Genomic DNA, 113819 nt, shown 5'->3' with positions numbered 1-113819 from the left:
GTCAACCACCTGACCGGCGAGCAGACCTCGATCTACGACGCCTCCGTGGCCTACCAGGAGGCGGGCGTCCCGCTGGTCGTCCTGGCCGGCAAGGAGTACGGCTCCGGCTCGTCGCGCGACTGGGCGGCCAAGGGCACCATGCTGCTCGGCGTCCGGGCGGTCATCGCCGAGTCGTACGAGCGGATCCACCGCTCGAACCTGATCGGCATGGGCGTGCTCCCGCTGCAGTTCCCGGCCGGCGAGACCGCCGAGTCGCTCGGCCTCACCGGCACGGAGACGTTCTCCATCACCGGCGTCACCGCGCTCAACGACGGCGAGACCCCGCGTACGGTCAAGGTCAGCACCGACAGCGGCGTCGAGTTCGACGCGGTGGTGCGGATCGACACCCCGGGTGAGGCGGACTACTACCGCCACGGCGGCATCCTGCAGTACGTGCTGCGTCGCATGATCGCCAGCTGACGCACCGAGGCGAACGGGCCCCCTGCCGGCGTCGGCAGGGGGCCCGTTTCATCGCTCTGACGCACCACGCAGCTCGTGGGCGCGCCGGGGGAAGCCGCAGCGAGGAGCTACGGCGTCCGGTTACTCGGAGGCCGCCGCGCGGCGGCGGGCCTCGCGGGTCTTCATGGCGTGCTCCATCAGCGTGATGAGCACCTCCTTGCTCGACTCCCGCTGCCGGGCGTCGCAGAGCAGCACCGGCACCCCCGGGTCGAGGTTGAGCGCCGCCTGGACCTCGTCGAGCCGGTACTTGCGGGCCCCCTCGAAGCAGTTGACCGCCACGACGAACGGCGTGCCCCGCCCCTCGAAGTAGTCGATGGAGGGGAAGCAGTCGGCCAGCCGGCGGGTGTCGGCCAGCACCACCGCCCCGAGCGCGCCGAGCGCCAGCTCGTCCCAGACGAACCAGAACCGGTCCTGGCCCGGGGTGCCGAAGAGATAGAGCACCAGGTCGTCGCTGATGGTGATGCGGCCGAAGTCCATCGCCACCGTGGTGGTCGTCTTGCTCTCCACCCCGGAGAGGTCGTCGATACCGACGCCGGACTCGGTCAACACCTCCTCCGTACGCAACGGGCGGGTCTCGCTGACCGCGCCGACCATGGTGGTCTTGCCCACGCCGAAGCCACCCGCGACGAGGATCTTGATCGCGGTGGGCAGTGGCGTCGCTCCCGCCGGCCGCTCAGAGTGCCCGTAGTCCATTGATTACCGCCTCGAAAATGCTGTTGTCGGGAAGGCCGGCCGTGGTGTGCGGCTCGCGTACCTGTACCAGGCTGCGGGCCGCCAGGTCACCGAGAAGGACCCGGATTGTGCCCACCGGCAGGTCCAGGTGGGCGGCGATCTCGGCGACGGACTGGATCCGCTGGCAGAGCCCGACGATCGCCAGGTGCTCCGGGCCCAGCCCGACCTCCGGGGTCACGTCCCCGCGGGTCGCTGTCACCAGGGAAATCAGGTCGAACGTGCCGGTGACCGGCCGTGCCCGGCCACGCGTCACCGCGTACGGGCGCACGACCGGGCCGGCATGGTCGTCGACCCACTGGTGCTCCGAGGACTCCCCCTGCACCGTCATCGCGGCTACTTCTCGCCGGTCTGCTGCTCGCCGGTCCGCGTCGGCGACGCCACGTACTTGCCGACGCGGGTGACCAGCATCGCCATCTCGTAGGCGATCAGGCCGACGTCGGCGTCCTCGCTCGCGAGGACGGCGAGGCAGGCGTTGCGCCCGGCCGCTGTGACGAACAGGAACGACGACTGCATCTCGATGATGGTCTGCTGCACCTGCCCGCCACCGAAACGCTTGCCCGCACCTCGGGCCAGGCTCTGGATGCCGGCCGCCATGGCCGCCAGGTGCTCGGCGTCGTCCCGGCCGAGCCCTCGCGAGGCGGCCATCAGCAGGCCGTCCGTCGAGAGCGCAACCGCGTGGTCGGCCTGCTTCACCCGGCCGACCAGATCATCCAGCAACCACGTCAGGTCGGCACTCGAAGCCGTCTTCTGCGCCACTCGTCGTCCTCTTCTCCCCCGGCACTTGTCGCCGTGATCGTCTCGGCGGCCCGCCACGCCACGGGATTCCCCGCACCGTGGCGGCGCCGATCAGGTCGCTTGCAGGTCGTCGCCGGCGTCGGGTTCCTCGCCGGCCTCGGTTCGGCTGTCGCCCGCTCCACCCAACAGCCGGGCGGCGTCCGTACGGCCACGCCGGGTGCCGGTCTGGTAGGAGCTCATCATCCGGCGCACCTGCTCCGGCGGGCGCACCTCGTCGTCGGTGTCGTCGTCCCCGGCGGTCGCCGGATCGTCGCGAAGCTCCGGGACGATGCTGGCCTGCCGGACCCGCACGGGCAGCCCCGAGTCGGTACGCGCCGTCACCTGGCGGGCCGTCGGCGCCGGGCCGCCGGCAGCGGTGGACCCGGTGCCGGGCTCCGGTGCGCCCGGTGTCCCGGTCGCCTCGGTCGTCCCCGCCGGCGTGGGCCGGGCGGCGGTCACCGGCAGGCCGGTCGGGAAGGTCGGGCCGTCCAGGGCGTACTGCTCGGATCCGCCCCTGGGCCGCACGGGCAGCCGCGCGTCGAGGGCCGGGGCGGCAGCCGGCAGGCTCCGGCCGCGCGACCGGGTCGGCAGGGCATCCCCGTCGGCCTCCATCGCGGTGGTGTCGTCGGCCTCCGGGGACTGCCGGGCGCGGGGCGCGAACGGCGGCTCGGCCAGCGCCACCGGCGCCGCGGCCAGCGGCGGCTCGGCGGCAGGCGGCGCCTGCTCGGGCGTGCCGGAGACCGGGCCGGTGGCGGCGGGCAGGCCGGTGGGGAACCCGCCGGAGGTGCTCGGGTCCTCGTCCCCGGCGGTCACCAGCTCGGCCGGGATCAGCACGACGGCCGTGGTGCCGCCGTAAGCGGACTCCTTGAGCTGCACCCGCACACCGTGCCGCTCGGTCAGCCGGCTGACCACGTAGAGCCCGAGGCGGGAGGCGTTGGCCAGGTTCAGCTCGGACTGGTCGACGATCCGGTGGTTCGCGGCTGCCAGGTCCTCCTCGCTCATGCCCAGGCCGCGGTCCTCGATCTCGATGGCGAAACCGTTGGACACCATCTGCCCGCGCACCTCGACGGTGGTGTGCGGCGGGGAGAACGACAGCCCGTTCTCGATCAGCTCGGCGAGCAGGTGGATGACGTCGCCGACCGCCCGGCCGGTGAGCGACACCGCACCCAGCGGCAGCACGTTGACCCGGGTGTAGTCCTCGACCTCGGCGACCGCGCCCCGGACGACGTCGACCATCGGCACGTTGCGCCGCCAGGCGCGGCCGGGGGTCGAGCCGGAGAGCACGATCAGATTCTCCGCGTTGCGCCGCATCCGGGTGGCCAGGTGGTCGACCCGGAACAGGTCCTCCAGTTCCTCGGCGTCGTGCTCGCGGCGCTCCATCGCGTCGAGCAGGGTGAGCTGGCGGTGCACCAGCGCCTGGGTGCGCCGGGCCAGGCTCAGGAACACCTCGCGTACGTTGCGGCGCAGCTCGGCCTGCTCGACGGCGGTGCGGATCGCGGTCTCCTGCACGGCGTTGAACGCCTTGCCCACCTGGCCGATCTCGTCGTCGCCGAACTCCAGCGGCGGCGCCTCCTTGGCGACGTCGACCTCCTCGCCGTGGCCGAGCCGCTCGACCACACCGGGCAGCCGTTCGTTGGCGAGCCGGAAGGCGGCCTCGCGCAGCCGTTCCAACTGCTGCACGAGGGCCCGGGCGGTGGTGATCGACACGACGATCGAGGCGATGACGGCGAGCAGGCCCAGACCGGCGGCCAGCACCAGCCGCAGGACGACACCGACGGCGATCGGCGCGGCCCGTTCCACGAGGGCGTCACCGGCCTCGATGATGAAGCGCTGCTGCTCCTCGACGACCACGTCGGCCGCCGCGCGCCACTCGGCCGCCGAGACCGGTGGCGCGCCGCCCGCCCGGCCCTGTACGACGACGCGGTCCTCCAGGGCCCGGAAGGCGGTGAACGCCTCGCCGGCGAGCAGTGCCTCGTAGCGGGTCCGGTCGGCGCTCGAAAGGTCGGTGCGGACCTGGCTGTCCAGGTAGCGCTGGGCGCCCGTGGCGCGGGCGAAGGCGGCGGTCTCCTCGGGCGTCATCCGGCCGGCGGCCAGGGCGCCGGTGATGAGGGCGTCCTCCTGGGACATGAGTTCGCGGATCCGGACGAGCTCGATCAGCGCCGCGGTCTCCTGCGTGAACCGCTCGTCGTCCAGGTTGCCCAGCGACCCGTACATACGCAGCACCGAGTCGATCAGCTCGGTGTACGCGCGGGTGGCGGCGGCCCGGTCCACCTGACGGTCGCGGATGGACTCGCGTACGCCGTCGAGCCGGTCCAGCCCGGCGACGACCGTGTCGATCTGCCGCTGGCTCTCGTCGGCCGCCAGGTCCACCCGCCAGCTGCTCACGGACTCGCGGAAGTCGTCGGCGACCTTCTCGGTCCGCTGCCACTGCGCGTCGAGCTGTTCGCGCTCGGCCGCGCCGGAGCCGCCCAGGTACGCCGCGGACGCCCGGCGTTCGGCCTGCAACTCCAGCACCAGCGGCTCACCCGGCTGGGCGACCTGCGCGTCGAGCACCTGCACCCAGAGGAGACTGACACCTTCCCGGAGGGTCACCCACGCGGCGAACGCCCACAGCGCAACGAGTGAGGCCAGCAGAGCCACGACTTTCCGGCGCAGATTGGAACTGCGGGAACCCATTGAAAACCATCCCTGGCGGGGAGTCTGATTCATCCGATCGGCGGCTTCCGCATGGCGCTTCGACCGACCCGGCGCACGGTAGCAGTGTCGGGACGATCACTCAAGCAGTGCTGATCATGACCGGTGCGTGGTGGACAGCAAGGGTTCACGGTCCTGCGTGGCCGGTCGACCAGGCCAGCTGCCGCGCCGCCAGCACGGCGGCCCGCACGATGAGCACCGGGTGGTAGAGATCCTTGTCATGCCACAGTGGAGCGTCGTCGTCCGTGCCGTCGCGGTCGGCGTCGAGGTAGGCGAGGGCCCGGCGCACGACCGGGGCGAGGTCCGGCCGGGGCGGTCGCCCGGTGCCGAGCAGCACCTGCAGGGCGTACGCGGTCTCCTCCGGCGTACCCGCCCAAAGCCCCCAGGAGCCGTCGTCGCGCTGGGTGTCGCGCACCCAGTCGGCAGCCCGGTCGAGCCGCCCGGCGACGGCGTCGGGCGCGTACTCGGCCAGGCTCGTCGCGGCGCTGGCCGTCGCGTAGTACGGCGAGGCGTGCCAGCGGTCCGTCCAGCTGCCGTCGGCGAGCTGGCCGTCGACCAGCCAGCCCGCCACCCGCCGCGCCACGTCGGCGTACGGGCGGCCGGGGCGGTGCAGGGCGTGCCAGCCCAGCGCCTCCAGCACGTGGGCGTTCGTGGTGACCGACGCGCCGTCCTCGCCCTGCCACGTGCAGAAGTGCGTGCCCGTGTCGTACGCCAGGAGGCTGTCGGGCGCGACCGGGCGGCCGAGCAGGGCCAGCGCGAAGAGGGTGACGGCGGTGGTGTCGGCGTCCGTCGGCAGTCCGGGCGAGGTGGCCGCGCCGGTCGGCCCGAGCGCGGCGGCCAGGCCGTCGGTCAGCGCGGCGGGGACGTCCGCCGCCGCGCCGACCCGGGCCAGGCCGCTGAGCACCCAGGCCCGCTCGAACACGGCGATCGGGGTCGTGCACGGCACCGGGCCGCCGCCGCGCGCGACGACCTCGGTCAGGTAGGCCAGCGCGGCGCGGTCGGCATCCGGGCGGGTGGGATCGCCCAGCCAGGCAGCGGTGGCGGCGGGCGAGGCGCCGACGGCGCCCGAGACGGGCCGGGCCCGCAGGTGCGTGCGGGCCCGCCCGTCCAGCACCTCGAAGGCGTGCCACAGCTTCTCCGGGATGGGCCCGTCGGCCGCGATGAGCCGCGTGACCGCCTCGGCCCGGTGCCGGGTCATGCCGTACGGCATCGGCAGCGTGGGCGCCGGCCGCCCGGTCCGGTCGACCGCGCCGTCGCCGAGGAGCGCGTCGATCCGGTCGATCAGGGCGGGCACGATCAGGTCGACGCCCGGCATGTCCGGCACCGGCTCGGCGGCGACCAGCAGCCGGTCCCGCAGCGCCGCCACGCCCCGGTCCACGGCGGGCGCGAGTCGCCGCGCCTCGCCGGGCTCGACGCGCCCCGGGCTGCGCAGGGTGCTCAGCAGCGCCTCCACCGCGCTCAGGGTCGGCACCAGGCCGTACGCGCCGGGCGCCCCCCATCCGCCGTCGGCGCGCTGGGTGGCCAGCAGGTGACGCAGCCGCTCGGCGTGCCCCGGCAGCCAGGGCGCGTCGCTGACCAGCCGGCCGGTCTCGTAGACCGAGGGCGAGACCGTGCCGGCGGGGGCCGCCAGCATCGCCGCCACCAGTTCGCGGCCGGCGGCGGCCAGCCCGGCGCCGCCCACGTCCGGTACGGCGAGCGGGGCCGCCGTCACGACATTCCCCAGAAGTCGGCCAGCTGGTAGAAGCCGCTGCTGAACCCGACCTGCCGGGCCAGGTAGTCCGCCTCGCGCGGGCAGGTCGCGCGCAGCGGCACCAGCATCTGGCGGCACGTGTCCACCAGCGCGGCGAGCCGCTGCTCCACCTCGGCGCGGTCCTCGACCAGCAGCAGCGCGTTGAGGTCGCCCCAGCGCAGGTCCCGTTCGTAGGTGCCCAGGTCGTTGACGAGGCGCAGGGCGCGCTGCACCTGGTCGCTGACCGCGACCAGCTCGTCCAGCCGGGCGAGGGTGGCCTCGTCGCCGGTGTAGAGCCAGTGCGCGACGTTGACGATCGTGCAGGCGTGGTTGTCGGCGTTGTCGAGGTAGGCGTCGAGGCTCGGCAGGGACGACCGGTCCCCGGGCCGCCGGGCCGCCTTCCACTCCCACTCGCGGGCCATCGCCCGCACGGTCGCGTCCACCCGGTCCCGCCACAGCGGACGGTACGCCGCGAAGGCGTCGGACGTCGCCAGCTCCCCCTGGAGCTCGGCCAGGTAGGCGCCGAGGTGGTCGTCGGCGGCGGGCGGTTCGCCGGCGGCCACCGCGAGGCAGCGCGCGACGAGCCCGTCCACCTCGTCGCGGGTACGCGCCCGGTGGTCGATCAGCCAGTCGAGGGCGAAGCCCCACAGCACGGTCCGGTTCGCGGCGCGCAGCTGCTGGGCCGTGCACCACGGCGCGCCGAAGGCGATGGCCAGCGAGATGTTGGCGAACAGCATGGTGTCGAACGGTTCCGCGGGGAACAGTTCGGGGTGGGCGGCGGCCGACGTCTGCAGGTCGCGCTGCCCGCGTACCGCCAGGCCGCAGATGCGCCCCTGTTCCTGCGCGTCGCGCAGTTCGTCGCGCCCGACCGTCGCCGCGCCGGCCGCCGCCGGCACCCCGGTCACGCCGGCCTCCGCTCGCGTACCGGGGTCAGCGCCATGACCACCGGTCGGCCGGGGCGCAGGGCCGCCGCCAGCTGCCGGGGTGGCATGCCGCGCTCCCGCAGGCGGAATCGGTAGCGGCTGAGCATCGTGGCCACCACCAGCGGAGCCTCCAGGTTGAACAGGTACATGCCGAGGCACTGGTGCGGGCCGCCGCCGAACGGGAAGTACGCGTACCGGTGGCTGCGGCGCGGCTGTTCGCCGAGGAACCGCTCGGGGTCGAAGGTGTCCGGACGGTCCCAGAACCGGGCGAGCCGCTGGGTGATGTAGGAGCTGACCACGACGATGCTGCCCGCCTTGATCCTGGTGCCGCCGATGACGTCGTCGGCGAGGGCCGTACGCGGCAGCAGCCAGCCCGCCGGGTACATCCGCAGCAGCTCGTCCACCACGGCGCGGGTGTAGGTGAGCCCACGCAGCTGGTCCCGGCTGATCGTCCGGTCCGTGCCCACCACCTCGTCCAGCTCGGCGTAGAGCCGCTCGGCGATCTCCGGGTGGGCGTCCAGGATCGGCCACAACCAGGTCAGCACGGCGTAGGTGGTCTCCGTCGCGGTGGCGAAGGACGAGACCACGTCGTCGCGGACCTGCCGCTCGTCGAGGGGGCGCCCCTGCTCGTCGCGGGCGCGGGCCAGGGCGGCGAGCAGGTCGTCGCCGTCGCGCGGGTCGGCGATCTCCCTGCGTACCAGCGGCAGCATGATGTCGTCGACGACGCCGATCGCGCGGCTCAGGGCCCGGTCGCCCGGCACCGGCACGGCGTCCGGCACGAACGGCAGGAGCAGGCGCGCCCGCAGCGCCGTGACGATCGTGCCCTGGGCGGCGACGATCCGTAGCTGGTCGGCGAGGCTCACCTGGTCGGCGAAGAAGACGCTGCTGATCGCCCGGCAGATGACGCGGCCCAGTTCGTTGCCGGCGTCGAACCAGCGGCCGGTCCGGGCCGGCTCCTTGAACTCGTCGACGGCCTCGCTGACGGCGTGGCTCATGGAGTCGACGAGGGAGTCGATGCGCTTGGCGGTGAAGTGCGGCTGCATCCGCGCGCGGCTGGCCTGCCACCGTGGCCCGTCGGACAGGATGCCGTCGCCGGTGAGCCGGCGTACCGGGCGCCAGAGCATGCTCTGCCCGCCACGGGTGTAGTTGGCCTCGTTGTCGCGCAGGATGTGCTGCACGTGGGCCGGCTCGGTGACCAGGTACGGGCGGATCGTCCCGAGGTTGAGCCGGACGATCTCGCCTTCGGCCTCGTCCGCCAGCCTGACGAGTCGGCTCAGCGGATCGCGCAGCAGACCGGGGAGCATTGTCCACAGTGGTATCGAGCGGGCCGCCCGTCCCCGTGCGTCCTCGACGCTCCGCCCGGCATTGGCATCCCGCACCCGCGGCTCCTCCCCCTCGGTCACGCTCCGTTGTGACGGACCGTCAAGTGGACGGCTGCCTTGCGTCACAACCCGGGAAGCATGCCACCACCCGCCGAGGCTCCGCTAGCCATCGAACGAGAATTTTGCTCATGGGAATGCTCGTCCATGAAGGATTTCGTGGTGGGAGTCACTTCTGGAGGGTGCGCAGGTGGCGCCATTCGGCGGCCGCCGGCCGGTACCCGAACCACGCGTTCACCGCCCGCATCGCGTCGTTGCCGGCATCGTTGATCGTGAATACCCAACGGAGGCCCGCCGCGCGGGCGGCCCGTAGCGACGCGTGCTTGACCAGCCGGGCGAGGCCCCGACCCCGCCACCCGGGCCGGGTGCCCGTCATTCCCGACAGGTACCGGTTCCGGCCATCGGTCAGCGCGACCGTGAACGCCACCACGGCACCGTCGGCCGTCGCCACCGTGCTGAGCGCCCGGTCCAGGTCCGGCCGGTCCCAGTACGCGGCCCGCCAGTCGTCAAAGCTGATCTCGTCCATCCCGACGTCGCCCGGCTCGTCCGCGGCGGCGGCCAGGTCCGCCTCGTACAGCGGACGCGGGTCGACCAGGTCCGCGGCCGTACCCAGCCGCACCCCGGCCGGCGGGTCGGGCGCGGCCGGCAGCGCCGTCGCCAGGTCCAGGCCCAGGATCACGTTGCGCCGGCCGGAGCGGTAGCCGTGCCGCTCGGCGAAGGCGAGCGCCGCCGGTTCGTCGGCGACCCGGGCGTACGCCCGACGCACGCCGAGCCCGACGAGCCGCTCCTCGGCGGCGGCGAGCAACGCCGAGCCGACGCCCCGCCGACGCCCCTCGGGGCGCACGACCAGGTTGACGAAGCCGAGCCCCGGCTCCGCGCTCTCGTGCAGCAACCCCGTACGGGCGACGCCGGCGATCCCGCCGCCCTCCTCGGCGACGAGCATCCCGAAGCGTTCCGCCGGTTTGCCGGTCGCCTGCCAGGCGAGCAGCGCCGGCGTGACCACCAGGTGGGGCCGGGCGGCACGGAGCAGGTCGACGACCGGCGCCGTGTCGGAGGGGCCGGCGGCCCGGACGATGGGGGCCATGGCTGGGCAACCTACCGCAGCGGCGGGCCCGGCGGGGGCGTGCGGCGGTGGAAGCCGGGGCGCGCCCGCGCGGCCTGTGCCAGGCTCAGGGACATGGACGACAAGACCATCCTGAACCGGATCTCCGAGCTGGTCGACGAGGAGCACCGCCTGCGCGCCGACGCGCAGGCCGGCGAGTCGGGCACGGACGACGACGCCCGCACGCGGCTGCGCGAGCTGGAGGAGTCCCTGGACCAGTGCTGGGACCTGCTGCGCCGGCGGCGGGCCGCCCGACAAACCCACGGCGACCCGGACGCCCAGGGCCTGCGCCCCAAGCCGGCGGTCGAGCGCTACCTCCAGTGACCCGGTCCCGGGCGGCGGGTGCCGGCCGCCCGGGACGTCGCGGTCAGCGGATCCCCGCCTCCCGCAACAGCAGCGCGGTCAGCGCGGCCGGCTCGGCGTCCGCCGCCGGCAGGCCCCGGGCCGCGAACCAGGTGGCGACCACCCGGACGTCGCGGGCCAGGAACTCCGGCCCCTGCGGGTTGGCCACCACGTCGACCACCTGCGGCAGGTCGATCAGCACCAGCCGCCCCGCGTGCACCAGCAGGTTGTACGGCGACAGGTCGCCGTGGGCCAGGCCGGCGCGGGCGAGCACCACGAGGGCGTCGACGAGCTGTCCCCACAGCTCGCGCAGCTCCCCCGCCTCCGGCCTGAGCTGGGCCAGCCGGGGCGCGGCCAGCCCTTCGTCGTGGTCACCGACGAACTCGAGCATCAGCTCGGTGCCGCGCACCTGCACGGGATAGGGGACGGAGATCGTGCCGTACCGGGCGCCGACCTCCCAGAGCCGGGTCAGCGCGGCGAACTCGGCCGCCGCCCACTGTCCGGCGATCATCTGCCGGCCAAAGGTGGTACGCCCCGCCATCGCCCGGTTCTCCCTGGACCGGCGGACCCGCCGTCCCTCCAGGTAACCGGCGTCGCGGTGGAAGAGTCGGTGCTGCGGGTCCCGGTACCGCTTGACCGCCAGCAGGCAGGACCGGTCGGTGCCGGGCACCGCCCGGCGGACCAGGTGGACGTCCGCCTCCTTGCCGGTCTTGAGTACGCCCAGCTCGGTGTCCCTGGCGGCCAGTTCGGTGACCAGCCAGTCCGGGTGGGGCTGGGGACCGTGCACGGCGTCGTCCCAGGAGGACCAGCGCTCCCCCGTCTCGGGGTCCGGCTCGTCGTCGGGGTCGGCGGGGGCGGGACCGGTGGCCCGGCCCCGCTTCAGGAAGAGCTGTTCGTCGTCGTCGAAGCGGCGCTTGCCGCGGGTACGGCGCTCGCGCGCCGGAAGGTCGTGATCGCGCACTGCGGTGGTGTTCCCTTGCTCGAGGCTACTGGGGGCAGGTGGAAGTGACCTGCGAAGACGGCCATGACCGACCCCCTCTCCTCGACCGGGCGCGGGCCCGGCTGCACGATGCGCCGACCATGCTCGCGAACCGACGGCGACCCGGTCAACCGGTTTTCGCCCACCGCCCGTCCGGCACACCGCGGGCGGCCACGGCACCCCCTCGGGCGGCGCGCACCGGTCCCGAGGCGGGGCCGGTGGACCGGCAGTCGCGGTCGGGGCACCCGTCCATCAGGCGGCGAGCACCGCCGCGACGGCGGCGATCAGGCCGTCCGCCGTGCGGGTGGGGGCGAACCGGCTGTCCACCCAGCTCCGTCCCCGGTGCAGCCAGACGCTGGGCAGGCCCACGGCGGCGGCGCCCCCGATGTCCGCCTCCGGACCGTCGCCGATCACCCAGGCGCCGTGCAACGGCCGCCGTACCCGCTGGGCGGCCAGCACGAAGATCCTCGGGTTGGGCTTGCTGACGCCGACCTCCTCGGAGATGACCCAGTCGGCGACGAAGCGGTCCAGCCCGGTACGGCGGATGACGGCCTCCTGCTGCCGTACGCCGCCGTTGCTGACCACCACGGGCGTCCAGCCGGCCTCGTCGGCGATCCGCAGGGCGCAGGCCACCAGCGGATCGAGCCGGATGTTGGCCACCACGCCGTCGTGCAGCTCCTCGACCAGGTCGATGGACGGGATCAGCAGCCCGTACCGGTCGCGTACGGCGTCGGCCACGTCCCACCGGTCGGTCAGCCCGTCCGCGTCGATCGACACCAGCCAGTCGATGTCGGCCGGCGGCGCACCCACACCGGCCAGGAACCGCTCTCCCCAGGCGCGGAACGGACCGGCGCGGTCAAGCAGCGTGTTGTCCAGGTCCAGCAGGAGCAGCGGCACTCGGGCACCCTACGGGAACGCCACCGCCCACCGACAGTGCCGCGGCCCTCCCAAACCCTCAGGCCGGCAGCGCCGAGCGGGCGGTTCCCTGGTGGGGCAGACGGTCGAGCAGCATGCAGTGCGCCGCCCGGGTCGCCGCGAGGGCCTCCGGGGCGAGCGTGACGACCAGCACGGCCTCGCCGGTGTCGGCGCCGCGCGCCAGCGGCCGGCCCTCCGGGTCGTAGACGGCGGCGCCGCCGTTGAACCGCCACGGGTCGGTGCCGCCGACGAGGTTGGCGAACACGACGTACATCGTGTTGTCCAGCGCGCGGGCGGCGTAGTAGAGGTCGCGGCGGTGCTCCGAGCCGGCCAGGTAGCCGCTCGGGCAGAGGTAGCCGTGCGCCCCGTCGGCCGCCGCGGCCCGGCCGTGCTCCGGGAAGCAGCCGTCGTAGCAGATGCCGACCCCGAGCCGCCAGTCGTCGACGAGCAGGGTCGCGCCCCGGTCGCCGGGCACGAACAGCTCCCGCTCGCCGCTCCACAGCTGCTGCTTGTCGTAGCCGACGCGGACGTCGCCGGCGCGGTCGACCAGCAGGGCGGAGATCGTCCGCCGGCCGTCGGGGTGCCGGACGGCGGCGCCGACCACCACCGCGCCGCCGCCGTCGCGGGCCGCCCCGCGCAGCGGGTCCAGCCGCGGGTCGTCGACGGCGCCGGCCCCGTCGGCCGCGACGTCGGTGCCGGCCGGATCGGCCGCGAGCGTCGGCAGGTGGTACGCCGGCAGGAAGAGCTCGGGCAGCACCGTGACCCGGGCGCCCTGCTGCGTCGCGTGGCGGACCAGCCGGGCGGCGCGCGCCGCGTTGCCGGCCACGTCGCCGGGGATGGATTCGGCCTGCACGGCGGCGACGGTCAGCGGGTCGGCGGGGACCGCGACGGCGGTGGGGAGTGGCGTCACAACGGGATCCTAGCGGCCGACCGGCGGACGATGATCTTTCGCGCGACCAAACCAAGCCGTACGTACGGTTTGCCAGACGAGGGGTGAGCTGTCACGATCGACCCGTGCCCAGAGTAAGCCAGGACCAACTCGACGCGCGCCGCCAGGAGATCCTCGCCGCCGCGCGGGCCTGTTTCGCCCGGCACGGCTACGAGGGCGCCACCGTCCGCAGGCTCGAGGAGGCCACGCGGCTGTCCCGGGGCGCGATCTTCCATCACTTCCGCGACAAGGACTCGCTCTTCCTCGCCGTGGCCGAGGACGACGCCGCGGCCATGGTGGAGACGGTCGCCCGCAACGGCCTCGTCCAGGTCATGCGGGACCTGCTGGCCGGCGCGGTCTCCCCCGACACCACCGGCTGGCTCGGCAGCCAACTGGAGGTCTCCCGACGGCTGCGTACCGACCCGGCGTTCGCGAAGCGGTGGGCGCAACGGTCGGCGGCGGTCGCCGAGGCGACCCGCGACCGGTTGGCCCGACAGCGCGAGGCGGGCGTGCTCCGCGCGGACGTGCCGATCGACGTGCTGGCCCAGTTCCTCGAACTCGCCTACGACGGCCTGGTGCTGCACCTGGCCATGGGCCGCCCCGCCGGCGACCTCGGCCCGGTGCTCGACCTGGTCGAGGAGGCCGTACGCCGCCGCTGACCCCGTCGCCGGGATGGACCTCCCCGAGGCGCGTATCGGTCCGGTAACTCGACCCACGCGGTGGGGACGGCGTGGCGGGGCTGCTCCACAATTGGGCCGCGATCCCCCCTCGCCTCAAGGAGCAGCAGATGACCGTCTTCGCCGCACCTGGTGACACCTGGGGCATCTCCGGCCCCACCTTCCTGCGGGTCTACCTCCTCGCGGCCGTCGTGATCGTCGCCGGCACGCTCGTCCACCGCCTCGCGGTCCTCGCCGGCCCGTCGGTGGACAACCTCGGGCAGCTCCACCCGCAGCAGGTCGCCTACCTCAACGGCGGGCAGCAACTGGCCATCTGGGCCTCGGTCGGCGGGCTGCGCAGCAGCGGGGCGCTCGGCGTACGACCGGACCGGCGGCTCACCACCGGCGGACCGCTGCCGGCCGGGATCACGCCACTGGACCAGGCGATCCACATCGCCGCCGGCCGGCATGCCAAGACCCGGGAACTGGCCCGCGACGGGCGGGTGTGCCAGGCGCTCGACCACCTCAGGGCCGACCTGGAGCAGCGCGGGCTGGCGCTCGCACCGGCCCGCCGGACCGCGCTGCGCGGCGGCGCGTTCCTGCTCACCGCCCTGTTGCTGATCGGCGTCGTACGCGTCTTCGCGGGGCTGGGCAACGACCGTCCGGTGGGCTGGCTCATGCTCACCCTCCTTCCGCTGTCCGTCGTGGCGATCGTGCTGTACCGCGTGCCGTGGCGCACCCACGCCGCCACCCGGGCCCTGCGTGGCCTGCGCCGCCAGCACACCTACCTCGCGCCAGCCTCGGCCCCCGCCCACACCACGTACGGCGCGGCGGGCGCCGCGATGGGGATCGCGTTGTACGGCACCGCGTCGCTCTACGCCATGGACCCCGGCTTCGCCAGCCAGGCCGAGATCCAGCGCCAGGCGATCAGCGGCACCGGGGCCTCCTCCAGCGGCGGCGGGTGCGGCGGGGGTGCCTCGTGCGGCGGGGGCAGCTCGTGCGGAGGCGGCGGGGGCTGCGGCGGAGGCGGGTGCGGCGGATGACCGGGCCGGCCGGCGTGGGCATCGGCTGGCGGCCCGAGATCGCCGGGTTCGTGGCCGACCTGCCCGGGCTGCGTTTCGTGGAGGTGGTCGCGGAGGGCGTCGCCGCCGCCGGGCCCCTGCCGGCGGGGCTGGCCGCGCTGCGCGAGCGCGGCGTGACGGTCGTACCGCACGGTGTGCGGCTGTCCCTCGGCGGCGCGGAACCGGTCGACCCGGCGCGCGTCGCGCACCTGGGCGCGGTGGCGGAACGCCTCGGGGCGCCGATCGTCAGCGAGCACATCGCGTTCGTCCGGGCCGGCGGCGTCGAGGCCGGCCACCTGCTGCCGCTGCCCCGCAGCCGGGAGGCGGTCGACGCGGTCTGCGCCAACGTCGCCCGCGCGCAGGCCGGGTTGCCGGTGCCGCTCGCGCTGGAACCGATCGCGGCCCTCTTCGACTGGCCCGACGACGAGCTGGACGAGGCCGACTTCCTCACCGAGATCCTGGAACGCACCGGCGCGTTCCTGCTGCTGGACATCGCCAACGTCTACGCCAACGCCCGCAACCGGGGCGCCGACCCGGTCGCGCTGCTCGACCGGCTGCCGTTGGACCGGGTCTCCTACGTGCACGTGGCGGGCGGCGCCGAGCACGGCGGCTACTACCACGACACGCACACCGATCCGGTGCCCCCGGCGGTGCTCGACCTGCTGCGCGAGCTGTGCGCCCGCCGCCGGCCACCGACGCTCCTGCTCGAACGCGACGGGCACTACCCGCCCGCCCCGGTGCTCCGCGCCGAGTTGGACGCCCTCGCCGCCGCCTCCGGCTTCCCGGTGGTGACGTGAGCGGCGACCTGGCCGAGCGGCAGGCGGCGCTGGTGGCGGCACTGGTGGCCGGCGGCCCGGTGCCGGCGGGTTTCGACCCGGCGGCGCTGGCCGCCGCCGGGGCCGCGCTGCTGCGCAAGCGCGCCGGGGAGGTGGCCCGGCACTGGCCGCTGCTCGCCGCCGGTCTCGGCCCGCAGTGGTCGGCGACCTTCGCCGGCTGGGCGGCGGGGCGGCCGACCGGGGGCTCGCTGCGTGACGGCTGGGACCTGGCCCGCGACCTGCGCGAGCGGGGCGCGCTGCCGCCGCTGGGCGCGGAGGAGCTGGCCGCGCGCGAGGCCACCCACCGCTACGACGGGCACACCCCGCCGCGCCCACGCCGGCTGCCGGCATGGGGGCGCGCCGACGGGGCCGTCGCGGTCCAGATCGCCGGTCGGGTACGCCTGCTGCGTCCCGCCCGCCGCTGACCGCCCGCCGCTGACCGCCCGCCGCTGACCGCCGCTGGATCGCCCGCCGCTGGCCGCCCCCCCGGATCGGCGACCGCCGAACCGGTCGCCGCTGGTCGCCGCCGAACCGCCCGCTGGACCGGCCGTCGCTGGCCGCCGACCGCCGGTCGGCCCGAGGGCCGGTCGGACCGAGGGCCCCGCTGGCGGATCCCGCCGGGTGCGGCAGGATCGGCGGCATGGATCTCGGACTCACCGATCGGGTGTACGTACTCACCGGCGCCTCCCGGGGGCTGGGTTACGCCACCGCGCAGTGCCTCGTCGCCGACGGCGCCCGCGTGGTGCTCTCCGCCCGCGACGCCGACGCCGTGGCCGCCGCCGCGCAACGCCTCGGCGGACCGGAGCGGGCGGTCGGGCTGGCCGCCGACCTGGCCGACGCCCGGACGCCGGAGCGTCTCGTGGCGGCGGCCCGGGAGCACTTCGGCCGGCTGGACGGGGCGCTGGTCTCGGTCGGCGGACCACCGCCGGGCAGCGCCGCCTCGGTCACCGACGAGCAGTGGCGCCGCTCCTTCGAGACGGTCTTCCTCGGCAGCGTGCGCATGGTCCGTACCGTCGCCGAGAACCTGACCGAGGGCGGGGCGATCGGGCTGGTCCTGTCGACCTCGGCCCGTGGGCCGGTGCCCGGCCTGGGCATCTCCAACGGCCTGCGCCCCGGCCTCGTGGGCATGGCCAAGGACGTCGCCGACGAGTACGGGCCCCGGGGCGTACGGGTGGTCGGTCTGCTGCCCGGCCGGATCATGACCGACCGCAACGTGGAGCTCTTCGCGGCCACCGGCGATCCCGAACGGGCGCGCGCGGAGGCCGAGGCCGCCATCCCGCTGCGCCGCATCGGTGCCCCGGTCGAGTTCGGCCGGGTGGCCGCGTTCGTCCTCTCCCCCGCCGCGAGCTACCTGACCGGGGTGACCGTGCCGGTCGACGGCGGCGCGCTACGGGGCCTGTGATGGCCGCACCCGCCGGCGGATCGGGCACCGGCTCTCCCGGCGGATCGGGCACCGGCTCTCCCCGCGGATCGGGCACCGGCACCCCGAGTGGGTCGGGCGCCAACTCCCGCAGTGGGTCGGGCACCGGCACCCCGGGCGAATCGGGCACCGGCTCCGCCGGTCGGCGGAAGGCCCGTGCGGCGGAGGCGGTCGGACGGTATCCGCGCCCCAGCAGGGAGGAACTCGCCGCCGCGGCGGAGCGCACCATTCCCGACGTCATCGCCCCCGGTCTGGACGTGCTCTTCGTCGGGATCAACCCGGGGCTGTGGTCGGCAGCGACCGGGTGGCACTTCGCCCGGCCGGGCAACCGGTTCTGGCCCGCGCTGCACCGGGGCGGGTTCACGCCCCGGCTGCTGCACCCCAGCGAGCAGGACGAGCTGCCCGGATACGGCCTCGGCATCACCAACATGGTCGCGCGGGCCAGTGCGCGCGCCGACGAGCTGACCCCGGCCGAACTGGTCGCGGGGGCGCAGCTCCTCACCAAGAAGGTCGAGCGGCACCGCCCCCGCTGGGTGGCCGTGGTGGGGGTGACCGCGTACCGGGTCGGCTTCGCCCGGCCGAAGGCCGCCTTCGGGCCGCAGCGGGAGCCGCTGGCGGGCGCCCGGCTCTGGGTGCTGCCCAACCCCAGCGGCCTGAACGCGCACTTCACACCGGAGACGCTCGGCGCCGCGTTCGGGGAGCTGCGCGCGGCGGTCGCCGCCGGCTGAGGCACGCCGTCCCGCTCACGGCGCTCCGGGCGGTGTCACTCGGCGGCGGCCTGCTCAGGCGGTGCCACTTGGCGGCGGCCGGCTGAGGCGGCGTCAGTTGGCGGCGGCCGGGGGCAGCGCCTCTTCGGCGAGGTAGGGCCGCAGCGGCGGCACGGCCACCGGCTCGGGCCCTGTCGCGTCGGCGTACGGGGCCGGCGAGTCGGCGACCGCGAACTGGGTGCGGTAGAGCTCGGCGTAGAGCCCGCCCACGGCCACCAGTTCCTCGTGCCGGCCCCGCTCGACGATCCGCCCGCCGTCGAGCACCAGGATCTGGTCGGCGTCGCGGACGGTCGACAGCCGGTGCGCGATCACCAGCGCCGTACGCCCGGTCAGCGCCACCGACAGCGCCCGCTGCACGGCGGCCTCGCTCTCCGAGTCGAGGTGCGCCGTCGCCTCGTCGAGGATCACGATCGACGGGGCCTTGAGCAGCAGCCGGGCGATGGCGATGCGCTGCTTCTCGCCGCCGGAGAAGCGGTAGCCGCGCTCGCCGACGAGGGTGTCCAACCCCTCCGGTAGCGACCGGACCAGGTCGGCGACCTGCGCCCCGGCCAGGGCGGCCCAGATCTCGTCGTCGGTGGCGTCCGGCTTGGCGTAGCGCAGGTTCTCGGCGATGGTCTCGTGGAACAGGTGCGAATCCTGGGTGACCACACCGATCTCGTCGCGCAGCGAGTCGAGGGTGGCGTCGCGGACGTCGACGCCGCCGACCAGCACCTGGCCGTCGGTGACGTCGTAGACGCGGGAGATCAGCATGGACAGCGTCGACTTGCCGGCCCCGGAGGGGCCGACCAGCGCCACCATCTGCCCCGGCGCGACCGCGAACGACACGCCCTTGAGCACGGGCTCGTTGACCGTACGGTCGAGGGCGGCGACCTCCTCCAGGCTGGCGAGCGAGATCTCGGCGGCGCTGGGGTAGCGGAACCGGACGTCGCGGAACTCGATCCGGCCGCTGCCCCGGGGCACCGGCACGGCGTCGGGTTTCTCCTGGATCGTCGGCTTCAGATCGAGCACCTCGAAGACCCGGTCGAAGGAGACCAGCGCGCTCATCACGTCGACCCGGACGTTGGAGAGCGCGGTCAGTGGGCCGTAGAGGCGGGTGAGCAGCAGGGCGAGGGTCACCACGGTGCCGGCGCTGACGTTTCCGGTGACCGCCAGCCAGCCACCGAGACCGTAGGTGAGCGCCTGGGCCAGGGAGGCGACCAGCAGCATCGCCACGAAGAACGTCCGTGAGTACATCGCGGACTGGATGCCGATGTCGCGGACCCGCTCGGCCCGCCCGGCGAACCGGCGCGCCTCCACCTCGGGCCGGCCGAAGAGCTTCACGAGCAACGCACCCGATACGCCGAACCGCTCGGTCATCGTCGCGTTCATCTTCGCGTCGAGGTTGTAGGACTCCCGGGTGATCTCGGCGAGCCGTTTGCCGACCCGGCGGGCCGGGATGATGAACACCGGCAGCAGCACCAGCGAGAGCGCGGTGATCTGCCAGGAGAGGGTGAACATCACGGCGGCGGTGAGCACGAGCTGGATGACGTTGCTGACGACGCCGGACAGCGTCGAGGTGAACGCCCGCTGCGCGCCGAGCACGTCGTTGTTGAGCCGGCTGACCAGCGCGCCGGTCTGCGTACGGGTGAAGAACTGCAGCGGCATCCGCTGGACGTGGTCGTAGACCCGGGTGCGCAGGTCGAGGATGATGCCCTCGCCGATGCGGGCCGAATACCACCGCTGGGCGAGCGAGAGCAGCGCGTCGGCCACCGCGAGCCCGGCGATGACGAGCGCCAGCCGCACCACCGCGTTGCCGGCGTCGGCGCCGCCCCGGGTGATCGTGTCGATCACGTCGCCGGCGAGCACCGGCGTGGCCACCCCGATGACCGCGGCGAGCACCACGGTGACCAGGAAGACGACGATGTCCCGGCGGTAGGGCGCGGCGAAGGCCACGATCCGGCGGGCCACCCCGCGCTTGAGCCGGTGGGTGGAGATCTCGTCGCGGCTGCGTATCGACCGGAGCATGCTCCATCCGGCCATGCCGCCGCCGGACATCGAGTTGGACACGTTCACCTCCGGGTCGTCGGGCTGACCGCACCGTCAGGTCAATTCTCCCGACGACTCTGACAACCTCGGCCGTGACCCTGATCTTCCCGAACGGTCCTTACCGAGTGCTCTCCCCGGCCAGCAATGGCCCCAGCCGGCCGATCCGCCTACTCTCCCGGCCAGCGAAATTCCGTAGCCGGCCGATCCGCCTACTCTCCCGGCCAGCGAAATTCCGTAGCCGGCCGATCCGCCTGCTCTCCCGCCTGGCGAGGTTCCGCAGGCGGACGGTGGCTACTCTCCCCGTCCGGCGAGGTCGCGCAGCCGGCGGGTCTGCGCCTCCCGCTCGGCCCGCTGCTGGTCGGCGGCGGAGCGGCCGGTCGCGCCGGCCAGCAGCGCCTTGATCTCCACCACCGCGTCGCGGTTGTTGGCCAGCAGCCCCGCGGTCAGGTCGCGCACCGCCGCGTCCAGTTCGGCGTTCGGCACCACCAGGGTGGCCAGGCCGATCCGGTCCGCCTCGGCGGCGTCCAGCCGCCGGCCGGTCGCGCAGATCTCCAGCGCGCGGCTGTAGCCGACCAGGTCGACCAAGCGCCCGGTGCCGGCGAGATCCGGGACCAGGCCGAGCGTCACCTCTCCCATGGAGAACTTCGCGTCCTCGGCCAGCACGCGCAGGTCGCAGGCGAGCGCCAACTGGAAGCCGGCGCCGATCGCGTGCCCCTGGACGGCGGCGACAGTGACGACGTCGGGGCGGTGCAACCAGGTGAAGCCGTCCTGGTATTCGGCGATCCGGTCGGCGCACTCCTGCTCGGACAGGGTGGCCAGCGCGGCGAACGACTCCGCGCCGGAGGAGCCAGCCGTCGACAGGTCGAGGCCGGCGGAGAACGCCCGGCCCTCGCCACGCACGACCACTACGCGTACGTCGCCAGGGAGGTCCCGGGAGAAATCGCTCATCGCGCGCCACATCGACGGGGTCTGCGCGTTGAGCACGTCGGGCCGGCACAACGTGACCGTCGCGACCGGCCCGTCGCATTCCAGCCGGACCCCGGTCGCCTCGGCGGTCACCGAGCGACCCGGGGAACGGCGCTGACGTACGACGCTGGTGGGCGGGTCACGCCTTCTTACGGCGTCGGGCGCCGCCCCGCTGCCGCAGCTGGACCCCGGACTCGGTGAGCACCCGGTGGATGAACCCGTAGGAACGGCCGGTCGAGGCCGCGAGCGCGCGGATGCTCTCACCCGAGGTGTACCGCTTTACCAGGTCCTTGGCGAGCGTCTGACGCTCGGCTCCGACGATCCGGCGACCCTTCTCAGTGCTGGTGGCTGTGCCAGTGGCTGCCATGCTGTGTCCTCACGTCCCAGACTGTGCGGTTCGGATACGGTCCCACCTATTAGACCGCCTCGAACGATCATGCGCCAGATATCAACTCTTCGCCAACCGACACGCTATGCGATGTCGTCTTCCCGATAGCGTGATGCTCACGACGCGTCGGGGCGGCCCGACCAGCCCCCGCGCCCCGTCCGGAGCGGCCGACTCGGTGCAGGCGACGGCGGTCGACGCGCCCTCAGGGCGTCGGCCGGCGGGCCGTACCCTGCTGGCGTGATCGACCTGCTCGGCACCGCCGCCAGCGCCGCCGTGGTGTTCGCCGCCACCGACATCGACGACATCGTCATCCTGACGCTGTTCTTCGTCGCCGCCCGCACCACCGGCCGGCCCCGCACCTGGCAGATCGTCGCCGGGCAGTACCTGGGCATCGGCGCGCTTGCGCTGGCCAGCGCGGTGGTCGCGGCCGGGCTGCTGGTGGTGCCCGATCCGTGGACCGGGCTGCTCGGCCTGCTCCCGATCGCCCTGGGCGTCCGTGCGCTGCTCGGCCGCGACGCCGACGACGCCCCGGCCGTGGTGGGCTCCGCCCTCGGCGTGGCCGGGGTGACGATCGCCAACGGCGCCGACAACATCGCCGTCTACGTGCCGGTCTTCCGGGCGCTCGGCCCGGCCGACAGCGCGGTGTTCCTGCTGGTCTTCGTGGTGCTCATCGCGCTGTGGTGCGTCGCGGGGGCCTGGCTGGGCGGTCACCCCCGGGTGACGCGGCTGGTCGGGCGCGTCGGCCACTGGCTCGTCCCGGCCGTCTTCATCGCCATCGGCCTGGTCATCCTGGCCACCTCCGGCGTCCTGCCCCACCTGCTCGACCTGCTGCCCTGAACCGCCCCTCCCTGCCCTGACCGCCTCCGAGTCCCGTTGATCATGAAGTTGTTGTCACGACACGCCGGGACGGAGCGCAACAACTTCATGATCAACGCTGCGGGGCGGGGCGGGGCGGGTGGCGCGGGGCGGGCGGGTCAGGCGAGTTCTACCAGTTCCAGGAGGTCGTCGCTCCAGGCGTCCTCGTCGCCGTCGGGCAGCAGGATGGCGCGGTCGGGCTTCAGCGCCATGACCGCGCCCGGATCGTGGGTGACCAGCACGATCGCGCCCGGGTAGCGGGCGATGGCGTCGAGCACCTGCTCCCGGCTGACCGGGTCGAGGTTGTTCGTCGGCTCGTCGAGCAGCAGCACGTTCGCCCCGGAGCAGACCAGGGTGGCCAGCGCGAGTCGGGTCTTCTCGCCGCCGGAGAGCACCCCGGCCGGCTTGTCCACGTCGTCGCCGGAGAACAGGAACGCCCCGAGGATCTTCCGCAGGTCGGTGTCGGTCTGCTCGATGGCGGCGCTGCGCATGTGCTCCAGCACCGTACGGTCCACGTCGAGCGTCTCGTGCTCCTGCGCGTAGTAGCCGAGCCGCAGGCCGTGACCGGCGTGCACCCCGCCGGTGTCCGGCTCCAGCAGGCCGCCGAGCATCCGCAGCAGGGTGGTCTTGCCGGCGCCGTTGAGGCCGAGGATGGCCACCCGGGAGCCCCGGTCGACCGCCACGTTGACGTCGGTGAAGATCTCCAGTGAGCCGTACGACTTCGACAGGCCGGTCGCGGTGAGCGGGGTCTTGCCGCACGGGGCCGGGTTCGGGAAACGCACCTTCGCCACCCTGTCGGCGACGCGTACCTCCTCCAGGCCCGAGATCAGCTTCTCGGCCCGGCGGGCCATGTTCTGCGCGGCGACGGTCTTGGTGGCCTTGGCCCGCATCTTGTCGGCCTGGGCCATCAGCGCGCCGGCCTTCTTCTCGGCGTTGGCGCGCTCCCGGCGGCGGCGCCGCTCGTCGGTCTCGCGGGCCTCCAGGTAGGCCTTCCAGCCCAGGTTGTAGACGTCGACCACGGAGCGGGTGGCGTCGAGGAACCACACCTTGTTGACCACCGACTCCAGCAGCGAGCCGTCGTGGGAAATCACGATCAGGCCGCCCTTGTGGTTGGCGAGGAAGCTGCGCAGCCAGGTGATCGAGTCGGCGTCGAGGTGGTTGGTCGGCTCGTCGAGCAGCAGGATGCCGCCGCCGTTCTCGCCCGCGTCGCGGAACAGGATCCGGGCCAGCTCGATGCGGCGGCGCTGACCGCCGGAGAGGGTGCCGATGGTCTGGGCGAGCGCCCGGTCGGGCAGGCCGAGGTTGGCGCAGATCCGGGCGGCCTCGGCCTCGGCCGCGTACCCGCCGAGGGAGGCGAACTGGTCCTCCAGCGCGCCGTAGCGGCGGACCAGCCGGTCGTCGGCGCCGTCGGCGAGCTTGGCCTCGATCTCCTTCATCTGGGCCATCAGCACGTCCAGGCCCCGGGCGGAGAGCACCCGGTCGCGGCCGGTGACCTCCAGGTCGCCGGTGCGGGGGTCCTGCGGGAGGTAGCCGATGGCGCTGCGCCGATCGATCTGCCCGGCGTACGGCTGGCCCTCGCCGGCGAGCACCTTCAGCGTGGTGGTCTTGCCGGCGCCGTTGCGGCCGACCAGGCCGATCCGGTCACCCGGCTGCACCCGCAGCGTGGTGTCGGACAGCAGGATGCGGGCGCCGGCGCGCAGCTCCAGGCCGGTGGCAGTGATCATGTCGGAGGACTCGCTCTCGGGGTCTGGAAGGGCTGACTCAGGGCACGCGAAAGCGCCGGCGAGCACGAGGCCCGTCGGCGCGGGGCGGTTCAGCCTTCGCAGAGCAGCACGGGGGCAAGTGTACCGGGCGTCGTCCGGCCGCCCCTCCGGATTACCGATCAAGATCATCGGGTACCGGAACGCCGTCCGGACCCGGTCCGGTACCGCAACCACCAAAACGGATCAAATCGGTGATCGGGGTAGACATGGAGCTGAACGAGAACGCACGGATCGACACCAGCCAGGTGGACGACCGGCGAGGATCCGGCGGGGGCGGCGGGCTGGGCGGCATCCCCATCCCGATCGGTGGCGGCCGGGGTGGCCTCGTCGGCCTGGTCATCGCCGTGCTCGTCGCGCTCGTCGGCGGCGGCTTCGGCCTGAACGCGGCCACCAGCGGCGGCGACGAGCCGCAGGGCGACAACACGTCCCTGGAGCAGAAGTGCTCGGCCGAGGACGCGCTCCAGCAGCTCGACTGCCGCAACGCGCTCTACGTCAACTCGATCCAGGCGTACTGGCAGAAGGCCCTGCCCGAGGCGTTCGGCGAGCAGTACCGCCCGTCGAAGACGGTGTTCTTCAGCCAGGGCGTCAACACCGCCTGCGGGCAGGCCGACTCCGGGGTCGGCCCGTTCTACTGCCCCGCCGACGACCAGGTCTACATCGACCTCACCTTCTACCAGGTGCTCGCCCAGCAGCTCGGCGCCTCCGGTGAGTTCGCCCAGCCGTACGTGCTCGCCCACGAGTACGGCCACCACGTGCAGGACCTGCTCGGCACCGAGGCGGAGATGCGCCGCCAGCAGCAGCGCGACCCGGACAACGCGAACGCCCTCTCGGTGAAGCTGGAGTTGCAGGCCGACTGCTACGCGGGCGCCTGGGCGAAGAACGCCACCGGCACCGCCGACGCGAGCGGTCAGAAGATCTTCACCAGCATCAGCGAGCAGGACATCCAGCAGGCCATCGACGCCGCCGAGAAGATCGGCGACGACGCCATCTCCAAGCGGGCCAACCGGCCGGTGAACCCGGAGGAGTTCACCCACGGCTCGTCGGCGCAGCGCAAGGAGTGGTTCACCCGGGGCTACAGCACGGGCGACCCGAAGTCCTGCGACACCTTCCGCGGCAGCCTCTGACCCACCATGGGCGTCGGGCGGGGACGGCAGGCCCCGCCGAGCGCGCCGCCACATCCCGTACAGGCAGGCCACGGGCCCGGTCGGTGACCGGGCCCGTGGCGCGTACGCGTGGCGGAGCGGCGGCGGTCAGACCCGCTGCCAGAGCGCCGGCACGTTCGGCGGCTCCCAGCCCGGCTGGGCGATGTGTCCCTGCAGGCAGCGGTACGACTGGCCCGCGTAGCTCACCGTCGCGCCGGCGGCGTATCCGGTGCCGACCTGCCAGGTCGTGCCGTCGGGCGGGTTGCCGGTCGAGGTGGGTGTGGGGGTCGGCGCGGGGCCGCCGGCGGTGACGAGGCTCAGCCCGTACGCCGCCAGGATCGCGTTGACCGGCTGGAAGTACATCGTCCCGCCGGTGGTGCAGTTGCCGGAGCCGCCCGAGGTGACCCCCTGCGCCTGGTCGCCGGAGATCCACGAGCCGCCGGAGTCGCCCGGCTCGGCACAGGCGTTGCTCCGGGTCAGTCCGGTAACCGTGCCCTCCGGGTAGGTCACCGAGGCGTTCTTCTGCTGGATGGTGCCGCAGCGCCAGCCGGTGGTGGAGCCGGACCGGCAGACCGCCGCCCCCACGGCAGCTTCGGCGCTGCCCGCCACCGTGACCGTGCCGCCGCAGTAATCGTTCACCAGCCCGCGCGGGGTGTTCCCGGCGTCCACCTGCACCCAGGCGTAGTCGCGGCCCGGGAAGGTGGAGCCGCGGACGGTGCCGCCCGGCTGGGAGGTGCGGGCGCCGGCCCGGCCGCAGTGCCCGGCGGTGACGAAGCCGCCGTTGACGGAGAACCCGATCGAGCACCGGCTACTGCCGGTGTAGTAGGCGTTGCCACCGATCACGTCGGCGTACGGCCTCGGGTTCTCGGTGCTGCCCTGGACCCGCACCGCGCCGGCCGGCACGCCCGCCGCGGCGGCGAAGGACCGGGCCGCGGCCGAGCCGCCGTCGCGGGCCAGCACCACGACGGAGTTGCCGGGAAGGTCGGCGTACCAGCCGACCACGGTGGCCGGCGCGGCGGCGGCCCGACGGTTCAGCCGGTCGACCGCCGCGTGCAGGGTGTCCTCGCCGTAGGTGACCGGGACCGGGACAGCGCCGAGGGCGCGGACGGGGCCGGCGTCGGCGGCGCGGGTGACGCCGACCGCCACGGCGGCACCTTCGGCGGTGACCCAGGTGCCGCCGTAGCCGGCACCGAGCGTGGTCCGCAGCACCTGCTGCGCGCGGCTGGCGCGATCGTCGACCGCCAGGCGGGCGCGGGCCTGGTCCGGGGTCAGCCGAAGGTCCCGTTGCAGGGCGGCGAACATCTCCGGCGCGACGCCGCCGGAACCGACGGCCGGCGCGGTGGGGCTGGGGGTGGTGTCGGCGCCGGCCTGGGTGGCCAGGGCCATGGTCAGCACCAGAACGGCAGCACCCAGGGTAGTTGCCGCCACGGTGGCTGGTCGTCGGAGCATGGGGGTCTCCTCGCGGTCAGAACGATGTGGAGGGTCGGATAAAGCCCGCCTGATCAGGCATGTGAGTGCCGTACGGCGGGATCGCGCCGATGCGCTACAGACACAACAACAAATGTTGTTAACTGTGTTGCCCTCACCGTAGGTTAGACATCCGATGCCGTCAATACAGGTCGCGATCGATCGCACCCCGTCCCTCCACCGCGAACGGAGCCGCCCGTGTCCCCGCCGCGCCCGCACGACCGCCGGACCAGGACCGTGCCCGCACGACCCGCCGTGGTCCCCGCACCGGCCACCCGCTCCCGGCGCCGAGCCCTGTGACCGGCCCGTCGCCGGCGCTGCCCCGGCACGACCTGGCGGTATCCGCCCCGGACGAGCTGCCCTTCGCCGTCGGGTCCTTCGGGGAGATCGGCCCGCTCTCCCGCGCCGACTTTCCGCACCGGCACGTCTTCTACGAGCTGGTGTACGTGACCCACGGGCGGGCCACGCACGTCATCGACCTCGACGCCCACCCCGTCCGACCGCCGCACCTGTTCGTCGTCACGCCCGGCCAGGTGCACCACTGGCAGGAGCAGCGCGACCTGCGCGGGCACGTGCTGCTCTGCGCCGCCGAGTTCCTGCTGACCTTCCCGGCCGACCGCGACGCGCTGCACCGCTCGGGGCACCGCTCCTGGCGCCCGCGCGACGACGCGCAGGCGAGGCGGATCGCCACCCTGATGCGGTGGACGACGGCCGAGTACCGCCGGGGTGGGCGCGGCCGGGCGAGCACCCTGCGCGCCTACCTGCACCTGCTGCTCACCGAGGTGCGCCGCTCCCGCCCCACGGGCCCGCCTCCCGGCCCGCCGCCCGAGCCGGGCACCCGCAACCAGCGCGCCGCCGCGATCGCCCGCCGCTTCGAGGAGCTGCTCGGCGAGCCGGACCTCGTCGGCGAGCCTCCCCGCGCGTACGCCCGTCGCATCGGCGTGTCGGTGCGCCACCTCAACGACGCGGTCCCGCTGGCCACCGGCGCCACCCCCGCCCGGCTGATCCGCCGGGCCCGGGTCCTGGAGGCGAAGCGCCTGCTGACCCGGACCGACCTCACCGTGGCCGCGATCGCCGACCGGCTCGGCTTCGCCGACCCCGCCTACTTCTGCCGGTTCTTCCGCCGGGAGACCGGCGACTCCCCCGGCACGTTCCGCCGGCACGGCGGAAAACACCACGATTCCGCCGGCTGACACATCGACGTACCCCGACGTCCGTCAATAGCGTCGGGTCGCCGGCCGCGCCGGCCCGCCCGGGTGTGCCGGGACTTCCCGGGCCGGCCGGGCCCCGACACCCGTCCCCCACCAGAAGGAACGCTCATGAACGATGCAGCCAGCGACGCACCGGAACCGGACGGTTCCCGCGCCAACAGCGGCGTGACACGCAAGAGCGTGCTGCGGGCGGCAGCACTGGCCCTGCCCGCCCCGTTCCTCGTCACCGGCGCCGCGCGGGCGGTGGGCGCGAGGACGGCCGACCCCGCGTCGGCGCCGCCGCTCACCCCGTACTGCGACGACGGCGACGACCCGACGCCGGCGCAGATGGAGGGCCCCTACTTCAAGCCGAACTCACCGCGCCGCTCCTCGCTCGTCGAGGCCGGCACGGTCGGCACCCGACTCACCGTCACCGGCCACGTCTTCGGGCTGGACTGCCGGCCGCTCCCCGACGTGCTGCTGGACTTCTGGCAGGCCGACGCCAACGGCGGCTACGACAACACCGGCTACCGGCTGCGCGGCCACCAGTTCACCGACGCGTCCGGCGCGTACCGGCTCAGCACGATCGTGCCGGGCCTCTATCCCGGGCGGACGCGGCACATCCACGTCAAGGCGCAGGCGCCGAACCGGCCGGTGCTCACCACCCAGCTGTACTTCCCCGGCGAGCCCCGCAACAGCACGGACACTCTCTTCGATCCCGCGCTGCTGATGACGGTACGCACGGTGAACGGCGTCCGGGAGGCGAGTTTCGACTTCGTCCTCAATGTGACCTCCGGCCCCGCCCCGACCCCGACCGGCACCGCCCCCGGCGGCACCTGGGCGGTCGGCACCGCGTACCCGGCCGGGGCCCGGGTCACCTACGGCGGCGTCGGCTACCGCTGTCTACAGGCGCACACCGCCCAGCCCGGCTGGGAACCGCCGAACGCGCCGGCGCTCTGGGCCCGGGACTGACACCCGGCAAGCACCGGCCGCCCCGCGGACCGAGGCAGGGCGACCGGGCGGTGACCAGTGTTTGCGGCCGACCAGACGACCCGGCCGAAGGCCCCCGGCGGCGTACCCGTCGCCGGGGGCTCAGGCCGTGGCGCGCAGCACGGCGACCCGCTCGCCGAGCTGCTCCACCTGGCGCAGCCCTTCGCGGAGCAGGTCGAGCGCGTCGTCCGGGCGGCCCCACCCCTGCATCCGGTCGGCCAGCAGCAGGACCACCGCCGCCAGCTCCCGGCGCCGCCCGGCCGCCCGGTAGCCGGCGAGCGCCGCCCGCAGGTGCCGCTCGGCACCGGCCCGGTCGCCGTCGTCGTCGCGCAGCAGGCCGCGCACCCGGTCGGCGCGGGCCGCCACCACCGGGTCGTCGCCGAGGTCGACGGCGTCGCGCAACAGGGCCTCGGCCCGCGCCGGCTGGCCCAGCGCGTGGTAGACCTCCGCCAGTTCCACCCCGACCTCACGGGCCAGCGTCGGCTGGCCGGCGTCCGCCAGCACCGCGTGCGCCCTCGCCAGGTCGGCGAGGGCACCGGCGAGGTCGCCCGCCTTCCGGCGCCCCTGCCCCCGGGCCCGGTGACAGCACGCCAGCAGCCACCGCATGGCGACCTGCCGGGCCGCATGGCGGGCCTGCTCGGCAGCGACCCCGGCCTCCGCCGTCCGCCCCGCCGCGAGCAACGAGGACGCGACGCTCAGGTGCAGACCGGCGACCCGGGCCGGCGCGGCGAGCACCGCCAGGGCCAGGGCCTGCGTGGCGGCCTCCGCCGCCGCCCCCTCGTCGCCGAGCGCGACGTGACAGCGCACCAGCTCGGCGTGCAGGACCAGCAGGACCGACGGATCCGGGTACCCGTCGCGCAGCAGCGCGTCCCGCGCCTCGGTGAGCAGGTAGCGGGCGTAGCGCGGGTCACCGGCGTGGTATGCCAGCCCGGCCCGGCCAACCGCCGCCTCGGCGCGCACGTGCGGGGACGCCCCTGCCAGGAGAGCCTCCGCACGATCGAGCTGGGCCGACGCGGCCCCGGGTTCGTCGCGGCGCAGCGCCGCGCCCGCCAGGCCCAGCCGGGCCCAGGCTTCCAACACCGGCTCGGCCAGCTCGACGGCGGCCTCGGCCACCTCGCGGCAGACGGCAGCCGCCTCTTCGGCGGAGCCGGCCAGGTCGGCCTCGGCCAGGCGTAGCCGCAGGCGCACCGCGTCCGCCGGCGAGCGGCCGGTGTACAGGTCCGAGGGCGTGACGCCGAGCCGCTCGGCGAAATGGGCGACGGCGTCGGCGGAGGGCACCCGGCGACCGCTCTCCACGGCGGAGACGTAGGCCGCGCTGTACCGGGGCTCGGCCAGGGCGCGCTGGGTGAGCCCCCGTGCCGCGCGCAGCCGCTGCACACGCGCGCCCAGCCCGCTCGTCGCCGCACCCGCCACGACGGGCTCCGGCCGGCTCACGACAGCCGCTCCGCCGCGCGCAGGCCGCGACGCAGCACCGCCGCCGCCTCGTCGCGCTCCCCCCGGGCCAGCAACAGCTCCGCGAGGTGGCGACAGGTGATCACCACGTCGCCCATCAGGCCGGCCCGCTCGTACCGGTCGACGGCCCGCAGCAGCAGCCGCCGCGCCTGCTCGCCGTCGCCCTGGACGGCCCGCACCAGCCCGCGTACCCGGTCGGCCTCGGCCATGATCTCGCGGTGGTCGCTGGCGGTCGCCGCCCCGGCCGCCTCCTCGGCCAGCTCAGCCGCCTCGTCCAGCGCGCCCTCGCGCCGACGCGCCTCGGCCAGCTCGAGCGTCGCCCCGGCGTGGTCGAGCACCGCGCCGACGGCGCCCAGCGTCTCCCGGGCGCGCCGCAACTGCGCCCCCGCCTCCCCCGGTCGCCCGGCCCGCAACAGGACGTAGCCACGGGCCCAGTGACACAAGCCGATCTCCCGGGTCAGCCCCAGCTCGGTGTAGCGACGGACGGCCTCCCGCAGGTGCCGGTCCGCCTCGTCCAGCTCGCCGTCGCGACGCAACTGCCCGGCGACGGCGTGGAACTGTGCCACCCACTCCCGGTTGGTCACCCGGGCGAGCAGGGGCGTCACCTCCCGCTCCAACCGTCGGGCCCGCTCCCGCCAGCTCAGCTCGAGAAACGTGTACATCAACGCGTTGGTCAACCGCAGCTCGGCGTCGGCGTCCACCGGGGGCACCGCCCGCAGGTCCCGCAGGCCGCCCTCCAGGATCGCCACCGCCCGCGGCGCGTCCCCGGCGACCAGCAGGCAGTACGCCTGCCGGGCCAGCACCGCCGCGCGCAGCCCCGGACAGTCGTCGGGCAGTTGGTCGGCAAGCTCGTCGTACCGGGTGGCGGCGTCCTCGGTGCGCCCCCGGTGCAGCTGGGCCTCCGCCAGGTGGTATCCGGCCCAACCGGCCAGCTCGGACAGGCGGTAGCGCTCCGCGCGACGGCGTATTCCGGTCAACGCACGCTCGGCGGCGTCCAACCTGCCGGCGGAGAGGTCCCGGCGGGCCGCCGCCAGCTCGGCCTCGAGCTGGGCGGCCGCGTTGGCCGGCCGGCCGTGGCGCAGGTCGTCGACCGCCAACCCGAGGCGGTCGGCGAAGTGGGCCAGCGCCTCGGGGCTGGGCATCCGGGCCCCGGACTCCACGGCGCCCAGGTAGGCGCGGGTGTAGCGGGAGCCGACGACCTGCTGCTGGGTGAGGCCACGGGCCAGGCGCAGCCGTCTGATCCGGTCACCCAGGCTCTCCCCGACCGCGTCGTCGCGGGAGTCGACGTCCCCGAACACGGCGACGTCGGCCGCCGTCTGCGTCATCCTGGCCCCTTCCCCGACCGTCACGCCCAGCCTAGTGCGCCGGGTCAGGACGGCGCGGGGTCGCGGACCAGGATCCGGACCGCCCGGGCCGCCGCGATCGCGCCGACGAGCACGGCGTGGCGGGGCTCGGGCACGTCCAGCAGCCGCTCGGCGCGCAGCGCCGCGAGCGGGGCGAGCCGCCGGTCGGCCAGCACGGTGTCCACCGCCCGCCGATCGCCGCCGCAGACCAGCGCGCTGAGCGACGCCGCCTCCGGCAGCAGCAGCCGTACGGCCAGGTCGACGGCGTCACCCAGCGCCGCCTTCGCCTGGTTGTCGCGCCGCCGGGCGAAGCGCTGCTGAGACCACCCCCCGGCGGCGGTTCGTCCCTGCACGTAGCGGGTGTCCACCTTGGAGACCACCAGTTCCTCCCCCGCCGCGACGCCCACCGCCACCGCGCCCTTGCGGGCCAGCAGCAGGCCGATGCGCCGGGGCGCGGTCGCGGCGGCCACGAAACCGGGCAGGTCGGCGGCGGTGGGCGCGCCGGGCGGGGTGTGCAGCTCGGCGGTCGCGCCGTCCGGCGCGGCCAGCCGCAGCCCGTACGCCTCGATTGTGGTGGTCGGCGGGCCGTGCCGGTCGGCGAAGCCGGCGACCCAGCGGGCCATCCGGCCGGGCTCCACGTCCACCCACCGGCCTCCCCCGGCCGCCGGTCTGCTGCTCATAGGCCCGAAGGTACGGCACTCCCGGCCGCCCAGCTCCGGCGGTCGCTCAGCAGACGGGTACGGATCCGGGGCATCGACATGCTCTAGTACGCTGCCGCTGCCGCTTCCCGGATCGGGGCACTTTCCGGGCGGTCGTGTTCTTCGCCGTTGCGAGCATCGACGAGAGGGCAGGTATGGAGTCGGTAACGGGTGGGATGGACAGCCCTGTCGACGGCTCAGCCGGGACGAGCGCCGACCCGCCGAGTAACGGGCAGTCCCCGGCAGGTGCCGCTCCCGCGACGGAAGAATCCCGACGCCTGCGCGTACGGGACGTGCTCTGGCTGCCCCTGGGGCTGGCCCTGCTCCTGCTCGGCTGGTGGCTTCCCCTCAGGGAGCTGTACGTCGTCGGCGCCGTGACGGCCCCGGCGGGAGTCGCGGTGATCGTCTTCAGGATCTCCGGCGGGCTGCGCGGCATCCGACCACGGCCACTGCTCGTCGCCACGGTCGTCCTCGCCACCTTCGCCGCCGGGGCACTCGTCCAGGCACCACGACTGGTGATGTCCCAGCCGGATGGACCGTACGTGTGGCACTCGTCGAGAGGCACCGGCGACGACAGGTACGGCGCATTTGTCGAAGAGGTCAAGACGCTGCCCCACGTGCTACTCATGAAGACTCGTGGCGGGCTGCGGGGACGCGACCCGCAGACGGGCGAGAGGATGTTCGGGATCTGGACGAAGAACGGTCGCGTTTTCGTCGGCCCGGACGGAAACATGGCGGTGCATGACAGCGCCGAATTCAGATATTACAGCGCCACCGGCTCGTTGCTGTGGCAGCTTGCGCACCCCTCCCGTGTCCCTGTCGAGCGTGTACTGGTCGCCATGGGCACTGGCACCGTCGTCCTGCGCGACTGCCTCAAAGACTCGTGCGTCTACACCGGGCACGGGCCGTCCGGCGCGGTGTTGTGGACGGCCACCGGCGCCCACCATAAAACCGAGTTCGGCCCCGTCGGCAACGACGATCGCATCAGTGGTGCGCGCATCCGGGTCGCGCCGACTGTCGTCGCCGTCGACCCGAACCCGCGCACCGATGAGCGTGCGACCCTCATCAGGACGACCACGGTACGCGGGGCCGACGGACGAATCCTCGGCACCACACGCGGCAACGCGACCGCCGTCATCGGCGAGACGGTGGTGCTGGACGTGGGCGGATGCCAGCTCGCCGCAGTCCGGGGCGGCAAGGCCATCTGGACCACCCAGGGCCTGCCCTGTGCAGACGTGCCCCGGAACGCAAACCCGAGATACTTCGAGAAGCGCCTCTACTTCAAGAGCTTCACCGACAACGAATGGACCGGCACCATCACGGTCGGTCTCGACGACGGTCAGTGGCGCGCGACCGGTCCTCTCCAGACCGACTTCGACAGCAAGTTCGTTCCACATCGCACGACGGGCGTGGCCGGCGACGAGATATGGGTCGAGCGACGCGGCCAGTCCCTCACCGGTGTGGACGCCGCCACCGGCCAGGCCCTCTGGACCTTCCGCGCTCCGGGCCCCCTCTTTCCGACGATGCTCGTTCTCCAGCAGGGGGCTGTCGTGGTGGCGTCGAGCCCGGGCGAGCGGCTCACCGAACTCACCGGAGAGCACGATTCGTGCCTCATCACGGTGCTCGACGCGCGCACCGGCCGGACGACCGCCCGACTGGTCCTGCCGCACCCACGCGGCTCCAGCATCTCCGGCGTCGCACCGGGGCGAGCCTTCCTCCAGGGCCCCAGCTTCGTCGACGATCGAGACGCCGACGGACTTCTGGGCCGCCCGTAGCATCTGCCGACCGGCCAGTGACGGGATGGTCGGTGACGCATCGAGCGCGGCACCCCTGCTGAGGTGCCGCGCTCGACGAGAAACGGGTCAGACGTTGAAGCCGAGGGAGCGGAGCTGGTCGCGCCCCTCGTCGGTGATCTTGTCCGGCCCCCACGGCGGGAGCCACACCCAGTTGATCCGGATGTCGTCGACCAGGCCGCCGCCCGGTCCGGTGGTCAGCGCCTGCCGGGCCTGGTCCTCGATCACGTCGGTCAGCGGGCAGGCCGCCGAGGTCAGCGTCATGTCCAGGGTGGCCACGTTGTCGTCGCCGACGTGCACGCCGTAGACCAGGCCGAGGTCGACCACGTTGATGCCCAGCTCGGGGTCGACGACGTCCTTCATCGCCTCCTCGACGTCGGCGACGGCGGCCTTGCCCTTGGCCGCCGACGTGGCGGCCGGCGCCCCGTCCGTGGCCGGAGCGGCGGCCTCCGTGGCCGGAGCGGCCGGCACGGCCGCGCCCTCGGTCTCCGGGGTCGCCGCGGTGGCGGTGTCCTCGCTGCTCATGCCTCAACCTCCGTCGGGCTCACGCCCACACCGGCGCGTGCCGCGGCGTCCTTGAACGCCATCCACGGCAACAGCGCGCACTTGACCCGGGCGGGGTAGCGGGCGACACCCGCGAACGCGACCCCGTCACCGAGCACGTCCTCGTCCGGCGTGACCTGGCCACGACCGGACATCAACTCGACGAACGCCTCGTGCACCCGGAACGCGTCGCCCGCGCCCCGGCCCACCAGCAGCTCGTGCAGCACGCTCGCCGACGCCTGGCTGATCGAACAGCCCATGCCGTCGTACGAGACGTCGTGCAGCACGTCGCCGTCGGTGGCCACCCGTACGGTCACCTCGTCGCCGCACGTCGGGTTGACGTGGTGCGCCTCGGCGACCCGGGCGTCCGTGGCGTCCGCGTCACGCAGGCCGCGACCGTGCGGGTGCTTGTAGTGGTCCAGGATGATCTCCTGGTAAAGAGATTCAAGCTGCATCAGGCTGAACTCCCGTCGATCCGCGGGCTCCCGCGTCGCCGCTCACTCGAACACCTTCCGCACCTGCTCCAGGCCCGCCACCAGGGCGTCGATCTCCTCGGTGGTGGTGTAGAGGTAGAACGAGGCACGCGTCATGGCCGGCACCCCGAACCGGGTGCACACCGGCTTGGCGCAGTGGTGGCCGACGCGCACCTGCACGCCGAGGGAGTCGAGCACCTGCCCGACGTCGTGCGGATGGATGTCGCCGAGCGCGAAGGAGATGGTGCCGCCCCGGCCCACCGGCACGCTCGGCCCGAAGATCCGCAGGCCGGGCACCGTGGCGAGGGCGTCCAACGCGTACGCCGTCAGCTCCTTCTCGTGCCACTGGATGGCCCGCATCCCGATGCCGTTGAGGTAGTCGACGGCCGCGCCGAGCGCGACCGCCTCGGCGATCGGCGGGGTGCCGGCCTCGAAGCGGGCCGGCGGCGCGGCGAACGTGGAGCGGGCCATGCTGACGGTCTCGATCATCGACCCGCCGCCCAGCACCGGCGGCATCGCCGCCAGCAGCTCGGCCCGGCCCCAGAGCACCCCGATGCCGGTCGGGCCGCACATCTTGTGCCCGGTGAAGACGACGAAGTCGGCGTCGTAGTCGACCACGTCCATCGGCATGTGCGGCACCGACTGGGAGCAGTCGAGCAGCAGCAGCGCGCCCACCTCGCGGACCCGCGCGGTGATCCGCGAGGTGGCGTTGACCGTGCCGAGGATGTTGGACATGTGCACCAGCGAGACGATCTTCGTCCGCTCCGTGACCAGGTCCTCCAGGCCCGACTCGTCCAGGCGCCCCTGATCGGTGACCGGGAACCAGCGCAGGGTCGCGCCGGTGCGCTCGCAGAGCAACTGCCACGGGACGATGTTCGAGTGGTGCTCCATCTCGGAGATCACCACCTCGTCACCCGGGCCGAGCCGGAAGCGCTCGTCGGCGTCGGAGCGCAGCGACGCGTTGGAGAACGCGTACGCCACGACGTTGATCGCCTCGGTGGAGTTCTTGGTGAACACCACCTCGTCCACGCTCGGCGCGTTGATGAACGCGGCGATCTTCGCCCGCGCGCCCTCGTACGCCTCGGTGGCCTCCGTGCCCAGCGTGTGCACCGAGCGGGACACGTTGGCGTTGTGCATGGCGTAGTGCTCGCCGAGCACGTCGAGCACCTGCCGCGGCTTGTGCGAGGTGTTGGCGCTGTCGAGGTAGACCAGCCGGTGCCCGTTGACCTCCCGGTCGAGGATCGGGAAGTCGGCGCGCACCGCCGCCACGTCGTAACGCGGCACGTCGTCGTACTGCGGCATCCCCGACGGGATCGCGATGGAAGTCATGTCGACCGGCCCACCCATTCTTCCGAGAGGACTCAGGCCCGCGCCGCGCCGGCCCCGGCGACGTAGCGCTCGTAGCCCTCTTCCTCGAGCTTGTCGGCCAGCTCCGGGCCGCCCTGCTCGACGATCCGACCGGCGACGAAGACGTGCACGAAGTCCGGCTTGATGTAGCGCAGGATCCGGGTGTAGTGGGTGATCAGCAGCATCCCGGTGTCGCCGGTGTCGCGGACCCGGTTCACGCCCTCGCTGACGACGCGCAGCGCGTCCACGTCGAGGCCGGAGTCGGTCTCGTCGAGGATGGCGATCTTGGGCTTGAGCAGCTCCAGCTGCACGATCTCGTGCCGCTTCTTCTCACCGCCGGAGAAGCCCTCGTTGACGTTGCGCTGGGCGAACGCCGGGTCCATCTGGAGGCGCTGCATGGCCCCGCGCAGCTCGCCGCCCCAGGTGCGCAGCTTGGGCGCCTGCCCGTCGATGGCGGTCTTGGCGGTACGCAGGAAGTTCGCCACCGAGACGCCGGGGACCTCGACCGGGTACTGCATGGCCAGGAAGAGGCCGGCGCGGGCCCGCTCGTCCACGGACAGGGCCAGCACGTCCTCGCCGTCGAGCGTCACCGAGCCGCCGGTGATCTCGTACTTGGGGTGGCCGGCGATCGAGTAGGCCAGGGTGGACTTGCCGGAGCCGTTCGGGCCCATGATCGCGTGGGTCTCGCCCGAGCGGACGGTCAGGTCGACACCGGCCAGGATCGGCTTGAGCTCACCCTCGGGCAGCTTGACCGACACCTTCAGGTCGCGGATCTCCAGGGTGCTCATTATCGGGTCACTCCATTGCTCGGCGTGAGACTGACGTAGATGTCGCCGTCTCGGACTTCGACGGGATAGACGGGTACGGGTTCGGTGGCGGGCAGCCCGGTCGGCTCGCCGGTCCTCAGGTCGAAACGGGATCCGTGCAGCCAGCATTCCAGCGTGCAACCCTCGACCTCCCCCTCGGAGAGGGCGACCGCGGCGTGCGAGCACTCGTCGTAGGCGGCGTAGAAGACGCCGTCCTCGCCGTGCACCAGCGCGATCGGGGTGCCGTCGACGTCGGCACTGATCACGGTGCCCTTCGGCACTTCCTCGGTGGAGCAGAGCCGGATCATCAGGCGCCGGCCTTCGCGAGGCGGCCCTCGATGGCGTCGCCCAGCCGCTCCCGCAGTTCCTCGACCGGGATCTTGTTAATCAGCTCCGCGAAGAAGCCGCGGACCACCAGGCGCCGCGCCTCGGCCTCCGGGATGCCCCGGGCCATCAGGTAGAACAGCTGCTCGTCGTCGAAGCGGCCGGTCGCGCTCGCGTGCCCGGCGCCGGCGATCTCGCCGGTCTCGATCTCCAGATTGGGTACGGAGTCGGCCCGCGCGCCGTCGGTCAGCAGCAGGTTCCGGTTGATCTCGTACGTGTCGGTGCCGGTCGCCTCGGCGCGGATCAGCACGTCGCCCACCCAGACGGTACGCGCGCTCTCGCCCTGCAGGGCGCCCCGGTAGCCGACGTAGCTGCGGCAGTCGGGCACGGTGTGGTCGACCAGCTGGCGGTGCTCCAGGTGCTGCCCCGAGTCGGCGAAGTAGAGGCCGTACAGTTCGGCCTCGCCGCCCCGCTCGGTGTATTCCACCGAGGTGTACTGCCGGACCAGGTCGCCGCCGAGGGAGACCTGGACGTGCACCACCTTCGCGTCGCGACCCAGCTTCAGCTTCAGGTGCTGGGCCTGGACGGCGTCGTCGGCCCAGTCGGCGACGGTGACCAGGGTCAGCTTCGCCCCGTCGGCGACGGACACCTCGACGTTGTCGGCCAGGGTGCCGCTGTCCGCGTAGTGCAGCACGAGGACCGACTCGGAGAGCGCGCCGATGTCGATGAAGGTGTGCGCGAAGGTCACGACGTCGGACGGCCCACCGTGCACGGTGACGGTCACCGGCTCGGCGACGACCGCCTCCCGGGCCACCTCGACCAGCAGGTCGACCTCGGACTCGCCGTAGGCGCGCGCGCTGACCCGGTCCACCGGCACCAGCACGCTGCCCCGGCGCGGGTCGTCCTTCGCGAGGCTCCCGATCCGGACCCCCTCGGGCAGCTGCCCGTACTCGAAGGCGGGCCAGTGGGCGGACTCGTCGGTGACTGCGCCGTCGAGCAGGCCGCGCAGCCGCTTGAGCGGGGTGAAGCGCCACTCCTCCTCCAGGCCCGTGAGGGCCGGGAAGTCGGCGACGTCGTACGAGCGGAGCGCCTGCGACTTGGTGCTGGGCGGCGCGGAAGCCTGGGTAGTCATCTCTTCCTTGGTCTGTTCTACGACGTGTCCTGAACTGCGGTGGCGGGCCGACGGAGCCGGCCCGCCAGCGGCGGCGTCAGCCGACCGCGCCCTCCATCTGGAGCTCGATCAGACGGTTGAGCTCCAGGGCGTACTCCATCGGGAGCTCCTTGGCGATCGGCTCGATGAAGCCGCGCACGATCATCGCCATCGCCTCGTCCTCGCTCAGGCCCCGGCTCATCAGGTAGAAGAGCTGGTCGTCACTGATCTTGGAGACGGTGGCCTCGTGCCCCATCGACACGTCGTCCTCGCGGATGTCGACGTACGGGTAGGTGTCCGAGCGGGAGATGGTGTCGACCAGCAGCGCGTCGCACTTGACCGTGCTGCGGCTGCTGTGCGAACCCTCCAGCACCTGGACCAGGCCCCGGTACGACGTGCGGCCGCCGCCCCGGGCGATCGACTTGGAGACGATGGTGGAGGAGGTGTGCGGCGCGGCGTGCACCATCTTGGCGCCCGCGTCCTGGTGCTGCCCCTCGCCGGCCATGGCCACCGAGAGCACCTCGCCCTTGGCGTGCTCGCCGGTCATGTAGACCGCCGGGTACTTCATGGTGACCTTGGAGCCGATGTTGCCGTCGACCCACTCCATGGTCGCGCCCTCGTGGCACACGGCCCGCTTGGTGACCAGGTTGTAGACGTTGTTCGACCAGTTCTGGATGGTCGTGTAGCGGCACCGGGCGTTCTTCTTGACGATGATCTCCACGACGGCGCTGTGCAGCGAGTCGGAGGAGTACAGCGGCGCGGTGCAGCCCTCGACGTAGTGCACGTACGCACCCTCGTCGACGATGATCAGCGTCCGCTCGAACTGGCCCATGTTCTCCGTGTTGATCCGGAAGTAGGCCTGCAGCGGGATCTCCACGTGCACGCCCTTCGGCACGTAGATGAACGAGCCACCGGACCAGACGGAGGTGTTCAGCGCGGCGAACTTGTTGTCGCCGACCGGGATCACCGTGCCGAAGTACTCCTTGAAGATGTCCTCGTGCTCGCGCAGCGCGGTGTCGGTGTCGAGGAAGACGACGCCCTGCTCCTCGAGGTCCTCACGGATCTTGTGGTAGACGACCTCGGACTCGTACTGCGCCGCGACGCCGGCGACCAGCCGCTGCTTCTCCGCCTCGGGGATGCCCAGCCGGTCGTAGGTGTTCTTGATGTCCTCGGGCAGGTCCTCCCAGCTGGTGGCCTGCTTCTCGGTGGACCGCACGAAGTACTTGATGTTGTCGAAGTCGATCCCGGTGAGGTCCGCGCCCCAGCCCGGCATCGGCTTGCGGTCGAACAGCCGCAGGCCCTTCAGACGCAGGTCGAGCATCCAGGCCGGCTCGTTCTTCTTGGCCGAGATGTCCCGCACCACCGCCTCGTTGAGGCCGCGCTGGGCGGACGCCCCCGCGACGTCGGGGTCGGCCCAGCCGTACTCGTAGCGACCGAGGGCGGCGAGCTGCTCCTCCTGGGTCAGGGGCTGGACGATCTGCTCGGTCATCTATCTGTCCTCACAGTGGTGACGGTGTTACCGGACTGGGCGCGCGGCTGGGTGGGGATGTGCGTGGTGCACACCCCGTCGCCGTGCGCGATGGTGGCCAGGCGCTGCACGTGGGTGCCGACCAGACGGGAGATCACCGCGGTCTCGGCCTCGCACAGCTGGGGGAACTCGGCGGCCACGTGCGCCACCGGGCAGTGGTGCTGACAGAGCTGGCCGCCGGAGGCGATCGTGGACGCGTTCGCAGCGTAGCCCTCGGCGGTCAGCGCTCCGGCGAGCGCCTCGGCCCGCGCGAGCGGATCGTCGCCGGCGTCCTCCATGGCGGCCCGGCAGCGGGCCTCCAGCGCGGCGACCTGGTCGGTGGCGAACGCCTCAACCGCCTCCGCGCCGCCGTTGCGCGAGATCCAGCGCAGCGCGGCGGTGGCCATGTTGTCGTAGTGGTGGGTGCCACAGCGCACGCGGGCCGCGTCGGTCAGCACGAACACCTTCGCCGGACGGCCCCGGCCGCGGTGGCCACGGACGGTCTGCTCGCGGGCGACCACGTCACCGTCGGCGAGCATCGCGTCGAGGTGCCGGCGGATCGCGGCCGGGCTGAGCCCGAGCGCCGAGCCGAGCTGCGCGGCGGTGGTCGCGCCCCGCTCCAGCAGCAGCTGGGTGACCCGGTCGCGGGTGGAGAGGTCCGCGACGGACGCGGACTGACCGGCGGCCCGGGTGGCCGTCGGCCGGTGCCCCGAGAGCCCCGCCACGTTTTTCACAACGCCAACGTTACGTAATTCGTCGGAGCCCCGCAAACTCGGGTCCCGGTGATCCGAACCACCGCACGGACGGAGTCACCCGATCGTGGTCCACTACGGTGCGTAGGATTTGCGCCGTGAAGCGACCCGCCCGATTTCCGGTCTCCACCACCCTGCTGCGCCGTCTCGCGCTCGCCTCGATCATCGCGAACGTGGGAATCGTCGTCACCGGCGGGGCCGTCCGACTCACCGCCTCCGGCCTCGGCTGCCCCACCTGGCCCAGGTGCACCGAGGAGTCGTACGTGACGACACCGGAGATGGGCATCTACGGCGTGATCGAGTTCGGCAACCGCCTGCTCACCTTCGCGGTCGGCTTCATCGCGCTGGCGGTGCTGCTGGCCGTGCTGCTGCACCTCCCCCGGCGCGGGGACCTGGTCCCGCTCGCGGTCGCCGTGCTCTTCGGCATCCCGGCACAGGCGATCATCGGCGGGATCACCGTACTGACCAACCTCAACCCGTGGGTGGTCGGCCTGCACTTCCTCGCCTCGATGCTGGTGATCGCGGCGGCGTACGCCCTCTGGCGCCGGATCGAGGACCCGGTGGGCCCGGCGGCGTCCGTCGTGCCGGCACCGCTGCGAACCCTGACCGCGCTCACCACCGTGGTCAGCGCCGCCGTACTGGTGATCGGCACCTGGGTCACCGGCAGCGGCCCGCACGCGGGCGACCACGGCGCCGCGCGCAACGGGCTCGACCCGCAGACGATCTCCCAGGTGCACGCCGACAGCGTCTTCCTGCTGATCGGCCTCTCCGTGGCGCTGGTCTTCGCCTTCCGCGCGGTCGGCGCCCAGCGGGCCGCACGGGCCGCCACGGTGCTGGTCGCGGTCGAGCTGGGTCAGGGCCTGATCGGCTTCGTGCAGTACTTCACGAACCTGCCGGCGCTGCTGGTGGGCGCGCACATGCTGGGCTCCTGTCTCGTGCTGCTGGCCACCCTGTCGATGCAGTGGTCGACCCGCGAGCGCCGTCCGGTCGGGTCGACCACGACCCCGGAGGCTGCCGACCGGGCCGTCCCGGTCGCCGCCTGACCGCGCTGGCGCCTCCGGTACGCGCGCGGGCGAACCGTCAGACGCCGCCGCCCAGGCGGGCGAGGATCGCGTCGGCCAGGCGGTCGGCGGCGCCGTCGGCGTGCCCGAGGAACAGCGACGGCTCGGTCAGCTCCAGTTCCACCAGCACCGGCGTGCCGTCCGGCCCCGGGATCAGGTCCACCCGGGCGTAGAGCAGCCGTCCCGGCCCGCCGGGCACCGCCGCGAGGGCCTTCTCCGCCACCGTCAACTGCTCCGCGGTGGCGGTACGGGCCGTGATCTCCTCCGGCCTGAACAGCCCCTCCACGCCGAGATCCGGGCCGGTCAGCATCGGGCCCTTGCGCACGGCGTGGCTGAACGTCGGGCCGTGCGGCCCGGCCAGGAAGAGCAGCGCCGTCTCACCGGCCGTGTCGACCGCGTCGAGGTACGGCTGGACCATGGCCAGCCGCCCCGCGTCCGACAGCCGCCGCAGGTGTGCCGCCGCCAGTGCCCGGTGTCCGGGGTCGGCCAGGTCGTAGCGGCCGGTGTCCTGGCTGCCCGCGCTCACGGCCGGCTTGACGACGTACTCGCCGCGCTCGGCGGGTGGTCGCCAGGTCTCCCCCGGCGCGATCCAGGACGTCGGCACGGTGGGCACCCCGGCGGCGGACAACTCGGCCAGGTACCGCTTGTCGGTGTTCCAGCGCACCACGTCGCCCGGGTTGGCAAGGGCCGGGACCCGCGCGGCCCAGGCGACGAACTCGTCCCGCCGCAGCGCGTAGTCCCACGGCGAGCGGAGCACCGCCAGGTCGTACGCCGGCCAGTCGACGCCCGGGTCGGCCCAGTCGAGCACGTCGACGGCCACGCCCCGGCGCGCCAGCGGGTCGAGCAGCAGCCGGTCGTCGGGGTCGAGGTCGGGCAGCCGGGCACAGGTAACGAGAGCGACCCGGGGTCTCCCCCGGGTCGACTGGTGGTGTTCGGTCAATTTATGTCAACGGGCCATCGTGCGCCGGGCCATCGACCGCCAGAGGTCGTTGCTCGGACGCATCTGGTCCATCAGTTCACGCTCCCAGGCGTTCTCGACGGTGACTCCCGCCTTCGCGCACGCCTGCCGCGCCACGACGGTGTCGTCGGCGAACTGGTCACCCCACACCCCGTCCTCACCCACGAGGACGATGCGCGCGCCACGCTTGCCGACGTACTCGATGACCGCCTTCGCCCCGCCGTGCCCGGCGGCGAACGACTTGATGCCCGCGACCAGGCCCTGCGGGGTCTGCTCAGCCGTCAGCGTCGTATCGGAACCTTCTGCCATGCCGGGAAGCGTAAGCAGACTTCCACCCGGGCGGGCGAGAACCATGAACCTTTTGTGATGCCAATTACCCGCAGGTTTAAGAAGAACCAAAGGCAGTTTGCCCTGCTCAATCAGCACTTATCATGCCAAACCGCCGCCGCGAACCGGCCCGGCTCCGGGCATCCGCGCGTTTCCCGGGCCCATGGCCACGGTGTAACCGATGTGACACAAAAACCGGACAAGCCATGCAGAATGACGACTTTCCAGGTGGGCGGAGTGCCGGTGGGCGGTCGACGCCGGTCAGATGAGGGCGTCGAGCGCGACGGCGGCGAAGAGGATCGTCAGGTAGGTCGTCGACCAGTGGAACAGCCGCATCGGCTTCACGGCCTGCCCGCGCGCCACTCGCCGGGCGAGCTTGTGCGCCTCGATCACGAAGATCGCACCGACCACCACGGCGGGCACGCCGTAGATCAGGCTCATTCCCAGCGGCCACACGGCCAGCGAGGACGCCACGGTCAGCCAGGCGAACCCGATGATCTCGGCGTTCACCCGCCGGGTGGAGGCCACCACCGGCAGCATCGGGATGCCCGCCCGGGCGTAGTCGTCCTTGTACTTCATCGCCAGCGGGTAGAAGTGCGGCATCTGCCAGAAGAAGACCACCGCGAACAGCGCCCACGCGGCCGGGGAGAGGGTCCCGGTCACCGCCGCCCAGCCGATCAGCACCGGCGCCGCCCCGCAGGCCCCGCCCCAGAACGTGTTCGCCGTCGTGGTGCGCTTGAGCCACAGGGTGTAGACGACGTCGTAGTAGACGATCGCCGCCAGCGTGAGCCCGGCGGCCAGCAGGTTGGTGAACACCGCCATCATCGCGACCGACACCGCCGCCAGCACCAGCCCGAAGATCAGCGCGTTGCGCGGCGTCACGGTGTGCGTCGGCAGCGGGCGGCGCTTGGTGCGCCGCATCAACTGGTCGATGTCCCGGTCGATGTAGCAGTTGATGACGCTGGCGGCGCCGGCGGCGAGCGAGCCGCCGACCAGCACCACGGCCACCAGCCAGAGCGACGGCATGCCGCCGTCCGCGAGCATCATCGCCGGCACCGTGGTGACGAGGAGCAGTTCCACGATCCGCGGCTTGGTCAGCGTCACGTAGGCCGAGACAACCGCGCGGATGTCGCGCCGGACCGCCTCCGACGTCTCCACCGTGGTCCGCACCGGCGGCTCCCCGGCAGAGTTGCTGACGGGGCGCTCGGTGATCATGCTCACGGATTGCCACCTTCCGGCGTCGGCAGGGGAGGTCGGATCGGCTGGGCCCGGCTGGGGCCACACGCCGCACCACAGACTACGCGTCGTCGTTTTGGCTGCCCGGGCGACCCGACAACGGTGCGGGCCGTCACACTGTCGGGGCACGACCAGGAGTGACGCGGACCAGTACAGACCGGCATGCAGAGATCCCTGGGCGGACGTTTAGGACCGCTCGATAGGGTCACCAGTGAGGGTTCCGCCCATCTGCCGAGGAGCACAACCATCGTGGCTGCCAACCGACCCGAGCACCCCGCACTCAACTGGTCCGACCTCGACCGCCGGGCCGTCGACACCGTCCGCGTGCTGGCCATGGATGCCGTGGAGAAATCCGGCAACGGCCACCCGGGCACCGCGATGAGCCTCGCGCCCGCGGCCTACCTCCTCTTCAACCGGGTCATGCGGCACAACCCGGCCGACCCCAACTGGGCCGGCCGGGACCGCTTCGTGCTGTCCGCGGGCCACTCCAGCCTCACCCTCTACATCCAGCTCTTCCTCTCCGGCTACCCCATGTCGCTGGAGGACCTGAAGTCGCTGCGGCAGTGGGGCTCGCTGACCCCGGGCCACCCCGAGCACGGGCACACCCCCGGTGTGGAGACCACCACCGGGCCGCTCGGGCAGGGCATGGGCAACGCGGTCGGCATGGCGATGGCCGCCCGCCGCGAGCGCGGCCTGTTCGACCCGGAGGCGGAGCCGGGCCGGTCGGTCTTCGACCACGACATCTGGTGCATCGCCTCGGACGGCGACATCGAGGAGGGCATCAGCCACGAGGCCAGCGCGCTCGCCGGGCACCAGCAGCTCGGCAACCTCACGGTGATCTACGACGACAACGAGATCTCGATCGAGGACGACACCCGGATCGCCAAGAGCGAGGACGTCGCGGCCCGCTACGAGGCGTACGGCTGGCACGTGCAGACCGTCGACTGGCGCATCGGCGACGCCGACCAGGGCGACTACCACGAGGACGTCGAGGCCCTGTACCAGGCGTTGCTGGCGGCGAAGGCCGAGACCGGCCGCCCCTCCTTCATCGCGCTGCGCACCATCATCGGCTGGCCCGCGCCCAACAAGAAGAACACCGGCAAGATCCACGGCTCGGCGCTGGGCGGCGACGAGGTGGCCGCCACCAAGCGGCTGCTCGGCTTCGACCCGGCCCGCTCCTTCGAGGTCGACGAGGAGGTGCTCGGCCACGCCCGCAGCGTCATGGAGCGCGGCGCCCGCGCCCAGCAGGAGTGGACCACGGCGTTCGACGGCTGGGCGAAGGCCAACCCCGAGCGCCACGCGCTCTACGACCGGATGGCCGGGCGGATCCTGCCGAACGGCTGGACCGAGGCGCTGCCGGAGTTCCCGGCCGACGCCAAGGGCGTCGCCACCCGGGCGGCCTCCGGCAAGGTCCTGGAGGCGCTCGCCGGGGTGCTGCCGGAGCTGTGGGGCGGCTCGGCCGACCTGGCGGAGAGCAACAACACCACCATGAAGGGCGAGCCGTCCTTCGTCCCCGCCGTCCACGCCACCAAGGACTTCCCCGGCCACGAGTACGGCCGCACGCTGCACTTCGGCATCCGCGAGCACGCCATGGGCGCGATCCTCAACGGCATCGCCCTGCACGGCGGCACCCGCCCGTACGGCGGCACCTTCCTGGTGTTCAGCGACTACATGCGCCCCGCGGTGCGGCTCGCCGCGCTGATGAAGCTGCCGGTGATCTACGTCTGGACGCACGACTCGATCGGCCTCGGCGAGGACGGCCCCACGCACCAGCCGGTGGAACACCTGACCGCGCTGCGCGCCATCCCCGGCCTGGACGTGGTCCGGCCCGCCGACGCCAACGAGACGGCCTGGGCCTGGCGGCAGGCGCTGGAGCACACCGACCGGCCGACCGCGCTGGCGCTGAGCCGCCAGGCGCTGCCGACGTTCGACCGGTCGACCCTGGCCGGCGCCGAGGGCGTGGCGAAGGGCGGCTACGTGCTGGCCGAGGCCTCCAACAGCAAGCCGCAGGTGATCCTCGTCGGCACCGGCTCCGAGGTGCAGCTCTGCCTGACGGCGCGCGAGCGGCTGGAGGCCGACGGCACCCCGACCCGGGTCGTGTCGATGCCCTGCCAGGAGTGGTTCTTCGCGCAGGACGAGGCGTACCGGGAGTCGGTGCTGCCGCGCGGGGTAAAGGCACGGGTGAGCGTGGAGGCGGGCATCGCCATGTCCTGGCGGGGCATCGTCGGCGACATCGGCGAGAGCGTCAGCCTGGAGCACTACGGCGCGAGCGCCCCGCACTCCGTGCTCTTCGAGCAGTTCGGCTTCACCCCCGACCGGATCGTGGCCGCCGCACACGCGGCGCTGACCCGGGCGGGCGACATCACCGGTTTCACGACCGGCAACTGAGGGGAGCGTGGACGGCATGACGGACAGGCTGAGTGAACTCACCGCCGCAGGCGTGGCGGTCTGGCTCGACGACCTTTCCCGGGTACGGCTCTCCTCCGGCGGGCTGGACCAGCTCCGCCGGGAGAAGCACGTGGCCGGGGTGACCACCAACCCGACGATCTTCGCCAAGGCGTTGAGCGACGCCGACGAGTACGACTGGCAGCTGCGCGACCTCGCCGCCCGTGGGGTGGAGGTCGAGGAGGCCGTGCGCATGCTCACCACGTACGACGTGCGGTGGGCGTGCGACGTGATGCACCCGTCGTACGAGCGCAGCGCCGGGGTCGACGGCCGGGTCTCCATCGAGGTGGACCCACGGCTGGCCCACGAGACCGACAAGACGGTCGCCGAGGCCAAGGCGCTGTGGTGGCTGGTCGACCGGCCCAACCTCTTCATCAAGATCCCGGCCACCGAGGCCGGCCTGCCGGCGATCACCGCCACCCTCGCGGAGGGGATCAGCGTCAACGTCACGCTGATCTTCGGGCTGGACCGCTACTCGCAGGTGATGGAGGCGTTCCTGGCCGGCCTGGAGCAGGCGAAGGCGAACGGGCACGACCTGTCGAAGATCGGATCGGTCGCGTCGTTCTTCGTGTCCCGGGTCGACAGCGAGGTCGACAAGAGGCTGGAGAAGATCGGCTCCGCCGAGGCGAAGGCGCTGCGCGGCAAGGCAGCCGTCGCCAACGCCAAGCTCGCGTACGAGCGCTACAGCGAGGTGTTCGCCTCCGACCGCTGGCAGGCCCTCGCTGACGCCGGCGCCCACCCGCAGCGGCCGCTGTGGGCCTCGACCTCGACCAAGAATCCGGACTACCGGGACGTGATCTACGTCGAGGAGCTGATCGCCCCCGGCACGGTCAACACGATGCCGGAGCCGGTCGTGCACGCGTACGCCGACCACGGCGAGACCCGCGGCGACACCATCACCGGCTCCTACGCCGAGGCCCGCGAGGTCTTCGCCGGCCTGGAGTCGGTCGGGGTCGACATGGCCGACGTGATCGAGACCCTGGAGCGCGAGGGCGTGGAGAAGTTCGAGGCGAGCTGGCAGGAACTGCTCGACGGCGTCCGCAAGTCGCTGGCGGCCGCGGGCCGGGGCGCCGGTCGTCCGAGCGACGCCGCGACGGGCAACGCCCAGGCCGCGCAGCAGGCGGGAGGAAACGCGTGAGTGAGCGTAGCGAGCGAACCATCAGGCTGAGCAGTGCGGCGCCTCGCGCCGCCGCCGAGCGGAGCGAGGTGGCGGCGTGAGTGACCTGCTCAACGGGGCGGTCGAGGCCGCCGCGGGGCTTTCGGTGCACGGGGCCGACCCGGTCGACAAGGCGGCCCCCGCCTCCACGCGGGACGCGCTGGTCAACGCCGGCGTCCCGGGCAAGCTGGCCGCGAAGGACCCGACCCTGTGGGGCCCGGACGCCGAGGCCGAGGCGAAGATCCGCCTCGGCTGGGTGGACACCCACCTGCGCAGTCGGGAGCTGCTCCCCCAGCTCGCCGAGCTGAAGGCGGAGCTGGCCGACCTCGACCACGTGGTGCTCGCCGGAATGGGCGGCTCGTCGCTGGCTCCCGAGGTCATCGCCCGTACCCTCGGCAAGCAGCTGACGGTGCTCGACACCACCGACCCGGGGCAGGTACGGGCGGCGCTGGCCGACCGGCTGGAGCGCACCGTGGTCGTGGTGGCCAGCAAGTCCGGCTCGACCGTCGAGACCGACAGCCACCGCCGCGCCTACTGGCAGGCGTTCCTCGACGCGGGGATGACCGAGGCGGAGGCCGGCCGGCACTTCGTCATCGTCACGGACCCCGGCTCGCCGCTGGAGGCGACCGCCGCCGAGATGGGCGCCTTCACCGTGCTCGCCGACCCGAACGTCGGCGGCCGGTACTCGGCGCTGACCGCGTTCGGGCTGGTCCCGTCGGCGCTGGTCGGCGTCGAGGTGGCCGAGCTGCTCGACGAGGCCGACGGGCTGGCGCGGTCGCTGGGCGGGGACCGCGACAACCCGGGCCTGGCGCTCGGCGCGGCCCTCGGGGCGGCGGCCACCATGGGCCGGGACAAGATCGCCCTGATCTCCGACGGCACCGGCATCGAGGGTCTCGGCGACTGGGCCGAGCAGCTGATCGCGGAGTCCACCGGCAAGGCCGGGGTCGGCATCCTGCCGGTCGTCGTGGAGTCGCCACAGAGCCCCGGCGCCGCCGGCGACGACGTGCTCACCGTGACCTACGGCGGGGCGCTGCCCGCCGGCGCCGTGCCAGGCGGCGGCGTCGACGCGGACGTGGCGGTCAACGGCCCGCTCGGCGCGCAGTTCCTGGCCTGGGAGTACGCCACCGCGATCGCCGGGGTGGTCCTCGGCATCGACCCGTTCAACCAGCCCAACGTCACCGAGAGCAAGGAGAACACGAACCGGATCCTCGCCTCGGGCCCGCCGGCGGAGACGCCGTCGTTCACCGAGGGCGCGATCGAGGTGTACGCGCCGCAGGGCGCCCCGGGCGACCTGGTCGGCGTGCTCCGCCAGTTGGTCGACGCGACGGGCGACGACGGTTACCTCGCGGTGATGGCGTACCTCGACCGCTTCGCCGACGCCGACGCGGCCCGGCTGCGGCCGCTGCTGGCCGGTGCCGCCGCGCGGCCGGTCACCTTCGGTTGGGGCCCGCGCTTCCTGCACTCCACCGGCCAGTACCACAAGGGCGGTCCGCAGGTCGGCAGCTACCTCCAGCTCACCGGCGCGGTCGTCGACGACCTGCCGGTACCGGGCCGGCCCTACACCTTCGGGCAGTTGCAGGCGGCGCAGGCCGCCGGCGACCGGCAGGCCCTGGCGGAGCGGGAGCGCCCGGTGGTCCGGCTGCACCTGACCGACCGGTCCGCGGGCGTGGCCCAGCTGCTCGATGCGGCCGGGTCGTTGCGGGCGTGACGATGGGAGCATGGACGACGCGGAGCGAGGAGGCGGCGTGAACCCCCTACGCGACCCGCAGGACCGCCGGCTGCCGAGGATCCCGGAGCCGTGCGCTCTGGTGATCTTCGGCGTCACCGGTGACCTGGCCCGCAAGAAGCTCCTGCCCGCCGTGTACGACCTGGCGAACCGGGGGCTGCTGCCCCCGGGCTTCGCCGTGCTCGGCTTCGCCCGCCGGGACTGGGGCGACGGGGACTTCGAGTCGCTCGCCCACGAGGCCGCCAAGAAGCACGCCCGCACCCCCTGGCGGGAGGAGGTGTGGGCGCGGCTCGTGGGCAACATCAAGTTCGTCGGCGGCTCGTTCGACGACGACGCCGCGTTCGACCACCTCTCCGAGATGCTCGACGAGCTGCGCCAGACGCACGGCATCCCCGGCAACGCCGCCTTCTACTTCTCCATCCCCCCGGCGGCGTTCCCCGTGGTCCTCAAGCAGCTGGCCCGCACCGGGATGGCCGACAACGCCAAGTCCGGCGGCTGGCGCCGGGTCGTGGTGGAGAAGCCCTTCGGGCACGACCTGCCCTCGGCGAAGGCGCTCAACGACCTGGTCGACGACGTCTTCACCCGCAAGGACGTCTTCCGCATCGACCACTACCTGGGCAAGGAGACCGTCCAGAACATCCTCGCCCTGCGGTTCGCCAACAACCTGTTCGAGCCGCTGTGGAACTCCCAGTACGTCGACTCGGTGCAGATCACCATGGCCGAGGACGTCGGCATCGGCACCCGCGCCGGCTTCTACGACTCGGCCGGCGCGGCCCGGGACGTGTTCCAGAACCACCTGCTCCAACTGCTGGCGCTGGTGGCGATGGAGGAGCCGACGAGCTTCGACGCCGACGAGATCCGCACGGAGAAGCTCAAGGTGCTCCGGGCGATCACGCTGCCCAAGGACGTCGCCAAGGGCACCGTACGCGGCCAGTACCTGCCCGGCTGGGTGGGCGGCGAGCGTGCTGTCGGGTACCTGGAGGAGGAGGGCGTCCCGGAGGACTCCACGACGGAGACCTACGTGGCCGTCCGGCTCGGCATCCAGAACCGCCGCTGGGCGGAGGTGCCGTTCTACATCCGGGCCGGCAAGCGGCTGCCGCGTCGCGTCACCGAGGTCGCGATCATGTTCAAGCGGGCGCCGCACCTGCCGTTCAACGCCGCCGACATGGAGTCGCTGGGCAACAACCAGCTCGTGATCCGCGTACAGCCGGACGAGGGCGTCGTGCTCAAGTTCGGCTCCAAGGTACCCGGCACGACGATGGAGGTCCGCGACATCGCCATGGACTTCCAGTACGGCGAGGCGTTCACCGAGGCCAGCCCCGAGGCGTACGAGCGGCTCGTGCTGGACGTGCTGATCGGCGACCGTACGCTCTTCCCGGACGCCGCCGAGGTCGAGCAGAGCTGGCAGGTGGTGGACCCGTTGGAGCACGCGTGGGCGGGCACGAAGCCGGAGCCGTACCGGGCCGGCGAGTGGGGCCCCCGGGCCGCCGACGAGATGCTGGCCCGCGAGGGCCGGGCCTGGCGCAGAGCGTGAGCGCGAGGAGTGAGCCGGTTCTGCGAGCCCCGCAGTCGCGAACGAAGACAAGCGCCGTGAGCAGCCGCAGCGAGCAAACCAGGAGGCTCCATTGATCGGCCTGTGGGACACCACCGGCAACGAGGTGGTCAAGGCGCTCGCCGCCGAGCGGCGCAGCGCCGGCGGGGTGGCCAGCGGCATGGCGCTCACCCTGATCGTGGTCGTGGACGAGAAGCGGGTCCGCGAGGCGGAGGCGGCGGCGACGATAGCCGCCGCCGCCCACCCCTGCCGGCTGCTGGTGGTGGTCCGCACCGACGTGGAGCGCGAGCGCAACCGGCTGGACGCGGAGATCGTCGTCGGCGGGCGGCTCGGCCCGTGCGAGGCGGTGGTCACCCGGATGTACGGGCGGCTGGCCCTGCACGCCGAGTCGGTGGTGATGCCGCTGCTGGTGCCGGACGTGCCGGTGGTGACGTGGTGGCACGGCGAGCCGCCGGCCGAGATCTCCACGGACTTCCTCGGCGTGGTGGCCGACCGGCGGATCACCGACTGCGCGCAGGCCGCCGATCCGATCGAGGCGCTGCGCCAGCGGGCCCGCGACTACGCGCCCGGCGACACCGACCTGGCGTGGACCCGGATCACTCCGTGGCGCACCCTGGTGGCGGGGGCGTTCGACACCACCCAGGCCCGGGTGACCGAGGCGACCGTGGTGGCCCCGCCCACCGACCCGACCGCCGCGCTGATGCGGGGTTGGCTGGCGGCGCGGCTCGGCATCGAGCCGGTGTGGGAGCACAGCGACGCGTCGCCCCGGATGCGGGAGGTGCAGCTGCGCTGCGCCAACGGCGACACGCTGACCCTGACCCGGGACGACAGCGTGGCGACGTTCCGGCGTACCGGCCAGGAGGACCGTCAGCTGCCGCTCGTCCGCCGGCCGCTGGGCGACGAACTGGCGGAGGAGCTGCGCCGGCTCGACGCCGACCAGGTGTACGCGGAGGCGCTGGGTACGGCGGCCGGGCTGGCCGGCCTCGACCAGCGCCCACCGCAGCGGGTGCACGTCTGGAAGGACCCGGCCACGGCCCAGCGGGCCGAGGCGGGGGTCACCGCGCACGTGGGTACGAGCGCCGAGCGCTGAGCCCCGGTCCCCGGGGCGTTACGGAAGACCGGCCGCGCGGGCGGCCGGAGAAACGAAGGCAGACAGATGAGTGAGGCGAGTGTCGCCGTCCACGCCGACGCCGAACTGCTGGCCCAGGCGGTGGCCGCCCGGCTGGTGGTCAAGCTGCTCGACGCGCAGGCCGAGCGGGGCCAGGCGTCGGTGGTGCTGACCGGCGGGCGGATAGCCGCGGCGGTGCACCGGGCGGTGGCGGCGCTGCCCGCCCGCGACGCCGTGGACTGGTCCCGGGTCGACGTCTGGTGGGGCGACGAGCGGTTCCTGCCCGCCGGCGACTCCGAGCGCAACGAGACCCAGGCCCGCGCCACGCTGCTGGACGCGGTGCCGCTGGATCCGGCCCGGGTACACCCGATGCCGGCATCCGACGGGCCGGCCGGGGCGGACCCGGAGGAGGCGGCGGCCCGGTACGCCGAGGAACTGGCCCGCGCGGCACGCCCGGGGCACGCCGCACTCCCCCACTTCGACGTGCTGATGCTGGGCGTCGGCGAGGACGGGCACGTCGCCTCGGTCTTCCCCGAGCATCCGGTGCACCACGACAGCCGGCCGGTCAGCGCGGTGCGGGGCAGCCCGAAGCCCCCGCCCGTACGGACCACGCTGACCCTCCCGGCGATCAACACGGCCGAGGAGGTCTGGTTGGTGGCCAGCGGCGCCGACAAGGCGCGGGCCGTCGGCATGGCGCTGGCCGGGGCGGGCCCGGTGCAGCTGCCGGCGGCGGGGGCACGGGGCACGGGCCGCACCCTCTGGCTGCTGGACCGGGCGGCGGCGGCCGACGTACCGGCCCGCCTGCGCAGCCTGCGCTGACGAAAGAAGGACCCCTCGTCGACGCCGGGCGTGGACGAGGGGTCCTTTGCTGTCCGCCGTGGGCGGGAGGGCCACCTAACCGGTGGAGCGGCCACGACGGCGGCGCAGGGCGGCGAGGGCCTCGGCCAGGAGGGCCGCCCCCTCCTCCGCGGTGCGCCGCTCCTTCACGTACGCCAGGTGGGTCTTGTAGGGCTCGGGCCGGGTGCGGCCGGGCGGGTTCTGCGCGTCCTGACCGGCGGGGACGCCGCAGCGCGGGCAGTCCCACAGTTGCGGCGCCTCGACCTCGGCGGCGAGCCGGATCTCGGTGTGGTGGTCGTTGCGGCACCAGTAGGTGACCGTCCGGCGCGGGGCCGGCTGGTGACGCTCGGCGCGGCGGTCGGGCGCGGACCCGACCCGGGTGCCCCGGATGACGTTGCCAGTGGGCACGGCTGCTCGCTCCTGTCGTCGGAGGGGAACCGCCGCGGAGGGGGCGGCGGGCGACGCGGTGCAGCGGGTGAAACGGACTGCGCGCGGCCCGTCGGTGACGGACCGCGCGCAGATTGTACGACTTGACGGCCTCAGACCGTGCCGCTGGCCATCTGGAGGCGGAGCCAGAGCCCCAGCCCGACGATGCAGGCGAACCAGACGATACCCACCAGGACGGTGTAGCGGTCGAGGTTCTTCTCCGCCACCGAGGAGCCGGCGAGGCTGGAGCTGACGCCACCGCCGAACATGCTCGACAACCCGCCACCCTTACCGCGGTGCAGCAGGATCAGCATCGTCAGCAGGATGCTCGTGATGACCAGCAACACGATCAACGTGTATGCGAACCAGATCGGCATGGCTGGGGTCAGTCCTCTCGTTACGATCCTCGCCCGGGCAGATCGGGCACGGTGGCACCGACCGACGGACGGGCGGAGTCAAGGATAGCGAGCGATCAGCGGGCGATGTGCTCCGGGAACCGGCAGATCTTCGCGAACTCCTCGGCGTCCAGGCTCGCGCCGCCCACCAACGCCCCGTCGACGTCCGGCTGGGCCATGATCGCCGCGACGTTGGAGGACTTGACCGACCCGCCGTAGAGGATCCGGACCTGCGCGGCGGTGTCCTGGCCGAAGGACTCGGCGAGGCGCTGACGGACCGCGCCGCACACCTCCTGGGCGTCCTCCGGGGTGGCCGTCTTGCCCGTGCCGATCGCCCAGACCGGCTCGTACGCCACCACGACCTTCGTCACCTGCTCGGCGGTCAGCCCCTTCAGCGCGCCGTCGAGCTGGTCGCTGCAGTGCGCCACGTGGGTGCCCTTGTCGCGCACGTCGAGCCCCTCCCCCACGCAGAGGATCGGGGTGAGCCCGTGGGTCAGCGCGGCCTGCACCTTGGCGTTGACGATGGCGTCGTCCTCGTGGTGGTAGGCCCGCCGCTCCGAGTGCCCGATCACCACGTAGGTGCAGCCCAGCTTCGCCAGCATGGAGCCGGAGATGTCCCCGGTGTAGGCCCCCGACGCGTGCGGCGAGAGGTCCTGCGCGCCGTAGCCGATGAGCAGCTTGTCGCCGTCCACGGCGGTCTGCACCGTACGCAGGTCGGTGAACGGCGGCAGGACCACCGTCTCGACGTCCGTGAGCTGCTTCTCGGTGAGGCTGGCCGCCAGCTTCTGCACCAGCAGGTTGGCCTCGAGGTGGTTGCAGTTCATCTTCCAGTTGCCGGCCATCAGGGGCCGGCGGGTGACGCTCGCCATCAGTTCTCCAGGGCCGCGATGCCGGGGAGGGTCTTGCCCTCCAGGTATTCCAGGGAGGCGCCACCGCCGGTGGAGATGTGCCCGAAGGACGACTCGTCCAGCCCGAGCGCGCGGACCGCCGCCGCCGAGTCACCGCCGCCGACGACGGTGAACGCGTCGGCCTTCGCGATCGTCTCGGCGATGCCCCTGGTGCCGTGGGCGAACGCCGGCATCTCGAACACGCCCATCGGGCCGTTCCAGAAGATCGTCCGCGCGCCCTTGAGGGCGGCGGCGAACCCGGCGACCGTCTCCGGCCCGATGTCGAGCCCGACCCGCTTGCTGGGGATGCCGTCGGCCGGCACGGTGTCGTGCGCGGCGTCCGGGGCGAACGCGTCCGCGGCCACCACGTCGACCGGGAGCATGATCTTGCCCTCGGAGCGCTCCAGCAGGTTGCGGCAGGTCTCGACCATCTCCTCCTCCAGCAGCGAGGAGCCCACCTCGTGGCCCTGGGCCTTGAGGAAGGTGAAGCACATCCCGCCGCCGATGAGCAGCCGGTCGACCGTCGGCAGCAGCGCCTCGATCACCGCCAGCTTGTCGGAGACCTTCGAGCCGCCGAGCACCACGACGTACGGGCGCTCCGGCTCGCCGGTCAGCCGGGACAGGACCTCCACCTCGCGCAGCACCAGCCGGCCGGCGACGTGCGGCAGCCGGGCCGGCACGTCGTGGACGCTGGCGTGCTTGCGGTGCACCGCGCCGAACGCGTCGTCGACGTACGCGTCGGCGAACGCGGCGAGCTGGTCGGCGAAGGCGCCCCGCTCGGCGTCGTCCTTGCTGGTCTCGCTGGAGTTGAAGCGCAGGTTCTCCAGCAGCGCCACCTCGCCGTCGGCGAGCGCGTCCACCGTGGAGCGGGCGGACTCGCCGACCGTGTCGGAGGCGAAGTGCACCCGCGTGCCGAGCAGCTCACCGAGGCGACCGGCGACCGGGCTCAGGCTGAACTGCGGGTCCGGCGCGCCCTTCGGGCGGCCCAGGTGCGAGCAGACGACCACCTTGGCGCCGGCCTCCACCAGCGCGCCGAGCGTCGGCAGCACCGCGCGGATGCGACCGTCGTCAGTGATGTCGCCGGTCTGCTTGTCGAGCGGGACGTTCAGGTCGGCGCGCACCAGCACGCGCCGACCCGACACCCCCTCGGCGAGCAGGTCGTCGAGGGTACGGATGCTCACTTAGGCCAGCCCTCCGTTCGTGGCAGACGGCTCACTCACAGCGTCGGCTCCGTTCGTGACTGCGGGGCTCGCAAGCTCACTCCTCGCACTCACAGGGACTTACCGACCAGCTTGACCAGGTCGACCAGGCGGTTCGAGTAGCCCCACTCGTTGTCGTACCAGCCGACGACCTTGACCTGGTTGCCGACGACCTTGGTCAGCGGCGCGTCGAAGATGCACGACGCCGGGTCGGTGACGATGTCGGCGGAGACGATCGGGTCGTCGTTGTAGACCAGGATGCCCTTGAGCGGGCCCTCGGCGGCGGCCTTCAGCGCGGCGTTGACCTCGTCCACCGTGGTCTCCCGGTTGACGTCGACCGTCAGGTCGGTGGCCGAGCCGGTCGGGATCGGCACGCGCAGCGCGTAGCCGTCCAGCTTGCCCTTGAGCTCCGGCAGCACCAGGCCGATCGCCTTCGCCGCGCCGGTCGAGGTCGGCACGATGTTCAGCGCGGCGGCGCGGGCCCGACGCAGGTCGGAGTGCGGCGCGTCCTGCAGGTTCTGGTCCTGGGTGTACGCGTGGATCGTCGTCATCAGGCCGTGCTGGATGCCGAACGTGTCGTGCAGGACCTTCGCCATCGGCGCGAGGCAGTTGGTGGTGCAGGAGGCGTTCGAGATGATGGTGTGCTTGGCCGGGTCGTACTGGTCGTGGTTGACGCCCATGACGACCGTGACGTCCTCGTTCTTCGCCGGGGCGGAGATGATGACCTTCTTGGCCCCGCCGTCGACGTGCGCCTTCGCCTTGGTGGCGTCGGTGAAGAAGCCGGTGGACTCGATGACCACGTCCGCGCCGACCTCGCCCCACGGCAGCTTCGACGGGTCCTTCTCGGCGTACGCCTTGATGGTCTTGCCACCCACGGTGATCTCGTCGGCGGTGGCCTTCACCTCGTGCGGGAGGCGGCCCAGGATGCTGTCGTACTTGAGCAGGTGGGCGAGCGTGGCGTTGTCGGTCAGGTCGTTGACCGCCACGACCTCGATGTCAGCGCCGGACGCCAGCACTGCCCGGAAGAAGTTGCGGCCGATCCGGCCGAAGCCGTTGATGCCAACCCGGATGGTCACAGGTCCCATCTCCTTGCGTTCTGGTCCGCCGGCGTAAGACCCGGGCCGGCGGAGGTGTGTGCGCCGACCGTTGGAGCCGGCCGTTGACGGTTCATCTCGGCCACCCCGCCGCGGTCTCGAAGGACCTGACCGCCCGAGGCGGTGTGCACGGCGAGGAGTGCCTGTGCCGGCCTCCTTGCCGTACGCAGCGACCTTATCCGAGCGTGCGGCGCAGTGCAGCGCCGGGTGGTGATCCCACCGACACCGTCGACCCGCTCCGTCCTATCAGACCACGAGCATGTCGGGCGTGACGGCTGCTTCCGTATCCGGGATGCCCAGGTCCCGGGCCCGCTTGTCGGCCAGCGCCAGCAACCGGCGGATCCGGCCGGCGATCGCGTCCTTGGTCAACGGCGGGTCGGCCAACGCGCCCAGCTCCTCCAGGGAGGCCTGCCGGTGCTCCAGACGCAGCCGGCCGGCCGAGGTGAGGTGGTGGGGCGCGTCGTCGGCGAGGATCTCCAACGCCCGCGTCACCCGGGCGGCGGCGGCGACGGCGGCCCGCGCCGAGCGGCGCAGGTTGGCGTCGTCGAAGTTGGCCAGCCGGTTCGCCGTGGCCCGCACCTCGCGGCGCACCCGACGCTCCTCCCACGCCAGCACGCTGGAGTGGGCGCCGATCCGGGTGAGCAGCGCGGCGATCGCGTCGCCGTCCTTGACCACCACCCGGTCCACGCCGCGCACCTCGCGGTTCTTGGCGGTGATGCCGATGCGCCGGGCCGCACCCACCAGGGCCAGCGCGGACTCCGGGCCGGGGCAGGTGATCTCCAGCGCGCTGGAGCGACCCGGCTCGGTCAGCGAGCCGTGCGCCATGAACGCGCCGCGCCAGGCCGACACCGCACAGCAGACGTTCGCGGCGACGACGTGCGGCGGCAGGCCCCGCACCGGGCGCCCCCGCACGTCGAGCAGCCCGGTCTGTCGCGCGAGGGCCTCACCGTCCTTGACCACCCGGACGATGAAGTGGCTGCCCTTGCGCAGCCCACCGGACGCGAGCACGTGGATCTCGCTCGGATAGCCGTAGACCTCGGCGATCTCCCGCCGCAGCCGTCGGGCCACCGCCCCGGTGTCGAGTTCGGCCTCCACCACCACCCGACCGGAGACGATGTGCAGCCCGCCAGCGAAGCGCAGCAGCGCCGCCATCTCCGCCCGCCGGCAGCAGGGCTTGGGCACGTCGACCCGACTCAGCTCGTCCTTGACCGCAGCCGTCATCGCCATTGTGCGTCCCCTCACGGACCTGTTCCGGCGTGTCGCCGGAGATTACGTACGTGTCTAACGATCGGCGCCCAGGACAGGCACCAGTGCGGCGCCCAGGGCGGCTGGATCATGACGGGGAGTGCCGTCGGTGACCGCGATGGGAGCGAGGACCAGGCGGGCACCCAGCGATTCTGCCGCACGGGCGACCGGTTCGGGGTCACCCGCCGCCTTGGAATCGGCGACCACCCGGTCGACCCTCAGCTCCGGCAGATAGGCGCGCAGCGCGGCCAGATGGTCGGCCTGGGAGAGCCCCGAGGTCTCCTTCTCGGCGGCGAGGTTCAGCGTGACGAGCCGCCGCGCCGGGCTGGCGACGACAGCGGCGGCGAGCTGCGGCACCAGCAGGTGCGGCAGCACGCTCGTGTACCAACTGCCCGGGCCGAAGATCAGCCAGTCGGCCGTGCCGATCGCGGCCACCGCCTGCGGGCAGGCCTCCGGCGCGGCCGGGGTGAGTCGCAACGACTCCACCCGCCCCGTGGTCACGGCGACCTGGTGCTGACCGGTGACCGTGCGCACCTCGTCCGGCCGGCGCGGATCGGCGCCGCGCACCCGCGCCTCGATGCCCACCGGCTCACACGACATCGGCAGCACCCGGCCCACCGCGCCGAGCATCGCGCCGGCGTGTTCCAGAGCGGCCACCGGGTCGCCGAGCAGCTCCATCAGCCCGCAGAGCACCAGGTTGCCCACCGCGTGCCCGGCCAACCCGTCGCCGCTCTTCCGCGCAGCCTCGGCCGCCCCGGCCCCCGCCACGGGGGAAGGTGCCCTGCCCGCAGCGGAGACGTCGGGACGGCGACCGCCCGGTCCGCTGCCGGCACGGGCCGGTTCGTCGGCGCCGGGCGCGGGCACCTTGGCGAAGCGGTGCTGGAAGAGGCTCGCGCTGCGCCGGGTGGCCGGGTGGTCCCCGGCCAGCGCGACCAGCGCCTGCCGCAGGTCCCCCGGGGGCAGGCCGCCCCGCTCGGCCCGCAGCCGGCCGCTGGAGCCGCCGTCGTCGCCGACGGTGACCACCGCCGTGATGTCCAGGTCCAGCTCGGGCGCGCAGCGGCGCAGGGCGCGCAGTGAGGCGGACAGGCCGTGCCCGCCGCCGAAGGCGACCACGCGCGTCGCCGTCACTCGCGCCCCAGATCGCGGTGCTGGGCGTTGGCCGCCAGACCCGAGTGGCGCAGCCGGGCGGCCAACTCCTCGGCGATGGCCACGCTGCGGTGCTTGCCGCCCGTGCAGCCGACCGCCACGGTCAGGTAGCGCTTGCCCTCCCGCTCGAAGCCGGCCGTGGTGGCGTTGACCAGGTCGGCGTACGACGTGACGAAGGCGTCCGCGCCCTCCTGCCCCAGCACGTACGAGCTGACCGCCTCCTCCCGCCCGGTGTGCTCGCGCAACTCCGGCACCCAGTACGGGTTGGGCAGGAACCGGGCGTCGAGCACGAAGTCGGCGTCCGGCGGCAGTCCGTACTTGAAGCCGAAGGAGAGCACGGTGAGGCGCAGCCGGCGGGCGTCCTCGCCGCCGAAGAGCTCCTCGACGCGGCGGCGCAGCTGGTTGACGTTCAGGTGGCTGGTGTCGATGATCACGTCGGCCTGGTCGCGGGCCTCCTCCAGCAGGCCGCGCTCGACCGCGATGCCGTCGGCGAGCCGCCCGTCGCCCTGCAACGGGTGCGAGCGCCGGACGCTCTCGAACCGCCGGATCAGCACCTCGTCGTCGGCGTCGACGAAGACCACCCGGGGCGAGAAGCCGCGCTCCTTCAGCTCCCGGATCGCCCCCGCCAGGTCGGTGGAGAAGGCGCGCGAGCGCACGTCCAGCACCATCGCCGTACGCCGGGCCGCCCCGCCCGCCTTGAACGCCAGCTCGGCCATGTCGAGCATCAGCGCCTGGGGCAGGTTGTCCACCACGTAGAACCCGACGTTCTCCAGCGCCCTCGCCACCGTGCTGCGACCGCCGCCGGAGAGCCCGGTGACCACCACCAGGGTGGTGTCCGACTCCGCCGGTGTCTGCTGCCCGGTCACTGTCACGCTCCGTTCCTCGGCCGTACGCGACTCGCCCACCTGACTACCCCCAAGCCGTGGCGCCGCGGCCGACACCCCCGGCCGCGCATGGTCAATCAGCGACTCTATCCCGCACCGTCCCCGCGTCGCCGGCACGCCCCGCGCCACGTCGCCGCCCCGGTGGCGAGCGCGCCACGGGCGGTGCGACCTGCGGCGCGAGGGTCGCGCTCCCGACAGGCGGACACCTTGATGACGATCAGTGAGCATCCATACGCTTAGCGCCATCGCCGCAGGTGGCGGCCATTTTCCGGGGAGGCACAGTGCACGATCTGGCGGAAAAGAACAAATACGTCGGCTTCCTGCTCATGAGGATCAGCCCGGAGTACTTCGCCCTGGGCCAGGAGGGCATCCACGAGATCTCCGCCGAGCACGCCCGCGACCTGGCGCGCTTCGCGAAGCAGCTCACCCACGTGGTCTGCACCGGGGTCAACGGCCGCTACGACCAGGTGACCATGGTCGAGGCGGACACCCTGGAGGAGATCAACGCGGCGGCCACGGCGTTCCGGACGGGCAACAAGGGCCGCTACATCGAGATCGTCGACATCGTGGTGGGGATGAAGGCCCCGCCGCGCGGACTGGCGAAGAGGTCCGCCCAGCCCGACTGAGCGCCCCGGAGCCGCCGGACCGGGACGCCGTGGTCCGGCCCGTCGAGGTCCGGCGCGACCCGCCCGCTCGGTTCACCCGGCTGTCGGGGAGGGTTCGTAGAATCCCCGGATGGCTTCCCCCACCGACCTGCGTACCTCCGACGCGCTGGAGGTGCTGCGCCGCGTCTTCGGCTACGACGCCTTCCGCGGCTTCCAGCAGGAGGTGATCGACCACGTGGTGGCCGGCGGCGACGCGCTGGTCCTGATGCCCACGGGCGGCGGCAAGTCGCTGTGCTACCAGATCCCGGCGCTGGTCCGCGACGGCGTGGCGGTGGTGCTCTCCCCGCTGATCGCGCTCATGCAGGACCAGGTCGACGCGCTGACCGCGGTCGGCGTCCGGGCCGGCTTCCTGAACTCCACCCAGGATCTCGACGCCCGCCGGGAGGTGGAGCGGGCGTTCGTCGGCGGCGAGCTGGACCTGCTCTACCTCGCCCCGGAGGCGCTGGGCACCCGCGGTGTGCAGCAGCTGCTCGACCGGGGCCGGATCGCCCTGTTCGCCATCGACGAGGCGCACTGCGTGTCGCAGTGGGGGCACGACTTCCGCCCCGACTACCTCGCCCTGTCGATGCTGCACGAGCGCTGGCCGGACGTACCCCGCATCGCGCTCACCGCCACCGCGACCAGCGCGACCCGCGACGAGATCGCCACCCGGCTCAAGCTCACCGACGCCCGGCACTTCGTGGCCAGCTTCGACCGGCCCAACATCCAGTACCGGATCGTGCCCAAGCGCGAGCCGCGCAAGCAGCTGCTCGGTCTGCTGCGCGACGAGCACCCCGGCGACGCGGGCATCGTCTACTGCCTGTCGCGCGCGTCGGTGGAGAAGACGGCGGAGTTCCTCACCGCCAACGGTGTCGCCGCGCTGCCCTACCACGCCGGCCTGGACGCGGCGACCCGCGCCCGCAACCAGCAGCGCTTCCTGCGCGAGGACGGCCTGGTGATGGTGGCGACCATCGCGTTCGGGATGGGCATCGACAAGCCCGACGTCCGCTTCGTCGCCCACCTCGACCTGCCCAAGTCGGTCGAGGGCTACTACCAGGAGACCGGCCGCGCCGGGCGTGACGGGCTGCCGTCGACCGCCTGGCTGGCGTACGGGCTGCAGGACGTGGTGCAGCAGCGCAAGATGATCGAGACCTCCGACGGGGACCTCACCCACCGGCGCAACCTCGCCGCCCACCTCGACGCGATGCTGGCGCTCTGCGAGACGGTCCGCTGCCGGCGCGGGCAGCTGCTCGACTACTTCGGCGAGAAGGCGACCGCCGCCTGCGGCAACTGCGACACCTGCCTCAGCCCGCCGGAGTCCTGGGACGGCACGGTCGCGGCGCAGAAGCTGCTCTCCACGGTCTTCCGGCTCGACCGGGAACGCAACCAGCGCTTCGGCGCGGGGCACTGCGTCGACATCCTGCTCGGCCGCACCACCGACAAGATCACCCAGTACGGCCACGACTCGCTGACCGTCTTCGGCATCGGCACCGAGCTGCGCGAGGCCGAGTGGCGCGGCGTGGTACGGCAACTGCTGGCCGAGGGGCTGCTGGCCGTCGAGGGCGACTACGGCACGCTGGCCCTCACCGAGGCGAGCGCCGAAGTGCTGGGCCGCCGCCGCACGGTGATGATGCGCCGCGAGCCGGAGAAGGTGGCCTCCGCGCGGGCGGCCAAGCCGCGCGGGGCGGCCACGGTCGTCGCCGAGCTGTCCCCGGCCGCCGCCGAGGTCTTCGAGCGGCTGCGCGCCTGGCGGGGGGCCACCGCCAAGGAACAGGGCGTCCCGGCGTACGTGATCTTCCACGACGCCACCCTGCGGCAGATCGCCACCGACGCGCCGACGTCCCTGCGGGAGCTGTCCGCCGTCAGCGGCGTGGGCGAGAACAAGCTCGCGAAGTACGGCGAGCAGATCCTGACGGTCCTCGCCGACGGGGCCGGGCCGGCCTGAACCCGCCGCAGCCGGCGTCTCGCCCCCGGCGGCGGACACCATCGCCGCCGGGGCGAGCGGCTCTCCCGGGCGAAGGTGACCGGCCTCGGGCGGTTCCCGGTGGCTGAGGCCGGGGCGCCACGGGCCGAGGTGCGCCTCGTCCGCCCCTCTGCTTCGGCGTCCGACGTGGTCAGCGGAAGGCGTCGGCGTGCTCGGCCACGAACTCGGCGAGGGTGCGGGGCGGGCTACCGGTCACGTCGCGGACGACGCTCGTCGTGCCGGCCCAACGCCCGTCGCCGACGAGGCTCATCAGCGCGGCGAGGTCGTCGGCCAGGCCGGCCGGCATCCCGGCGAGGCGGAGGCGCTCGGCCATCTCGGACGGGGTCAGGTCGACGTACCGCACGGGGCGGCCCAGGGTCGCGCTCATCACCTCGGCGATCTCGGCGTGCGTCGGCGCCTCGGCACCGGTCACCACCAGCGTCGCGTCCTCCCCGACGGGCCGGGTCAGCACGACCGCGGCCACCGCCGCGACGTCCCGGGCGTCGACGTAGCCGACCCGGCCCGCGCCGTAGCTGCCGTGGAACCGGCCCTCGCCGTCGGCGAACACGACGTCGGCGGGGAGGTTCTGCATGAAGCCCACCGGCTGCAGGATCGTCCAGGGCAGCCCCGACCGCTTCAGGTGTGTCTCGACCTCGCCGTGCATGCCCTGGCCGAGCAGCCCACCGGGCGCGGCGTCCCGCACCGACACCTTCACCACCTGGGCGACGCCCACCTCGGCGGCGAGGTCGATGATCCTGCGCTGCTGGTCGACGAAGTTCGGGCCGAGGGAGCCGTTCAACAGCAGTCGCGCTCCCGGGGCGAGGGCCCGCCTGATCGAGCCGGGATCGTCGAAGTCGCCGAGCACGTAGTCGCCGCCCAACTGCGCGCCCTGCTGGTGCTGCCGGACGAACGCGCGGCGCGGCGCATCCCACCGGTCGAGCCGTTCGATCAGGGCCCGGCCGATCTGTCCCGACGCCCCCATCACCACGATCACGACTACCTCCTAAGCGGAATGATGCCCTCCGGTTTCGCGGGATAGAATAACCGGAGGGCTGCATTCCGGATAGGGGTCAGGTGAAGCGCGACAAGTCGGGAGCCGGGTCGCTGCGGGCAGATGCGTCCCGCAACCTCACCAAGATCCTCTCGGCCGCCCGTGCGGTCTTCGCGGAGGACGGACTCGCCGCCCCGATGGACCTGATCGCCCGCCGGGCCGGCGTCGGAATCGGCACGCTCTACCGCCGGTTCCCCACCCGCGACGCCCTCGTCGCCGCCATCGCCGAGGAGTACGTCACCGACCTCGTGGCCGTCACCCGTGAACTCGGCGAGGCCGAGCAGGACGTCCGGGCGGCGCTGTGCGGGCTGGTCGACTGGTGTGCGGAGCCGGGCCGCGGCGCCCTCGCGGCAGCCCTCGCCGACGTGCCCACGGAGCGGTTCCACGCCTCCCCGCCGTTCGCCCGGGCGCGCCACGAGTGGCTCGAACTCGTCGACGGCCTCGTCCGCCGTGGGCAGCGGGACGGGGTGGTACGCCCCGACATCGGCACCGGCGACGTCGTGGGACTGCTCAACCTCTTCGCCTGCCACCCCGACCGACTGCCGGGGCAGGTCGGCGTCCATCCCGGACGGTACCTGCGCCTCATGCTCGACGCGCTCCTGACCGGCCCGGCGCGGCTCGGCGAACTGCCCGGCGCGCCCGTCGATCTCGACGCCCTGCGGTGAGGGCTGACCCCTCCCGCTCGACGCCCTGCGGTGAAGGCTGACCCCTCCCGCTCGTGCCCGCGTCAGCGGCCCCGCTGCGGCGACCCGGCGTTGTCGCTGCCGTGCAGGCTGGCGAGGATCGCCTCGGCCGTACGCCGGCCCACGCCGGGCACCTCGGTGATCTCCTCCACGGTGGCCGCGGAGAGCCGCTTGAGCGAGCCGAAGTGCCGCAGCAGCGCCTTGCGCCGCACCTCCCCCAGGCCCGGCACGCGATCCAGCGCCGACTCGGTCATCCGCTTGGAGCGCCGCTGCCGGTGGAAGGTGATGGCGAAGCGGTGCGCCTCGTCGCGTACCCGTTGCAGCAGGTAGAGCCCCTCCGAGGTGCGCGGCAGGATGACCGGGAACTCGTCGTCGGGCAGCCAGACCTCCTCCAGCCGCTTGGCCAGGCCGCACAGCGCCACGTCGTCGACTCCCAGCTCCGCGAGGGCCTGGGCCGCCGCCGCCACCTGCGGCGCGCCGCCGTCGACCACCACCAGCTGCGGCGGGTACGCGAACCTGCGGGGACGCCCGGTGGTCGGATCGATGAGAGTGCCGACGCCGGGCTCGTCGGGCACACCCTGCCCCGCGGGGGCGGCCGGATCGTCGGCCGGCTCGACACCCGCCTCGCCCGTCTCGGCCCGGGCGTCCAGGTAGCGGGCGAAGCGGCGGCGCAGCACCTCCGACATCGCGGAGAGGTCGTCGGTGGCGCCCCGGATGATGAAGCGGCGGTATTCGCTCTTGCGGGGCAGCCCGTCCTCGAACACGACCATGCTCGCCACCACGTCGGTGCCCTGCATCTGGGAGATGTCGAAACACTCGATGCGCAACGGCGAGGTGCGCATGTCGAGGGCCTCGGTGATCTCGTCGAGCGCCTTGCTCCGGGTGGTCAGGTCACCGGCCCGGCGCAGCTTGTGCCGGGCGAGGGCGTCCTTGGCGTTGCGTTCGACGGTCTCCAGCAGCGACCGCTTGTCGCCGCGCTGCGGCACCCGCAGGCTCACCCGGCTGCCCCGGTGGCCGGAGAGCCAGTCGGCCAGGGCGTCGGCGTCGGCGGGCAGCGCCGGCACGAGCAACTCGCGGGGCACGTCGGCCTCGCCCTGCTCGCCGCCGTAGACCTGCGTGCAGAAGTGGTGCACCAGATCGCCCGTGCTCAGTTCCTCGGTCTTCTCCACCACCCAGCCGCGCTGGCCACGGACCCGGCCGTCGCGGACGTGGAAGACCTGAACGGCCGCTTCCAGCGGGTCGTCGGCGAACGCCACCACGTCGGCGTCGGTGCCATCGCCGAGCACCACGGTCTGCTTCTCCATCGCCCGGCGCAGCGCGGCCACGTCGTCGCGCAGCCGGGCCGCCCGCTCGAACTCCAACTCCTCGCTGGCCTCGGTCATCTCCCGTTCCAGCCTGCGGACCATCGTGTCGGTGCGGCCGGCCATGAAGTCGCAGAAGCCGTCGACGATCTCCCGGTGCCGCTCCGGGGTGACGCTGCCGACGCAGGGAGCCGAGCACTTGCCGATGTAGCCCAGCAGGCAGGGGCGGCCGACCTGGCTGGCCCGCTTGAACACCCCGGCCGAGCAGGTGCGGGCCGGGAAGACCCGCAGCAGCAGGTCGAGCGTCTCGCGGATCGCCCAGGCGTGCGAGTAGGGCCCGAAGTAGCGCACCCCCTTGCGCTTCGCGCCCCGCATCACCTGCAACCGGGGGAACTCCTCGTCGAGGGTGACCGCGAGGTAGGGGTAGGACTTGTCGTCGCGGTAGCGAACGTTGAAACGCGGGTCGTACTGCTTGATCCAGGTGTATTCGAGCTGGAGCGCCTCGACCTCGGTGCCGACCGTGACCCAGTCCACCGACTCGGCGGTGGTGACCATCTGCTGGGTGCGCTGGTGCAGGCCCCACAGGTCGGCGAAGTAGGAATTCAGCCGGCTGCGCAGGTTCTTCGCCTTGCCGACGTAGATCACCCGGCCGGTGCCGTCGCGGAAACGGTAGACCCCCGGTGACTCCGGGATGGTGCCGGGCGCGGGACGGTAGGTCGAGGGGTCAGCCACACTCCGAGACTAGCCGCCGGCCCCGACAGTCCAGATCACGCCGAGCTGGTCGACCTCGCTGCCGGAGCGGCCGAAGAAGCCGGCGAGCCGCCCGCCGGTCGGGGCGGTGTAGGTCACCGCGTCGGAGGTCGGCGTGCCGCCGGTCAGCGTACGCCCGAGATTGGTGGTGAACCGGGCGGAGAAGATCCGCAGCTTGCCGTCCTTCTTCCCCTGGGTGAGGGTGACCTGGGTGACGTGCTCGCCCTCGGCCAACGCGAGGGTGCCCGCGGTGCCGCCCGTGCCGCCGTGGGTGAGGGTGACGCCGTCGGCGAGGCCGACGCCGACCTGGTCGAGCCGGGAGCCGCCGCGCAGCGACACGGCGGTGACCCGGGGGCCCACCCGGTCGGCGTCGCTGAACGGGGTGCCGCCCGGACCGCCCCAGGTGTCGCTGGCCCGCAGCCCGCTGGCGAGGGTCCAGCCGAACCAGGCGGCGTGCGGATAGTGGTCGGACAGCGGCTCGCCGGCCGGGTCGAGGAACCGGGCGTGCTCGTTGTGGTAGCGCGTCAGGGTCAGCCGGACCAGCCGGTTGCTCCGGTACAGGATCTTGTCGACCACCTCGCAGGCGTTCGTGACGTTCGCCGGGTCGCAGTTCAGCGCGGGGCTGCCGATGGCCGGGGGCACCCCGCCGCGTTCCTGCTGCACCCACGCGTCGGTGAGGCCGTTGGCGGCCACCAGGTCGCGGACGTTGTCCCCGGCGCGGGTGTAGCGGGCGTTGAGGTCGCCCGCCACGATCACGGCGTTGCCGGCGGAGTTGGCCGCGATGTACGCGGAGAGCTGGCTGATGTTCGACCGGCGGGCGGCGAGGTCGGCCTCGGTACTGCCGGCGTTGGCGTGCACGTCGTAGAGGTCCACGAAGACCCCTTCGGCCAGCCGGGCCCGGGAGCGGCTGAAGCCCTTCGGGGTGAGGCAGTCGAAGCCGTTGCAGTCGTCCCAGGTGACCCGGACCAGATCGGCCACCGGGTGGTTGGACATCGTGTTGAGACCGTCGCCGAAGGGCACCCCGCCGCTGGTCGGGGTGCGGTACGGGTGCCGGTCGGTGGCGTACAGGTCGGCGTGGTAGTTGAAGTCCTCCTGGACGTGCACGATGTCGTAGGCGTTGACCCGCTCCCCGATCGGCCTGGTGTTGACGTCCGGCTTACTGCCGGACAGCGGCTCGGGCAGGCCGGCCACGTTGTAGGTGAGCAGCGAGAAGGCACCGGAGGTGACGGCGGCCGGGGCGGAGGTGCCGGCGGCCGAGGCGGCCGGCGCGGACGGGGCGACCAGGGTCGCGGCCAGGGCGGCGGCCAGCGCCACGGAGGCGGTCAGACGGGCGGATCTCATCCGGCGTCCCTTCTCGGCGGTGCGACCGGTCCGACCGGAACCAGCCTGGGGATCGAAGGCTATCGAATCGATCCGCCCAGCTCAATGCGCACGGGCAGATCCCGGACGACGCCACGATCGACGCCTTCCAATACCGCGTCGCTCCACATACGATTCGACAACTGAATGTTCTTCACGATCGGCCCCCGTCCCACGTCCTGATCCCCACCCCTCGGAGGATCACCATGTCCCGTCCCCGTCCCGCGCGCCGGCTGCTGGCCGGCGCGACCGCCGCCGTCGGCGTCGCGGCCCTGCTCGTCGCCGTCCCCACACCGCCCGTCGCGACCGGTGCTCCGGCCGCCACCGCCGTCACGACCACCTCCTTCGCCGCCAACGACTACTGCCTCGGCGAGTGCGCCGACATCGTGCCGCCCGGCCAGAACGGCAACGCCACCCTCGTCGAGATCCTCGCCCACCAGACCCTCGGCACGAAGCCCCGGCACTCCGCCGACCAGCTCGGCCGCTACGCCGACCTCGTCTACGGCTACGCCGGGCTACGCGAGGACCAGATCGGCAGCTTCTTCAACGACGCCTCCTTCGGTGTCCCGGCCGGGCAGGTCGAACGCGACTACTCCCCCCGCTCCGACGTGCGGATCGTGCGGGACAAGGCCCTCGGCATCCCACACGTCACCGGCACCACCCGGGCGGGCACCATGTACGGGGCCGGCTACGCCGGCGCCGAGGACAGGCTGTTCACCATGGACCTGCTGCGCCACGTCGGCCGCGGCACCCTCACCCCGTTCGCGGGCGGCGCGCCCGGCAACCGGGCGCTGGAGCAGAGCGTCTGGAGCAACTCGCCGTACACCGACGCGGACCTTGAGGCCCAGGTGAACGCCCTGCGCGCCAAGGGACCACGCGGCGAGCAGCTCTACGCCGACGTACGGGAGTACATCGCGGGCGTCAACGCCTACATCGGCGTGTGCATGGCCAACCGCAACTGCCCCGGCGAGTACGTGCTGACCGGGCACCTCGACGCGGTGACCAACAAGGGCGGCCCCGAGCCGTTCACGATGTCCGACCTGATCGCCATCGCCGGGGTCGTCGGCGGGCTGTTCGGCGGCGGGGGCGGCAACGAGATGCAGTCCGCGCTCGTCCGGATCGCCGCCCGCGCCAAGTACGGCCCCACCGAGGGCGACCGGGTGTGGGCGGCCTTCCGAGGCCAGAACGACCCCGAGGCGGTGCTGACCCTGCACGACGGGCAGAGCTTCCCGTACGGTGCGGCCTCCCCGGACGCCGCCAGCGTGGTGCTGCCCGATGCCGGCTCCGCCAGGCGCGAACCGATCTACACCGACCCCACCGGTTCCGCCACCGCCGCGAGCACCTCCAACCAGAGTTCGCAGCTGGCCGCCGCGCTGTCCGGGCTGACCATCGACCCGGCCCACCGGGGCATGTCCAACGCGGCCGTCGTCTCCGGCGCCCACACCACGTCCGGCCATCCCGTCGCCGTGTTCGGGCCGCAGACCGGCTACTTCGCCCCCCAACTGCTGATGGTGCAGGAGTTGCAGGGCCCCGGGATCAGCGCCCGGGGCGCCGCGTTCGCCGGCCTCAACCTCTACGTGCTGCTCGGCCGGGGCCAGGACTACGCCTGGAGCGCCACCTCGTCGACCCACGACATCACCGACACGTACGCGGTGCCGCTGTGCACCACCGACGGCAGCACGCCCACCCTCACCAGCAACCGCTACCTCTACCGGGGCCAGTGCGTGGCGATGGAGCGGCTCACCCGGAGCAACCGGTGGAGCCCGACCGTCGCCGACAGCACCCCGGCCGGGTCGTACACGCTGGTGGCCTGGCGGACGAACCTCGGCCTGGTCGCCTGGCGCGGCACCGTCGGCGGCAAGCCGCACGCCTTCACCCAGCTCCGCTCGACGTACCGGCACGAGGCCGACTCCGCGATCGGCTTCCAGATGTTCAACGACCCCGCCGTGATGGGCTCCGCCGACGCCTTCATCACCTCGGCGCACAACGTCGAGTACGCGTTCAACTGGTTCTACGTCAACTCCACCCAGTCGGCGTTCTTCACCTCCGGGCTCAACCCCGTACGCGCCGCCGGGTCGAACCCGAACCTGCCCATGAAGGCCGAGCCCGCGTACGAGTGGCAGGGCTACCAGCCGGCGACGAACACCGCGACGTACGCCCCGCTGTCCGCCCACCCCCGCTCGGTGGACCAGGACTACTACGTCAACTGGAACAACAAGCAGGCCAAGGACTTCGGGGCCGCCGACGGCAACTTCAGCTTCGGCGCGGTGCACCGGGGCGACCTGCTCGACCGGCCGCTGCGGGCGGGCCTCGCCGCCGGCAAGAAGTACGACCGGGCGTCGCTGACCGAACTGGTGGAGCGTGCCGGGCTGACCGACCTGCGCGGGATCGAGGTGCTCGACGAGCTGATCCGGGTGCTGGAGAGCCAGCCCGTGACCGACTCCGCCCTGGCCGCCGAGATCAGCCGGCTGAAGGCGTGGCGGGCGGACGGCGCGCTGCGCGTGGAGACGGCCAAGGGCTCGAAGGTGTACCGGCACGCCGATGCGATCCGTACCTTCGACGCCTGGTGGCCGCTGCTGGTGCGGGGGATGTTCGCCGCGCCGCTCGGCGCGGACCTGTACCAGTCGCTGGTCAGCGCCATGCAGATCAACGAGTCCCCCTCCGGGCTTCAGCAGGGCGACGCGTCGGACGCGCCCGGCTCGGCGAACGGCGCCCAGACCCACAAGGGCTCGGCGTTCCAGTACGGCTGGTGGGGCTACGTCGACAAGGATCTGCGGGCGGTGCTCGGCGACCCGGTCTCCGGCGGCCTCGGCCGCACCCACTGCGGCGGCGGCACCCTCGCCGGCTGCCGGCAGGTCCTCCTCGACACCCTGCGCAGCGCGGCGGCGACCCCGGCCGCCCAGACCTACCCCGGCGACTCGACCTGCGCCGCCGGCGACCAGTGGTGTGCCGACGCCATCGTCCAGTCGCCGCTGGGCGGGATCACGCACGACCCGATCGCCTGGCAGAACCGACCCACCTTCCAGCAGGTCGTCTCGTTCCCCGCACGGCGCGGAGACGACCTGACCAACCTGGCCGCCGGCCGGGCGGTGACCGCGTCGAGCACCCAGCTCGGCTATCCCGCCGTCCGAGCCGTCGACGGGAACCTGGGCACCCGGTGGGCCAGCTCCCGCAACGACAACCAGACGCTCACCGTCGACCTGGGCTCCGCCCAACCGGTCGGCCGGGTCGTGGTGGCCTGGGAGGCGGCGTACGCGAGGTCGTACCGGATCGAGGTCTCCGCCGACGGGACGACCTGGCGCACGGCCTGGTCGACCACGGCCGGCGACGGCGGCACCGACGTGCTGGCCTTCCCCACCGCGACCGCCCGGTACGTACGGCTGCACGGGGTGACCCGCGCCACCGAGTACGGCTTCTCACTGTGGGAGCTGTCCGTGTACGCCCGCTGACCGCAGCGACGGCGGCGACCCCGGCCCGGAAACCCCGTGCCCGCCCCACACGCCCTCGGCTAGCATCCGCCCCTGGCGATCCGAGGCGAGGGGGAGGCACGGGGACGTGGACGCGCACACCGCGACACGCAGCCGGGGCGCCGCCGTCCTCGTGGCGGCCCTCACCGTCGACTCGATCGGCAACGGGCTGTTCCTGCCCCTGTCGCTGGTGTACTTCCTGCGGCTGACCGACGTGCCCCTGGCGCTGCTCGGGGTGCTGCTCAGCGCGGCGACCGTGCTCACCCTGCCGGTGCCGCTGTGGGCGGGCTCGCTGGCCGACCGGCTGGGGGCGCTGCCGGTGGTGGTCGCCTCCCAGTTGCTACAGGCCGCCGGCTACCTGGCGTACGCCTGGGTGCGGGGACCGGTCGGCGTCTTCGCGGCGGCGGCGCTGGTCGCCGTCGGCGTGCGGTTCTTCTGGTCCACCGTCTTCACGGCGGTCGCCGACCACGCCGACGGCAGTCCGGGCGGCTGGACCCGCGACACCTGGTACGCGATCAGCAACGGCGCCCGTACGGCCGGCCTGGCCGTGGGGGGCCTGACCACCGGCGTGGTGGTGGCCGACGGGCGGGCGGGCACCTACCGCGCGGTGGCCTACGCGGCGGCGGCCTGCTTCGCCCTCGCCGCCGTGCTCATCGCCGCCTGCGTGCGGGTCCCGCCGCCCGCCGCGCGCCCGGCGGACTCCGGCCGGGGCGGGTACGCCGCCCTGGTCCGGGACCGGCCGTTCCTGGCCCTCATCGGCCTGAACACCGTCTTCGCCCTGAGCAGCATGATGCTCGGCCTGGCCCTGCCCACCGTGATGCTCACGGACCTGCGGGGCCCCGCGTGGCTGACCTCCGGCGTCCTGGCCGGCAACGCCTTCCTCGTCGCCCTGCTCTCCGCGCCCGTCGGCGCCCGCCTGCCGCGTCACCGCCGCACCCGCGCGGTCGCCCTGGCGGCGGCCCTGTGGACGCTCTGGGGACTCGCCATGGCCACCCTCGGCCCGGGGCGTCTCGGCGTGGTGGCCGCGTTGCTGGTCGCGGCGACGCTGCTGTTCACGGTCGCGGAGGTGGTGCACGCGCCGGCGTCGGCCGCGCTGGCCGCGGCTGCCGCACCGGTCGCCGCCCGGGGCCGGTACCTGGCGGCCTTCCAGTACTCGTTCGCCATCGCCTCGATGCTCGCGCCGGCCTTCTTCGGCGCCCTGTACGAGGTCGGCACCGCCGCGCCCTGGCTGGCGTTGGCGCTGCTCAACGCCGCCGGCGTCGCCGGCATCCTGCTGCTGGAGCGGCGCCTGCCGCCGAACGCCCTGCGCGACCCGCCGCCAGCGGACCAGCGGCCGAAAGCCGGCGCGGGCGCCCCGGCCGACTGACCGGCGCCGGCGCCCGGCGGGGCAAGGGCCGGCGGGGCAAGGGCCGGCGACCAGGGGCCGGGCCGCTGGGCCGGCGACCGGAGGGCCGGGGCCGGCGACCAAGGGTTGACTCGAAGGGCCGGGGCCGGCGGCCCTCGTCCGGGTCGCCGGCCCCGCCCGGAGGGTCAGGCCAGCGAGATCTGGTCGCCGGTGACCTTGACGTTCTTCGGCGGGAGCGGCTTGGTGGCCGGGCCGCCCTTGACCGAGCCGTCCTCGATCGAGAACTTGCTGAAGTGGCAGGTGCAGTTGATGGTGCCGCCGTCGACGTTCGTCACCGGGCAGCCCTGGTGGGTGCAGATCGAGTCGAACGCCTTGAACTCGCCCTCGCGGGGTTGGGTGATGACCACACCCTGGGCGGGATAGACGGTGCCGCCGCCGACCGGGATGTCGGCCGTACGGGCCAGCGACTGCGCGCCCTGGCGGTCGCCGCCGCCGGCGTCACCGGTGCTGGGCACCGGCGGGCCGCCGCTGGTCGGGGCCCCGGCGTCGCCGGAGTCGTCGCTGCCGCAGGCGCCCAGGACCACCGCCGCGCCGACGGCGCCCGCGCCCGTGAGGAGGGCGCGTCGCGTCCTCGCCGGCCCGGTCAGCTCCTGATCGTCACTCATGCCTCGCCCTTCTCTCGGCTGCCGCTGCCTGGTCGTGATCTGCGGCGACACTCGGTTACACGGATCACTCTGCCCGACGGTTCACCCGACCGGCGACCGCGGGCCGCCCCGGCAGGCCCACGGCCCACCCGGCGGCCCCGGTCGGCGGTTCTCTCTCCCGCGCGGTGGTGCGGTTCCCGTCCGCGTACGGGCTGCGCGTCGAGCGGGTGGCGTCCAGCGCGCGGCGGGTGTCGTCAGCGGGCCCCGGCCGGCACCTTCCGGGCGCGGGACCTGGCGCCGTTGGCCTTGGCCGCCCGGGAGGTAGCCGCCGCCGCACCCTTCGCCTCGCCGCCGAGCTTGAGCACCTGCCGCAGGAACTGCCCGGTGTGGCTCTCGGGCACCTCGGCGACCTCCTCGGGGGTGCCGGTGGCGAGCACCGTGCCGCCCCGGTGACCGCCCTCGGGGCCCATGTCGATCAGCCAGTCGGCGGACTTGATCACGTCGAGGTTGTGCTCGATGGTGATCACCGTGTTGCCCTTGTCGACCAGCCCTTCGAGCACCATCAGCAGCTTGCGGATGTCCTCGAAGTGCAGGCCGGTGGTCGGCTCGTCGAGGACGTAGACCGTCCGCCCGGTCGAGCGCTTCTGCAGCTCGGAGGCGAGCTTGACCCGCTGCGCCTCGCCGCCGGAGAGCGTGGGCGCGGGCTGGCCGAGCCGGACGTAGCCGAGGCCGACGTCGACCAGCGTCTTGAGGTGCCGGTGGATGGCCGGGATGGCGGAGAAGAACTCGGCCGCCTCCTCGATCGGCATCTCCAGCACGTCGGAGACGGTCTTGCCCTTGTAGTGCACCTCCAGGGTCTCCCGGTTGTAGCGGGCGCCCTTGCAGACCTCGCACGGCACGTACACGTCGGGCAGGAAGTTCATCTCGATCTTGATCGTGCCGTCGCCGGAGCACGCCTCGCAGCGACCGCCCTTGACGTTGAACGAGAACCGGCCGGGGCCGTACCCCCGGACCTTGGCCTCCGTGGTCTCGGCGAAGAGCTTGCGGACGTGGTCCCAGACCCCGGTGTAGGTGGCCGGGTTGGAGCGCGGCGTACGCCCGATCGGCGACTGGTCGACGCCGACCACCTTGTCGACGTTCTCCAGGCCGGAGACCCTGGTGTGCCGGCCGGGGACCAGCCGGGCCCCGTTGATCTGGTTGGCCAGCACCGCGTAGAGGATGTCGTTGACCAGCGTGGACTTGCCGGAGCCGCTGACCCCGGTGACGGCGATGAGCTGGCCGAGCGGGAACGACACGGTCAGGTTGCGCAGGTTGTGCTCGCGGGCGCCGTGCACCACCAGCTCGCGGCCCGGCGTCTGCGGGCGGCGCCCCCCGGGGATCGGGATCGACCGGCGACCCGACAGATAGGCCCCGGTGATCGACTCCGGGTTCTCCAGCAGCGCCGGCACGGAACCGCTGTGCACGATCTCGCCGCCGTGCTCGCCCGCGCCCGGGCCGATGTCGACGATCCAGTCGGCGGTGCGGATGGTGTCCTCGTCGTGCTCGACCACGATCAGCGTGTTGCCCAGGCCGCGCAGCCGGACCAGGGTCTCGATCAGGCGGTGGTTGTCGCGCTGGTGCAGCCCGATCGACGGCTCGTCGAGGACGTAGAGCACGCCGACCAGGCCGGAGCCGATCTGGGTGGCCAGCCGGATGCGCTGCGCCTCGCCGCCGGAGAGGGTACCGGCCGGGCGGTCCAGGGAGAGATAGTCGAGACCGACGTCGAGCAGGAACTTCAGCCGGGCGTTGATCTCCTTCAGCACCCGCTCGGCGATCATCTTCTGCCGGTCGGTCAGCTCGATGCCGGCGAGCAGGTCGGCGGCCTCGCCGACGGACAGGTTGCAGACCTCGGCGATGCTCCTGCCGGCCAGGGTGACCGCGAGCACCTCGGGCTTGAGCCGGGCGCCACCGCAGGCCGCGCAGGGCACGTCGCGCATGTAGCCCTCGTACTTCTCCCGCGACCACTCCGACTCCGTGTCGGTGTGCCGGCGCTCGATCCACTGCACCACGCCCTCGAAGCCGGTGTAGTAGGAGCGTTCACGGCCGAACTTGTTGCGGTAGCGCACGTGCACCTGGTCGTCGGAGCCGTGCAGGATCGTCTTCTGCGCCCGCGACGGCAGGGCCCGCCAGGGCGTGTCGACGTCGAAGTGCTCGGCCGCGCCGAGAGCCTCCAGCAGGCGCAGGAAGTATTCCAGGTTGTGCCCGGTCGACCAGGGCTGGATCGCGCCCTCGCGCAGGGTGCGCTCGGGGTCGGGGACGACCAGCTCGGGGTCGACCTCCTTCTTGGTGCCCAGGCCGGTGCACTCGGGGCACGCGCCGTAGGGCGCGTTGAAGGAGAAGACCCGGGGCTCCAGGTCCTCGATCGCGAGCGGGTGGTCGTTGGGGCAGGCCAGGTGCTCGGAGTAGCGCCGCTCGCGCTCCGGATCGTCCTCCGGCAGGTCGACGAAGTCGAGCAGGACCAGGCCGTTGGACAGGCCCAGGGCCGCCTCGACGGAGTCGGTCAGCCGCTGCTTGGCGCTCGGCTTGACCGTGAGGCGGTCGATCACCACCTCGATGGTGTGCTTCTCCTGCTTCTTCAGCTTGGGCGGCTCGGTCAGCGGGTGCACCACGCCGTCGACCCGGGCGCGGGCGTAGCCCTTCGCCTGGAGCTCGGCGAAGAGGTCGACGTATTCGCCCTTGCGGCCGCGCACCACGGGCGCGAGCACCATGAACCGGGTGCCCTCGGCCATCGCGAGGACCCGGTCGACGATCTGCTGCGGGGTCTGCCGGGAGATCCGCTCGCCGCAGACCGGGCAGTGCGGCTCGCCGATGCGGGCGAAGAGCAGCCGGAGGTAGTCGTAGACCTCGGTGATGGTGCCCACCGTCGAGCGCGGGTTGCGCGAGGTCGACTTCTGGTCGATGGAGACCGCCGGGCTCAGGCCCTCGATGAAGTCGACGTCCGGCTTGTCCATCTGGCCGAGGAACTGCCGGGCGTACGACGACAGCGACTCCACGTAGCGGCGCTGCCCCTCGGCGAAGATCGTGTCGAAGGCCAGGCTCGACTTGCCCGACCCCGAGAGCCCCGTGAACACGATCAGGGCGTCCCGGGGCAGGTCGAGACTGACGTCACGCAGGTTGTGCTCGCGCGCGCCACGGATGATCAGTCGGTCGGCCACTGTCCGAGTACTCCAGGGTTGACGAGGATGAGGTGATCTGTCCCGCTCTGATGGCACCCTGAGCGGTCGAGTCAGCGCAGGAAAGCGCCCCGGCAACTCTAGCTCCGGGCTACGACACTTTCCCGCGCCGACTCGTCGCCCCAGCTCAAGCCCGCCACGATCAGCCTCGACGGGTCGACCTCCGGCCCCTCCCGCGGTGCCCCTGGTCGGCCGCCTACGGGTTGTCGGTCACCTCGAAACCCGCACCGTAGACGTCGGCGGGGTCGGCGGCGTCGCGGGCCCGCAGGTCGGCCAGGATGTTGGCCGAGCTGGTGTACGCGTACTGCGGCACGCCCAGGATGATCGCCTTGGTGATCCCGGCCCACGGCCCCTCGGCCTGGAACCCGTTCTGCTCCGACGGGTAGGCACTGCCCGGCACGTGCCAGATCGCCGGCCCGCCCGAGTCACCCGCCGCGTGCCTGGCCCAGCACTGGTAGACGCCTCTGCTGTTGTTGGTGATCCGCCCGTACCAGACGCCGAGCTGCCCCGACACCACGAGCTCGTTGTTGTTCAACAGCGCGGCCCCGAGCAGCCGCTCGTTGTCGAGTGCCGGGCTGAGGGCGTTCGGGCTGACGGCACCGCCCGGAACCTCCAGCTCACCCGTCTGCCGCAGGTGCGGTCCCTGCGCCGACGGCGTCACCCCCGGCACGAGCTCGATGACCATGTAGTCCTTGGTCAGATGGCCGGTCATCGAGCCCTCGGGGTCCTTGAAGTAGCGCACGTACCCGATCGGGCCGAACGCGACGTCCTGCCGGTGGTAGACGGGGGCGATGTTCTCGTGGATCTCCCGGTCGGCGTACTGGGGGCCGGTGACGCAGTGGCCTGCCGAGATGGCGATCTCACGCCCGTAGTCGTCCTCGCCGACCGCGCCGATGGTGCAGAAGGCGTCGAGGTTCGACGTGCTGAAGACGATCTGCATCGCGTTGTGGACGCGCTTCTCCGCCTGCGCCTGGGCCGCCCCCGGGCCCGACGCTCCGGCGAGCAGCAGCCCTGCGAGGAGGGCCCCCAACCATCGTGTACGCATGTGGCTCCCATTCCACGGGAAGGGACACAACCCTTCGATGGGCACCAATGTCTCACAACATACGTACTGCTGCCGTCCCGGACATCAGGGGCAACAGCCGCGCCGCCGCGCGGGACAGCGCTGCCGCCCGGGACAGCGCTGCCGCCGCCCGGGACGTCAGGGGCGGGCGGTGGGTCGCCGCCCGCGCCGCCAACCGCCACGCCGCTGCGCGGCCAGCCGGACCTCCCGCCGCCGGCTCTCGAAGGCCAGCTCCCGCTGGAGCTTGCGCCAGCTCTCCCAGCGCCGCACCGGCAGTTCGCCGCTCTCCAGCGCGTCGCGCACCGCGCAGGCGGGCTCCCCGTCGTGCCCGCAGTCGGCGTACCGGCAGCCGAGGGCCAGCTCGGCGATGTCCGCGAACGCCCGGTCCAGGCCCGCCGAGCCGTCCAGCAGGCCGACGGCCCGTACGCCCGGGGTGTCCAGCACCGCGCCGCCGCCCGGCACCGGCAGCAGCGCCCGCCACGTGGTGGTGTGCCGGCCCTTGCCGTCGACGCGCCGGATCGCCTGGGTGGGCATCAGCGCCGCCCCGGCCAGCGCGTTGACCAGGCTCGACTTGCCGGCGCCGGACGGGCCGAGCAGGCCGAGCGTGCGGCCAGGCGCCACCTCGGCGCGCAGCGGGTCGAGCCCGGTGCCGTGCTCGGCGCTGACGGCCAGCACGGGCACCCCCGGGGCCACCCCGGCGAGCTGACGCGCGACGGCCCGCGGGTCGGCCGCCAGGTCGGCCTTGGTGAGCACGACCAGCGGCCGGGCGCCGGACTCGTGCGCCAGGGAGAGCAGCCGTTCGATCCGGCCGACGTCCGGCTCGGGGTGCACCGGTTCCACCACTGCGGCGGCGTCGAGGTTGGCGGCCAGCACCTGGCCGCTGGCGTCCTTGCCGGCGGTGCGCCGGACGAGGGCGGTGCGCCTCGGCAGCACCGCCTCCACGGTGACGTTGCGGTCGGGCCAGGTGCCCAGCAGCACCCAGTCGCCCGCGCAGGGCAGCAGGGTCAGGTCGCGCGCGGCGGCGGCCAGGACCGCCCCGCCCAGGGTGGCGCGGACCGGGCCGTCCGCGCAGAGCACGGTGCAGACACCGCGGTCCACCCGGGCCACCCGGCCGGGACGGTGGCCGCCGCGTCGTGGTACGTGTGCCGCCCGCTCGGCGTCCCAGCCGAGGGCGGTCAGGTCGATGGTCATGGCATCCTCATCGGTGTCGGAGCGGTTGACGCACGCGTGCTGCTGCTACCGGCATGGTCACCACCTCCCCCGCCGTTCCGGTGCCGCGTTCGACGCCGACGGTAGGACGCGCCGCGACGCGCCGAAAGCGATTTCCCCGGCGACGCCGGGCCACCCGGCGGATAGGGTCGGTGGGTGACCACGGATCCGCTCCTGCTGACGGGCGAGGTGGACGCGGCCACGGACCGTCTGCTGCGGACCGCGGCCACCTTCGACGGCACCGACCTCGCCGCCGCGTCGCTGTTGGCGGGCTGGAGCCGGGGGCACGTCCTGGCCCATCTGGCCCGCAACGCCGACGGCTTCGTCAACCTGCTCACCTCGGCGCGCACCGGCGAGGCGATCCCGATGTACGCCTCCGCGGCGGCCCGCGACGCCGACATCGAGGCCGGCGCGCCCCGCCCGCCCGAGGCCCACCTCGACGACCTGCGCCGTTCGGCCGACCGGTTCGCCGAGGCGGTCGCCGCCATGCCGGTCGAGGCGTGGGCGGCCACCGTCCAGACGCGGCGCGGCCCCTGGCCGGCGGCCATGCTGGTGTGGGGCCGGCTGCGCGAGATCGAGGTGCACCACGTGGACCTCGACGCCGGCTACCGCCCGGCCGACTGGCCCGAGGCGTTCGGTCACCGGCTGCTGCACGAGGTGGCCGGCGACCTCGCCGGCCGCGCCGACGTGCCGCCGATGGTGCTGCGCTTCGACGGCAGCCGGCACGAACTGGTCGTCGGCGAGCGGGCCAGCGCGCCCACGGTCACCGGCGCCGCCCCCGAACTCGCCGCCTGGCTGATCGGCCGCAGCCCCGGCACCGTGTTGACCGTCACCCCCGACGGTCCCCTGCCGCAACCACCGGAATGGATATAGACGACCTCATGACCTACAGCGGAGACGTCACGCCCGGCGGCACGCCGGCCGTACGCGAGCTCGACCAGCTCACCATCACCAAGGTGTCGGTGGGCCCGATGGACAACAACGCCTACCTGCTGCGCTGCCGGGCGACCGGCGAGCAGGTGCTGATCGACGCCGCCAACGAGGCGTCCCGGCTGCTCGAACTGGTGGGCGACGCGGGGCTGACCACGGTGGTCACCACCCACCAGCACATGGACCACTGGGTGGCGCTGGAGGAGGTCGTCGCCAAGACGGGCGCCCGCCCGCTGGTGCACGCCGACGACGCGGCCGGGCTGCCCATCGAGGCCGAGACGCTCGCCGACGGCGACACCGTGGCGGTGGGCGGGTGCGCGCTGGAGGTCATCCACGTCAAGGGCCACACCCCCGGCTCGATCGCGCTGCTCTACCGCGACCCCGCGGGCACGCCGCACCTGTTCACCGGCGACAGCCTGTTCCCCGGCGGGGTCGGCAACACCGACAAGGACCCGGAGCGGTTCGCCGCGCTCATCGACGACGTCGAGCACAAGCTCTTCGACCGGCTGCCCGACGAGACCTGGTTCTACCCGGGTCACGGCAAGGACGGCACGCTCGGCGCGGAGCGCCCCGCGCTGCCCCAGTGGCGCGCCCGGGGCTGGTGAACCCAGTGGGGCCGGACGCGATCCGCGCCCGGCCCCACTCCCCCGTCGGCCCCCGTTCCCCCCGTCGGCCTCCGCGGCCCCGTCGATCCCCCGATCCCCGGGCTCTCCCCCGTCTTTGCTCCCCCCGGGATTCCGGTCGCCGCCCGTTCCCTGCCGACCCCCGTCGGCGCGCAGTCAGGCCCGGTGAGCGCAGTCAGGCCCCGGTGAGCGCACGCAGTCGGTGCCGCGTGCCCATCAGCACCGCGCCCGCCAGCAGGAGGCCGACCACCAGGGTGGCCAGCATCGGGCTGGGCTCCCCCGGCACCAGCCCGGCCAGCGACCGCGAGGCGGTACCCAGCCCCAGGTAGAGACCGGCCCACGCCGCCGCGCCGAGCGTCGCGCAGCCGAGGAATCGCGGGTACGACATCCGCAGCCCGCCCGCCGCCAGCGGCAGCAGCGCGTTGAACACCGGCAGGAAGGGCGCGACCAGCACCATCCGGCCACCCCCGCGCTGGAGGATCCCCTCCGCGGCCGCCCAGCGCGCCTCGCCGATCCAGTCCCCGAGGCGGCTGCGCCGCAGCCGTTCGCCGTAGCGGCGGCCCGCGAGGAAGCTCAGCGACCAGCCGGCGAGGCAACCGGCCACCACGACGGCGAAGGTCACCGCCCCGGTGCTCGGTCCGCCGACTCCCATGGCGGCCAGGACCGCCACGTCACCGGGCACCAGCACCCCGAGCAGCGGCACCGCGTCGAAGAGCATCACCACCCCGAGCACCCCCATGAGCAGGGTGGTGGGCAACTCCCCGATCTGGTGCAGCCATTCCGACATGCCCCGTACGCTATGGCCGCCCGGCCACCCGGGGCATCGGGTCCGATCCCCGACCACCCCCTGGTATCAGCCTCGGGGTCGACCCTGAGAACGGTGGGTCACCGGGGGCGCAGCACCTGCACCCGGCGCACGGACGAGTCGACGGAGGGTTCGGTGGTCGGCACGGGGTAGCTCGCCACCGTCGCCAGTACGCCCGGCGGCAGGTGGCCCCGCCCGGGGTCGCCGACCAGCACGTCGGCGCCCGTCGCGGCGGCCCGGCGTAGGAAGGGCAGCACCCGCGCCGCCATCGTCGCGTCGTAGAGCACGTCCCCGGCCACCAGGAGGTCCGTCCCGTCGGGCTCGGAGTCGAGCAGGTCACCACAGGTGGCCGCGACCGTCACGTGGTTGGCCCGGGCGTTGACGGTGACCGCCGCCAGCGCGTACGGGTCGATGTCGTTGGCGACCACCCGCTCGGCGCCGGCGAGCGCGGCGGCGATCGCCACCAGGCCGGAGCCGGCGGCGATGTCGAGCACCCGGCGGCCGGCCGCGAGGTCGGGGTGGTCCAGCAGGTGCCGCGCGAGGGCCTGGCCACCGGCCCACACGGAGGCCCAGTACGGCGGGGGCAGGGCGTGCCCGGCGTGCGCCTCCATCCGGGCCCACCAGACGATCGCGTCCTCGGCCAGGTGCAGCCGGACCTCGGGGACGAAGGGGATCCGCACCAGCCCGAGCCGGTCCAGCCCGCCGCCGGGAGCGTCGATCTCCCGCTCCAGCTCAATCAGCGCGTCGGCTGTGGCACCTCTCATCGGGGCAAGCATGCCGCAGCCGACCGGGCACCGCCCGGCTTTCGCGTCCCCTGCCTCCGCACGGCCCGGCTTCCCATCGCCCGCGTCGAGAGTTTCGCCGCACCGCCTGCGGCACTTCGGCCAGCAGATCGAGGTTCGGCCGGTTACTCTCGGGGTAGCACCGGGCGATCTTTGGTCGAAGACCGGGATTGGCCCGCTTTGGAACAGGGAGAGATGCATGGCAACCGGCACGGTTAAGTGGTTCAACTCGGAAAAGGGCTTCGGCTTCATCGAGCAGGATGGCGGAGGGCCGGACGTGTTCGTCCACTACTCGGCCATCGCGTCGAGCGGTTACCGGGAGCTGAACGAGGGCCAGAAGGTCGAGTTCGAGGTGACCCAGGGTCAGAAGGGCCCGCAGGCGGACAACGTCCGCTCGCTGTAGATCCCGTGCCGGTGGTGGCGGCCGTTCGCCGGCCGCCATCGCAGCGCGTTCAGGGCCGCTTCGGCGCGACTGGCAGGTTCCGTCGCCGCCGTAGCGGCCCGCTCAGCAGGATCGCCGGAGTGAGCGCCAGCCCGAGGTCGACCAGCCTCCGCAACGGTGGTGATGCGACACCGGCGACGAGGCGCATCCCGGCGACCCTGCGGAGCGGCAGGTCAGGCCGCCAGCCGGCGGGCCAGTTCGTCGGTGACCTGCTGGGCGATGGTGGGCGGGATGGCCTCCGCGATCTGCTCCGGCGAGAGACCGGCGAGCACGCCGGCGATGATGGCCTGCTCGTCGCTGAAATCGCCGTCGGCCAGCGCCTTGACCTGGTTGACCAGAGCCGGGTAGCCCCGCGCCATCGCGAGCAGGAGGGTCAGCGGCGACTGCTCACTGGGGGGACTCACCTGGTTCGGTGTGCCGACCGGTGAGACCAGCCAGTTGCGCAGGTTCGCCAGGTCGGCGAGGACCTGGCCGACGGTGCGGTTGGCCACGTCGGTCTTGTAGGCGAGCTTGTCGGTCTGCTCCATGGTGGACTCCTCTACGGGCGGGGCGATCAGTCCGATGCTGGTCAGGTAGCGGCGGAACAGCGGGGTCTGGTCCCGGTTCGCCTTCGTCGAGTCGCGGAAGAAGCTGAAGTGGGTGTGCCACAGGTGGGAGCTGTCGCCGCTCGTCCGCTTGCGCAGGCGGTCCCACCGTCGGACGACCTTGCCGTCCGGGGAGTAGATGATCTCCCGGATGTCCCGGCTGTCCGCGCTCCCCGCCGTGCACTGCGCGACACACCAGGTGGAGAAGCTGCGGAGGTCGTGGGTCCGGCCCGCGACGCTGACCCGGAAGCTGCCGACGTCGAGCGCGGACGCGTCGAGGGTCAGGCCGGATGAGTCGCGGGACGACTCGACGACGGAGTAGTCCCGGGTCACCACCCGGTCCTTCCCGCAGTGGTAGCCGCCCCGGTGGGCGGGGTCGCCGACGATGCCGACCTCGGCGGGTTCGAGATCCTGGTCGCGGGACTTGTTGGGGTCGACGTTGAGGTGCTCGAGTAGCAGACGGCGCACGGCCAGCAGATTCTGCGGTGCCCGCGTCATGGGATTCCCCCTTGCGGATGTCGTCGGGGCCGGGCACGACGGTGACACCGCGTAGGCGGTGTGCGAGCCTCACGCGCACGGCCCGACCGATGGTGCACGGCGTCGGGCGTTGGCCCAACCATAGCCCTGCGAATTGATGAATGCCCAGCTCAGGATGGGTTTTTTCGACTGGGGGAAAGCTTCGCCGCTGGCGGCATGATCGGCAGGACCACTGCGGACGGACACTGTGGGTCGTGGATGATCTCCCGCCATCCAGCACGCAGGGTCACGGCCGTGCCGAGAGGCTCGCCGGTGCCGGGGTTGCGTGCGTAGCGGGGATGGGCGCCCCCGGAGACCTGCACCCGCAACCGGTGCCCGGGCGCGAACCGGTGCGCGGCCGGCCAGAGTTCCACGGGTACGCGCACCGCGCCCGTCGGGTCGACGGGAAACCGGTCGGGGGTGACGCGGACCAGCCCGTCGCAGACGTTCCAGGACCGGCCGCGCCGGTCCACGTCGCACAGTCGCACGAAGACGTCCAGGTGGGACAGCTCACTGCGCAGGTGGATCTCGGCGCGTACCGGGCCGATCACCTCGACGGGCGCGGTCAGCGGGGCGCTGGTGAAGGTCAGCACGTCGGGCCGGGCCTCGACCGGACGGTTGTCGACCGGGCCGGCGCGCTGGGCGACGAGCAGCGGACCACCGAGCGAGGGCGTCGGGTCGGCCGGGTCGTAGTGGAAGCGGTCCGGCGCCGAGGGGACCGGCGCGGCGGTGGCCAGCTCGCCCGCCGGGTGCAGGTACCACGGGGTCGGCGCCGCCGGCGGCGGCCAGTCGGGCAGGTCCCGCCAGCCGCCGCCCGCCCCGCCGACGTACACGCGCACGGGCGCGCCGGGCGCCGCCGGTGGGATCCGCCCGGCGAGGTGTTCGTCGAGGTGCTCCAGCCCGCCGCGCAGCGCGGCGAGGAGGAGCCCGGGGCTGCCGTGGGTCCACGGCCCGACGGTCAACCGGGGCCGGGCGCCGGCCGCGCGCAGCGCCGCGAAGTCGCGCAGCTGGGCCGGCAGGAAGATGTCGTGCCAGCCGCTGACCATCGCCACCGGGGCGTGGACCTCGGTGATCCGGTCGCCGAAGACGCGCGGGCGCCAGTAGTCGGCGTCCGGGGTGTGGTGGCGCAGCCACTCCTGGAAGAACGGCACGGTCACGCCGGTGGCCACCCGGTCCGCCTCGACCAGCGGCAGGTGGGCCAGCGCCGCGACCAGCCGGGGCTGGCCGCGCTTGAGCTCCCACTGCCGGGCCAGCCACGGCACGGTCTGCGCCTGGAGCAGCTCGGCCCAGGTGAGCACGGTGTCCAGGGCGAAGGACTCCCCGGCGTACGTCGAGTCGCGGGTGCCCGAGGCCGTCACCACCGCGACCATGGCGCGCAGCTCCGGCCCGGCGTCGGCGGCGACGGCCCACTGCACGAAGCCCTGGTAACTGGCGCCGAACATGCCGAACGCCCCGGTCCACCAGGGCTGGCGGCGCAGCCAGTCGAGCGTGTCGAGCCCGTCCTCGCGCTCGTGCACCAGCGGGGCGAAGGTGCCGCCGGAGCCGAACGTGCCACGGCAGGACTGGATCACCACGTGGAAACCGCGTTCGGCCGCGAGCCGGCCGAGCAGCCGCATCGGCCCGCCCCGCCCGTACGGCGTGCGGATCAGCACGGTCGGCGCGTCGGCGAGGTCCGGGGCGTAGTGGTCGGTGCGCAGCGGCACACCGTCGCGGACCCGCACCGGGATGCCCCGGGTGAGGGTGACCCGCCGGGTGCGCGCGGGCGGCAACCGCAGCGCGGCGGTGGCGAGGCGGGTGGCCAGCCGGTCGAGCACCGCCTCAGCCGTTCGCGCGCCGGGCCGGCTCGTCGCGGGCGGCGCGCACGGCGTCGCGGTGCTCCGCCATCGAGGTGGTCATCGCGGACATGAACCGGTGCACCACCGCCAGCTCGTCGTCGCTGAAGCCGGCCATCACGTCGTCGGTGCGCCGGCCCAGCGGGCGGAAGAAGTCCGCGGCCAGCGCGGCGCCCCGCTCCGCGTAGTGCAGGAGGACCTTGCGCCGGTCGGTGGTGTCGCGGTCGCGGCGGATGTGCCCCGCGCGCTCCAGCCGGTCGACCAGCGCGGTGACCGAGCCGGACGAGAGGTTGAGCTGTTCGCCGAGGCGGCCGGGGGTGATCGGCTGGCCCGCCAGCTCGGCGTCCATCACCGCGATGAGCGCCTGCAGGTCGGTGGCGCCCAGCCCGTGCAGGTTGGCGAAGGCGTGCCCGATGTGCTGGGCGTCGACCGAGTAGCGCCGCAGTTCGATCCCGATCTCGGCGACCAGCCGTTCGCGGTGCGTGTCGCGCCGTCGGTACATGCCGTGACCTGCCACCTGGGTCGCCGCCTCCTGCCGTCCGTTCCGGTTGCAGCATAACTCAGCAGTCGATAATCTCGTTTATCAAGATACTCGGAGCTCGGCACTTTGCGTCGTTCGAGTCCTTGATCGTCGAAGGAAAATTCGTCGAGAGACCGTGAGGGCATCCCATGTCAGTGTTCACCCGCGCGGCGCGCGGACGGCTCGCCGCGTGGCTCACCGTGGTCGCCGCGATCGTCTTCGGGGCGATCGTCTTCGGGCTGCCCAAGCCCGACAATCCGGAGCCCGTCTCGTCCACCGGCCTTTCCGCGCAGTGGCAGTCGACCCAGGTGGAACGCCTCCAGGACCAACTGCCCTCCCGCGACGTCCAGGCGGCACTCGTCGTCGTCAGCCGCGCCGACCGGGCGCCCCTCACCGAAGCCGACCGCGCGGCCCTCACCAGCCAGTCCGGTGACCTCGGCCAGTTCGCCGTCGGCGGGCGCGTCAGCCCGCCGCAGATCTCACCCGACGGCACCGTCGCGCTGATCGCCGTGCCGCTGTCGGCCACCGGCGGCCAGGAGGCGGTCACCGAACGGGTCGACCAGCTCCGCGCGTCGCTCGACGACGTACCGGACGGGCTGACCGTGGAGGTCACCGGCGGGCCCGCGTTCGCCACCGACCTGACCAAGGTCTTCGACGGCGCGGACATCACGCTGCTCGCCGTCACCGCCAGCGTCGTGGCGCTGCTGCTGCTCATCACCTACCGCAGCCCGTTCCTGTGGATCGTGCCGCTCGTCGTCGTCGCGGCCACGGAACAGGTCACGCTGCGCGCCCTCGAGACGGTCGTCCCCGCCTTCGGCATCAACCTGCCCGGCGGCGCCGTCACCGGCATCGCCAGCGTCCTCGTCTTCGGCGCCGCCACCAACTACGCGCTGTTGCTCATCGCCCGCTACCGCGAGGAACTACGCCGCGAGGAGGACCGCTTCGTGGCCATGCGCGCCGCGCTGCGCCGCGTCGCCGAGCCCATCCTCGCCAGCGGCTCCACCGTCGTCCTCGGCGTGCTCACCCTGCTGCTGTCGGAGCAGGAGCTCAACCGCGCGCTCGCCGTGGCCTGCGCGACGGGCATCGTCCTCGCCATGCTCTCCGCGCTGTTCGTCCTGCCGGCCGCACTGCTGATCTTCGGTCGCGGCCTCTTCTGGCCGTTCGTGCCCCGCGTCGGCGGGGAGGCCCGCGAGGGCCGGCTGTGGGGCCGCCTCGGCGCCGCCGTCGAACGCCGCCCGATTCCGGTCGCGCTGCTCGCGACGCTGCTGCTCGCCGGGCTCGCCCTCGGCGGGCTCGGCATCCGCACCGGCCTGTCGGAGACCGAACAGTTCCGGGTCAAGCCGGAGGCGGTCGCCGGCGCGGAGACCCTCGCCCGGGCCTTCCCCGCCGGCACGACCCAGCCGGTCGCCGTGCTCACCACCCCGTCGGCGGTGCAGGCCGTCACCGACACCGCCGCCGGGATCCCCGGCGTCGCCTCCGCGCGTCCCGGCGAGGCGGGCCCCCAGGTCGCCCAGGTCGACGTCGTACTCGAGGCCGAACCCGGCACCGCCGCCGCGAACCGGACCGTCGAGGCACTGCGGGACGCGGTCGCCGCGATCCCCGGCTCCGCCCCGCCCGCGGTCGAGGGCGCACCCGCGTTCGACGGCGCGGTGGTGGGCGGCGCCGTCGCCGCCACCTACGACGAGAACCAGGCCAACGGCAAGGACCTGCGACTGATCCTGCCGATCATCCTGCTGCTCGTCGGCGCGGTGCTGGTGCTGCTCCTGCGCGGCCTGGTCGCCCCGGTGCTGCTGGTGCTCACCGTGGTCGCGTCGTTCTTCGCCAGCATCGGCGCGTCGTGGCTGGTCTTCGACCACGTGCTCGACATGCCGGCGCTCGACAGCGGCGTCCTGCTGCTGGCCTTCGTGTTCCTGGTGGCGCTCGGGGTGGACTACAACATCTTCCTCGTCACCAGGGCCCGCGAGGACGCCCGGCGCAGCGGCACCCGCGCCGGCATGCTCTCGGCCCTGCGGGTCACCGGCGGCGTCATCACCAGCGCCGGTGTCCTGCTCGCCGCGGTCTTCGCCGTCCTCGGCGTCCTGCCGCTGCTCCTGCTGACCCAGATCGGCGTCATCGTCTGCATCGGCGTCCTGCTGGACACCCTGCTCGTCCGGACGATCCTGGTGCCGGCGCTGGCGTTCACCCTCGGCGACCGCTTCTGGTGGCCGGGGCGGGTCGTCCGTAGGCCCGTCGGAGAGACGGGGGACGCGCAGGACGCACCGACCGGACGCGAACCGACGGCCACCCGGGACTGACCGTCCCGCCGGAACGGGGGCCGTGGCGTCACCGCCACGGCCCCCGTTTCCGTCAGTTCGGGCGGTGCGGGCCGGCTCACGCCTCGGCGCGTACCGCCACCGGTTCGGGTTCCGCCGCGCCGCCGCCCACCGCCTTGTCGCGGGTGGCCCAGGCGACCATGAACAACGCCGTCCAGGCCACCCCCAGCAGCACCGCCGTGGCGCTGCCGCTGAGGGTGCTCAACCCCAGGTAGAGGCGGGCGCCGACGAGGCCCACCACCCCGGCCGCCGCAGCCGTCCAGGCGGTGACCGCCACCGGCCAGCGCGCCCTGCGCGACAGCAGCCAGGCGAGCGTGCAGAGGCTGGCCGCCACCACCGCGTTCTGCGCCGGGAACAGGGCGGCCCCCCGGTCGCCCGGGCCACCCGCCGGCCCGGCCAGGTCGACCACCACGGCCAGCACCACCAGCGGTACGAACGCCCCGACCGTGCCGACCACGCTGAGCAGGTCCGCCCGCCAGGGCCGGTTGCGCCAGGCCAGCACCGCCGCCACGGCGGCCACCAGCACGATCAACGACGATCCCCGCAGCGCCGAGACCACCGCGAGCGTGACGTCGACCGCCCCGGGCGTACGCCGCTCGGCGAACCAGTCGGCGATCGCGCCGTCGAGCACCGCCAGGCCACTGTGCCGGACCACCGCCCCGAGCACCCAGGCGATGGCGAGCCCGACCACGAAGAGCAGCAGCAGGCCGACGGCCAGATTGATCAACAGCGTCCAGGCCGGACCGACGTGCATGGCGAGCAGGAAGAACAGCACCCCGTACCGGCCACTGAGCCAGCGCACCGGCCGCAGCCCGGCGGCCCGGGAAGCCAGTGCCCGCGCCGGGTCCGGGTTACGGCCCAGCCACCGCCCCGCCAGCACCACCGCCACCAGCGCGGCCACGAGCACCAGCACCGCCCCCGTGGCACGCCCGAGCAGCCGGGAGACCGTCTCGTACGACTCCCCCGCCAGGTTGCCGGCGAGCACCGAGCCACCCACCCAGGTCACCACCCCGGCCACGTTCCAGGGCGCGAACCGCCGGTACGGCATGCCGGCCGCCCCGGCCAGCCGGGGCACCAGGGTGCGCGCGAAGGCCACCCAGCGGGCGGTCAGCACCCCGCGCCCGCCCAGCCGGCCGAGCATCGCGTCCGCCCGGCTCCACCGCTCGTGCCCCACCCGGGCGCCCAGCCGGCCGGCGCGCAGCCGGGGCCCGTGCCGCCGGCCCGCCCGGAACGCCAGTGTGTCGCCGATCACTGCTGCAAGGATCATCACCAGCAGCGCCGGCGCGAGCCGCAGCGTCCCCGCGTACGCTAGGAAGCCGATCAGCAACAGGGTCGCCTCGCCCGGCACCAGCAGACCGAAGATCACGGCGGTCTCCCCCGCGACGACAATCGCGGCGATCACATAGATCAGCAGGGGCGGCAGGCCCTGCAGCGAGGTCAACAGGTCGTGCATCGGGCCCCCATTCCCACGGGGGTCAGCATGCCAGGCGCTGAAACGGTCGGAACATCAGTTCCGGCAGAGATCCGGGCCAATTCGGGGGTGGACCCCCGACGCGTGCCCGGCAACCGCAGACAGGAGTATGGAGGGTATGCAGCTTCGCACCGACCTCCGCAACGTCGCCATCATCGCCCACGTCGACCACGGCAAGACGACCCTGGTCGACGCCATGTTGCGGCAGGCCGGCGCCTACGGCGCCCGCGGCGAGGTAACCGAACGGGTCATGGACTCGATGGACCTCGAACGGGAAAAGGGCATCACCATCCTGGCCAAGAACACCGGCGTGCGGTACCTGCCGGCCGACGGCTCCGACCCGGTGACCATCAACATCATCGACACCCCCGGCCACGCCGACTTCGGCGGCGAGGTGGAGCGCGGCCTGACCATGGTCGACGGTGTGGTGCTGCTGGTGGACGCCAGCGAGGGCCCCCTGCCGCAGACCCGGTTCGTGCTCCGCAAGGCGCTCAAGGCGCGCATGCCGATCATCCTGGTCATCAACAAGGTGGACCGCCCCGACGCCCGGATCAAGGAGGTCGTGGACGACACCTACGAACTCTTCCTCGACCTGGACGCCGACGAGGAGCAGATCGACTTCCCGATCGTCTACGCCTGCGCCCGCGACGGCATCGCCTCGCTGACCCAGCCCGCCGACGGCGCTGTCCCCGACGACAGCAACAGCCTGGAGCCGCTGTTCCGCACCCTGCTCGACACCATCCCGCCGCCCGCGTACGACGAGGAAGCGCCGCTTCAGGCGCACGTCACCAACCTCGACGCCTCCCCGTTCCTCGGCCGGCTAGCGCTGTGCCGCGTACGTCAGGGCACCATCAGCAAAGGCCAGACGGTGGCCTGGTGCCGCACCGACGGCAGCACCCAGCGGGTCCGCATCTCCGAGCTGCTGATGACCGAGGGCCTGGAGCGCAAGCCGGCCGAATCGGCGGGCCCGGGCGACATCATCGCCGTCGCCGGCATCCCCGAGATCATGATCGGTGAGACCCTGGCCGACGCGGAGGACCCGCGCCCGCTGCCGCTGATCACCGTCGACGAGCCGGCCATCTCGATGACCATCGGCACCAACACCTCGCCGCTGGTCGGCCGGGTCAAGGGCGCCAAGGTCACCGCCCGGATGGTCAAGGACCGCCTCGACAAGGAACTCGTCGGCAACGTGTCGCTGCGGGTGCTGCCCACCGAGCGCCCCGACGCGTGGGAGGTGCAGGGCCGCGGCGAGCTGGCGCTGGCCATCCTCGTCGAGCAGATGCGCCGCGAGTCCTTCGAGCTGACCGTCGGCAAGCCGCAGGTGGTCACCCGGGAGATCGACGGCAAGACCTGCGAGCCCGTCGAGCGGCTCACCATCGACGCCCCCGAGGAGTACCTGGGCGCGATCACCCAGCTGCTGGCGACCCGCAAGGGCCGCATGGAGCAGCTGGTCAACCACGGCACGGGCTGGATCCGGATGGAGTGGCTGGTCCCGGCCCGGGGCCTGATCGGCTTCCGCACGGAGTTCCTCACCGAGACCCGGGGCACCGGCATCCTGCACCACGTCTTCGAGTCGTACGAGCCGTGGTTCGGCGAGCTGCGTACCCGCAACAACGGCTCGCTGGTCGCCGACCGCTCCGGCGCGGTCACCGCCTTCGCGATGACCAACCTCCAGGAGCGCGGCCAGCTCTTCGTCGAGCCGGGCACCGAGGTGTACGAGGGCATGATCGTCGGGGAGAACTCCCGCTCCGACGACATGGACGTCAACATCACCAAGGAGAAGAAGCTCACCAACATGCGCTCGTCGACGGCCGACGAGACCGAGAAGCTGATCCCGCCGCGCAAGCTGTCGCTGGAGCAGGCCCTCGAGTTCTGCCGCGAGGACGAGTGCGTCGAGGTCACCCCGGCCGCCGTGCGCATCCGCAAGGTCGTACTCGACCAGACCACCCGTGGCCGGGCCGCCGCCCGCCGCAAGCACGCCGGCTGACCTACGACGGCAGCCACCCCCGGAGCCCGGACCGCCCCGCGCGGTCCGGGCTCCGCCCGTTGCGCCCTCCGGACACTCAGGTGGGACGGGTGGCGAGGAAGCCGAACAGGTCCGGCACCGGGCCGGAGCCCGTCTCGACGGTACGCACCAGGGTCAGGCCGGCGTCGGTGACCGCGTTGAGCAGGTCGGCCAGCGGGACGTGCCACGCGCCGACGCGCACCCGCACCCCGTGCGGCGCCCAGGCCCGGAAGCTACGCTCCCGCTCGGCGTAGCCGCCGTCGATCACGATCCGCTGTGGGTCGGAGCGGTCGGCGAAGGCCCCGATGAAGCACGGGTGCACTCCGACGTGGACGAACCGGCCGCCGGGCGTGAGCACCCGTGCGACCTCGGCGACGACCGCCGCGTAGTCGGGCACGTCGGTGTGCGCCAGCACGCACGCCACCGCCGGCACCGAGGCGTCGGCCACCGGCAGCGCCGCCGCGTCGGCACGGGCCACCGGCAGACGCGGTCGGGCGTGCCGCAACTGCCCGGCGGACAGGTCGAGCCCGACCGGCTCCCAGCCTAGCCGGCGCAGCTCCGCCGCCTGCAGCCCGGTCCCGCAGCACAGGTCGAGGCAGCGGCCGGGGCCGGGGCCGAGCAGGTCGCCGAGCCGGCTGCGGACCCGGGTCATGTAGTCGCCGGACGTGTCGGTGGCGAACGCCTCATACCAGTCGGCGTGCGCGTCGTAGGCGGCAACCGTCATCCCCGCACGGTACGACCGATCGCCCCGCCCCGCCGCCCCGTCGACCGACCCGCTACGGTCAGCCGCATGACCTGGGACGCGCTCGACGCCCATCTGGACGGGGTGCCCGGCACCGTGTCGGCGTACGTGGGGCGGGTCGGCGCCACTCCCACCTGGACCCGGCACGCCGACGCGACCCACTACGCCGCCAGCACCATGAAGGCCGCGGTGCTCGTCGCACTGCACCGCGCCGCCGAGGCCGGCACCCTCGACCTGGACGCCCCGGTGCCCGTGCGCAACGAGTTCGATTCGGCGCTGCCCGGCGCCCCCCGGTTCTCCTGCGCCCGCCACTACGACAACGACCAGGCCGTCTGGGAACGCGTCGGCGGTGACGCGCCACTGCGCTGGCTCGCCCACCGGATGATCGTCCGCTCCAGCAACCTCGCCACCAACGTGGTCATCGGCCACGTCGGACTGCCCGCCGTGGCACGGGTGTGGGACCTCGCCGGCGCCCGGCACAGCGTCACCGGCCGGGGCATCGAGGACTTCGCGGCCCGCGAGGCGGGCGTCACCAACCTGGTCACCGCCGCCGACCTGGCCGCGCTGCTCGCCGCCGTGGCCGCCGGCGCGGACCGCCCCGGCCCGCTCGCCTCACCGGCCGGCTGCGCCGCCATGCTCGACGTGCTGTTCGCCCAGGAACACCGCGAGGACCTGGCCGCCGGGCTGCCCGAGGGCACCCGCATCGCACACAAGAACGGCTGGGTACGCGGCGTGCGGCACGGCGCGGGAGTGGTCTTCCCCGACGACGCGCCGCCGTACGCCGTCGTCGTCTGCACCACCACCGACCTCGCCGACGGCGGCGCCTCCGGCGAGGAGGACGACGCCTGCCGACTCATCGCACGGGTGTCGGCCGCGGCCTGGGACGCCCGGCACGACCTGTGACCCGACGCCTCAGTCCAGCAGGTGCGCCCGCAGCGCCGCCACGACGTCGTCGCCCACCCCGAGCCCGTCACGCAGGTACGCCCCGAACGACCCGTGCACCCGGTGCACCTCCGCGTACGCGGCGTCCAGGTACTCCTCCCGCACCTCGAGCACCGGGCGTACCGCCTCGGCGTCCAGCCCCGGCATCCGCCGCCGCATCGCCTCCAGCATGACCTCCCGCAGGCTCTCGGTCAGCCGGTTGTTCGCCAGGTAGTCGGCCCGGATCGCGGCCTCGTCCACCCCGAGCGCGCTGAGCAGCAGCACCGTCAACCAGCCGGTCCGGTCCTTGCCCGCCGAGCAGTGGTAGACCAGCGGCAGGTTCTCCGCCTGCGCCGCCAGCCGCACCGCCGCGCCGAAGTTCGCCCGCGCCGACTCCCCGCTGACGAACCAGCGGTAGATCGCCTCCATCGCCGCCGGCGTCCCCTGTCGGGCCAGGGCCGTGTACGCGCTCAGGTCGTGCCCGAGCAGCACCGCCGAGACGTACGTGAAGACGGGATGCTCGGCGTCGTGCACCGGCAGGTGCACGACCCGCGGCTCGCCGGTCAGGCGGTCCGGCGGGGCGACCGTCATCTCCGAGTCGTGCCGCAGGTCGACCACGCACGCCGGGCCCAGCTTGGCCAGCAGCGGCACGTCCTCGTCGGTCAACCGACCCAGCGCCGGGGTACGGATCAGCACCCCCGGACGCACCCTGCGGCCGTCGACGCCGACCAGGCCGCCGAGGTCGCGCGCGTTCGGCGCGCCCACCAGCTCCCAGTCCCGCCCGACGATCCGCTCGCTCCCCGCGCTCATGCCGGCACTCCACCGCGCTCCGCGCCGCCATGGGGCGCCGCCGCCCCGCACCCGATGATCCGCTCACTTCGTTCGCTCATGCCGGCCTCCCCTTCGCCTGCCCGTGTCCGTATAGGGTGCCGCACATGACCATCGCCGCGGTACGCACCCATCGGCTCTCCGCGCCCCTGCACACGCCGTTCGTCACCGCGCTGCGCCGTACCACCACCGTGGAGACCCTGGTGGTGGAGGTGGTCGACGCGGACGGCCGGTCCGGCTACGGCGAGGCTCCGCAGGTGTGGCAGGTGACCGGGGCCTCCGTCGCCGGTTCCGAGGCGTGCGTCCGCGAGCTGATCGGCCCGATGCTCACCGGTCGCGACGCCGACGACCTGGTGGCCCGCTGCACCGAGGTGCAACGGGTCGTGGTCGGCAACGAGGCGGCCAAGGCGGCCGTCGACGTGGCGCTGCACGACCTGGCGGCGCGGCGGCTCGGCGTACCGCTGGTGCGCCTGCTGGGGGGCACCGCCCTGCGGGTGCCCACGGACGTCACGCTCGCCGCTGGCGACGCGGTGGACCTGGCGGCGGCGGCCCGGCAGCGGCGGGCGGAGGGCTTCGGCGTGCTCAAGCTGAAGGTCGGCACAGACGCCGCCGGCGACCTGGAGCGGGTCCGCGCGGTGCGCTCCGCGGTCGGCGACGGGGTGCGCATCCGGCTCGACGCCAACCAGGGCTGGACCCCGCGCGAGGCGGTCCGGGTGATCCGCGGCGTCGAGGACGCCGGGCTGGGCGTCGAGCTGGTCGAGCAGCCGGTCTCCCGCTGGGACCTGGACGGGCTGGCCTGGGTCAGCGATCGGGTGGACGTGCCGATCCTCGCCGACGAGTCGGTCTTCGGCGTCCGCGACCTGGTCGAGGTGATCCGCCGCCGGGCCGCCGACATGGTCAACGTCAAGCTCGCCAAGTGCGGCGGCCTGCACCCGGCCCGGACCCTGCTCGACCTGGCCGCCGCGCACGGCCTCGGCACCGTCGTCGGGTCGATGATGGAGACCCAGGTGGGCATCGGCGCCGCCGCGAGCCTGGTCGGCGCCTACGGCACCACCGCCGTGGCCGACCTCGACGCCGCCTGGTGGCTGGCCTGGTCGCCGGTGCGCGGCGGCCTGCGGTACGACGGCGCGACCGTCGTGCTGCCGGACGCGCCGGGCCTCGGAATCAGCTCCGTAAATGAAGTAAAGATGCAGAACCGTAGTTGATGCACGTCGGAAACTTTCATATGGTCGCGGGAACATTCGGCGCTAGCTGGGGGTGGACGTGGAGCTGCAACCGGGCCGGGAGGCCGTGGTCCGGGTCGCGGTCGCGACCCTCTGGAGCCACCCCGAGGCGGTACGACCCGTCGACGGTCCCGCTTTGGCCGCGCGTACCGACATCGCGGCCTGGATCTCCGGCATGGACACCGACCAGCAGGTCGGCGACTGCGTGCTCAGCCAGTTGCTGCTCGGCGAGCGGGTGCTGGTCACCGAGCTGCGCGGCGACGGCTGGGCCCACGTGGTGGCGGTCGAGCAGCCGGCCCCCCGGCTGCACCCGCACGGCTACCCCGGCTGGCTCCCCGCCGAGCAGCTCGCCCCCGTCGTCGCCGACACCGCCGACCCGCTCGTGGTCGACGCCACCGTCACCGCGCTGCGTGACGCGCCGGGCGGCGCCGAGGTGCTCTCCGGCGTCATCCTGGGCACCCGGCTGATCCCGGCCGGTCCGGCGGTCGACGGCTGGCAGCCGGTGCACGCGCCGGGCCACGCCGCGCCGCTCTGGCTGCCCGACGGCGACGCGGTGCCGGTGCCCGCCACACCCCCGTCGGCCGACGAGGTGCTGGCCGTCGCCCAGCGGCTGCTCGACGTCGTCTACATCTGGGGCGGGGTGTCGGCGTACGGCATCGACTGCTCCGGCCTGGTCCACCTGGCCTGGCGGCGGCTCGGCGTGCTGCTGCCCCGCGACGCCAGCGACCAGGCGACGGCGACCAGGCCGGTGCCGCTGGGCGCGGAACGCCCCGGCGACCTCTACTTCTTCGCCCGCCCCGGGCGCCGGATCCACCACATCGGCATCGTCACCGCCGAGCCGCGCCCGGACGACGACCGGCGGATGCTGCACGCCTGCTACCTGCAGCGCCGGGTGCTGGAGGAGCGGCTGCCCGACGAGCGCACCGCCACCCTGGTCGGGGTGCACCGGGTCTGACCCGACGAGCGGCCCCCGTACGACACGCGGAAGGGGCGCTCCCGGCGGGAGCGCCCCTTCCGTCGCGTACGCCTCAGCGGCGGGCGTCGGCCAGCAACCGCCGCCGGTCGTGGGAGGACTTGACCAGGCTGGCCACGGTCGCCACCCCGAGGGTGCCGACGATGATCGTCAGGGAGAGCCAGATCGGGATGTGCGGGGCCCACGCGACGTTCTCGCCGTCGTTGATGAACGGCAGGGTGTTGCCGGCGAGGGCCTCCAGCACCAGCTTGACGCCGATGAAACCGAGCACCACGGCCAGGCCGTAGCTGAGGTAGATCAGTCGGTTGAGCAGGCCACCGAGCAGGAAGTAGAGCTGCCGCAGGCCCATCAGCGCGAAGACGTTGGCGGTGAAGACCAGGTACGGCTCCTGGGTGATGCCGAAGATCGCCGGAATCGAGTCGAGCGCGAAGATCAGGTCGGTGGTGCCGATGGCGATCATGACGATCAGCATCGGCGTGAAGATCCGCTTGCCCTTCACCGTGTGGGTGGTCAGCCTGGCGCCGTCGTAGTCATGGGAGATCGGCAGCGCCTTGCGGCTCCACCGGATCAGCACGTTCTCGGAGAACTCGTCCTCGTCGGGCTCGCCCTGCCGGGCGAGGTTGATCGCCGTGTAGATCAGGAACGCGCCGAAGATGTAGAACACGAAGGAGAACTGGGAGAGCAGCGCCGCGCCGGCCGCGATGAAACCGCCCCGCATCACCAGCGCCAGCACGATGCCGATGAGCAGCACCTTCTGCTGGTACTGCCGGGGCACACCGAAGCGGGCCATGATGATCACGAAGACGAACAGGTTGTCGACCGAGAGGCTGTACTCGGTCAGCCAGCCGGTGTAGAACTGCCCGGCGGCGCTGGCCCCCGAGGCCAGCCAGACGCCGGCGCCGAAGAGCAGAGCCAGCCCGACGTAGAAGCCGACCCAGAGGCTCGACTCACGCACGCTCGGCTCGTGTGGTCGCCGACCGATGATCAGCAGATCCACGAGCAGGATCCCGGTCAGGGCGACGAGGGTCCCAGCCCAGACCAGTCCGGACACGTCCAAGGTTCATTCCTCCGGCAGACACACAGCGACGGGCACACCGTACGCCCTTGGTGGGCGCGGTGTGCCGACGGCGCTGACAGTGGTGACTGTCGGAGGTCTCTTCCGTCACCGCCTCGCAGGCGGTGACCGACGGGGCCGGGTCGCTCGTCCAGGATCGGCGCTCGACCGTGCTGACGACTCCGTCGCGGGGGAATACTCCCCTCCTTGCCCGTCATTGTTGCCCATCGCGGTAAGTGGCCGCAGCCCGGGCGACGGGTGTCCTATCCCACTCGCGGGCATCGATCGAGAAGTCCCGTGACGGGGTACACACCCCGTAGGGCATCCTAGGAGGCTAGGTGCTCTCTGCGGGCGGGAGCATCGGCTCGGCCAACGACCAGCCCGCCGCGAGCATCGCGTCGCAGGCCGCCACCGCCCGGTCCAGCCGCCGCCGGTGCGGGCCCGACAGTTCGACCACCGGCACCCCGCAGCCGGCCAGCTCCGCCCGGAACCGCCCGGTCATCCACGCCCGCAGGTGCTCGCCGTCGCGTAGCCCGTCGTCGTCGAAGGGCACACCGACGTGGTCGGTCAGCAGGTACAGCGCGGGCCGCCGGGCCGCCGCGCGCACCCGGTCCGAGGTCGAACCCAGGTACCGCTCCTCCCAGACGGCGGTGGCCCGCGCGTCGGTGTCGCAGAACAGCAGCGGGCCGCAGGCGCGCGCCGCGGCGTCCTCCGCCGCCTGCTGCTCCCGGACCACCTCGGCGAAGTCGTCGCGGTCCCAGGCCACGTCGAAGACCGTGGCAGCCGGGTCCCGCTCGCGCAGCCGGGCCAGCTTCCGCGCGGTCAACTCCCGGCCGTACTCGGTGACCCAGCGGGTGCCGTAGTGCGCGGCGAGGGCGGCGGCCATCGTGGTCGTGCCGGTCGACTCCGCGCCGAGCACCACCACCCGCCGGACGAACCACGCCCGCACCGGCGCGCTGAGCAGGTGCCAGTGGCCCCCCGGGTCCGCCCGCACCGCCGTGCCCGACACGGGCACGCCACGCCGCGCCGGGTCCACGCAGACGGACACCGCGCCGAACCGCCGGGCCAGTTCCGCGCCGTACGCCTCCGAGGAGAAGACGGCGTCCACCGGCGCCCCGCCCAGCGCCTCCCGGAACACCGCACAGTGCAGGTCCCACACCGCCGGATCGGCGTAGTCCACGGGGTGGTCGTCGTGGCGGCCGACGAAGCGGACCCACGGGGTGCCCGCGTGCACCTCGCGTAGCCAGTCCAGCCGCAGGGCGAGCGGTATCGACTCCCGGCGCGACGGCGCCACCACCACGGTGACGGCCGCGCAGCGGGCCGCGGCGGCCTCGATCAGCGCGTGGTGACCCGCGTGCGGCGGATAGAACTTGCCCACCACCATCGCGTGCCGGAACTCCGGCCGGAGCGGCCCACCGGCCCCCGCCGGCGTGCTGCCACCGTCCGGTGCACCGGCCGGCGGGCACCCGTCAGTCGGCCGGCACCCCACGGTCGGCGGGCACCCGTCGGTCGGCGCCGGCCCGGCGCTCACGGCGCGGCCGGTACCGGGCCGGGCGGCACCGGGGTCGGGGCGGCGCCGCGCCGCAGGTCCGCCCGCCATTCGCGCAGCCCGAGCACGCACAGCCCCAGGAAGATCACGTAGAGGGCGGCGGTGAGGTACAGGCCCTTGTAGGCGTACAGCGGGATGTAGATCAGGTCGGCGGTGATCCACAGCCACCAGCTCTCCACCCGCTTGCGGGTCTGCCCGTACGTGGCCAGCAGCGACAGCGCGGTGGTCAGCGCGTCCGGCAGCGGCACGGTGGAGTCGGTGGCTGCGTCCAGCAGCGCCCAGAGCCCGCCCGTCAGCGCCACGCCCGCCGCCGCCAGCGCCCACCACTCCCGGCGGCCCGTGGCTGTGACGGTGAGCCGGGTACGCCGCTCACCGCCGTACAGCCACGCCCACCACCCGTACAGGCCCAGGCCGACGTAGACGATCTGGAGGCCGGCGTCGGCGTAGAGCCCGGCCGTCCAGAACAGCACCATCAGCAGCAGCACGTTGGCGATGCCGACCGGCCAGTTGGCGATCCGCTGCCGGGCCACCAGCCAGACGTTGAGCACCCCCGTGCCGAAACCCAGCAGCTCCGCCCAGGTGGTGCCGGTGCCCGCCACGGTGAACGCCGTGCCGGTGAGCCAGTCGATCATGCGCCTCCCCTGTCCCGCGCGCCCACCCTAGATCCGCCCGGTCGGCGGGAACAGCCCCCGCGGCGTCCGGCCCCCGAGGGCGACGTGAAAGGCTTCGGGCATGGTGCTTGAGGTCGCGCTCATCGACGTACTGCCGGGCCACGAGGACGCGTTCGCCGCCGCGTACGCCGAGGGGCATCCGGTGCTCGCCGGCACGCCCGGCTGCCGGTCGGTGCGGATGACCCGGGGCGTCGAGTCCCCGAGCCGGTTCGTGCTGCTGGTCGAGTGGGACTCGGTCGAGGCGCACAACGACAACTTCCGCGCCACGGAGCGCTTCGCGCAGTGGCGCGCGCTGATCGGCCCGCACTTCGCCAACCCGCCGCTGGTCGAGCACTTCGTGGACGTGCCGGCCTGAACTGTCGTACCCCTGCCCTAGGGTGCGCCGTGCACGCGTCGGCCGCCGGTCCCGACGGGCTCGGGGGCGCCGGGCCCGGCTGCCGCGCGGCGATAACCGCTGGCCCCCGGGCACGGGGCCCGGTTGACTGGCCCCATGACGCAACGGGTGGCCCTCGTGACGGGCGTGAGTCGGCGCATCGGCATCGGCGCGGCGGTCGCCCGCACCCTCGCCTCGGACGGCTGGCAGCTGCTGCTCACCGGTCTGCCGGAGTTCGACGACGCCCAGCCCTACGGCGGTGACCCCGAGGGCGTGCCGGCGCTGCTGAGCGAGCTGGGCGGCGGTGCCGCTCACGTCCGCGCCGACCTGCTCGACCCGACGGCACCCGCCGACCTGGTCGGCGAGGCGATGCGCCGGCACGGCCGGCTCGACGCGGTGGTCGCCGTGCACGCCTACTGCACCGACACCCCGTTCGGCGCGCTGGACGCGGCCGAGATCGACCGGCATCTGCTGGTCAACGTGCGGGCCACGCTGCTGCTCGCCGAGGCGTTCGCCGAGGCCTTCACCGCCGGCGAGGGCGGCCGGTTGGTGCTCTTCTCCACCGGCCAGCGTCTCGGCCCGATGCCGCAGACCCTCGCCTACGCGGTCAGCAAGGCGGCGGTGGAGAACGCGACCTTCCAGCTCTCGCCGCTGCTGATGCCTCGGGGCATCACCGTGAACTGCGTCCACCCCGGCCCGACGGACACCGGATACGCCTCCCCCGAGGCGTACGCCGAGGTCGCGAAGCTCTTCCCGAGCGGACGCTGGGGCACCCCGCAGGACGCCGCCCGGCTGGTGCGGTTCCTCTGTTCCTCCGACGCCGACTGGATCACGGGCCAGGTGATCGACTCGGAGGGCGGCTTCCGCCGCCACCGGTGATCCGGCTCAGCCTGCGGCGAGGCGGTTCAGCGCCTCGATCGTCTCCTCCGGACCGAGGGCCGCGTCCAACAGCCAGCCCGTCAGCTGCTCGTAGCGGTCGACGTCGGCCGCCGTGACCAGACGCACGTCGGTGGTCAGCGCCTCCAGCATCACGGTGCGCGGATCGGCCGGGTCGGGGAACGAATAGCAGGAGTACGGCGTGAGCGGCTGCGCACCACCCCGCGCGGCGGTGCCCCGGGGCAGCAGCCGGATCGTCACGTGCGGCAGGGCGGCCAGGTCGACCAGGTGCCGCAACTGCTCCCGCCAGACCTGCGGCGGGATGTCGTCGCCGGGTTCGCAGGCCGCCTCGGCGAGCAGCGCCGTGTAGCGGGGCGGGTCCGTCCGCCGCAGCACCTCGTGCCGCACTGCCCGGGCGCGCACGTCGGCGTCCACGTCGAGGGCCTGGTCGAGCAGCCGGCCGGCGGCGATCCGCAGCCGGGCGTACGCCGGGGTCTGGAGCAGCCCCGGCACGACGGCGGGCTGCCAGTCCACGATGCTCGCCGCGCCGGCCTCCAGCTCGGCGTAGGTGCGCTGCCGCTCGCCCATCTCCCCCAGCGCCTTCCACCAGCCCCTGCTGGTGGCGGCGTCGCGGGCGATGACGATGAGCGCGTCGCGCTGCGGCGGCGACACCTCATAGACGTCGAGCAGGTCGAGCACGTCGGCCAGGTCCGGCCGGCTCTGCCCCAGCTCGATACGGGACAGCTTCGAGGTGGAGGCCCAACCCAGCCGGTCACAGACCTGCTCCAGGGTCAGGGTCTCCCGCCGTCGTAGCTGACGCAGCTCGGCGCCCAGCCGGGCGCGACGAATGACCGGACTCGTTGGCAACGGCATCCCCAGCCTCCCCACCGAGGGAGACTACGCAGGACGATCACTGAGCGCAATAGCCCGCTCGCAGAACGCAACTGGGCTGCTCGGCGATCACTTCACCCCGGCCGCGTCCATGCCGCGCAGCTCCTTCTTGAGGTCGGCGACCTCGTCGCGGATCCGGGCGGCCAGCTCGAACTGAAGCTCCCGGGCCGCGGCCAGCATCTGGTCGTTGAGCTCCTGGATGAGCTGGGCCAGCTCGGCGCGGGCCATCCCCTCCCGCGCGGGCGCGGCCCCGCCGGCCCGGCTGCGGCTGCGGGTCTCCTTCACCGGCGCCTTGCCCCGGGAGAGCTGCCGCACCGCACCGCCGACCCGGCTGTTCTCGGTGTCCTCCGCCTCGCGGTAGATGTCGTCGAGGATGTCGTGGATCTTCTTGCGCAGCGGCTCGGGGCTGATGCCGTGCGCCTCGTTGTGCGCGATCTGCTTGTCGCGCCGCCGGTTGGTCTCCTCGATCGCCTCGGCCATCGAAGGAGTGATCTTGTCGGCGTACATGTGCACCTGACCGGAGACGTTGCGCGCCGCCCGGCCGATCGTCTGGATCAGCGACCGGCCGCTGCGCAGGAAGCCCTCCTTGTCGGCGTCGAGGATGGCGACCAGCGACACCTCCGGCAGGTCGAGACCCTCCCGCAGCAGGTTGATGCCGACCAGCACGTCGTAGTCGCCCTTGCGCAGCTCCCGCAGCAGCTCCACCCGGCGCAGCGTGTCGACCTCGGAGTGCAGGTAACGCACCCGGATGCCGTTCTCCAGCAGATAGTCGGACAGGTCCTCGGCCATCTTCTTGGTCAGCGTGGTGACCAGCACCCGCTCGTCGCGCTCGGTGCGCAGCTTGATCTCGTGCATGAGGTCGTCGATCTGGCCCTTGGTGGGCTTGACGACGACCTCCGGGTCGACCAGGCCGGTGGGGCGGATCACCTGCTCGACGAACTCGCCCTGGGCCTGCTCCAGCTCCCACGGGCCCGGCGTGGCGGAGAGGAAGACCATCTGCCCGACCCGCTCCAGGAACTCGTCGAAGCGCAGCGGCCGGTTGTCGGCGGCGCTGGGCAGCCGGAAGCCGTGGTCGATCAGCATCCGCTTGCGGGACGCGTCGCCCTCGTACATGCCGCCGATCTGCGGGATCGTCACGTGCGACTCGTCGACGACGGTCAGGAAGTCGTCGGGGAAGTAGTCGAGCAGGCAGTGCGGCGGGCTGCCCGGCAGCCGGCCGTCGATGTGCATCGAGTAGTTCTCGATACCGGAGCAGAACCCGACCTGGCGCATCATCTCGATGTCGTAGGTGGTGCGCATCCGCAGCCGCTGCGCCTCCAGCAGCTTGCCCTGCCGCTCCAGCTCGGCCAGCCGCTCGCCCAGCTCGGCCTCGATGTCGCGGATCGCCCGCTCCATCCGCTCCGGCCCGGCCGCGTAGTGGGTGGCCGGGAAGATCAGCAGGTGGTCGACCTCCTTGACCACGTCGCCGGTGAGCGGGTTGAGGTAGTAGAGCTTCTCCACCTCGTCGCCGAAGAGCTCGATCCGCACGGCCAGCTCCTCGTAGGCCGGGATGATCTCCAGCGTGTCGCCCCGGACGCGGAAGGTGCCCCGGTTGAAGGCCATGTCGTTGCGCGTGTACTGGATGTCGACCAGCCGGCGCAGCAACTGGTCGCGGTCCAGCTCCTGCCCGACCGCGACCCGCACCGCGCGGTCGAGGTATTCCTCCGGGGTGCCCAGCCCGTAGATCGCCGAGACGGTGGCCACCACGATCACGTCGCGGCGGGTGAGCAGCGACATGGTCGCCGAGTGCCGCAGCCGCTCGACCTCCTCGTTGATCGAGGAGTCCTTCTCGATGTAGGTGTCGGTCTGCGGGATGTAGGCCTCGGGCTGGTAGTAGTCGTAGTAGGAGACGAAGTATTCGACGGCGTTGTGCGGCAGCAGCTCGCTGAACTCCTTGGCCAGCTGCGCGCAGAGCGTCTTGTTGGGCGCGAGCACCAGCGTCGGCCGCTGTAACCGCTCGATCAGCCACGCGGTGGTGGCGCTCTTGCCGGTGCCGGTCGCGCCGAGCAGCACCGTGTTGCGGTCACCGCGACGGACCCGACGCTCCAGGTCGTCGATGGCCGCCGGCTGGTCGCCGGCCGGCTGAAACTCGCTGATGACCTGGAAGCGGCCGTCGAGCCGGGGAATGTCGAGCGCCATGACCACCACGGTACGCCGAAGGTCCGACAGCCCGACGCGACTACGCCCGGTCCGTGATCGGCTTCAATATTCGCATTGTGTGGCGCATCTCACCGGACTACCCTCTCCGTGTAGGCCGCTCGCGGCGGCCGACCGGGCAGGTGGCCAGGCCGTGAGGGCCGGCGCGCCCCCGGCACAGAGGTCGCAGCACCCGGCACGCCCGGCGTGCGCACCCGACGTGGTCGCGCGTGAGGCGCTGACCGGCCGCCGCGAGCGCCCCTGCTCGTCACCCCACGGGGGTGAATCCCGTTCAACCTCCCGTGGAGACCTCCGCCGCCCGGACCGCCCGTCCCGGCCCGACACACCCACCGCCCGGCACGCCACCGCACGACGACGCCCACACCGGGGGCGTTCCACGGGTGGTGGACGGCCGCCGGCGTACCGTCCTGCTGGTGCTCGCGGCCGTGGCCGTGCTCTCCGCCGCCGCGCTGGTCCTGGGGCTGCTGAGCTGGCAGCCCGACCGGCCCGAGCAGGCGAGGGCGCTGACCGGCGACGAACGCGACCGGCTCGCCGCGATGCGGGTCACCAACTACCGCGACCTGCGGGCCGGCGTACGGGTGACGGCGGGCAGCGGCGCGGCGCGTACCGAGCTGGTCGGCTGGGTCGACTGGTCCCGGCCGCTGCTCTACCTCGACGTCGGCGGGCCCGGCGCGGGCGGCGAGCGCGGGCTGCTCCAGGCCACCCCGGCAATCGTCCTGCTGCGTCCCGACCCCGCGGCCGTGCCGACGCCCGCGCCGCCGCCGCTGGTGCCGCCGGCGGATCGCTGGCGGCTGCACGACCCGGCCTCCGGGCAGGGGCTGGCCGCCGTGCTGGACCTGATCTTCCGCCTCGCCGCGGATCGCCCCGACCCGGCGGCCGACGCCGCGCGACGGGTCGGTGGCGCGACGGTCGGGGCGGCACCGGTCGACATCCTGGAGGCGCCGCCGCCCGGCCCCGGCACGCCACCGGACGCGCGCCCGCGCTACTGGCTCGACCGGGACGCCCGGCTGCACCGGCTGGAGACCCGGCTGGCCGGCCTCGGGCCGGTGACCGTACAGCTGAATCGGGCCGACCGGCCCGCGCTGCGGCCCGTCGACGCCCTCGGCGGGCGGGCCGGGCAGCCCCGGGCCCTGACCGCCCCCGAACGGGGCCGGCTGGACCGGCTGCCCGCCCGGCTGCGCGCCCGTGGCGGCGCCGCCGTGACCCTGACCGCGCCCGTCGGCACCGCCACGAACCTGCGCGGGTCCGGCTGGGTGAGCTGGACCGGGCGGGCGGCCTACGTGGCCGTCGCCGACCTCGGCGTGCCGGAGCGCCGGACGCTGCTGCGGCTGGACGGCAGCGGCGTGAGCCGCGCGGAGGTGCCGGCCGCGACGGTCCCGGGCGGCGTGGAGTCGCCCGGCCGGCCGCCGCTGCCGCCGCCCGCCCGGGGCTGGCGCGCCGACGCGGGGCACGCGGGCGAGCTGGGCCTGCTGCTCGATGCCGCGTTACGGGCCGCCAGATCGCCCGACGGGCGCGACGCCGCCCGGCGGGTACGCGGCGACACCACCGCCGGCAAGGCCGTCGACGTGATCGAGCTGCGCACGCCCCGGGGGCCGCTGCGCTACTGGATCGACCGGTCCGGCGCGCTGCGCCGCCTGGAGCTGCGTACCCGCGTCGGCGCCTGGGCCCAGCTCGACCTGACCCCCGCCACGGTGCCCCGGCTCGCCCCGGCGCGCGGCCGCTGACCGGTCAGGGCCGCCAGCCCGTCTGCGCCGCCCACTGCTCGGCGCGCAGGTGCTCCTCGTCGAACCACGGGTCCTTCGCGGTGGTCCAGGTGGCGCTGTCCGGGGCGGAGGCGGCCAGCTCCCGCTTCAGCGCCAGGTAGGCGGACCGCTGGTCCGGGTCGGCACGCAGGTGATCGCGCATCAGCAGCGCGTACCGCCAGCCGGGCGAGTCGGCCGGGCGGACGTGCAGGTGCACGGGTCGGCCCGGGTCGGCGCTGCCGTGCAGCCGCTTCTCCCACCGGCCGCTGCCGGGCGGGCGCGGCTTGTCCCACCACTCGCCGGGCAGGCGCGGGAACCCCGCCGCCGCGAGCCGGTCGGCCAGCGGCCCGTCCGCGTCGGCGAGCGTCGGGACGGTGAGCTGGATGTCGATCACGTCCTTGGCGGCGAGCCCGGGAACCGCGGTCGAGCCGATATGGTCGAGGCGCGGGTCGGCGGGGGCGAGCGCGTGCCGGATCCGGGCGGCCAGCCGCGCGTACTGCTGCGGCCAGGTCGGGTCGGCCTCCGCCAGCACGACGCGGCCCGACGGGACCGCCCGCCGCTCGCGCAGGTTCGCCTCGTAGGGCCGCAGCCGCTCGTCCCACAACGCGTCGACCGCCGCGTGCAGGTCGGCGAGGCTGCCGTCGTTGGTCAACACCACGTCCGCCGCGGCCCGGCGCCGGGCGTCGTCGGCCTGGACGGCGATCCGCCGCTCGGCCTCCGCGCGGGCCATCCCCCGGTCGCGCTCCAGCCGCGCCAACCGGGTGGCCACCTCCGTCTGCACCACGACCACCAGGTGGTACGTGGCCGCGAGCCCCACCTCCACCAGCAGCGGTACGTCGTTGACCACGATGGCGTCGGGCCCCGCCGCGGCGGCCAACTCCGCGGAGCGGGCCCGTACGCGGGGATGGGTGATCGCCTCCAGCCGGCGGCGCGCCGTCTCGTCGGCGAACACCAGCGCGCCCAGCGCCGCCCGGTCGAGGGCGCCCGTGGCGTCGAGGACCCGGTCGGAGAAGGCCGCGACGATCTCGGCGAGCCCCTCGGTGCCCGGCGCGACGACCTCCCGGGCGATGCGGTCGGAGTCGATCACCACCGCACCGCGCTCGACAAGCCGCCTCGCCACGGCGCTCTTGCCCGATCCGATTCCCCCGGTCAGTCCCACCTTCAGCACGGCACCAGTCAACCGGATCATCCCCGAGCCGCCGGCACCGGGGCACCTCGCCCGGCCTCCGCCGCACACCCTATTCCAGCACTAGAATAGCGGCGTGGAGCTGACCCCCGCCGAGTTGACCGTGCTGGGCCTGCTCGTCGAGCGCGCCCGGCACGGCTACGACCTGGAGCAGGTGATCGAGCAACGCGGCATCCGGCAGTGGTCCGACGTCGGGCTCTCCTCGATCTACTACCTGCTCGGCAAGCTGGAGAAGCGGGGTCTCGTCCACGTCCCCGAGGCGCCCGCCGCCGCGAAGTCCCGCCGCGTCTTCCACGCCACCGCCGAGGGCCGGGAGGTCGCGGCGCGTACGGCGCTGGCCCTCATCACGCAACCGCAGCCGGTCCGGCACCCGCTCCTCGTCGGCATCGCCAACCTGCCGCTGCTCTCCGACCGCGAGTACGCGACGGCGCTGCGCACCCGGCTCGCGCGGGTCGAGGAGCGCATCGGGTCGGTCCGGGCGGCCCAGCAGGCGCAGGGCCCCCTCCCGCGAGCGGCGCGCGAGGTGTTCTCGTACGCACTGAGCCTTTTAGAGGCGGAAAGGCAGTGGCTCGCCGCCCGAGCCCAGGTGCCCGATGACCCAGAAGACTGACTTCAAGAAGTCCCTCGACGCCTACCGGGCCGAACGGGACCGGTTCCGGATCGTGGAACTGCCCGACACGCAGTACCTGATGATCGACGGCCACGGCGATCCGAACACCTCACCGACGTTCACCGAGGCCGTCGAGACCCTCTACCCGGTGGCCTACAAGATGAAGTTCGCCAGCAGGAACGAGTTGGGGCGCGACTACGTCGTGCCGCCCCTGGAGGGCCTGTGGTGGGCCGACGAGATGGACTCCTTCACCACCGGACGCGACAAGTCACGGTGGCACTGGACGTTGATGATCATGGTGCCGGACTGGGTCGGCCGGGACACGTTCACCGCCGCCGTGACGCAGGCCGGCGCCCGCAACCGCCCGCCGCGTCTCGACGACATCCGACTGGAGACGCTCTCGGAGGGGCGGTGCGTGCAGACGCTGCACGTCGGTTCGTTCGACGACGAAGCCGGGGTGCTGGCGCGGCTGCACCACGAGTTCGTGCCGGGCAACGGGCTGCGGATGGTCGGCCGGCACCACGAGATCTACCTCAGCGACTTCCGCAGGGTCGCACCCGAGCGGCGACGCACCATCCTGAGGCAGCCGGTCGCCGACGCATCGCGCGCCTAGGAACGCGAGCCTCGCGCCGCCGGTCGCCGACGCATCGCGCGACTGGGAAGGCGAGCCTCGCAGCCCAGGAAAGCGGCGGGCCCCGCCCCCGGCGATCTCGCGATCGCGGGGACGGGGCCCGTCGTCGTTCAGCGGGTCACTTGCCGCCGGCGAGCTTCTCCCGCAGAGCGGCGAGCGCCTCGTCGGTGGCCAGGGTGCCGGCCGGCTCCTCGGCCTGGCGGCTCGGGGCCGCGCTGGTCGAGGTGGTGGTGCCACCACCGGTGACGGCCGGAGCCGGGTTGGCAGCGGCCTCGGCGTCGGCGGCCCGGGAGGTCTGCACCTGCTTGGTGTGGGCCTCCCAGCGCTGACGCGCCTCGGCGTACTGGTTCTCCCAGGTCTCGCGCTGCTTGTCGTACCCCTCGAGCCACTCGCCCGTCTCCGGGTCGAAGCCCTCCGGGTAGATGTAGTTGCCCTCGGCGTCGTACGTCGCGGCCATGCCGTAGAGGGTCGGGTCGAAGTGCTCCTCGCCCTCGACGAAGCCCTCGTTGGCCTGCTTGAGCGACAGCGAGATCCGGCGGCGCTCCAGGTCGATGTCGATGACCTTGACCATGACCTCGGAGCCGACCTGGACGACCTGCTCCGGGATCTCCACGTGGCGCTCGGCCAGCTCGGAGATGTGGACCAGGCCCTCGATGCCGTCGTCCACCCGGACGAAGGCGCCGAACGGCACCAGCTTGGTGACCTTACCCGGCACGATCTGCTGGATCGCGTGGGTGCGGGCGAACTGCCGCCACGGGTCCTCCTGCGTCGCCTTCAGCGACAGCGAGACCCGCTCGCGGTCCAGGTCGACGTCCAGGACCTCGACCTCGACCTCCTGGCCCACCTCGACGACCTCGGACGGGTGGTCGATGTGCTTCCAGGACAGCTCGGAGACGTGCACCAGGCCGTCCACGCCGCCCAGGTCGACGAACGCGCCGAAGTTGACGATCGAGGACACGACGCCCTTGCGGACCTGGCCCTTCTGCAGCTTGTTGAGGAACTCGGTGCGCACCTCGGACTGCGTCTGCTCCAGCCAGGCCCGGCGGGACAGGACCACGTTGTTGCGGTTCTTGTCCAGCTCGATGATCTTGGCCTCGAGCTCGCGGCCGACGTACGGCTGCAGGTCACGCACCCGACGCATCTCGACCAGGGAGGCGGGCAGGAAGCCGCGCAGCCCGATGTCGAGGATGAGGCCACCCTTGACCACCTCGATGACCGAGCCGCGGACGACGCCGTCCTCGTCCTTGATCTTCTCGATGGTGCCCCAGGCCCGCTCGTACTGCGCCCGCTTCTTGGAGAGGATCAGACGCCCCTCCTTGTCCTCCTTCTGGAGGACCAGGGCCTCGATGTGGTCACCAACCGAAACGACCTCGGCCGGGTCCACGTCGTGCTTGATCGACAACTCCCGAGAGGGGATGACACCCTCGGTCTTGTAGCCGATGTCGAGCAGGACCTCGTCCCGATCGACCTTGACGACGGTGCCTTCGACAATGTCGCCGTCGTTGAAGTACTTGATGGTCTCGTCGATCGCGGCGAGGAAAGCCTCCTCGGAACCGAGATCGTCGTGGGTGACCCGGGTGGCGCTCGAGGGGGCCTCGATGCTGCTCGTCATGTGGGCGGTTGCTCCGGTCGGATGGTGTGTCACAGCAGGCTGGTGTGTCGCGGTGACCTGTTCGCGCCAGCGGATCCGTCGCCGGGCACACCGAAGAGATCATCGCGTGAGATCATGGATGTGGCTCCGCCAGTGGTCCCGGAGACCGCGCACCTGCTCCCTGCCGAGGCACACGATCCGCGGACGCACCGTCTAGCCTACCCGCTGCATTACCACAGCGTGCAAGGCCTCCCGCTCTCTCGGCACCTCGTGGGCCGAGAAAGCGGAGATATCACCAGGAAGCCGTCTCAGGTGTCGCCTCCGTCACAGGAGCATCAGGGGGAAACCGTAGCGCCGCACGCCGCGCGCCGCACCCCGGGGGTCGGCCGGCCCGGGGCACGACCGGGCTAGCGTGGGCGGGTGGATGACGACAGCCGGGTGACCCGGCGCCGGGTGGGCGACGCCGAGGCCCGCCGGGCGAACCGCCGTTGGTGGGACGCCGACGCCGACGACTACCAGGCCGAGCACGGCCGTTTCCTCGGCGACCTGGACTTCGTCTGGTGCCCCGAGGGCGTGCGGGAGGCCGACGTACGGCTGCTGGGCGACCTGGCCGGGCGGCGGGTGCTGGAGCTGGGCTGCGGGGCCGCCGCCGCCGCGCGCTGGCTCGCCACCCGCGACGCCCGGCCCGTCGCCCTCGACCTGTCCGCCGGGATGCTGCGGCACGCGGCGCAGGCGGCCGCCCGCACCGGCGTACGCGTGCCGCTCGTGCAGGCCGACGCGCTGGCGCTGCCCTTCGCCGACGCCGCCTTCGACACGGCCTGCACGGCGTTCGGCGCGATCCCGTTCGTGGCCGACTCGGCGGCGGTCATGCGCGAGGTGTTCCGGGTGCTGCGCCCCGGCGGCCGGTGGGTCTTCTCGGTGACCCACCCGATGCGATGGATCTTCCTCGACGACCCCGGCCCGGGCGGGCTGACCGCCGTGCACTCGTACTTCGACCGCTCCCCCTACGTGGAACAGGACGAGGCCGGTGAGGCCACCTACGTCGAGCAGCACCGCACGGTCGGCGACCGGGTCCGGGAGATCGTGGGCGCCGGGTTCCGCCTGGTCGACCTGGTGGAGCCGGAGTGGCCCGAGGGGCACGAGGAGATCTGGGGGCAGTGGAGCCCGCTGCGCGGCCGCCTCTTCCCCGGCACCGCCATCTTCGTCGCGGAGAAGCCCGCCTGACCGGTGCGCCGCCCGCCACGACCGGCGGGTCGCGCCGAGTCGCTGAGTCGTTTCCGACCGGCGACCCCGGGTAACCGCCCGGCATGGCCGAGCAGAACGAGTTCCGCAAGGGCGACCACGTCTCCTGGGCCAGCCACAGCGGCCGGGCGTACGGCGTGGTGCGGGAGAAGATCACCGAACGGACGCACGTGCGCGGGCACGCCGTGAACGCGTCCCCGGACGCCCCGCAGTACCGCATCCGCAACGACGACTCGGGACGGGACGTCGCGCACCGACCGGAGGTGCTACGCCGTGAAGAGGGATGACGAGGACCGGGACACCTACCGGGAGTTCACCGAGGCCGTGAACATGAAGCCGGGCGAGCTGTCGAAGTGGCTGGAGACCGACGAGTCGAAGCACGTCGGCTGGCGGAAGAAGGGCACCGGGGGCGGCGAGTCGGTCGGGCACGAGTCCGGCCGGAAGATCATCAACCTGCTGCGCCGCAAGCGCGGCGAGCTCTCCGAGGGCGACTACAAGCACATGCGCAAGGTCGTCGGCTACGTACGCCGGCACATGGCGCAGCGCCCCTCGGGCGACGTCCGCGACACGAAGTGGCGCTGGTCGCTGATGAACTGGGGCCACGACCCCCTGAAGGCCCCGCTGCCGGCCCCCGGCGGCCGGTCCCGCCAGGCCCTGCAACGGCACGGCGCCCCGCCGAAGGAGCGCCGCGGGCCGGGACGGTGAGCCGCCGGCGGCGACTGCCGTGCGCCGGCCCGTGGCGATGACGCGCGCGTCAGTGGTCGGCGCTGTTCCAGTCGCGCCCCTCGCCCACGGAGACCTCCAGCGGCACCGAGAGCGGGTGCGCCGCGCCCATCTCGCGGCGCACCAGCGCCTCCAGGCTCTCCCGCTCGCCCGGGGCGACCTCGAAGACCAGTTCGTCGTGCACCTGCAACAGCATCCGTGAGCGCAGGCCCGCCTCGCGCAGGGCGGTGTCGACGTGCAGCATGGCGACCTTGATGATGTCGGCCGCCGAGCCCTGGATGGGGGCGTTGAGCGCCATCCGCTCGGCCATCTCCCGGCGCTGCCGGTTGTCGCTGACCAGGTCGGGCAGGTAACGCCGGCGGCCCAGGATGGTCGAGGTGTAGCCGTCGTGCCGGGCCCGGGCGACGACCTCCTGGAGGTAGTCGCGTACCCCGCCGAATCCGGCGAAGTAGTCCTCCATCAGCCCGCGCGCCTCCTCGGCGGTGATCCCGAGCTGCTGGGAGAGGCCGAACGCGCTCAGCCCGTACGCCAGGCCGTAGTTCATCGCCTTGATCTTGCGCCGCTGGTCGGCGGTGACCTCGCCGACCGGCACCCCGAAGACCGACGACGCCGTGGCGGCGTGGAAGTCGGCGCCGGAGTTGAACGCCTCGATGAGCGCGTCGTCCGACGACAGGTGCGCCATGATCCGCATCTCGATCTGGCTGTAGTCGGCGGTGAGCAGGCAGTCGTAGCCCTCCCCCACCACGAAGGCGCGGCGGATGCGGCGGCCCTCCTCGGTGCGGATCGGGATGTTCTGCAGGTTGGGCTCGGTGGAGGAGAGCCGGCCGGTGGCCGCCACCGTCTGGTTGAAGGTGGTGTGGATGCGGCCGTCGTCGGAGACCGACTTGAGCAGCCCGTCGACGGTCGTCTTGAGCTTCGCCACGTCCCGGTGACGCAGCAGGTGCGCCAGCACGGGGTGCGGGTTCTGCGCGTACAGCCACTGGAGGGCGTCGGCGTCGGTGGTGTAGCCGGTCTTGATCTTCTTGGTCTTGGGCAGGCCCAGCTCGCCGAAGAGGATCTCCTGCAACTGCTTCGGCGAACCGAGGTTGAACTCCCGGCCGACCGCCGCGTACGCGCCCTGGGCGGCGGCCTTCACCTCGGCGGCGAAGTGCGCCTCCAACTCGGAGAGGTAGTGGGTGTCGGCGGCGATGCCGGTGCGCTCCATGCCGGCGAGCACCCGCATCAGCGGCAGCTCCACCCCGGCCATCAGCCGCGTCGACTGCTCGCCGTCGCGGGACAGCTCGGCGTCGATCGCGTCGGCCAGGTCGAGGGTGGCCCGGGCCTGGAGCATGAGGTTCTGCTCCGCCTCGCCGTCGTTGCCGAGCCCCTCCAGGGTGAGCTGGCCGGTCTCCGGCGCGTCGACCCGCAGCTCGCGGTGCAGGTAGCGCAGGGCCAGGTCGGTCAGGTCGTAGGAGCGCTGGTCGGGGCGGGCCAGGTAGGCGGCGATCTGGGTGTCGCGGAGGATGCCCTCCAGGCTCCAGCCGTGCGCGGCGAACGCCAGCACCGCCGGCTTGCTGTCGTGCAGCACCTTGGGCCGCCCGGCGTCGGCCAGCCAGGCCGCCAGGGCCGCCTCGTCGGTCGCCTCCAGGGTGGCGGGGTCGAACCAGGCCCCGGCGCCGTCGGCGGTGGCCAGCGCCAGCCCGGTCACCGAGGCGGTGTGCCGGCGGTTGGGACCCGTGTCGAGCTTCGCCGCCACGCCCACCGGGGTGCCGGCGGACGCGTGCGTCTCCAGCCAGCCGGCGAGCGAGCCGGGCGCGGTGAGCACCTCGCCGGTCAGGTCGAACCCGGACTCGGCCTCCGGCTCCACCGCCTCCAGGTACTGGTAGAGCCGGTCGCGCAGGATCCGGAACTCGAGGGTGTCGAAGACCTGGTGGA

The 113819-nt window shown here is 73.3% G+C and carries 102 protein-coding genes (2 of these 102 running past the window's edge); 41 read left to right on the top strand and 61 right to left on the bottom strand.

Annotated elements, in window-relative coordinates:
- Positions 1-459, top strand: the 3' end of a protein-coding gene (locus tag ACGFIR_RS24160; RefSeq protein ID WP_393147265.1) for an aconitate hydratase. It extends 2400 nt beyond the left edge of the window; 459 of the gene's 2859 nt are visible here — the last part of the coding sequence; its start codon lies beyond the left edge, outside the window; its stop codon occupies positions 457-459.
- A 120-nt stretch (positions 460-579) separates the two neighbouring features.
- On the opposite strand, the gene ACGFIR_RS24155 is transcribed toward ACGFIR_RS24160, so the two are convergent.
- The 8 genes from ACGFIR_RS24155 to ACGFIR_RS24120 form a co-directional block, all read right to left on the bottom strand.
- Positions 580-1191: an ATP/GTP-binding protein gene (locus tag ACGFIR_RS24155; protein ID WP_393002552.1), complete on the bottom strand. Its 612-nt coding sequence runs from the start codon at positions 1189-1191 to the stop codon at positions 580-582.
- On the bottom strand, positions 1172-1558 hold the full coding sequence (locus ACGFIR_RS24150; RefSeq protein WP_393002550.1) for a DUF742 domain-containing protein: 387 nt from the start codon (positions 1556-1558) through the stop codon (positions 1172-1174). Before ACGFIR_RS24150 ends, ACGFIR_RS24155 begins: the two co-directional genes overlap by 20 nt.
- 5 nt (positions 1559-1563) lie before the next feature.
- Complete coding sequence (locus tag ACGFIR_RS24145) at positions 1564-1986, bottom strand: roadblock/LC7 domain-containing protein (RefSeq protein ID WP_393002548.1); 423 nt, start codon at positions 1984-1986, stop codon at positions 1564-1566.
- A 90-nt stretch (positions 1987-2076) separates the two neighbouring features.
- Complete coding sequence (locus ACGFIR_RS24140) at positions 2077-4680, bottom strand: nitrate- and nitrite sensing domain-containing protein (protein ID WP_393147263.1); 2604 nt, start codon at positions 4678-4680, stop codon at positions 2077-2079.
- Positions 4681-4825: 145 nt separating this feature from the next.
- Positions 4826-6409 (bottom strand): prenyltransferase/squalene oxidase repeat-containing protein, encoded by a 1584-nt coding sequence (locus ACGFIR_RS24135; RefSeq protein ID WP_393147261.1) that lies wholly within the window; start codon positions 6407-6409, stop codon positions 4826-4828.
- On the bottom strand, positions 6406-7332 hold the full coding sequence (locus ACGFIR_RS24130) for a terpene synthase family protein (protein WP_393002542.1): 927 nt from the start codon (positions 7330-7332) through the stop codon (positions 6406-6408). The genes ACGFIR_RS24135 and ACGFIR_RS24130 overlap by 4 nt, the downstream gene beginning before the upstream one ends.
- Entirely contained in the window at positions 7329-8669 is a 1341-nt protein-coding gene (locus ACGFIR_RS24125; protein WP_393147301.1) for a cytochrome P450, read from the bottom strand. The genes ACGFIR_RS24130 and ACGFIR_RS24125 overlap by 4 nt, the downstream gene beginning before the upstream one ends.
- A 229-nt stretch (positions 8670-8898) precedes the next feature.
- The gene (locus ACGFIR_RS24120) at positions 8899-9813 is read right to left on the bottom strand and encodes a GNAT family N-acetyltransferase (protein ID WP_393147259.1); all 915 of its coding nucleotides are present in this window, start codon (positions 9811-9813) and stop codon (positions 8899-8901) included.
- A gap of 93 nt (positions 9814-9906) precedes the next feature.
- Between ACGFIR_RS24120 and ACGFIR_RS24115 the strand changes: the two genes are divergently transcribed.
- On the top strand, positions 9907-10155 hold the full coding sequence (locus ACGFIR_RS24115; protein WP_101411608.1) for a DUF2630 family protein: 249 nt from the start codon (positions 9907-9909) through the stop codon (positions 10153-10155).
- Positions 10156-10198: 43 nt separating this feature from the next.
- Here the strand turns inward: ACGFIR_RS24115 and ACGFIR_RS24110 are convergent, their stop codons facing one another.
- The 3 genes from ACGFIR_RS24110 to ACGFIR_RS24100 all read right to left on the bottom strand — a co-directional run bounded on the left by ACGFIR_RS24110 (position 10199) and on the right by ACGFIR_RS24100 (position 12977).
- The gene (locus ACGFIR_RS24110) at positions 10199-11134 is read right to left on the bottom strand and encodes a serine protein kinase RIO (RefSeq protein ID WP_393147257.1); all 936 of its coding nucleotides are present in this window, start codon (positions 11132-11134) and stop codon (positions 10199-10201) included.
- A 270-nt stretch (positions 11135-11404) separates the two neighbouring features.
- A complete protein-coding gene (locus tag ACGFIR_RS24105; protein ID WP_393147255.1) occupies positions 11405-12049 on the bottom strand; it encodes an HAD family hydrolase in 645 nt (214 codons plus the stop codon).
- A 58-nt stretch (positions 12050-12107) separates the two neighbouring features.
- A complete protein-coding gene (locus ACGFIR_RS24100) occupies positions 12108-12977 on the bottom strand; it encodes a carbon-nitrogen hydrolase family protein (RefSeq protein ID WP_393002534.1) in 870 nt (289 codons plus the stop codon).
- Positions 12978-13081: 104 nt separating this feature from the next.
- Between ACGFIR_RS24100 and ACGFIR_RS24095 the strand changes: the two genes are divergently transcribed.
- The 6 genes from ACGFIR_RS24095 to mug all read left to right on the top strand — a co-directional run bounded on the left by ACGFIR_RS24095 (position 13082) and on the right by mug (position 17675).
- Positions 13082-13654 carry a helix-turn-helix domain-containing protein gene (locus tag ACGFIR_RS24095; RefSeq protein ID WP_363902747.1) on the top strand — a complete coding sequence of 191 codons (573 nt, stop codon included), beginning with the start codon at positions 13082-13084 and terminating at the stop codon, positions 13652-13654.
- 128 nt (positions 13655-13782) lie between these two features.
- Positions 13783-14694, top strand: a complete 912-nt coding sequence (locus ACGFIR_RS24090; RefSeq protein WP_393147253.1) for a TIGR04222 domain-containing membrane protein — start codon at positions 13783-13785, stop codon at positions 14692-14694.
- On the top strand, positions 14691-15509 hold the full coding sequence (locus ACGFIR_RS24085; RefSeq protein ID WP_393147251.1) for a DUF692 domain-containing protein: 819 nt from the start codon (positions 14691-14693) through the stop codon (positions 15507-15509). The genes ACGFIR_RS24090 and ACGFIR_RS24085 overlap by 4 nt, the downstream gene beginning before the upstream one ends.
- Positions 15506-15952, top strand: coding sequence for a hypothetical protein (locus ACGFIR_RS24080; protein ID WP_393147249.1), 447 nt, complete (start codon positions 15506-15508; stop codon positions 15950-15952). Before ACGFIR_RS24085 ends, ACGFIR_RS24080 begins: the two co-directional genes overlap by 4 nt.
- A 215-nt stretch (positions 15953-16167) precedes the next feature.
- Positions 16168-16929: an SDR family oxidoreductase gene (locus ACGFIR_RS24075; protein ID WP_393147247.1), complete on the top strand. Its 762-nt coding sequence runs from the start codon at positions 16168-16170 to the stop codon at positions 16927-16929.
- Positions 16929-17675, top strand: coding sequence for a G/U mismatch-specific DNA glycosylase (mug, locus tag ACGFIR_RS24070; protein ID WP_393147245.1), 747 nt, complete (start codon positions 16929-16931; stop codon positions 17673-17675). Before ACGFIR_RS24075 ends, mug begins: the two co-directional genes overlap by 1 nt.
- A 93-nt stretch (positions 17676-17768) precedes the next feature.
- On the opposite strand, the gene ACGFIR_RS24065 is transcribed toward mug, so the two are convergent.
- The 3 genes from ACGFIR_RS24065 to ACGFIR_RS24055 form a co-directional block, all read right to left on the bottom strand.
- A complete protein-coding gene (locus ACGFIR_RS24065; protein ID WP_393147299.1) occupies positions 17769-19748 on the bottom strand; it encodes an ABC transporter ATP-binding protein in 1980 nt (659 codons plus the stop codon).
- A gap of 282 nt (positions 19749-20030) precedes the next feature.
- The gene (locus ACGFIR_RS24060; protein ID WP_393147243.1) at positions 20031-20798 is read right to left on the bottom strand and encodes an enoyl-CoA hydratase/isomerase family protein; all 768 of its coding nucleotides are present in this window, start codon (positions 20796-20798) and stop codon (positions 20031-20033) included.
- A gap of 46 nt (positions 20799-20844) precedes the next feature.
- Positions 20845-21072 (bottom strand): helix-turn-helix domain-containing protein, encoded by a 228-nt coding sequence (locus tag ACGFIR_RS24055; RefSeq protein ID WP_007462679.1) that lies wholly within the window; start codon positions 21070-21072, stop codon positions 20845-20847.
- Positions 21073-21330: 258 nt separating this feature from the next.
- Here ACGFIR_RS24055 and ACGFIR_RS24050 point away from each other — a divergent pair, with 258 nt between their 5' ends.
- A complete protein-coding gene (locus tag ACGFIR_RS24050; RefSeq protein ID WP_393147241.1) occupies positions 21331-21930 on the top strand; it encodes a cadmium resistance transporter in 600 nt (199 codons plus the stop codon).
- A gap of 137 nt (positions 21931-22067) precedes the next feature.
- Here ACGFIR_RS24050 and ACGFIR_RS24045 read toward each other — a convergent pair whose 3' ends face one another.
- Positions 22068-23672: an ABC-F family ATP-binding cassette domain-containing protein gene (locus tag ACGFIR_RS24045; RefSeq protein ID WP_393002518.1), complete on the bottom strand. Its 1605-nt coding sequence runs from the start codon at positions 23670-23672 to the stop codon at positions 22068-22070.
- A 245-nt stretch (positions 23673-23917) separates the two neighbouring features.
- Here ACGFIR_RS24045 and ACGFIR_RS24040 point away from each other — a divergent pair, with 245 nt between their 5' ends.
- Positions 23918-24835 (top strand): neutral zinc metallopeptidase, encoded by a 918-nt coding sequence (locus ACGFIR_RS24040; protein WP_393002933.1) that lies wholly within the window; start codon positions 23918-23920, stop codon positions 24833-24835.
- 126 nt (positions 24836-24961) lie between these two features.
- On the opposite strand, the gene ACGFIR_RS24035 is transcribed toward ACGFIR_RS24040, so the two are convergent.
- Positions 24962-26302, bottom strand: a complete 1341-nt coding sequence (locus tag ACGFIR_RS24035; RefSeq protein ID WP_393147239.1) for a carbohydrate-binding protein — start codon at positions 26300-26302, stop codon at positions 24962-24964.
- Positions 26303-26616: 314 nt separating this feature from the next.
- Here ACGFIR_RS24035 and ACGFIR_RS24030 point away from each other — a divergent pair, with 314 nt between their 5' ends.
- On the top strand, positions 26617-27513 hold the full coding sequence (locus tag ACGFIR_RS24030) for a helix-turn-helix domain-containing protein (protein ID WP_393147237.1): 897 nt from the start codon (positions 26617-26619) through the stop codon (positions 27511-27513).
- Positions 27514-27639: 126 nt separating this feature from the next.
- Complete coding sequence (locus ACGFIR_RS24025) at positions 27640-28482, top strand: carbohydrate-binding protein (RefSeq protein ID WP_393147235.1); 843 nt, start codon at positions 27640-27642, stop codon at positions 28480-28482.
- 120 nt (positions 28483-28602) lie between these two features.
- On the opposite strand, the gene ACGFIR_RS24020 is transcribed toward ACGFIR_RS24025, so the two are convergent.
- Genes ACGFIR_RS24020 through ACGFIR_RS24010 form a run of 3 tightly spaced genes read right to left on the bottom strand, consistent with a single transcriptional unit; the run spans position 28603 to position 31975 of the window.
- Positions 28603-29934, bottom strand: coding sequence for a helix-turn-helix domain-containing protein (locus ACGFIR_RS24020; protein ID WP_393147233.1), 1332 nt, complete (start codon positions 29932-29934; stop codon positions 28603-28605).
- The gene (locus tag ACGFIR_RS24015; protein ID WP_393147231.1) at positions 29931-31277 is read right to left on the bottom strand and encodes a helix-turn-helix domain-containing protein; all 1347 of its coding nucleotides are present in this window, start codon (positions 31275-31277) and stop codon (positions 29931-29933) included. The genes ACGFIR_RS24020 and ACGFIR_RS24015 overlap by 4 nt, the downstream gene beginning before the upstream one ends.
- 44 nt (positions 31278-31321) lie before the next feature.
- A complete protein-coding gene (locus ACGFIR_RS24010) occupies positions 31322-31975 on the bottom strand; it encodes an acVLRF1 family peptidyl-tRNA hydrolase (protein ID WP_393002506.1) in 654 nt (217 codons plus the stop codon).
- Between the two features lie 392 nt (positions 31976-32367).
- Between ACGFIR_RS24010 and ACGFIR_RS24005 the strand changes: the two genes are divergently transcribed.
- Positions 32368-33768: a PQQ-binding-like beta-propeller repeat protein gene (locus ACGFIR_RS24005; protein WP_393147229.1), complete on the top strand. Its 1401-nt coding sequence runs from the start codon at positions 32368-32370 to the stop codon at positions 33766-33768.
- 87 nt (positions 33769-33855) lie between these two features.
- Here the strand turns inward: ACGFIR_RS24005 and ACGFIR_RS24000 are convergent, their stop codons facing one another.
- The 8 genes from ACGFIR_RS24000 to ACGFIR_RS23965 all read right to left on the bottom strand — a co-directional run bounded on the left by ACGFIR_RS24000 (position 33856) and on the right by ACGFIR_RS23965 (position 40670).
- Positions 33856-34311, bottom strand: a complete 456-nt coding sequence (locus ACGFIR_RS24000; RefSeq protein ID WP_393147227.1) for a metal-sulfur cluster assembly factor — start codon at positions 34309-34311, stop codon at positions 33856-33858.
- Entirely contained in the window at positions 34308-34784 is a 477-nt protein-coding gene (gene sufU / locus ACGFIR_RS23995; protein WP_393147225.1) for a Fe-S cluster assembly sulfur transfer protein SufU, read from the bottom strand. The genes ACGFIR_RS24000 and sufU overlap by 4 nt, the downstream gene beginning before the upstream one ends.
- A 42-nt stretch (positions 34785-34826) precedes the next feature.
- A complete protein-coding gene (locus tag ACGFIR_RS23990; protein WP_393147222.1) occupies positions 34827-36131 on the bottom strand; it encodes a cysteine desulfurase in 1305 nt (434 codons plus the stop codon).
- 32 nt (positions 36132-36163) lie between these two features.
- On the bottom strand, positions 36164-36937 hold the full coding sequence (sufC, locus tag ACGFIR_RS23985; protein WP_393147220.1) for a Fe-S cluster assembly ATPase SufC: 774 nt from the start codon (positions 36935-36937) through the stop codon (positions 36164-36166).
- Positions 36937-37263 (bottom strand): non-heme iron oxygenase ferredoxin subunit, encoded by a 327-nt coding sequence (locus ACGFIR_RS23980; RefSeq protein WP_393147218.1) that lies wholly within the window; start codon positions 37261-37263, stop codon positions 36937-36939. The genes sufC and ACGFIR_RS23980 overlap by 1 nt, the downstream gene beginning before the upstream one ends.
- Positions 37263-38411 carry a Fe-S cluster assembly protein SufD gene (gene sufD, locus ACGFIR_RS23975; protein ID WP_393147216.1) on the bottom strand — a complete coding sequence of 383 codons (1149 nt, stop codon included), beginning with the start codon at positions 38409-38411 and terminating at the stop codon, positions 37263-37265. The genes ACGFIR_RS23980 and sufD overlap by 1 nt, the downstream gene beginning before the upstream one ends.
- 76 nt (positions 38412-38487) lie before the next feature.
- Positions 38488-39918: a Fe-S cluster assembly protein SufB gene (gene sufB, locus ACGFIR_RS23970; protein WP_393147214.1), complete on the bottom strand. Its 1431-nt coding sequence runs from the start codon at positions 39916-39918 to the stop codon at positions 38488-38490.
- Positions 39915-40670, bottom strand: a complete 756-nt coding sequence (locus ACGFIR_RS23965; RefSeq protein ID WP_393002493.1) for a helix-turn-helix transcriptional regulator — start codon at positions 40668-40670, stop codon at positions 39915-39917. The genes sufB and ACGFIR_RS23965 overlap by 4 nt, the downstream gene beginning before the upstream one ends.
- A gap of 98 nt (positions 40671-40768) precedes the next feature.
- Between ACGFIR_RS23965 and ACGFIR_RS23960 the strand changes: the two genes are divergently transcribed.
- Complete coding sequence (locus ACGFIR_RS23960) at positions 40769-41731, top strand: heme A synthase (protein WP_393147212.1); 963 nt, start codon at positions 40769-40771, stop codon at positions 41729-41731.
- 37 nt (positions 41732-41768) lie between these two features.
- Here the strand turns inward: ACGFIR_RS23960 and ACGFIR_RS23955 are convergent, their stop codons facing one another.
- The 3 genes from ACGFIR_RS23955 to ACGFIR_RS23945 all read right to left on the bottom strand — a co-directional run bounded on the left by ACGFIR_RS23955 (position 41769) and on the right by ACGFIR_RS23945 (position 44255).
- A complete protein-coding gene (locus ACGFIR_RS23955; protein ID WP_393147210.1) occupies positions 41769-42689 on the bottom strand; it encodes a RimK family alpha-L-glutamate ligase in 921 nt (306 codons plus the stop codon).
- Positions 42690-42695: 6 nt separating this feature from the next.
- Complete coding sequence (locus ACGFIR_RS23950; protein ID WP_393002490.1) at positions 42696-43016, bottom strand: hypothetical protein; 321 nt, start codon at positions 43014-43016, stop codon at positions 42696-42698.
- Positions 43017-43295: 279 nt separating this feature from the next.
- The gene (locus tag ACGFIR_RS23945; protein WP_393002489.1) at positions 43296-44255 is read right to left on the bottom strand and encodes a heme o synthase; all 960 of its coding nucleotides are present in this window, start codon (positions 44253-44255) and stop codon (positions 43296-43298) included.
- A gap of 264 nt (positions 44256-44519) precedes the next feature.
- On the opposite strand from ACGFIR_RS23945, the gene tkt reads away from it, so the two are divergent.
- The 6 genes from tkt to pgl all read left to right on the top strand — a co-directional run bounded on the left by tkt (position 44520) and on the right by pgl (position 53076).
- Positions 44520-46658, top strand: coding sequence for a transketolase (gene tkt, locus ACGFIR_RS23940; RefSeq protein ID WP_393002488.1), 2139 nt, complete (start codon positions 44520-44522; stop codon positions 46656-46658).
- Positions 46659-46674: 16 nt separating this feature from the next.
- Positions 46675-47853, top strand: a complete 1179-nt coding sequence (gene tal, locus ACGFIR_RS23935) for a transaldolase (protein ID WP_393002487.1) — start codon at positions 46675-46677, stop codon at positions 47851-47853.
- Between the two features lie 76 nt (positions 47854-47929).
- Complete coding sequence (locus tag ACGFIR_RS23930) at positions 47930-49579, top strand: glucose-6-phosphate isomerase (RefSeq protein WP_393147208.1); 1650 nt, start codon at positions 47930-47932, stop codon at positions 49577-49579.
- A gap of 10 nt (positions 49580-49589) precedes the next feature.
- Positions 49590-51131: a glucose-6-phosphate dehydrogenase gene (gene zwf / locus ACGFIR_RS23925; protein ID WP_393002484.1), complete on the top strand. Its 1542-nt coding sequence runs from the start codon at positions 49590-49592 to the stop codon at positions 51129-51131.
- Positions 51132-51222: 91 nt separating this feature from the next.
- A complete protein-coding gene (locus ACGFIR_RS23920; RefSeq protein WP_393002482.1) occupies positions 51223-52239 on the top strand; it encodes a glucose-6-phosphate dehydrogenase assembly protein OpcA in 1017 nt (338 codons plus the stop codon).
- Between the two features lie 66 nt (positions 52240-52305).
- Positions 52306-53076, top strand: coding sequence for a 6-phosphogluconolactonase (gene pgl, locus ACGFIR_RS23915; RefSeq protein WP_393147206.1), 771 nt, complete (start codon positions 52306-52308; stop codon positions 53074-53076).
- A 75-nt stretch (positions 53077-53151) separates the two neighbouring features.
- Here the strand turns inward: pgl and ACGFIR_RS23910 are convergent, their stop codons facing one another.
- The 8 genes from ACGFIR_RS23910 to rapZ form a co-directional block, all read right to left on the bottom strand.
- Complete coding sequence (locus ACGFIR_RS23910; protein WP_393147204.1) at positions 53152-53502, bottom strand: RNA polymerase-binding protein RbpA; 351 nt, start codon at positions 53500-53502, stop codon at positions 53152-53154.
- 131 nt (positions 53503-53633) lie between these two features.
- Positions 53634-53897 carry a preprotein translocase subunit SecG gene (secG, locus tag ACGFIR_RS23905; protein WP_121400676.1) on the bottom strand — a complete coding sequence of 88 codons (264 nt, stop codon included), beginning with the start codon at positions 53895-53897 and terminating at the stop codon, positions 53634-53636.
- Positions 53898-53992: 95 nt separating this feature from the next.
- On the bottom strand, positions 53993-54784 hold the full coding sequence (gene tpiA / locus ACGFIR_RS23900) for a triose-phosphate isomerase (RefSeq protein WP_393002476.1): 792 nt from the start codon (positions 54782-54784) through the stop codon (positions 53993-53995).
- Positions 54784-55983, bottom strand: coding sequence for a phosphoglycerate kinase (locus ACGFIR_RS23895; RefSeq protein WP_393147202.1), 1200 nt, complete (start codon positions 55981-55983; stop codon positions 54784-54786). The genes tpiA and ACGFIR_RS23895 overlap by 1 nt, the downstream gene beginning before the upstream one ends.
- 89 nt (positions 55984-56072) lie before the next feature.
- The gene (gene gap, locus ACGFIR_RS23890; RefSeq protein WP_393002472.1) at positions 56073-57077 is read right to left on the bottom strand and encodes a type I glyceraldehyde-3-phosphate dehydrogenase; all 1005 of its coding nucleotides are present in this window, start codon (positions 57075-57077) and stop codon (positions 56073-56075) included.
- Between the two features lie 264 nt (positions 57078-57341).
- Positions 57342-58322, bottom strand: a complete 981-nt coding sequence (gene whiA, locus ACGFIR_RS23885; protein WP_088992890.1) for a DNA-binding protein WhiA — start codon at positions 58320-58322, stop codon at positions 57342-57344.
- 54 nt (positions 58323-58376) lie between these two features.
- The gene (locus ACGFIR_RS23880; protein WP_393147200.1) at positions 58377-59468 is read right to left on the bottom strand and encodes a 2-phospho-L-lactate transferase CofD family protein; all 1092 of its coding nucleotides are present in this window, start codon (positions 59466-59468) and stop codon (positions 58377-58379) included.
- Positions 59465-60352: an RNase adapter RapZ gene (gene rapZ, locus ACGFIR_RS23875; protein WP_393002931.1), complete on the bottom strand. Its 888-nt coding sequence runs from the start codon at positions 60350-60352 to the stop codon at positions 59465-59467. Before rapZ ends, ACGFIR_RS23880 begins: the two co-directional genes overlap by 4 nt.
- Before the next feature lie 299 nt (positions 60353-60651).
- Here rapZ and ACGFIR_RS23870 point away from each other — a divergent pair, with 299 nt between their 5' ends.
- Both ACGFIR_RS23870 and recQ read left to right on the top strand, forming a co-directional pair.
- A complete protein-coding gene (locus ACGFIR_RS23870; RefSeq protein ID WP_393002468.1) occupies positions 60652-60996 on the top strand; it encodes a hypothetical protein in 345 nt (114 codons plus the stop codon).
- A 109-nt stretch (positions 60997-61105) separates the two neighbouring features.
- Positions 61106-62959 carry a DNA helicase RecQ gene (recQ, locus tag ACGFIR_RS23865; RefSeq protein ID WP_393002466.1) on the top strand — a complete coding sequence of 618 codons (1854 nt, stop codon included), beginning with the start codon at positions 61106-61108 and terminating at the stop codon, positions 62957-62959.
- Positions 62960-63128: 169 nt separating this feature from the next.
- Here recQ and ACGFIR_RS23860 read toward each other — a convergent pair whose 3' ends face one another.
- Positions 63129-63971, bottom strand: coding sequence for an NAD(P)H-binding protein (locus ACGFIR_RS23860; protein WP_393147198.1), 843 nt, complete (start codon positions 63969-63971; stop codon positions 63129-63131).
- Between the two features lie 80 nt (positions 63972-64051).
- Here ACGFIR_RS23860 and ACGFIR_RS23855 point away from each other — a divergent pair, with 80 nt between their 5' ends.
- A complete protein-coding gene (locus ACGFIR_RS23855) occupies positions 64052-64693 on the top strand; it encodes a TetR/AcrR family transcriptional regulator (RefSeq protein WP_393147196.1) in 642 nt (213 codons plus the stop codon).
- A 62-nt stretch (positions 64694-64755) separates the two neighbouring features.
- Here the strand turns inward: ACGFIR_RS23855 and uvrC are convergent, their stop codons facing one another.
- Positions 64756-66744 carry an excinuclease ABC subunit UvrC gene (gene uvrC / locus ACGFIR_RS23850; protein WP_393147194.1) on the bottom strand — a complete coding sequence of 663 codons (1989 nt, stop codon included), beginning with the start codon at positions 66742-66744 and terminating at the stop codon, positions 64756-64758.
- A 9-nt stretch (positions 66745-66753) separates the two neighbouring features.
- Positions 66754-68103, bottom strand: a complete 1350-nt coding sequence (locus ACGFIR_RS23845; protein ID WP_393147192.1) for a jacalin-like lectin — start codon at positions 68101-68103, stop codon at positions 66754-66756.
- A 224-nt stretch (positions 68104-68327) separates the two neighbouring features.
- Here ACGFIR_RS23845 and ACGFIR_RS23840 point away from each other — a divergent pair, with 224 nt between their 5' ends.
- Positions 68328-71570 (top strand): penicillin acylase family protein, encoded by a 3243-nt coding sequence (locus ACGFIR_RS23840; protein ID WP_393147190.1) that lies wholly within the window; start codon positions 68328-68330, stop codon positions 71568-71570.
- Positions 71571-71676: 106 nt separating this feature from the next.
- Positions 71677-72954: an MFS transporter gene (locus tag ACGFIR_RS23835; protein WP_393147188.1), complete on the top strand. Its 1278-nt coding sequence runs from the start codon at positions 71677-71679 to the stop codon at positions 72952-72954.
- Positions 72955-73118: 164 nt separating this feature from the next.
- Here ACGFIR_RS23835 and ACGFIR_RS23830 read toward each other — a convergent pair whose 3' ends face one another.
- The 4 genes from ACGFIR_RS23830 to rsgA all read right to left on the bottom strand — a co-directional run bounded on the left by ACGFIR_RS23830 (position 73119) and on the right by rsgA (position 79043).
- On the bottom strand, positions 73119-73598 hold the full coding sequence (locus tag ACGFIR_RS23830; protein WP_393002452.1) for a Rieske (2Fe-2S) protein: 480 nt from the start codon (positions 73596-73598) through the stop codon (positions 73119-73121).
- 233 nt (positions 73599-73831) lie between these two features.
- Complete coding sequence (gene uvrA, locus ACGFIR_RS23825; RefSeq protein WP_393002450.1) at positions 73832-76771, bottom strand: excinuclease ABC subunit UvrA; 2940 nt, start codon at positions 76769-76771, stop codon at positions 73832-73834.
- A 214-nt stretch (positions 76772-76985) separates the two neighbouring features.
- On the bottom strand, positions 76986-77834 hold the full coding sequence (locus ACGFIR_RS23820; protein WP_393002448.1) for a hypothetical protein: 849 nt from the start codon (positions 77832-77834) through the stop codon (positions 76986-76988).
- A 156-nt stretch (positions 77835-77990) separates the two neighbouring features.
- Positions 77991-79043 carry a ribosome small subunit-dependent GTPase A gene (gene rsgA / locus ACGFIR_RS23815; protein WP_393002446.1) on the bottom strand — a complete coding sequence of 351 codons (1053 nt, stop codon included), beginning with the start codon at positions 79041-79043 and terminating at the stop codon, positions 77991-77993.
- Between the two features lie 174 nt (positions 79044-79217).
- Here rsgA and ACGFIR_RS23810 point away from each other — a divergent pair, with 174 nt between their 5' ends.
- Both ACGFIR_RS23810 and ACGFIR_RS23805 read left to right on the top strand, forming a co-directional pair.
- Complete coding sequence (locus tag ACGFIR_RS23810) at positions 79218-79934, top strand: maleylpyruvate isomerase family mycothiol-dependent enzyme (protein ID WP_393002444.1); 717 nt, start codon at positions 79218-79220, stop codon at positions 79932-79934.
- Positions 79935-79942: 8 nt separating this feature from the next.
- Positions 79943-80596: an MBL fold metallo-hydrolase gene (locus ACGFIR_RS23805; RefSeq protein WP_393002442.1), complete on the top strand. Its 654-nt coding sequence runs from the start codon at positions 79943-79945 to the stop codon at positions 80594-80596.
- A gap of 193 nt (positions 80597-80789) precedes the next feature.
- Here the strand turns inward: ACGFIR_RS23805 and ACGFIR_RS23800 are convergent, their stop codons facing one another.
- Together ACGFIR_RS23800 and ACGFIR_RS23795 are read right to left on the bottom strand one after the other, a co-directional pair.
- Positions 80790-81401, bottom strand: coding sequence for a DedA family protein (locus ACGFIR_RS23800; RefSeq protein ID WP_393002440.1), 612 nt, complete (start codon positions 81399-81401; stop codon positions 80790-80792).
- Positions 81402-81499: 98 nt separating this feature from the next.
- Entirely contained in the window at positions 81500-82183 is a 684-nt protein-coding gene (locus tag ACGFIR_RS23795; protein WP_393002438.1) for a class I SAM-dependent methyltransferase, read from the bottom strand.
- 217 nt (positions 82184-82400) lie between these two features.
- Here ACGFIR_RS23795 and ACGFIR_RS23790 point away from each other — a divergent pair, with 217 nt between their 5' ends.
- Entirely contained in the window at positions 82401-82604 is a 204-nt protein-coding gene (locus tag ACGFIR_RS23790; RefSeq protein WP_088999344.1) for a cold-shock protein, read from the top strand.
- 212 nt (positions 82605-82816) lie between these two features.
- Here ACGFIR_RS23790 and ACGFIR_RS23785 read toward each other — a convergent pair whose 3' ends face one another.
- From ACGFIR_RS23785 to ACGFIR_RS23775, 3 genes are all read right to left on the bottom strand, one after another.
- Positions 82817-83725 carry a hypothetical protein gene (locus tag ACGFIR_RS23785; RefSeq protein ID WP_393002436.1) on the bottom strand — a complete coding sequence of 303 codons (909 nt, stop codon included), beginning with the start codon at positions 83723-83725 and terminating at the stop codon, positions 82817-82819.
- Between the two features lie 149 nt (positions 83726-83874).
- On the bottom strand, positions 83875-85557 hold the full coding sequence (locus tag ACGFIR_RS23780; protein ID WP_393147186.1) for a CocE/NonD family hydrolase: 1683 nt from the start codon (positions 85555-85557) through the stop codon (positions 83875-83877).
- A gap of 4 nt (positions 85558-85561) precedes the next feature.
- Positions 85562-86077 carry a MarR family winged helix-turn-helix transcriptional regulator gene (locus ACGFIR_RS23775; RefSeq protein ID WP_393002432.1) on the bottom strand — a complete coding sequence of 172 codons (516 nt, stop codon included), beginning with the start codon at positions 86075-86077 and terminating at the stop codon, positions 85562-85564.
- A 167-nt stretch (positions 86078-86244) separates the two neighbouring features.
- Here ACGFIR_RS23775 and ACGFIR_RS23770 point away from each other — a divergent pair, with 167 nt between their 5' ends.
- The gene (locus ACGFIR_RS23770) at positions 86245-88389 is read left to right on the top strand and encodes an MMPL family transporter (RefSeq protein ID WP_393002430.1); all 2145 of its coding nucleotides are present in this window, start codon (positions 86245-86247) and stop codon (positions 88387-88389) included.
- A gap of 76 nt (positions 88390-88465) precedes the next feature.
- On the opposite strand, the gene ACGFIR_RS23765 is transcribed toward ACGFIR_RS23770, so the two are convergent.
- The gene (locus tag ACGFIR_RS23765; RefSeq protein WP_393002428.1) at positions 88466-89860 is read right to left on the bottom strand and encodes a DedA family protein; all 1395 of its coding nucleotides are present in this window, start codon (positions 89858-89860) and stop codon (positions 88466-88468) included.
- A 136-nt stretch (positions 89861-89996) separates the two neighbouring features.
- Between ACGFIR_RS23765 and typA the strand changes: the two genes are divergently transcribed.
- Entirely contained in the window at positions 89997-91865 is a 1869-nt protein-coding gene (typA, locus tag ACGFIR_RS23760) for a translational GTPase TypA (RefSeq protein WP_393002426.1), read from the top strand.
- A 76-nt stretch (positions 91866-91941) separates the two neighbouring features.
- Here typA and ACGFIR_RS23755 read toward each other — a convergent pair whose 3' ends face one another.
- Complete coding sequence (locus ACGFIR_RS23755) at positions 91942-92607, bottom strand: class I SAM-dependent methyltransferase (RefSeq protein WP_393147184.1); 666 nt, start codon at positions 92605-92607, stop codon at positions 91942-91944.
- A 66-nt stretch (positions 92608-92673) separates the two neighbouring features.
- Here ACGFIR_RS23755 and ACGFIR_RS23750 point away from each other — a divergent pair, with 66 nt between their 5' ends.
- Entirely contained in the window at positions 92674-93528 is an 855-nt protein-coding gene (locus ACGFIR_RS23750) for a serine hydrolase (RefSeq protein WP_393147182.1), read from the top strand.
- Between the two features lie 9 nt (positions 93529-93537).
- Here the strand turns inward: ACGFIR_RS23750 and ACGFIR_RS23745 are convergent, their stop codons facing one another.
- The gene (locus ACGFIR_RS23745; protein ID WP_393147297.1) at positions 93538-94335 is read right to left on the bottom strand and encodes a tyrosine-protein phosphatase; all 798 of its coding nucleotides are present in this window, start codon (positions 94333-94335) and stop codon (positions 93538-93540) included.
- Positions 94336-94481: 146 nt separating this feature from the next.
- On the opposite strand from ACGFIR_RS23745, the gene ACGFIR_RS23740 reads away from it, so the two are divergent.
- Together ACGFIR_RS23740 and ACGFIR_RS23735 are read left to right on the top strand one after the other, a co-directional pair.
- Positions 94482-95579, top strand: a complete 1098-nt coding sequence (locus ACGFIR_RS23740; RefSeq protein WP_393147180.1) for a mandelate racemase/muconate lactonizing enzyme family protein — start codon at positions 94482-94484, stop codon at positions 95577-95579.
- A 58-nt stretch (positions 95580-95637) separates the two neighbouring features.
- On the top strand, positions 95638-96552 hold the full coding sequence (locus ACGFIR_RS23735; protein WP_393147178.1) for an NlpC/P60 family protein: 915 nt from the start codon (positions 95638-95640) through the stop codon (positions 96550-96552).
- 73 nt (positions 96553-96625) lie between these two features.
- On the opposite strand, the gene ACGFIR_RS23730 is transcribed toward ACGFIR_RS23735, so the two are convergent.
- The 3 genes from ACGFIR_RS23730 to pnuC form a co-directional block, all read right to left on the bottom strand.
- The gene (locus ACGFIR_RS23730; protein ID WP_393002416.1) at positions 96626-97627 is read right to left on the bottom strand and encodes a TerC family protein; all 1002 of its coding nucleotides are present in this window, start codon (positions 97625-97627) and stop codon (positions 96626-96628) included.
- Positions 97628-97958: 331 nt separating this feature from the next.
- Positions 97959-99008, bottom strand: coding sequence for an AAA family ATPase (locus tag ACGFIR_RS23725; protein ID WP_393147176.1), 1050 nt, complete (start codon positions 99006-99008; stop codon positions 97959-97961).
- 143 nt (positions 99009-99151) lie between these two features.
- The gene (gene pnuC / locus ACGFIR_RS23720; RefSeq protein WP_393147174.1) at positions 99152-99805 is read right to left on the bottom strand and encodes a nicotinamide riboside transporter PnuC; all 654 of its coding nucleotides are present in this window, start codon (positions 99803-99805) and stop codon (positions 99152-99154) included.
- 100 nt (positions 99806-99905) lie between these two features.
- Between pnuC and ACGFIR_RS23715 the strand changes: the two genes are divergently transcribed.
- Both ACGFIR_RS23715 and ACGFIR_RS23710 read left to right on the top strand, forming a co-directional pair.
- Positions 99906-100199 carry an antibiotic biosynthesis monooxygenase family protein gene (locus ACGFIR_RS23715; protein WP_393147172.1) on the top strand — a complete coding sequence of 98 codons (294 nt, stop codon included), beginning with the start codon at positions 99906-99908 and terminating at the stop codon, positions 100197-100199.
- A 135-nt stretch (positions 100200-100334) separates the two neighbouring features.
- Positions 100335-101096 (top strand): SDR family oxidoreductase, encoded by a 762-nt coding sequence (locus ACGFIR_RS23710; protein WP_393147170.1) that lies wholly within the window; start codon positions 100335-100337, stop codon positions 101094-101096.
- A 6-nt stretch (positions 101097-101102) separates the two neighbouring features.
- On the opposite strand, the gene ACGFIR_RS23705 is transcribed toward ACGFIR_RS23710, so the two are convergent.
- Both ACGFIR_RS23705 and uvrB read right to left on the bottom strand, forming a co-directional pair.
- Positions 101103-101966, bottom strand: coding sequence for a helix-turn-helix domain-containing protein (locus ACGFIR_RS23705; protein WP_393147168.1), 864 nt, complete (start codon positions 101964-101966; stop codon positions 101103-101105).
- A gap of 87 nt (positions 101967-102053) precedes the next feature.
- Positions 102054-104162: an excinuclease ABC subunit UvrB gene (uvrB, locus tag ACGFIR_RS23700; RefSeq protein WP_393147166.1), complete on the bottom strand. Its 2109-nt coding sequence runs from the start codon at positions 104160-104162 to the stop codon at positions 102054-102056.
- A 299-nt stretch (positions 104163-104461) separates the two neighbouring features.
- Here uvrB and ACGFIR_RS23695 point away from each other — a divergent pair, with 299 nt between their 5' ends.
- Positions 104462-105904, top strand: coding sequence for a hypothetical protein (locus ACGFIR_RS23695; protein ID WP_393147164.1), 1443 nt, complete (start codon positions 104462-104464; stop codon positions 105902-105904).
- Positions 105905-105908: 4 nt separating this feature from the next.
- Here ACGFIR_RS23695 and coaE read toward each other — a convergent pair whose 3' ends face one another.
- Positions 105909-107090 (bottom strand): dephospho-CoA kinase, encoded by a 1182-nt coding sequence (gene coaE / locus ACGFIR_RS23690; RefSeq protein ID WP_393147162.1) that lies wholly within the window; start codon positions 107088-107090, stop codon positions 105909-105911.
- A 94-nt stretch (positions 107091-107184) separates the two neighbouring features.
- On the opposite strand from coaE, the gene ACGFIR_RS23685 reads away from it, so the two are divergent.
- Together ACGFIR_RS23685 and ACGFIR_RS23680 are read left to right on the top strand one after the other, a co-directional pair.
- A complete protein-coding gene (locus ACGFIR_RS23685) occupies positions 107185-107718 on the top strand; it encodes a PadR family transcriptional regulator (protein ID WP_393147160.1) in 534 nt (177 codons plus the stop codon).
- Positions 107702-108331, top strand: a complete 630-nt coding sequence (locus ACGFIR_RS23680; protein ID WP_393147158.1) for a GyrI-like domain-containing protein — start codon at positions 107702-107704, stop codon at positions 108329-108331. The genes ACGFIR_RS23685 and ACGFIR_RS23680 overlap by 17 nt, the downstream gene beginning before the upstream one ends.
- A gap of 136 nt (positions 108332-108467) precedes the next feature.
- Here the strand turns inward: ACGFIR_RS23680 and rpsA are convergent, their stop codons facing one another.
- On the bottom strand, positions 108468-109961 hold the full coding sequence (rpsA, locus tag ACGFIR_RS23675; protein WP_334561457.1) for a 30S ribosomal protein S1: 1494 nt from the start codon (positions 109959-109961) through the stop codon (positions 108468-108470).
- Between the two features lie 399 nt (positions 109962-110360).
- Here rpsA and ACGFIR_RS23670 point away from each other — a divergent pair, with 399 nt between their 5' ends.
- From ACGFIR_RS23670 to ACGFIR_RS23660, 3 genes are all read left to right on the top strand, one after another.
- A complete protein-coding gene (locus tag ACGFIR_RS23670; RefSeq protein ID WP_393002394.1) occupies positions 110361-111164 on the top strand; it encodes a class I SAM-dependent methyltransferase in 804 nt (267 codons plus the stop codon).
- An 83-nt stretch (positions 111165-111247) separates the two neighbouring features.
- Entirely contained in the window at positions 111248-111469 is a 222-nt protein-coding gene (locus ACGFIR_RS23665; protein WP_393002392.1) for a DUF2945 domain-containing protein, read from the top strand.
- On the top strand, positions 111456-111887 hold the full coding sequence (locus tag ACGFIR_RS23660; RefSeq protein ID WP_393002390.1) for a DUF3140 domain-containing protein: 432 nt from the start codon (positions 111456-111458) through the stop codon (positions 111885-111887). The genes ACGFIR_RS23665 and ACGFIR_RS23660 overlap by 14 nt, the downstream gene beginning before the upstream one ends.
- Positions 111888-111936: 49 nt before the next feature.
- Here ACGFIR_RS23660 and polA read toward each other — a convergent pair whose 3' ends face one another.
- Positions 111937-113819, bottom strand: the 3' portion of a protein-coding gene (gene polA / locus ACGFIR_RS23655; protein ID WP_393147156.1) for a DNA polymerase I. 817 nt of this gene lie beyond the right edge of the window; only the last 1883 of its 2700 coding nucleotides appear in the window; its start codon lies off the right edge, out of view; its stop codon occupies positions 111937-111939.

The sequence above is a fragment of the Micromonospora sp. NPDC049051 genome (genome assembly GCF_043197575.1).
In the GTDB taxonomy this organism is placed as follows: domain Bacteria; phylum Actinomycetota; class Actinomycetes; order Mycobacteriales; family Micromonosporaceae; genus Micromonospora.
Note: the sequence above shows the minus strand (reverse complement) of the source record. Positions and strands in the feature narration are given on the sequence as shown.

Excerpts from the sequence above, each read along its gene's own strand:
- ACGFIR_RS24045 (WP_393002518.1), bottom strand. The coding sequence starts at position 23,672 with ATGATCACTGCCACCGGCCTGGAGCTGCGCGCCGGCGCCCGCATCCTG.
- ACGFIR_RS23715 (WP_393147172.1), top strand. The coding sequence starts at position 99,906 with ATGGTGCTTGAGGTCGCGCTCATCGACGTACTGCCGGGCCACGAGGAC.
- ACGFIR_RS24115 (WP_101411608.1), top strand. The coding sequence starts at position 9,907 with ATGGACGACAAGACCATCCTGAACCGGATCTCCGAGCTGGTCGACGAG.
- ACGFIR_RS23830 (WP_393002452.1), bottom strand. The coding sequence starts at position 73,598 with ATGAGTGACGATCAGGAGCTGACCGGGCCGGCGAGGACGCGACGCGCC.
- ACGFIR_RS23770 (WP_393002430.1), top strand. The coding sequence starts at position 86,245 with ATGTCAGTGTTCACCCGCGCGGCGCGCGGACGGCTCGCCGCGTGGCTC.
- sufU (WP_393147225.1), bottom strand. The coding sequence starts at position 34,784 with ATGCAGCTTGAATCTCTTTACCAGGAGATCATCCTGGACCACTACAAG.
- sufB (WP_393147214.1), bottom strand. The coding sequence starts at position 39,918 with ATGACCGAGCAGATCGTCCAGCCCCTGACCCAGGAGGAGCAGCTCGCC.
- tal (WP_393002487.1), top strand. The coding sequence starts at position 46,675 with ATGACGGACAGGCTGAGTGAACTCACCGCCGCAGGCGTGGCGGTCTGG.
- ACGFIR_RS24140 (WP_393147263.1), bottom strand. The coding sequence starts at position 4,680 with ATGGGTTCCCGCAGTTCCAATCTGCGCCGGAAAGTCGTGGCTCTGCTG.
- recQ (WP_393002466.1), top strand. The coding sequence starts at position 61,106 with ATGGCTTCCCCCACCGACCTGCGTACCTCCGACGCGCTGGAGGTGCTG.
- ACGFIR_RS23755 (WP_393147184.1), bottom strand. The coding sequence starts at position 92,607 with ATGACGGTTGCCGCCTACGACGCGCACGCCGACTGGTATGAGGCGTTC.
- ACGFIR_RS24085 (WP_393147251.1), top strand. The coding sequence starts at position 14,691 with ATGACCGGGCCGGCCGGCGTGGGCATCGGCTGGCGGCCCGAGATCGCC.
- ACGFIR_RS23840 (WP_393147190.1), top strand. The coding sequence starts at position 68,328 with ATGTCCCGTCCCCGTCCCGCGCGCCGGCTGCTGGCCGGCGCGACCGCC.
- tpiA (WP_393002476.1), bottom strand. The coding sequence starts at position 54,784 with ATGGCGAGCGTCACCCGCCGGCCCCTGATGGCCGGCAACTGGAAGATG.
- ACGFIR_RS23705 (WP_393147168.1), bottom strand. The coding sequence starts at position 101,966 with ATGCCGTTGCCAACGAGTCCGGTCATTCGTCGCGCCCGGCTGGGCGCC.
- ACGFIR_RS24090 (WP_393147253.1), top strand. The coding sequence starts at position 13,783 with ATGACCGTCTTCGCCGCACCTGGTGACACCTGGGGCATCTCCGGCCCC.
- uvrB (WP_393147166.1), bottom strand. The coding sequence starts at position 104,162 with ATGGCGCTCGACATTCCCCGGCTCGACGGCCGCTTCCAGGTCATCAGC.
- ACGFIR_RS23740 (WP_393147180.1), top strand. The coding sequence starts at position 94,482 with ATGACCATCGCCGCGGTACGCACCCATCGGCTCTCCGCGCCCCTGCAC.
- ACGFIR_RS23950 (WP_393002490.1), bottom strand. The coding sequence starts at position 43,016 with ATGGCAGAAGGTTCCGATACGACGCTGACGGCTGAGCAGACCCCGCAG.
- ACGFIR_RS24120 (WP_393147259.1), bottom strand. The coding sequence starts at position 9,813 with ATGGCCCCCATCGTCCGGGCCGCCGGCCCCTCCGACACGGCGCCGGTC.
- ACGFIR_RS24025 (WP_393147235.1), top strand. The coding sequence starts at position 27,640 with ATGAACGATGCAGCCAGCGACGCACCGGAACCGGACGGTTCCCGCGCC.
- ACGFIR_RS24015 (WP_393147231.1), bottom strand. The coding sequence starts at position 31,277 with ATGACGCAGACGGCGGCCGACGTCGCCGTGTTCGGGGACGTCGACTCC.
- ACGFIR_RS23790 (WP_088999344.1), top strand. The coding sequence starts at position 82,401 with ATGGCAACCGGCACGGTTAAGTGGTTCAACTCGGAAAAGGGCTTCGGC.
- ACGFIR_RS23775 (WP_393002432.1), bottom strand. The coding sequence starts at position 86,077 with ATGTACCGACGGCGCGACACGCACCGCGAACGGCTGGTCGCCGAGATC.
- typA (WP_393002426.1), top strand. The coding sequence starts at position 89,997 with ATGCAGCTTCGCACCGACCTCCGCAACGTCGCCATCATCGCCCACGTC.
- whiA (WP_088992890.1), bottom strand. The coding sequence starts at position 58,322 with ATGGCGATGACGGCTGCGGTCAAGGACGAGCTGAGTCGGGTCGACGTG.
- pgl (WP_393147206.1), top strand. The coding sequence starts at position 52,306 with ATGAGTGAGGCGAGTGTCGCCGTCCACGCCGACGCCGAACTGCTGGCC.
- ACGFIR_RS23710 (WP_393147170.1), top strand. The coding sequence starts at position 100,335 with ATGACGCAACGGGTGGCCCTCGTGACGGGCGTGAGTCGGCGCATCGGC.
- pnuC (WP_393147174.1), bottom strand. The coding sequence starts at position 99,805 with ATGATCGACTGGCTCACCGGCACGGCGTTCACCGTGGCGGGCACCGGC.
- ACGFIR_RS23805 (WP_393002442.1), top strand. The coding sequence starts at position 79,943 with ATGACCTACAGCGGAGACGTCACGCCCGGCGGCACGCCGGCCGTACGC.
- ACGFIR_RS24040 (WP_393002933.1), top strand. The coding sequence starts at position 23,918 with ATGGAGCTGAACGAGAACGCACGGATCGACACCAGCCAGGTGGACGAC.
- ACGFIR_RS24075 (WP_393147247.1), top strand. The coding sequence starts at position 16,168 with ATGGATCTCGGACTCACCGATCGGGTGTACGTACTCACCGGCGCCTCC.
- mug (WP_393147245.1), top strand. The coding sequence starts at position 16,929 with ATGGCCGCACCCGCCGGCGGATCGGGCACCGGCTCTCCCGGCGGATCG.
- sufD (WP_393147216.1), bottom strand. The coding sequence starts at position 38,411 with ATGACTACCCAGGCTTCCGCGCCGCCCAGCACCAAGTCGCAGGCGCTC.
- ACGFIR_RS23725 (WP_393147176.1), bottom strand. The coding sequence starts at position 99,008 with ATGGTGGTGGGCAAGTTCTATCCGCCGCACGCGGGTCACCACGCGCTG.
- ACGFIR_RS24150 (WP_393002550.1), bottom strand. The coding sequence starts at position 1,558 with ATGACGGTGCAGGGGGAGTCCTCGGAGCACCAGTGGGTCGACGACCAT.
- rpsA (WP_334561457.1), bottom strand. The coding sequence starts at position 109,961 with ATGACGAGCAGCATCGAGGCCCCCTCGAGCGCCACCCGGGTCACCCAC.
- ACGFIR_RS23990 (WP_393147222.1), bottom strand. The coding sequence starts at position 36,131 with ATGACTTCCATCGCGATCCCGTCGGGGATGCCGCAGTACGACGACGTG.
- sufC (WP_393147220.1), bottom strand. The coding sequence starts at position 36,937 with ATGAGCACCCTGGAGATCCGCGACCTGAAGGTGTCGGTCAAGCTGCCC.
- rsgA (WP_393002446.1), bottom strand. The coding sequence starts at position 79,043 with ATGACCATCGACCTGACCGCCCTCGGCTGGGACGCCGAGCGGGCGGCA.
- ACGFIR_RS23845 (WP_393147192.1), bottom strand. The coding sequence starts at position 68,103 with ATGAGATCCGCCCGTCTGACCGCCTCCGTGGCGCTGGCCGCCGCCCTG.
- secG (WP_121400676.1), bottom strand. The coding sequence starts at position 53,897 with ATGCCGATCTGGTTCGCATACACGTTGATCGTGTTGCTGGTCATCACG.
- zwf (WP_393002484.1), top strand. The coding sequence starts at position 49,590 with ATGGACGACGCGGAGCGAGGAGGCGGCGTGAACCCCCTACGCGACCCG.
- ACGFIR_RS23820 (WP_393002448.1), bottom strand. The coding sequence starts at position 77,834 with ATGCGTACACGATGGTTGGGGGCCCTCCTCGCAGGGCTGCTGCTCGCC.
- ACGFIR_RS24065 (WP_393147299.1), bottom strand. The coding sequence starts at position 19,748 with ATGTCCGGCGGCGGCATGGCCGGATGGAGCATGCTCCGGTCGATACGC.
- ACGFIR_RS23765 (WP_393002428.1), bottom strand. The coding sequence starts at position 89,860 with ATGCACGACCTGTTGACCTCGCTGCAGGGCCTGCCGCCCCTGCTGATC.
- ACGFIR_RS24055 (WP_007462679.1), bottom strand. The coding sequence starts at position 21,072 with ATGGCAGCCACTGGCACAGCCACCAGCACTGAGAAGGGTCGCCGGATC.
- ACGFIR_RS23795 (WP_393002438.1), bottom strand. The coding sequence starts at position 82,183 with ATGAGAGGTGCCACAGCCGACGCGCTGATTGAGCTGGAGCGGGAGATC.
- ACGFIR_RS24010 (WP_393002506.1), bottom strand. The coding sequence starts at position 31,975 with ATGAGCAGCAGACCGGCGGCCGGGGGAGGCCGGTGGGTGGACGTGGAG.
- ACGFIR_RS23785 (WP_393002436.1), bottom strand. The coding sequence starts at position 83,725 with ATGACGCGGGCACCGCAGAATCTGCTGGCCGTGCGCCGTCTGCTACTC.
- ACGFIR_RS24155 (WP_393002552.1), bottom strand. The coding sequence starts at position 1,191 with ATGGACTACGGGCACTCTGAGCGGCCGGCGGGAGCGACGCCACTGCCC.
- ACGFIR_RS23980 (WP_393147218.1), bottom strand. The coding sequence starts at position 37,263 with ATGATCCGGCTCTGCTCCACCGAGGAAGTGCCGAAGGGCACCGTGATC.
- ACGFIR_RS23680 (WP_393147158.1), top strand. The coding sequence starts at position 107,702 with ATGACCCAGAAGACTGACTTCAAGAAGTCCCTCGACGCCTACCGGGCC.
- ACGFIR_RS23665 (WP_393002392.1), top strand. The coding sequence starts at position 111,248 with ATGGCCGAGCAGAACGAGTTCCGCAAGGGCGACCACGTCTCCTGGGCC.
- ACGFIR_RS23750 (WP_393147182.1), top strand. The coding sequence starts at position 92,674 with ATGACCTGGGACGCGCTCGACGCCCATCTGGACGGGGTGCCCGGCACC.
- ACGFIR_RS23800 (WP_393002440.1), bottom strand. The coding sequence starts at position 81,401 with ATGTCGGAATGGCTGCACCAGATCGGGGAGTTGCCCACCACCCTGCTC.
- ACGFIR_RS24035 (WP_393147239.1), bottom strand. The coding sequence starts at position 26,302 with ATGCTCCGACGACCAGCCACCGTGGCGGCAACTACCCTGGGTGCTGCC.
- ACGFIR_RS24000 (WP_393147227.1), bottom strand. The coding sequence starts at position 34,311 with ATGAGCAGCGAGGACACCGCCACCGCGGCGACCCCGGAGACCGAGGGC.